This is a genomic window from Corynebacterium silvaticum, from assembly GCF_004382825.2.
Classification (GTDB): domain Bacteria; phylum Actinomycetota; class Actinomycetes; order Mycobacteriales; family Mycobacteriaceae; genus Corynebacterium; species Corynebacterium silvaticum.
Window position 1 is genome coordinate 173014 of sequence record NZ_SDQO02000002.1, and the last position, 114572, is coordinate 287585.

The 114572-nt window shown below is 54.4% G+C and carries 113 protein-coding genes, 4 tRNA genes and 9 pseudogenes (1 of these 126 running past the window's edge); 61 read left to right on the top strand and 65 right to left on the bottom strand.

The genetic code is table 11. The annotated features are described in order from the left end of the window. The 3 genes from ET810_RS04895 to ET810_RS04905 form a co-directional block, all read right to left on the bottom strand. A protein-coding gene (locus ET810_RS04895) for a PP2C family protein-serine/threonine phosphatase (protein ID WP_087453093.1) crosses the window boundary here: on the bottom strand, positions 1-1374 show its 5' portion. The gene continues 135 nt to the left of window position 1, outside the view; the window shows 1374 of its 1509 coding nt (coding positions 1-1374); its start codon is at positions 1372-1374; its stop codon lies off the left edge, out of view. After that, a complete protein-coding gene (locus ET810_RS04900; RefSeq protein ID WP_087453094.1) occupies positions 1374-1853 on the bottom strand; it encodes an FHA domain-containing protein FhaB/FipA in 480 nt (159 codons plus the stop codon). Before ET810_RS04900 ends, ET810_RS04895 begins: the two co-directional genes overlap by 1 nt. A 76-nt stretch (positions 1854-1929) precedes the next feature. Further along, the gene (locus tag ET810_RS04905; RefSeq protein ID WP_087453095.1) at positions 1930-2877 is read right to left on the bottom strand and encodes a DUF3662 and FHA domain-containing protein; all 948 of its coding nucleotides are present in this window, start codon (positions 2875-2877) and stop codon (positions 1930-1932) included. A gap of 355 nt (positions 2878-3232) precedes the next feature. Between ET810_RS04905 and ET810_RS04910 the strand changes: the two genes are divergently transcribed. Continuing rightward, positions 3233-3316 (top strand) — tRNA-Leu (locus tag ET810_RS04910). A 234-nt stretch (positions 3317-3550) separates the two neighbouring features. On the opposite strand, the pseudogene ET810_RS13300 reads toward ET810_RS04910, so the two are convergent. Beyond that, positions 3551-3818: pseudogene (locus ET810_RS13300) on the bottom strand (transposase); the annotation flags it as partial. A 363-nt stretch (positions 3819-4181) separates the two neighbouring features. After that, a pseudogene (locus ET810_RS13310) lies at positions 4182-4601 on the bottom strand (IS110 family transposase); the annotation flags it as partial. A 1095-nt stretch (positions 4602-5696) separates the two neighbouring features. Between ET810_RS13310 and ET810_RS04920 the strand changes: the two are divergent. After that, positions 5697-6845, top strand: coding sequence for a reverse transcriptase domain-containing protein (locus ET810_RS04920; protein ID WP_087453097.1), 1149 nt, complete (start codon positions 5697-5699; stop codon positions 6843-6845). On the opposite strand, the gene ET810_RS04925 is transcribed toward ET810_RS04920, so the two are convergent. From ET810_RS04925 to ET810_RS04995, 17 genes are all read right to left on the bottom strand, one after another. Then, on the bottom strand, positions 6830-7009 hold the full coding sequence (locus ET810_RS04925) for a hypothetical protein (protein WP_139897070.1): 180 nt from the start codon (positions 7007-7009) through the stop codon (positions 6830-6832). The two genes, ET810_RS04920 and ET810_RS04925, sit on opposite strands and share 16 nt — an antisense overlap. A 1090-nt stretch (positions 7010-8099) precedes the next feature. Continuing rightward, positions 8100-8807 carry a CPBP family intramembrane glutamic endopeptidase gene (locus ET810_RS04930; RefSeq protein WP_087453098.1) on the bottom strand — a complete coding sequence of 236 codons (708 nt, stop codon included), beginning with the start codon at positions 8805-8807 and terminating at the stop codon, positions 8100-8102. A gap of 27 nt (positions 8808-8834) precedes the next feature. Continuing rightward, on the bottom strand, positions 8835-9653 hold the full coding sequence (locus tag ET810_RS04935) for a sulfurtransferase (RefSeq protein WP_087453099.1): 819 nt from the start codon (positions 9651-9653) through the stop codon (positions 8835-8837). A 91-nt stretch (positions 9654-9744) separates the two neighbouring features. After that, complete coding sequence (locus ET810_RS04940) at positions 9745-10275, bottom strand: DUF2812 domain-containing protein (RefSeq protein WP_087453100.1); 531 nt, start codon at positions 10273-10275, stop codon at positions 9745-9747. Continuing rightward, positions 10272-10595: a PadR family transcriptional regulator gene (locus ET810_RS04945; RefSeq protein WP_087453101.1), complete on the bottom strand. Its 324-nt coding sequence runs from the start codon at positions 10593-10595 to the stop codon at positions 10272-10274. Before ET810_RS04945 ends, ET810_RS04940 begins: the two co-directional genes overlap by 4 nt. Positions 10596-10821: 226 nt before the next feature. Beyond that, positions 10822-11181, bottom strand: coding sequence for an ABC transporter substrate-binding protein (locus ET810_RS12490; RefSeq protein ID WP_225870208.1), 360 nt, complete (start codon positions 11179-11181; stop codon positions 10822-10824). 47 nt (positions 11182-11228) lie between these two features. After that, positions 11229-11534, bottom strand: a complete 306-nt coding sequence (locus tag ET810_RS12495) for a TroA family protein (RefSeq protein ID WP_225870207.1) — start codon at positions 11532-11534, stop codon at positions 11229-11231. A gap of 9 nt (positions 11535-11543) precedes the next feature. Continuing rightward, positions 11544-12314 carry an ABC transporter ATP-binding protein gene (locus tag ET810_RS04955; RefSeq protein WP_087453102.1) on the bottom strand — a complete coding sequence of 257 codons (771 nt, stop codon included), beginning with the start codon at positions 12312-12314 and terminating at the stop codon, positions 11544-11546. Continuing rightward, a complete protein-coding gene (locus tag ET810_RS04960) occupies positions 12311-13435 on the bottom strand; it encodes a FecCD family ABC transporter permease (RefSeq protein ID WP_087453103.1) in 1125 nt (374 codons plus the stop codon). Before ET810_RS04960 ends, ET810_RS04955 begins: the two co-directional genes overlap by 4 nt. Positions 13436-13519: 84 nt before the next feature. Then, on the bottom strand, positions 13520-14902 hold the full coding sequence (locus ET810_RS04965) for a magnesium transporter (protein WP_087453104.1): 1383 nt from the start codon (positions 14900-14902) through the stop codon (positions 13520-13522). A gap of 408 nt (positions 14903-15310) precedes the next feature. Next, positions 15311-16909 carry an alpha-amylase family glycosyl hydrolase gene (locus ET810_RS04970; protein WP_087453105.1) on the bottom strand — a complete coding sequence of 533 codons (1599 nt, stop codon included), beginning with the start codon at positions 16907-16909 and terminating at the stop codon, positions 15311-15313. 47 nt (positions 16910-16956) lie between these two features. Further along, positions 16957-17952 (bottom strand): ABC-2 family transporter permease, encoded by a 996-nt coding sequence (locus ET810_RS04975; RefSeq protein WP_225870206.1) that lies wholly within the window; start codon positions 17950-17952, stop codon positions 16957-16959. Positions 17953-17966: 14 nt separating this feature from the next. Further along, on the bottom strand, positions 17967-18434 hold the full coding sequence (locus ET810_RS12500; RefSeq protein WP_225870205.1) for a hypothetical protein: 468 nt from the start codon (positions 18432-18434) through the stop codon (positions 17967-17969). Beyond that, entirely contained in the window at positions 18434-18982 is a 549-nt protein-coding gene (locus ET810_RS04980; RefSeq protein WP_225870228.1) for an ATP-binding cassette domain-containing protein, read from the bottom strand. Before ET810_RS04980 ends, ET810_RS12500 begins: the two co-directional genes overlap by 1 nt. Before the next feature lie 106 nt (positions 18983-19088). Continuing rightward, on the bottom strand, positions 19089-19469 hold the full coding sequence (locus tag ET810_RS04985) for an SdpI family protein (protein ID WP_216605418.1): 381 nt from the start codon (positions 19467-19469) through the stop codon (positions 19089-19091). A gap of 57 nt (positions 19470-19526) precedes the next feature. Next, complete coding sequence (locus ET810_RS04990; protein WP_087453107.1) at positions 19527-20186, bottom strand: response regulator; 660 nt, start codon at positions 20184-20186, stop codon at positions 19527-19529. After that, on the bottom strand, positions 20183-21295 hold the full coding sequence (locus tag ET810_RS04995) for a sensor histidine kinase (protein WP_134316095.1): 1113 nt from the start codon (positions 21293-21295) through the stop codon (positions 20183-20185). Before ET810_RS04995 ends, ET810_RS04990 begins: the two co-directional genes overlap by 4 nt. Before the next feature lie 213 nt (positions 21296-21508). Here ET810_RS04995 and ET810_RS05000 point away from each other — a divergent pair, with 213 nt between their 5' ends. Together ET810_RS05000 and ET810_RS05005 are read left to right on the top strand one after the other, a co-directional pair. Beyond that, positions 21509-21799, top strand: coding sequence for a hypothetical protein (locus tag ET810_RS05000; RefSeq protein ID WP_087453109.1), 291 nt, complete (start codon positions 21509-21511; stop codon positions 21797-21799). 249 nt (positions 21800-22048) lie between these two features. Further along, positions 22049-22426: an SdpI family protein gene (locus ET810_RS05005; protein WP_087453110.1), complete on the top strand. Its 378-nt coding sequence runs from the start codon at positions 22049-22051 to the stop codon at positions 22424-22426. Between the two features lie 88 nt (positions 22427-22514). Here the strand turns inward: ET810_RS05005 and ET810_RS13315 are convergent, their stop codons facing one another. The 5 genes from ET810_RS13315 to ET810_RS05025 form a co-directional block, all read right to left on the bottom strand. After that, positions 22515-23063 carry an MFS transporter gene (locus tag ET810_RS13315; RefSeq protein ID WP_225870204.1) on the bottom strand — a complete coding sequence of 183 codons (549 nt, stop codon included), beginning with the start codon at positions 23061-23063 and terminating at the stop codon, positions 22515-22517. A 136-nt stretch (positions 23064-23199) separates the two neighbouring features. Then, positions 23200-23628 (bottom strand): MFS transporter, encoded by a 429-nt coding sequence (locus ET810_RS13320; RefSeq protein WP_225870203.1) that lies wholly within the window; start codon positions 23626-23628, stop codon positions 23200-23202. A gap of 430 nt (positions 23629-24058) precedes the next feature. After that, positions 24059-24703 (bottom strand): anti-sigma factor, encoded by a 645-nt coding sequence (locus tag ET810_RS05015; RefSeq protein WP_087453111.1) that lies wholly within the window; start codon positions 24701-24703, stop codon positions 24059-24061. Beyond that, positions 24700-25287 carry a sigma-70 family RNA polymerase sigma factor gene (locus ET810_RS05020; protein ID WP_087453112.1) on the bottom strand — a complete coding sequence of 196 codons (588 nt, stop codon included), beginning with the start codon at positions 25285-25287 and terminating at the stop codon, positions 24700-24702. The genes ET810_RS05015 and ET810_RS05020 overlap by 4 nt, the downstream gene beginning before the upstream one ends. A 58-nt stretch (positions 25288-25345) precedes the next feature. After that, the gene (locus tag ET810_RS05025; protein WP_087453113.1) at positions 25346-25621 is read right to left on the bottom strand and encodes a hypothetical protein; all 276 of its coding nucleotides are present in this window, start codon (positions 25619-25621) and stop codon (positions 25346-25348) included. Positions 25622-25969: 348 nt separating this feature from the next. On the opposite strand from ET810_RS05025, the gene ET810_RS05030 reads away from it, so the two are divergent. Together ET810_RS05030 and ET810_RS13145 are read left to right on the top strand one after the other, a co-directional pair. Continuing rightward, positions 25970-27607 carry a cytochrome c biogenesis protein DipZ gene (locus ET810_RS05030; protein WP_134316094.1) on the top strand — a complete coding sequence of 546 codons (1638 nt, stop codon included), beginning with the start codon at positions 25970-25972 and terminating at the stop codon, positions 27605-27607. Between the two features lie 207 nt (positions 27608-27814). Next, positions 27815-28440 (top strand): annotated as a pseudogene (locus ET810_RS13145) (hypothetical protein). A 1-nt stretch (position 28441) separates the two neighbouring features. Here ET810_RS13145 and ET810_RS05040 read toward each other — a convergent pair. The 5 genes and pseudogenes from ET810_RS05040 to ET810_RS05065 all read right to left on the bottom strand — a co-directional run bounded on the left by ET810_RS05040 (position 28442) and on the right by ET810_RS05065 (position 32555). After that, positions 28442-29104: an ABC transporter permease gene (locus tag ET810_RS05040; RefSeq protein ID WP_134316093.1), complete on the bottom strand. Its 663-nt coding sequence runs from the start codon at positions 29102-29104 to the stop codon at positions 28442-28444. Then, on the bottom strand, positions 29101-29739 hold the full coding sequence (locus tag ET810_RS05045; protein ID WP_134316092.1) for an ABC transporter permease: 639 nt from the start codon (positions 29737-29739) through the stop codon (positions 29101-29103). The genes ET810_RS05040 and ET810_RS05045 overlap by 4 nt, the downstream gene beginning before the upstream one ends. Beyond that, entirely contained in the window at positions 29736-30623 is an 888-nt protein-coding gene (locus ET810_RS05050) for an ABC transporter ATP-binding protein (protein WP_087453118.1), read from the bottom strand. Before ET810_RS05050 ends, ET810_RS05045 begins: the two co-directional genes overlap by 4 nt. 345 nt (positions 30624-30968) lie before the next feature. After that, entirely contained in the window at positions 30969-31136 is a 168-nt protein-coding gene (locus ET810_RS05055; RefSeq protein WP_013240920.1) for an antitoxin, read from the bottom strand. A gap of 82 nt (positions 31137-31218) precedes the next feature. Next, positions 31219-32555, bottom strand: a pseudogene (locus ET810_RS05065) (M20/M25/M40 family metallo-hydrolase). 203 nt (positions 32556-32758) lie between these two features. On the opposite strand from ET810_RS05065, the gene bioB reads away from it, so the two are divergent. Both bioB and bsaP read left to right on the top strand, forming a co-directional pair. Beyond that, positions 32759-33754 carry a biotin synthase BioB gene (bioB, locus tag ET810_RS05070; RefSeq protein ID WP_134316091.1) on the top strand — a complete coding sequence of 332 codons (996 nt, stop codon included), beginning with the start codon at positions 32759-32761 and terminating at the stop codon, positions 33752-33754. A gap of 5 nt (positions 33755-33759) precedes the next feature. Beyond that, positions 33760-34014, top strand: a complete 255-nt coding sequence (gene bsaP, locus ET810_RS05075; RefSeq protein ID WP_013910497.1) for a biotin synthase auxiliary protein BsaP — start codon at positions 33760-33762, stop codon at positions 34012-34014. Between the two features lie 29 nt (positions 34015-34043). On the opposite strand, the gene ET810_RS05080 is transcribed toward bsaP, so the two are convergent. Further along, complete coding sequence (locus ET810_RS05080; protein ID WP_087454805.1) at positions 34044-34475, bottom strand: MepB family protein; 432 nt, start codon at positions 34473-34475, stop codon at positions 34044-34046. A gap of 132 nt (positions 34476-34607) precedes the next feature. Between ET810_RS05080 and amn the strand changes: the two genes are divergently transcribed. The 8 genes from amn to ET810_RS05110 all read left to right on the top strand — a co-directional run bounded on the left by amn (position 34608) and on the right by ET810_RS05110 (position 43361). Beyond that, complete coding sequence (amn, locus tag ET810_RS05085) at positions 34608-36017, top strand: AMP nucleosidase (protein WP_087453121.1); 1410 nt, start codon at positions 34608-34610, stop codon at positions 36015-36017. A 92-nt stretch (positions 36018-36109) separates the two neighbouring features. Then, positions 36110-37519, top strand: a complete 1410-nt coding sequence (locus ET810_RS05090; protein WP_087453122.1) for a hypothetical protein — start codon at positions 36110-36112, stop codon at positions 37517-37519. A gap of 314 nt (positions 37520-37833) precedes the next feature. Further along, positions 37834-38169 carry a pullulanase X25 domain-containing protein gene (locus ET810_RS12525; RefSeq protein WP_225870200.1) on the top strand — a complete coding sequence of 112 codons (336 nt, stop codon included), beginning with the start codon at positions 37834-37836 and terminating at the stop codon, positions 38167-38169. Positions 38170-38285: 116 nt separating this feature from the next. Next, positions 38286-40577 carry an alpha-amylase family glycosyl hydrolase gene (locus tag ET810_RS05095; protein ID WP_225870199.1) on the top strand — a complete coding sequence of 764 codons (2292 nt, stop codon included), beginning with the start codon at positions 38286-38288 and terminating at the stop codon, positions 40575-40577. Further along, positions 40540-40710: a replication initiation protein gene (locus ET810_RS13325; RefSeq protein WP_225870468.1), complete on the top strand. Its 171-nt coding sequence runs from the start codon at positions 40540-40542 to the stop codon at positions 40708-40710. The genes ET810_RS05095 and ET810_RS13325 overlap by 38 nt, the downstream gene beginning before the upstream one ends. Positions 40711-40848: 138 nt before the next feature. After that, positions 40849-41040, top strand: a complete 192-nt coding sequence (locus ET810_RS12535) for a hypothetical protein (protein ID WP_225870197.1) — start codon at positions 40849-40851, stop codon at positions 41038-41040. Between the two features lie 181 nt (positions 41041-41221). Further along, positions 41222-41356: a hypothetical protein gene (locus tag ET810_RS13005; protein WP_259493875.1), complete on the top strand. Its 135-nt coding sequence runs from the start codon at positions 41222-41224 to the stop codon at positions 41354-41356. 868 nt (positions 41357-42224) lie between these two features. Next, positions 42225-43361, top strand: coding sequence for a glycoside hydrolase family 25 protein (locus ET810_RS05110; RefSeq protein WP_087453124.1), 1137 nt, complete (start codon positions 42225-42227; stop codon positions 43359-43361). A gap of 53 nt (positions 43362-43414) precedes the next feature. On the opposite strand, the gene ET810_RS05115 is transcribed toward ET810_RS05110, so the two are convergent. The 3 genes from ET810_RS05115 to ET810_RS05125 form a co-directional block, all read right to left on the bottom strand. Then, positions 43415-44500 carry an inositol-3-phosphate synthase gene (locus ET810_RS05115; RefSeq protein ID WP_087453125.1) on the bottom strand — a complete coding sequence of 362 codons (1086 nt, stop codon included), beginning with the start codon at positions 44498-44500 and terminating at the stop codon, positions 43415-43417. 237 nt (positions 44501-44737) lie between these two features. Beyond that, positions 44738-45493, bottom strand: coding sequence for a VIT1/CCC1 transporter family protein (locus ET810_RS05120; RefSeq protein ID WP_087453126.1), 756 nt, complete (start codon positions 45491-45493; stop codon positions 44738-44740). Positions 45494-45721: 228 nt separating this feature from the next. Then, positions 45722-46285 carry a TetR/AcrR family transcriptional regulator gene (locus ET810_RS05125; RefSeq protein ID WP_225870196.1) on the bottom strand — a complete coding sequence of 188 codons (564 nt, stop codon included), beginning with the start codon at positions 46283-46285 and terminating at the stop codon, positions 45722-45724. A gap of 106 nt (positions 46286-46391) precedes the next feature. Here ET810_RS05125 and ET810_RS12540 point away from each other — a divergent pair, with 106 nt between their 5' ends. Both ET810_RS12540 and ET810_RS12545 read left to right on the top strand, forming a co-directional pair. Further along, positions 46392-47195, top strand: coding sequence for an MFS transporter (locus ET810_RS12540; protein ID WP_241657934.1), 804 nt, complete (start codon positions 46392-46394; stop codon positions 47193-47195). Between the two features lie 221 nt (positions 47196-47416). Continuing rightward, the gene (locus ET810_RS12545; protein ID WP_225870194.1) at positions 47417-47902 is read left to right on the top strand and encodes an MFS transporter; all 486 of its coding nucleotides are present in this window, start codon (positions 47417-47419) and stop codon (positions 47900-47902) included. Between the two features lie 14 nt (positions 47903-47916). On the opposite strand, the gene ET810_RS12550 is transcribed toward ET810_RS12545, so the two are convergent. The 3 genes from ET810_RS12550 to ET810_RS05140 are packed head-to-tail and all read right to left on the bottom strand — an operon-like array spanning position 47917 to position 49084. Next, positions 47917-48285, bottom strand: coding sequence for a hypothetical protein (locus ET810_RS12550; protein ID WP_225870193.1), 369 nt, complete (start codon positions 48283-48285; stop codon positions 47917-47919). A gap of 28 nt (positions 48286-48313) precedes the next feature. Beyond that, positions 48314-48514: a hypothetical protein gene (locus ET810_RS12555; protein ID WP_225870192.1), complete on the bottom strand. Its 201-nt coding sequence runs from the start codon at positions 48512-48514 to the stop codon at positions 48314-48316. A gap of 27 nt (positions 48515-48541) precedes the next feature. Beyond that, the gene (locus ET810_RS05140) at positions 48542-49084 is read right to left on the bottom strand and encodes a helix-turn-helix domain-containing protein (protein WP_225870191.1); all 543 of its coding nucleotides are present in this window, start codon (positions 49082-49084) and stop codon (positions 48542-48544) included. Positions 49085-49731: 647 nt separating this feature from the next. Between ET810_RS05140 and ET810_RS05145 the strand changes: the two genes are divergently transcribed. Beyond that, positions 49732-49968, top strand: a complete 237-nt coding sequence (locus tag ET810_RS05145) for a hypothetical protein (RefSeq protein WP_087453129.1) — start codon at positions 49732-49734, stop codon at positions 49966-49968. 808 nt (positions 49969-50776) lie between these two features. Here the strand turns inward: ET810_RS05145 and ET810_RS05150 are convergent. Together ET810_RS05150 and ET810_RS05155 are read right to left on the bottom strand one after the other, a co-directional pair. Continuing rightward, entirely contained in the window at positions 50777-50998 is a 222-nt protein-coding gene (locus ET810_RS05150) for a hypothetical protein (RefSeq protein ID WP_087453130.1), read from the bottom strand. A gap of 44 nt (positions 50999-51042) precedes the next feature. After that, positions 51043-51849, bottom strand: a complete 807-nt coding sequence (locus tag ET810_RS05155) for an esterase/lipase family protein (protein WP_087453131.1) — start codon at positions 51847-51849, stop codon at positions 51043-51045. Between the two features lie 93 nt (positions 51850-51942). Between ET810_RS05155 and ET810_RS05160 the strand changes: the two genes are divergently transcribed. From ET810_RS05160 to ET810_RS05170, 3 genes are read left to right on the top strand one after another with little or no spacing between them, the layout of a single operon-like run. Beyond that, positions 51943-52530, top strand: coding sequence for a nitroreductase family protein (locus tag ET810_RS05160; RefSeq protein ID WP_087453132.1), 588 nt, complete (start codon positions 51943-51945; stop codon positions 52528-52530). A gap of 36 nt (positions 52531-52566) precedes the next feature. Then, positions 52567-53097: an HAD family hydrolase gene (locus ET810_RS05165; protein WP_087453133.1), complete on the top strand. Its 531-nt coding sequence runs from the start codon at positions 52567-52569 to the stop codon at positions 53095-53097. A 43-nt stretch (positions 53098-53140) separates the two neighbouring features. Next, a complete protein-coding gene (locus tag ET810_RS05170) occupies positions 53141-53698 on the top strand; it encodes a gamma carbonic anhydrase family protein (RefSeq protein WP_087453134.1) in 558 nt (185 codons plus the stop codon). A gap of 2 nt (positions 53699-53700) precedes the next feature. Here the strand turns inward: ET810_RS05170 and ET810_RS05175 are convergent, their stop codons facing one another. After that, positions 53701-54708 (bottom strand): ROK family protein, encoded by a 1008-nt coding sequence (locus ET810_RS05175; RefSeq protein ID WP_134316090.1) that lies wholly within the window; start codon positions 54706-54708, stop codon positions 53701-53703. Between the two features lie 667 nt (positions 54709-55375). Here ET810_RS05175 and ET810_RS05180 point away from each other — a divergent pair. The 6 genes from ET810_RS05180 (at position 55376) to ET810_RS05205 (ending at position 61543) form a co-directional block, all read left to right on the top strand. Next, positions 55376-56854 carry a PepSY-associated TM helix domain-containing protein gene (locus ET810_RS05180; protein ID WP_134316089.1) on the top strand — a complete coding sequence of 493 codons (1479 nt, stop codon included), beginning with the start codon at positions 55376-55378 and terminating at the stop codon, positions 56852-56854. A gap of 104 nt (positions 56855-56958) precedes the next feature. Beyond that, positions 56959-58029 (top strand): TIGR00730 family Rossman fold protein, encoded by a 1071-nt coding sequence (locus ET810_RS05185; protein WP_087453136.1) that lies wholly within the window; start codon positions 56959-56961, stop codon positions 58027-58029. 101 nt (positions 58030-58130) lie between these two features. Next, the gene (locus ET810_RS05190; RefSeq protein ID WP_087453137.1) at positions 58131-59798 is read left to right on the top strand and encodes a DUF885 domain-containing protein; all 1668 of its coding nucleotides are present in this window, start codon (positions 58131-58133) and stop codon (positions 59796-59798) included. A 108-nt stretch (positions 59799-59906) separates the two neighbouring features. Continuing rightward, entirely contained in the window at positions 59907-60323 is a 417-nt protein-coding gene (locus ET810_RS05195; RefSeq protein ID WP_087453138.1) for a MarR family winged helix-turn-helix transcriptional regulator, read from the top strand. 9 nt (positions 60324-60332) lie between these two features. After that, a complete protein-coding gene (locus ET810_RS05200; protein WP_087453139.1) occupies positions 60333-60686 on the top strand; it encodes a hypothetical protein in 354 nt (117 codons plus the stop codon). After that, positions 60686-61543, top strand: a complete 858-nt coding sequence (locus ET810_RS05205; RefSeq protein ID WP_087453140.1) for a hypothetical protein — start codon at positions 60686-60688, stop codon at positions 61541-61543. Before ET810_RS05200 ends, ET810_RS05205 begins: the two co-directional genes overlap by 1 nt. On the opposite strand, the gene ET810_RS05210 is transcribed toward ET810_RS05205, so the two are convergent. Genes ET810_RS05210 through ET810_RS12565 form a run of 3 tightly spaced genes read right to left on the bottom strand, consistent with a single transcriptional unit; the run spans position 61540 to position 63316 of the window. Further along, positions 61540-62613, bottom strand: coding sequence for an AbrB family transcriptional regulator (locus tag ET810_RS05210; RefSeq protein WP_087453141.1), 1074 nt, complete (start codon positions 62611-62613; stop codon positions 61540-61542). The two genes, ET810_RS05205 and ET810_RS05210, sit on opposite strands and share 4 nt — an antisense overlap. A gap of 60 nt (positions 62614-62673) precedes the next feature. Further along, on the bottom strand, positions 62674-62991 hold the full coding sequence (locus ET810_RS12560; RefSeq protein WP_225870190.1) for a hypothetical protein: 318 nt from the start codon (positions 62989-62991) through the stop codon (positions 62674-62676). A 19-nt stretch (positions 62992-63010) separates the two neighbouring features. Further along, the gene (locus ET810_RS12565; RefSeq protein ID WP_225870189.1) at positions 63011-63316 is read right to left on the bottom strand and encodes a hypothetical protein; all 306 of its coding nucleotides are present in this window, start codon (positions 63314-63316) and stop codon (positions 63011-63013) included. A gap of 95 nt (positions 63317-63411) precedes the next feature. On the opposite strand from ET810_RS12565, the gene ET810_RS05220 reads away from it, so the two are divergent. From ET810_RS05220 to ET810_RS05230, 3 genes and pseudogenes are all read left to right on the top strand, one after another. Then, positions 63412-64188: a TSUP family transporter gene (locus ET810_RS05220; protein ID WP_087453143.1), complete on the top strand. Its 777-nt coding sequence runs from the start codon at positions 63412-63414 to the stop codon at positions 64186-64188. A gap of 187 nt (positions 64189-64375) precedes the next feature. Next, a pseudogene (locus ET810_RS05225) lies at positions 64376-65195 on the top strand (PTS sugar transporter subunit IIA). An 11-nt stretch (positions 65196-65206) separates the two neighbouring features. After that, a complete protein-coding gene (locus ET810_RS05230) occupies positions 65207-66760 on the top strand; it encodes a PTS ascorbate transporter subunit IIC (RefSeq protein ID WP_134316088.1) in 1554 nt (517 codons plus the stop codon). Between the two features lie 17 nt (positions 66761-66777). Here ET810_RS05230 and hrpB read toward each other — a convergent pair. Next, positions 66778-69224 (bottom strand): annotated as a pseudogene (gene hrpB, locus ET810_RS05235) (ATP-dependent helicase HrpB). Between the two features lie 13 nt (positions 69225-69237). Then, positions 69238-69903, bottom strand: coding sequence for a sugar O-acetyltransferase (locus ET810_RS05240; RefSeq protein WP_225870188.1), 666 nt, complete (start codon positions 69901-69903; stop codon positions 69238-69240). On the opposite strand from ET810_RS05240, the gene ET810_RS05245 reads away from it, so the two are divergent. The 9 genes and pseudogenes from ET810_RS05245 (at position 69902) to ET810_RS05290 (ending at position 75917) form a co-directional block, all read left to right on the top strand. Beyond that, the gene (locus ET810_RS05245) at positions 69902-70639 is read left to right on the top strand and encodes an alpha-ketoglutarate-dependent dioxygenase AlkB (protein ID WP_087453147.1); all 738 of its coding nucleotides are present in this window, start codon (positions 69902-69904) and stop codon (positions 70637-70639) included. The two genes, ET810_RS05240 and ET810_RS05245, sit on opposite strands and share 2 nt — an antisense overlap. A 73-nt stretch (positions 70640-70712) precedes the next feature. Then, positions 70713-71363, top strand: coding sequence for a DNA-3-methyladenine glycosylase I (locus tag ET810_RS05250; RefSeq protein ID WP_087453148.1), 651 nt, complete (start codon positions 70713-70715; stop codon positions 71361-71363). After that, a pseudogene (locus ET810_RS05255) lies at positions 71360-72062 on the top strand (SDR family NAD(P)-dependent oxidoreductase). Before ET810_RS05250 ends, ET810_RS05255 begins: the two are co-directional and overlap by 4 nt. Positions 72063-72073: 11 nt before the next feature. Next, a complete protein-coding gene (locus ET810_RS05260; protein ID WP_134316087.1) occupies positions 72074-72742 on the top strand; it encodes a LysE family translocator in 669 nt (222 codons plus the stop codon). A gap of 51 nt (positions 72743-72793) precedes the next feature. Beyond that, positions 72794-73123, top strand: coding sequence for a heavy metal-binding domain-containing protein (locus ET810_RS05265; RefSeq protein WP_087453150.1), 330 nt, complete (start codon positions 72794-72796; stop codon positions 73121-73123). A gap of 29 nt (positions 73124-73152) precedes the next feature. Then, a complete protein-coding gene (locus tag ET810_RS05270; protein ID WP_087453151.1) occupies positions 73153-73443 on the top strand; it encodes an RNA-binding S4 domain-containing protein in 291 nt (96 codons plus the stop codon). After that, positions 73443-74267, top strand: a complete 825-nt coding sequence (locus ET810_RS05275; protein WP_134316086.1) for a VOC family protein — start codon at positions 73443-73445, stop codon at positions 74265-74267. The genes ET810_RS05270 and ET810_RS05275 overlap by 1 nt, the downstream gene beginning before the upstream one ends. Positions 74268-74271: 4 nt before the next feature. Continuing rightward, positions 74272-74562 carry an MGMT family protein gene (locus tag ET810_RS05280; RefSeq protein WP_087453153.1) on the top strand — a complete coding sequence of 97 codons (291 nt, stop codon included), beginning with the start codon at positions 74272-74274 and terminating at the stop codon, positions 74560-74562. 140 nt (positions 74563-74702) lie between these two features. Then, positions 74703-75917 carry an HNH endonuclease signature motif containing protein gene (locus ET810_RS05290; protein WP_225870187.1) on the top strand — a complete coding sequence of 405 codons (1215 nt, stop codon included), beginning with the start codon at positions 74703-74705 and terminating at the stop codon, positions 75915-75917. Here ET810_RS05290 and glpK read toward each other — a convergent pair. The 4 genes from glpK to ET810_RS05310 all read right to left on the bottom strand — a co-directional run bounded on the left by glpK (position 75914) and on the right by ET810_RS05310 (position 80939). Continuing rightward, positions 75914-77440, bottom strand: a complete 1527-nt coding sequence (glpK, locus tag ET810_RS05295) for a glycerol kinase GlpK (RefSeq protein WP_087453155.1) — start codon at positions 77438-77440, stop codon at positions 75914-75916. The two genes, ET810_RS05290 and glpK, sit on opposite strands and share 4 nt — an antisense overlap. A 9-nt stretch (positions 77441-77449) precedes the next feature. Next, positions 77450-78169 carry an MIP/aquaporin family protein gene (locus ET810_RS05300; RefSeq protein ID WP_087453156.1) on the bottom strand — a complete coding sequence of 240 codons (720 nt, stop codon included), beginning with the start codon at positions 78167-78169 and terminating at the stop codon, positions 77450-77452. 61 nt (positions 78170-78230) lie between these two features. Further along, a complete protein-coding gene (locus tag ET810_RS05305) occupies positions 78231-79070 on the bottom strand; it encodes an alpha/beta hydrolase (RefSeq protein WP_087453157.1) in 840 nt (279 codons plus the stop codon). Between the two features lie 12 nt (positions 79071-79082). Then, positions 79083-80939, bottom strand: a complete 1857-nt coding sequence (locus tag ET810_RS05310) for a M13 family metallopeptidase (protein ID WP_087453158.1) — start codon at positions 80937-80939, stop codon at positions 79083-79085. Between the two features lie 49 nt (positions 80940-80988). On the opposite strand from ET810_RS05310, the gene ET810_RS05315 reads away from it, so the two are divergent. Genes ET810_RS05315 through ET810_RS05325 form a run of 3 tightly spaced genes read left to right on the top strand, consistent with a single transcriptional unit; the run spans position 80989 to position 83292 of the window. Beyond that, the gene (locus ET810_RS05315; RefSeq protein WP_225870186.1) at positions 80989-81531 is read left to right on the top strand and encodes a hypothetical protein; all 543 of its coding nucleotides are present in this window, start codon (positions 80989-80991) and stop codon (positions 81529-81531) included. A 56-nt stretch (positions 81532-81587) separates the two neighbouring features. Beyond that, positions 81588-82427 carry a PrsW family intramembrane metalloprotease gene (locus ET810_RS05320; RefSeq protein WP_225870227.1) on the top strand — a complete coding sequence of 280 codons (840 nt, stop codon included), beginning with the start codon at positions 81588-81590 and terminating at the stop codon, positions 82425-82427. Further along, complete coding sequence (locus ET810_RS05325) at positions 82420-83292, top strand: ABC transporter substrate-binding protein (RefSeq protein ID WP_087453161.1); 873 nt, start codon at positions 82420-82422, stop codon at positions 83290-83292. Before ET810_RS05320 ends, ET810_RS05325 begins: the two co-directional genes overlap by 8 nt. On the opposite strand, the gene ET810_RS05330 is transcribed toward ET810_RS05325, so the two are convergent. The 5 genes from ET810_RS05330 to ET810_RS05350 all read right to left on the bottom strand — a co-directional run bounded on the left by ET810_RS05330 (position 83289) and on the right by ET810_RS05350 (position 91351). Then, a complete protein-coding gene (locus tag ET810_RS05330; RefSeq protein WP_087453162.1) occupies positions 83289-86579 on the bottom strand; it encodes an arabinosyltransferase domain-containing protein in 3291 nt (1096 codons plus the stop codon). The genes ET810_RS05325 and ET810_RS05330 overlap by 4 nt on opposite strands. After that, positions 86572-88647, bottom strand: coding sequence for a galactan 5-O-arabinofuranosyltransferase (locus ET810_RS05335; RefSeq protein ID WP_087453163.1), 2076 nt, complete (start codon positions 88645-88647; stop codon positions 86572-86574). Before ET810_RS05335 ends, ET810_RS05330 begins: the two co-directional genes overlap by 8 nt. Positions 88648-88789: 142 nt before the next feature. Beyond that, positions 88790-89551: a decaprenylphospho-beta-D-erythro-pentofuranosid-2-ulose 2-reductase gene (locus ET810_RS05340; protein WP_087453164.1), complete on the bottom strand. Its 762-nt coding sequence runs from the start codon at positions 89549-89551 to the stop codon at positions 88790-88792. Positions 89552-89572: 21 nt separating this feature from the next. Then, the gene (locus ET810_RS05345; protein WP_087453165.1) at positions 89573-91039 is read right to left on the bottom strand and encodes a decaprenylphosphoryl-beta-D-ribose oxidase; all 1467 of its coding nucleotides are present in this window, start codon (positions 91037-91039) and stop codon (positions 89573-89575) included. An 84-nt stretch (positions 91040-91123) separates the two neighbouring features. Continuing rightward, on the bottom strand, positions 91124-91351 hold the full coding sequence (locus ET810_RS05350) for a hypothetical protein (RefSeq protein WP_031269850.1): 228 nt from the start codon (positions 91349-91351) through the stop codon (positions 91124-91126). Between the two features lie 43 nt (positions 91352-91394). Here ET810_RS05350 and ET810_RS05355 point away from each other — a divergent pair, with 43 nt between their 5' ends. From ET810_RS05355 to ET810_RS05370, 4 genes and pseudogenes are all read left to right on the top strand, one after another. Then, positions 91395-91865: a hypothetical protein gene (locus ET810_RS05355; protein WP_134316083.1), complete on the top strand. Its 471-nt coding sequence runs from the start codon at positions 91395-91397 to the stop codon at positions 91863-91865. Next, complete coding sequence (locus tag ET810_RS05360) at positions 91862-92383, top strand: hypothetical protein (RefSeq protein WP_087453166.1); 522 nt, start codon at positions 91862-91864, stop codon at positions 92381-92383. Before ET810_RS05355 ends, ET810_RS05360 begins: the two co-directional genes overlap by 4 nt. A gap of 20 nt (positions 92384-92403) precedes the next feature. Continuing rightward, positions 92404-93265: pseudogene (locus tag ET810_RS05365) on the top strand (hypothetical protein). Positions 93266-93276: 11 nt separating this feature from the next. Further along, the gene (locus tag ET810_RS05370) at positions 93277-93726 is read left to right on the top strand and encodes a GtrA family protein (RefSeq protein WP_087453167.1); all 450 of its coding nucleotides are present in this window, start codon (positions 93277-93279) and stop codon (positions 93724-93726) included. On the opposite strand, the gene glfT1 is transcribed toward ET810_RS05370, so the two are convergent. Continuing rightward, the gene (glfT1, locus tag ET810_RS05375) at positions 93727-94629 is read right to left on the bottom strand and encodes a galactofuranosyltransferase GlfT1 (RefSeq protein WP_087453168.1); all 903 of its coding nucleotides are present in this window, start codon (positions 94627-94629) and stop codon (positions 93727-93729) included. It abuts the gene before it with no gap. 241 nt (positions 94630-94870) lie between these two features. On the opposite strand from glfT1, the gene ET810_RS05380 reads away from it, so the two are divergent. The 6 genes and pseudogenes from ET810_RS05380 (at position 94871) to ET810_RS05405 (ending at position 100336) form a co-directional block, all read left to right on the top strand. Further along, a complete protein-coding gene (locus ET810_RS05380) occupies positions 94871-95842 on the top strand; it encodes a metal ABC transporter substrate-binding protein (protein ID WP_134316082.1) in 972 nt (323 codons plus the stop codon). A 99-nt stretch (positions 95843-95941) separates the two neighbouring features. Continuing rightward, a pseudogene (locus ET810_RS05385) lies at positions 95942-96637 on the top strand (metal ABC transporter ATP-binding protein). After that, complete coding sequence (locus ET810_RS05390) at positions 96634-97533, top strand: metal ABC transporter permease (protein WP_134316081.1); 900 nt, start codon at positions 96634-96636, stop codon at positions 97531-97533. The pseudogene ET810_RS05385 and the gene ET810_RS05390 overlap by 4 nt, the downstream one beginning before the upstream one ends. Beyond that, positions 97530-98405, top strand: coding sequence for a metal ABC transporter permease (locus ET810_RS05395; RefSeq protein WP_134316080.1), 876 nt, complete (start codon positions 97530-97532; stop codon positions 98403-98405). The genes ET810_RS05390 and ET810_RS05395 overlap by 4 nt, the downstream gene beginning before the upstream one ends. A 176-nt stretch (positions 98406-98581) precedes the next feature. Continuing rightward, on the top strand, positions 98582-99496 hold the full coding sequence (locus ET810_RS05400; RefSeq protein WP_375167326.1) for a metal ABC transporter substrate-binding protein: 915 nt from the start codon (positions 98582-98584) through the stop codon (positions 99494-99496). Positions 99497-99613: 117 nt separating this feature from the next. Then, positions 99614-100336 carry a phosphatase PAP2 family protein gene (locus ET810_RS05405; protein ID WP_087453172.1) on the top strand — a complete coding sequence of 241 codons (723 nt, stop codon included), beginning with the start codon at positions 99614-99616 and terminating at the stop codon, positions 100334-100336. 23 nt (positions 100337-100359) lie between these two features. Here ET810_RS05405 and wzt read toward each other — a convergent pair whose 3' ends face one another. After that, entirely contained in the window at positions 100360-101157 is a 798-nt protein-coding gene (wzt, locus tag ET810_RS05410; protein ID WP_087453173.1) for a galactan export ABC transporter ATP-binding subunit Wzt/RfbE, read from the bottom strand. A gap of 15 nt (positions 101158-101172) precedes the next feature. Further along, positions 101173-102078: a galactan export ABC transporter permease subunit Wzm/RfbD gene (wzm, locus tag ET810_RS05415; protein ID WP_013910567.1), complete on the bottom strand. Its 906-nt coding sequence runs from the start codon at positions 102076-102078 to the stop codon at positions 101173-101175. A 152-nt stretch (positions 102079-102230) separates the two neighbouring features. Here wzm and ET810_RS05420 point away from each other — a divergent pair, with 152 nt between their 5' ends. Next, positions 102231-103424, top strand: a complete 1194-nt coding sequence (locus tag ET810_RS05420) for an aminotransferase class V-fold PLP-dependent enzyme (RefSeq protein ID WP_087453174.1) — start codon at positions 102231-102233, stop codon at positions 103422-103424. Here the strand turns inward: ET810_RS05420 and ET810_RS05425 are convergent. Next, a complete protein-coding gene (locus ET810_RS05425; RefSeq protein WP_087454809.1) occupies positions 103421-104380 on the bottom strand; it encodes an NAD(P)H-quinone oxidoreductase in 960 nt (319 codons plus the stop codon). The genes ET810_RS05420 and ET810_RS05425 overlap by 4 nt on opposite strands. An 80-nt stretch (positions 104381-104460) precedes the next feature. Here ET810_RS05425 and ET810_RS05430 point away from each other — a divergent pair. Further along, a tRNA-Ser gene (locus ET810_RS05430) sits at positions 104461-104545 on the top strand. A 64-nt stretch (positions 104546-104609) separates the two neighbouring features. On the opposite strand, the gene ET810_RS05435 is transcribed toward ET810_RS05430, so the two are convergent. From ET810_RS05435 to hisC, 5 genes are all read right to left on the bottom strand, one after another. After that, positions 104610-104987 carry a transcriptional regulator gene (locus tag ET810_RS05435; RefSeq protein WP_087453175.1) on the bottom strand — a complete coding sequence of 126 codons (378 nt, stop codon included), beginning with the start codon at positions 104985-104987 and terminating at the stop codon, positions 104610-104612. A 630-nt stretch (positions 104988-105617) separates the two neighbouring features. Then, positions 105618-106514, bottom strand: coding sequence for a serine hydrolase domain-containing protein (locus tag ET810_RS05440; RefSeq protein ID WP_225870183.1), 897 nt, complete (start codon positions 106512-106514; stop codon positions 105618-105620). A 212-nt stretch (positions 106515-106726) separates the two neighbouring features. Beyond that, the gene (locus tag ET810_RS05445) at positions 106727-106915 is read right to left on the bottom strand and encodes a hypothetical protein (RefSeq protein WP_134316078.1); all 189 of its coding nucleotides are present in this window, start codon (positions 106913-106915) and stop codon (positions 106727-106729) included. Between the two features lie 218 nt (positions 106916-107133). After that, positions 107134-107343, bottom strand: coding sequence for a hypothetical protein (locus ET810_RS05450; protein ID WP_087453177.1), 210 nt, complete (start codon positions 107341-107343; stop codon positions 107134-107136). A gap of 499 nt (positions 107344-107842) precedes the next feature. Continuing rightward, a complete protein-coding gene (gene hisC, locus ET810_RS05455) occupies positions 107843-108874 on the bottom strand; it encodes a histidinol-phosphate transaminase (protein ID WP_087453178.1) in 1032 nt (343 codons plus the stop codon). 106 nt (positions 108875-108980) lie between these two features. Here hisC and ET810_RS05460 point away from each other — a divergent pair. The 6 genes from ET810_RS05460 to ET810_RS05485 all read left to right on the top strand — a co-directional run bounded on the left by ET810_RS05460 (position 108981) and on the right by ET810_RS05485 (position 114556). Beyond that, positions 108981-109069, top strand: a tRNA-Ser gene (locus ET810_RS05460). Between the two features lie 47 nt (positions 109070-109116). After that, positions 109117-109189, top strand: a tRNA-Arg gene (locus ET810_RS05465). Positions 109190-109733: 544 nt separating this feature from the next. Then, positions 109734-111308, top strand: coding sequence for an SLC13 family permease (locus ET810_RS05470; protein WP_087453179.1), 1575 nt, complete (start codon positions 109734-109736; stop codon positions 111306-111308). 320 nt (positions 111309-111628) lie between these two features. Further along, positions 111629-112468 (top strand): PRD domain-containing protein, encoded by an 840-nt coding sequence (locus tag ET810_RS05475; protein WP_087453180.1) that lies wholly within the window; start codon positions 111629-111631, stop codon positions 112466-112468. Positions 112469-112496: 28 nt separating this feature from the next. Then, positions 112497-114083, top strand: a complete 1587-nt coding sequence (nagE, locus tag ET810_RS05480) for an N-acetylglucosamine-specific PTS transporter subunit IIBC (RefSeq protein ID WP_225870469.1) — start codon at positions 112497-112499, stop codon at positions 114081-114083. Next, entirely contained in the window at positions 114083-114556 is a 474-nt protein-coding gene (locus tag ET810_RS05485; protein WP_087453182.1) for a PTS sugar transporter subunit IIA, read from the top strand. The genes nagE and ET810_RS05485 overlap by 1 nt, the downstream gene beginning before the upstream one ends. Positions 114557-114572: the final 16 nt, after the last annotated feature.

Sequence of the window (114572 nt, forward strand, 5' to 3'; positions counted from 1 at the left end):
ATCTTCGGGCTTCTTCTCCTCCGGCTTAGCCACTGCCTCGCGGGTGATGCACACCGGCAACAGCTGATTGGCTAGCTGCTGCACCTGCTGTTGCACATCGTTGTAGTTGCCCTCCGGCAGGCTAGCGACGGAACTGCGCGCGGACTCGGTGAGGTCTTTGAGCCGGAAGCGCTGGCAGGCGTCGTGAGAATCTGCGGGTATGAGGGTGAGATCGCCACTGGAGTTGAGGCAGGCGTATTGGTAAGTGGAGTGCAACGGCTTGCCAAAGAGGTCGATATCTACGCCTCGTTCAATCACGATGGCGTTTTCTAGACCTTCTTCATTGGCCGTGGTTACGTAATAGTTGTTATCTATCGTGGTTTTTGCCCACCAGCCACCGGCTATGACTGCGCCAATCACAAGAAGCGCGATGATAGCGGCCCAAAACTTACCGCGCCTACTTTTCTTCTCGCCATTGGTTGGTGCCTCGTTAGGAGCTGCGGCATCGGTCTGATTCGCGGTGGGTGCGTGTGCGTCGCGCGCCGGGATGGGTTGCGGCTGGCGCGCCGCGATTGCCATGGCGGCACGTCCTGCGGAGGTATCCGGCCGGGGGTCTTCCGGTTGTTCTCCATTCAAAGCCCCTGCCGTCATGGGAACCACGGGGAGTTCTTGGCCGTCGCTGGGGCCTTCCACAATGTCCGCGACCACCACGGTGACGTTATCCGGGCCGCCGGAACGCAGCGCTAGGTCTACGAGCTTGCGGGCGACCTCGGCGGGCGTTCCGTAGGTAATGGCGGTCTCTATAGTCGAGTGCGTGACTGGATCAGAGAGGCCGTCGGAGCACAGTAAGAGGCGGTCGCCGGCGCGCGCCTCCAGCATGGTGAGCGTGGGTTCGACGGGACGGCCCGTGTAGGCCTTGAGGATCATGGAACGCTGCGGGTGTGTGGAGACGTCCTCGGGGGAGAGTTCGCCTTTGTCCACGAGCGACTGCACATACGTGTCATCCACAGTGATCTGCTCAAGTTTGCCGTCGCGATAGCGGTAGCCGCGCGAGTCGCCGACGTGGCACATTGCCAGGTCGGTGCCGTTGAACATGATTGCGGTGAGCGTGGTGCCCATGCCGTTGGTGGCCGGTTCATCCCGCACGCCTTGTGCGATCGCCCGGTTAGCGTCGTCGGCGCCCGATGCAAGCAGCGCGAGCATATCGTTGTCGTCGGGGCTGGCGTCGAGCGGCATGAGGTGCTTGATCATCAGCTGCGATGCCACCTCGCCGGCTGCGTGGCCGCCCATGCCGTCGGCAAGCGCAATGAGGTGAGGACCCGCATACGCCGAGTCCTCGTTGTTACCTCGCACGAGGCCTCGGTCGGAGGCCACCGCATAATTAAGTCTGAGCATTAAGCAACCAACCTCACCGTTGTACGCCCGATTTTAATGTCACTACCAGTGCTAATCTTCTCTGGTTGGTCAATGCGATAACCGTCCACAAACGTGCCATTGCGGGAATCCAAGTCCTCAGCAAACCACTCGTTGCCGCGCCTGATCAAGCGGGCATGGCGTGCAGACGCATAATCGTCGCCCACAACAAACGTGCACTCCTTGGCCCGGCCCAACGTAATTTCATCCAGCGAACCCAAATCCAGGCGCGAGCCCATCAGAGGGCCCTCAACGATCACGATCTGACGCGGCGTGCCACCTCGCTTTGCAGGCTTGCCGACGCTCACCGCGCCAGGAATGGCCGGCGCAGCTACGGGGGCGCCACTCGACTGCGAGGCCACCTTGGCGTCTTTACGTTGGATCCACAGCGCAAGCAGGATCAGCAGCCATAAGAGCACCAGTAGAGCGATGCGCAAGCTGAAAACAATAACGGATTCCACGAGGAGCTCCTTATAAACCTAGCTTTTGTCCTGTGAGCAATGCGCCGGCCGCCGGAAACGACCGGAGTGGGGGAGGTTAATAGTACGTGGGATGAACAATACGGACTTCAATGTGGGAATGCCCTACGGTGATCACGTCGCCGTCTTCCAACAACCAATTGTCAATGGGAGTGTCGTTAACGGTCGTGCCGTTTGTGGACTTTAGATCCGTAAGGATGGCATCGTGCCCATTCCACGTAATCTCTGCGTGCTGACGGGAGACACCGGTATCAGGAAGACGGAAATCAGCATCGTTTCTGCGGCCAATAATGTTGGACCCCTCCTGGACTAAGTAGGTCCGAGAGGAACCATCCTGCAACAACAAGCTCACCGTTGGAGTAGTCGGTGCTGCCGGAGGAACTGGAACCTCCGTATGGATAGCCTCGGGGGCCTGCGCCGTAAGGTACTCGGTGCGGGGCTCCTGGGGGAACTGCGGCGACTGATAGTGCTGCACGACGTCCTCGCTTTCATCGTCCTGGGAAGAATAGGAATCCCACTGTGATTCCTCGGAGTCCGTATTGTCTGCATCCTCTATATCGTCTGCATCAACGGAATCGGGCGCGGCATAAGAATCAACTCCTTGGAAGCCGCTATAACCCGTGGGAGTTGGGTCAACACTTGAGGAAGCGCGTAACTGGCCTGTACGTAAACCTGACTCAACGGCAATGGTCACCACAACAGTGCCCACGCACGTCCAGCCTTGATTACGGGTGTAACGGCTCATCTGATCCGCGAAATCATCAGCCAGCGAAGGATAGCGCTGCGAAAGATTAGCCAGATCCTTGGGGCTTACACCAATGTGGAAAACATTGGGCGCCTCGACGTCACCCTCATATGTACGGACTAGATTGTCCTCGGCCTCCTGCTTGAGCAGCTCCTCGATCTCCGCAGGAACCACCTTGCCGCCAAAGACGAAGGCGAAGCCATTGTCCAAGCCGCGCTGCATAGCGCTATCCAGCCTGGCCACCTTGTCCATCAAAGACATTGAGTCATCGCCTCCTTAAAAATGCATAGTCCTTACGTACTTACTCGCTAACCGTGATTTCACCATCCACATTGCCTTAGCTCCAGGCCTAGGGCCTGGGGTGTAGTTGCCATACTGGCGACAGAAGAGATGACTTCTGAGCGTAGCCTTGGCATTTGCATGTGAAAAGCTGAGATCACGTGCCCACGGGCACACGATGCAACCAAGTATAGGGGGCAAAGGGGTGCTTACCCTAGCCGTGCACCAAGGAAATGTCCATGTGTAACGCGCAAAATATACTAAAGAAGTGCTTGTTTGCTACTGGCGGGTAATTTTGTGATACGTTTGACCGGTCGCAATTATTGCTTCACCACCTGCCCAGGTGGCGGAATTGGCAGACGCGCTGGCTTCAGGTGCCAGTGTTCGCAAGGACGTGGGGGTTCAAGTCCCCCCCTGGGCACAAAGAGCGGTTTTGAACCGCTGAGACCGGAGGTCGCACACTCTTTTGGGGTGTGGGGGCTCCGGTTTTTGGTTTTCCGGGGGAGGTGGCGTCGGATTGGATGGGCGGGGACTTGTGGGGGCGTCCCTATGTTTTTGTCAAGTGTGAGGCCAATGCTGACGAGTACAGACATGGGGTAGTTTTGGCATGCCTAGGAGCCGGCCAGCGAATGCTGGTCGACATGTTCTTATCGGATTAGGCGGCGGCTGTCCGTGGTGGGATTTCTCGGAAGAATTTTTTGTTTTTCAGCATTGCGTAGATGACGTTGCATCGGCGTCGTGCCAGGCAAATTACGGCTGCGGATAGCGGCGAAAGCGAAGTAGAACAAGGCGTTTTTTAGTCGTTTGTTTCCCGACCGTGCGGGGAATTCACCTCTGATCGACGAACCAGATCGTCTTGTGACTGGGGCAATTCCAGCGTAGGCAGCTAGGTTGCCAGCGCTGTCGAAGTCTTTAGCCATCACCGATCACGAGGAGGATCTGTGCTGCGGTCAAGACGGTCGACTCCGCGCATACTCTATCTACGACCTCGCAAAGAGGGAAATCATCAAGCATGTCCTCGACTTGTTCTGCGATGGTGTTTCGTTGTTCTTTGAAGGCCTTGATGTTTGCAGACAGTTGAGGAATTACTAACTCGGCGGCATGACTTCCAGGTACGGTGACTGTTTGTGCTTTCAGTGCTGCAAATATTTCGTCTACCAGTGAGGTTGGGTCTTTGCGCGTGTGCTTGATCATCCAATTCAGTACTCGTTGGTATCCGGTTCGTTTAAGCCTCTGCGGCCCCTTGTAGTGGATCAACAAGTCCAGGATGGGAGTGCGTCAGTGTGCTATCTGCAAAGACTCGTTCCAGGCTTGGGTAGATCTGGGTGAGGATGCTGCGCAGCCGGTTGACGGTTCGGGTGCAGTCGCGAGCGATGTCCTCGTCGAAGCCGGACAGCATCGTTAGTGCCGAGAGAACTTCGTTGTTTCGGTTTACCGCCCGTAACGTGTGCGGTATCGGCGATAATGAAAGCATCACGTTTGTCTGTTTTTGCATGTCCCGGATACAAGTCGGCTGCTTTGCGCATGGCCAGGCCTGGAAGATATCCGACTTCACATCCGCAATCACGGGCTCGGGCTACAGCGAGGGGAAGGGCACCGATTGTGTTGGGTTGGTCGACGACTACGAGTATGGTGCCATGCTCCTGAAGTTGGTGGAAAATGCCTGCTAGTTCGGATTCGAGTTGTGGCAACGGCTTGTCGAAAACTTTGTTGCCGTCACGGTCTAGGGCGCAGGTGTGGTGTTCAGATTTGCTGACGTCTAGGCCTTAAGAATATGTCGATGGAATGCTCCGGGACATGGTGAGCTCCTAGAAAACGAGATAGATATGTCGTTGTTCTAGTCGCTGGTGTCATGACATTCGTTGCGAGCACCCACGCCTGCAAAGAGACTTAGTTTTGAAAACTGGCCGTGTCCTTATCAGCTGTTATCGAACGTCCTGGCTCCTGGTGGCAACACCCCCTGGATCATTGAGACTACAGGGCAGATAAGCCATACCGGGACCAGTGAGTATCCCCATTATCGGGGATACTCACAAAGTAACGGGCAAAGGTAATTTCCGCCGACTTTTAGTAAGAATCATCTGATTTGAACTCTATACATGTCGACACTCTAGGAAAGAAGTTTGACATTGGAGTCTATACGCAGTTTCAAAAGTCATTCGAATATTCTGGAAGAAGGGGAAGTAATCCTAAATGTTGGTTTGATACAATCAAATCTAGGCATCAAGAGATGCTTAGACTTTGGCCAGTTTTGGAAAGAACTAAGCGGCTGATCACCGGTTTTTTCTTGAGTAAGTTTCCCACGGAAACTTACTTCTAGAGTAAAATCTAGAGGCATACTTTTATGGCCGGTCGAAGTTGAGTGGCATAGTGAGCATTTCGCTGTGCCACTTTCCCTTTGGAGGAAGAATGAATGCGATATGGTCAGACTTTGAATCTGTACTCAAGCGACGTACTACTGACTTAATTAGTGAGCATGAAGCATATCTGAAATGGGTGCATAATGAGAACCGACGTCGAAGTAAAAGGAGTAACGGCCCAGCTGGACTAGTCTCTGCTTTGAGGCCTAGCTCTTGGGATACAGATCCTGGTTTTAACCCTTATCATGTGCGATCCCGCCACAAGAGCATTGCGCATTCGGTAGTCAATGCGCTGAAATCAGGCACTTACAAACCTCGCACGCCGTGTGTATTCGAGGTTCCCAAAGAAAACGGCGATCAACGTTTAGTAAGCACGTTCTAAATTGCTGATGAAATCGTATCGCTTAGAACGTATCGTTCGTTGATGAATAAAAACTTCCTGTGTTGAGTTCTCGAGCTTACGCTTATCGGTACGACCGTGGCCCACATGATGCAATTTCGTTCATCAATAGTGAGTTCTCGTGTAGAAAAAGACTATTTATCGCTGAATACGACCTTCGTGGATTCTTCGATAACATTCGACATGAGTATTTCATGACATTAGTCGAGAGCTCGATGTTCAAAATTACAAATCTGGAAGCTCAGATAATGAAGAGTTTCCTAGATTCGCCAGTATTGGTACCTGATCACAATGGAGGTTTTGCCCCTAAGCCGCGGAAGGTAGGTATACCGCAAGGAACATCGTTGAGCTTATTTTTAGCTAATATGGCAGCGCATGAACTTGATCGTGAGCTGGAGCGGCTCGGGGTATGCTTTGTACGCTTTGCTGATGACACCTTGATCTGGAGTCCGAGTTACGAGCAAATCTGCCGAGCGGTAGAGTCGCTTCACGATTGTGTTGACCGTATGGGGGTTGAAATTAATGAGATTAAGAGCCCCGGAATTCGCCTCCTCGTTCCTGAGGCTTCCGGTGGCGCAGAAATAGCTTCTACTTCCAGTGTAGACTTCCTAGGGCACACTTTAGGATTGAAAAAGGTTAGAATCAAAGAATCATCGATCCGAAAGATCAAGTCACGGATTGAGCACTTGATTTATACCAATTTGTTGTTAGAGCCGCTTCGTCAGAAACAGGACAAAGGTCGACTTTCTTATCCAGATGTAGATAAAGACTATGTTACGCTTATTTTTCAAATAAGACGTTATCTTTACGGCTCATTAAGCGAAGAAGATCTACGGAGGTACAGGCGGGGAGCTGTTTCCCGATTAAAATTCGACGGAGTGATGTCGTACTTTCCTCTAGTCGATGATAAAACTCAGTTGAATGCTCTCGATGGGTGGATAGTAAACGTTATCTGGCTTGCTTTGAAGAAGCGATCTAAATTGCTAAGTGCCGAAGGAATGGCCCTCCCAAAACCTCATGGTTTGTCGAGATCCGATCTTATCGAATTTAAGAGTCGGGACGCGTCGAGATATGAATTAGATTTGTGTATACCGAGTTTTCGACGCATATCGGAGGTTATCAGAGATGCTGTTGATACCCACGGTTTGAACGTGATTACTGACAAGAAGACATTTTATACGTATGCATGACGAATGGTGTTTTCCTCTTGTTTTATTCCAACGTCGAGGTCCTCATAGTGGATGTCACCACGCAGAAGGCCGAGTCCTAGGTTTGATCGTGGTTGGTGGTAATAACTAATACTGGAAGGATTCTGCTTATAGCTGAATCCCTGGTGGAAACGGTAACCTCGCATAATCATTGGTTATATAACACAGAATGTTCATAAAAGGGCTTCTCACCGGTGGTTTCAGAGAAATAGGGAGGACAACCGTAAAGTGCCTTGTCAATGATGGTTTCATGGTGGCATTGACCTGGAAGGATAATGGAGTGCTGCCAAGCTGTGCATGAAGGGCTCGTTGAAACAGTATATGCTGACATCAGCACAGTGGGAGGTGCTTTTTGCAGCGCCTGCTCAATTAAAATGCTCTGGGCCATACAATATGCTTGTGAATAACGCTCCTAGTGGGATCCAATCAGATGATCATTGATATTCCTGTAGAAGCTTCGAAGTACCTCAGAAGATGCTTCCTTTTGTCACGTTCGAAGTCAGACAAATGAGAAGGGTAGGTTAGTAGCGGTTGCGAACTCTTTGAACGTTTGCTTTTTGTGAGATGCTCATGGGGTAGAGAATTACCAATGCATGCTCGAAATAGGTCTGATGTGTAAGTAATGGTGAAGATGCATGGTGCATGAAGTTGAGTTTAGTTACCGACTGCTATTGGTGCTGGGGTATAAGTTAGCCGGAAGTCCTGAATTAAAAACTAGCTGTGAAGACTAACAATATCGAGTGCGAGTTCATGAATTTTCCAACGTGGGGTTGTGAGATGGATTTCGGTGTGATCATCAGGCTGGAGGAGTTACTATACCGATTTTATCGGGGACACCGAATTGTCACTTGACATTATTCATTGTGAGATTCGATATTTGAATCAAGCTGTTGCCAAGGATATGTTTTGTCAGGTAGGCGTGATGATAGTGGGGATTCGTGAAGACGTCGATGTCGCGTGTTTACAGAGAATTTTGTAATGAAACAGTTGCTAGCCCAGTGATAGGGGAAATTTAACAGCTCTAGACGAAGTAATCTGGTGGGCTGTTTTCTGTAGAGGGTACGTGAGAAAACTACTACTGTGAAGTTTCTAGAGCTGTATGTTTGTCTGGGTAGCAAGGTCTATGATCAACAAGAACGTTATGAGTTCGTTTATTGTATTTTGTTAATGTAAACGATGATTTGCGTGGGATTTTCTATAACTGTTGTTGAAACTGATGACAGTATCGTTTCTGGTTCACACGCTTAGCGCAATGATCGTCACCAGGGCGTTGTTGGCTGCATGGACGATAAACAGTGCCCACATCGTAGAAAACCACAGTCTGGCGAGCACCAGCGAGATCCCTAAGAAGAGTACGTACACCATGATCGCTGGTGAGATGTGGATCAGAGTGAATGCCAGCACTACGAGAAGCGAGGCAAGCTGTATCGGAATTTTAGTGGCTAACCAGTCGAGGAGGACGCGTCGGAAGATCACTTCTTCAAAGAAGGGGACAATGAGAACGGTTCCTGCGAGTAAGACGATGGCCGCAATGGGGCCAAGGTGGAATCCCGTTGCGGTGCCGCCAGCTTCTTTGGGGGATAGCCCTAGTGATGTTCCGATGATTGCTGCGTTGATGCCTCCGATCATGACGGTCAAGGGGAACCACCATATAAGGTGCCAGAGCGATCTGGTTGGAGGTATAAATCCGAGTTCTCGTCGTCCCCAGTTGCATCGTCGAATGAAGCCTAGGTAGAAGATCGCAATCCCTAGCAACAATGCTCCGAGCATGCCGCCGACAGCGATAAAGTCAGCTACCGGCGCCTGGATGCGCTTAGCCGCAAAACCGGCGGAAAATCCTCCGGCTGCGGCACCTGTCATGATGCCGATCAGCAGGGCCATTGCCCATAACGCATGCACTGTGTGGGGAGCTGGCGAGATTCCTGCGTATCGGGTTTGGCTCATGTGAGTTTCCCTTCCGTTCCTAAGGCTTTACGTTGTTACGGGCAGGTCGCCGGGGCGTCCCCATTCGCTCCATGAGCCGTCGTATACTGCGAGTTCCTCGTATCCGGCGAGCGTGGCGGCGAGGATGATGACGCAAGCGGTGACGCCTGATCCGCAGGACGCGATGATTCTTTGTTTGTTGCCCAAGGCTTCGGAGAAGATCTCGCGGAGCTGCTGTGGAGGAAGCATCAGGTTGTTGCTTTGGACAGTCGTAAAAGGGATGTTGATGGCGCCGGGCATGTGTCCGGGGCGGAGCCCTTTGCGAGGTTCGGGTGCAAGACCGAGGAATCGTTCGTGGGAGCGCGCGTCGATGACGGCGGTGGGGGCGTCGTCAAGCAAGGAAAGCACGTGTTGTGCCGTGACAAAGTAGTCGGGCTGAAAGCGCGTGGTCACTGTTCCGGGTTCGGCCGGGGCACTGGGGCGCGCCACTGTGGGGAATCCGTGCGCTTGCCAGGCGGGGAGTCCGCCGTCGAGTACTGCGACATTGGGCAGGCCCATGGACTTCAGCATCCACCAGCCGCGGGGTGCGGAATAGATGCCTTGGTTGTCGTAGATGATGACGATGGAATCATCGTTGATCCCCAGCGCCCGCAGCTGCCGTTCGCACTCCGATTCTGAAATCATGGTGTGCGGCACATCGCTGTTGGGGTCGGAAAACGCGCCGTCGATGTCCATAATTTTGGCCCCGGGGATGTACTCGGAGTGGGGGACGGGAGTTGGGGCGAGGCTGATGCTGGCATCGAGGATCACTACATCTGTGCGTCCTAAATGCTGGTTGAGCCATTCTGCGGTGACAAGGGGGTACATGTGTTCTCCTGCCGGGGGTGCCGTTCGCTTGCATGACACTGACCAAGATACGCCTCGCTCGGCTTGCCCATGCTTGTCGACGCCGCCCGCCTCAAGCAAACGATTGCGGTGTGGGGAGCCTGAATCGGTGCCAGCAGAAACCTAGAAGCGGCATCACGGTGTACACCACAGGGACGAGCGTTACCGCCATCATCAGGAGAGCGGCCCAGGAGGGTAGCTGCACGTGCGTGATGAGGAAAACGGCGGCAATAAAGACTGCCAGGGTTAGTGCGCTGTAGCGGGAGAAGATCTTTATTTGGCGGGTGAGTTTCTCACGCTTGGATTCGAGGCTGGTGTGGGCCGGGGTGGTGCCAGGTGGCGCTTTGAAGATATGAATGTCACTTGCGCTTAGGACGTGCGTCCAGCCGGCTGCGGTGAAAATATCGTAGAAGTCTTTGTGAGGATTGCGCTCGTAGACGAGGTCAAAAGTGGCATGCTCGGGTTCTCCGTCGGTGAAGGTCCATCCGTGCCCAGCAAGCCCAACTCCGGCGAGGTGCTTTCCTTTCGCCGCCATGCGGGAGAACATTTCCAGATCTTTGTTGGGGGAGAAGGCGAGTCCGCTTCCTAGTCGGGTGGTGTTCATGATGTCTCCAAAATTGAGTCGGCCATAGCGATGAGCTGGCGGCGGCGTTCGAGATTGGCGGTGAGAACCTCGTGTCCGTGGGTGGTGATGTGGTAGATGCGGCGGTTCTCGTCGGCGTCTACTTCAGTGATAAGGCTGGCTGCGGTGAGTTTTTTCAGGGTGGTGTACAGCGAGGCAGGGCCGATGTCGATGTGGCCGTGGCTTGCATCGTGAAGAAACTGCATTACCGCGTAGCCGTGGCGGGGTTTTGTGAGGGCTAAGAGGATGTGGACGGCGGCGTCGCTGAGGTTGCCGTTATTAAACCCGGAGCTGCGGGCCACAATGCCCTCCTTTCATCGCATCGAATATATCGTTAAATAATATATATAATTAAATGATAGTGCTGTCCATGGGAAAACTCCCCCGAGGAGTTCGAGGGAGCTGACGTGCCCCCCGGAAAATTGTCGTTTTTGAGAACGGTAGAAAACGCGTCCTGGGGTTTTAGAGACCCGATAGACGCTAGCGTTCTCAAAAACGACACAGTAGGGGGCTATTGCGCGTGATGGACTATTTAAACGCGCCGGGGTAGAGCTGGCTGGCGATGTGCTTCACAGCTTTAACGTTTCCTTGTGTTCCGGGGAACATATCGGACGTGGATACTGAGATGATGCGGTTTTCGCGGACTGCCGGCATGTCCGGGAACGTCTTGGTCAGGTAGTCGCGCGTGGATTTTTCATGGTCTGCGTCATAAGCCGCAAAGACAATGGCCTCGGGGTTCTCGGCTGCAAGTGCCTCGGGGGTTAACGTTGAGGCGAAGAAATCGGAGAAGTTCTTCTGGTCTGGGGTGAAGACGTTGTCTGCTCCGGCGCGCTTGAGGATGTCATATTCAATGCCAGCGCCGATGGCTTGGAGAGTGTCGCCTTCCATGTAGATCTGCGCGACGCGTAGTTTCTTTTGGTCTTTCAGCGCCTTTTCTACGCCTTCGAGCTCGGTTTTGCCTTATCCACGACATCATCAGGCAAGGCCTGCGCTTTCGCCTGAGCTTGTCCAACGATCTTTTCCGTCAGTCCTAGGCGGATCAGCAGTTCTGTCTGCGCTGGATGCATACCCACGAGGGCCTCGGGTGCTTTATCAAAGCTCAGTTCCCGACCGCAGTTGGATATGGTCACGGCTTTGGCTGCTGAGCTGGTGGGCGTTTCTGGTGCGGTCACGGAAGAACCACAAGCCGTGAGCAGCAGTGCTGTGGAAGTTACAACGATGAGGGAGTGAGAGATACGCATTAAATATCCTTAAAGGCTGGAAGAAAGGGGAGTAAACGCGAGAACGGGATCTACTGGCCCTGGGAGTAGGTGGGCGTTGATGGCAAAGGTCTCGCGGATGAGTTCTGGTGTGAGAACGTGTGAAGGGGTGCCCATGGCCACCACTGATCCCTGTTTGAGGAGGAGCACCTGGTCGCAATAGTGCATTGCAAGATTCAGGTCGTGCAGTGCTGCGATGACTGTGCCACCGCGAGAAGCCACGGTGGACATGAGCTCATGTTGGTGGCTGATGTCGAGGTGGTTGCTGGGTTCGTCGAGAAGCAAAGCTGGGGTGCGCTGGGCAAGCGCGCGGGCGAGGAGCACCCGTTGCCGCTGGCCGCCGGATAGCGTAGAGACCATGCGGTCCGCGAGCTCTACGACGTCGGTGGCGTGCATCGCCTCCTCCACGATGCGGACGTCCTCACCGGTGTCTCGGCCCAGGATCGAATGATGCGGGGCGCGCCCCAACATCACTGTCTCCTCAACGGTTAAATCGAAATCGGTGGGAGAATCCTGCAGCATGACCGCCACGCGCCGGGCAACCTCGCGCTGGGCAAGCGCGCGAACATCCTCACCTCCTAGTCGTACGGTTCCTGACGCGGGGTTAAGGCCGCGGTACACGGTGCGAAGAAGCGTGGATTTGCCTGAACCGTTTGGCCCCACCAGCCCGAGGATCTGACCAGATTCCACTGAAGCGCTGACTTGATCAACGACAGTCCGGCCGGATAATTCCACGCTCACGCAATCAAATTCGATGTTCATCGGCCATACCCCGCTTTCTCCGCGCCGCCCTGGCGCATAAGCCACAGGAAGAAGGGCGCACCAACAAAAGCGGTGAGGATGCTCAGCGGAACCTCCGTGGGGTGCGCGATTGTACGAGATAGTAGATCTGCTGCCATAAGAAAAGCCATGCCACCCAGTACCGTTACCGGAATCATTCGGCGGTGATCTGCGCCCACCGCGATGCGCGCGATATGGGGGACAACAAGGCCCACAAATCCGATGCCGCCGGCAATAGCCACCACCGTCCCCGTGAGGACCGATGCTATGACCAAAAGAAGTGCGCGAAGTTTCGTCGCATTCACTCCTAAGGACATGGCAGATTCGTCGCCGGTCATAAGTACATTGAGATGCCTTGCCAGCACGTATGTCACCACGAGTGAAACAAGAAGCGCGACCAACGGTGCCACCACGCTGCTTAACGACGCCGCCGACACCGACCCCAACAGGAAGAACATCACGCTCACCACATTCTGTGCGCTGGTGGAAATGGTGAGATAGCTTGTTATGGCACTCAATAGTGTGCCTAGAGCGACGCCCGCCAGAATCATGCGCGTAGGAGAAAGCGAGCCATCTTTCCTTGCCAGGAGCGAGACTGCGATGCATGCACATAGCGCGCCCAGGAATGCGGCGATGTGCAAGGGGAGGCCGCCAAGCGCTGCTGAACCAAAAACGATCACCAGCACGGCCCCCACGCTTGCACCGGAAGAGACTCCGAGGATATAAGGTTCTGCAAGGGGATTGCGCACGGTAACCTGCATCAATGCCCCTGCTAGCGCTAGGCCGGCACCCGCAACCCCTGCCAGCAAGGTGCGGGGCAAACGGAATTGCCACACAGCCTGATCTTGCAGGGTGCTAAGGCTGCCATCGCTCATCCATGGCATGTTGGGAACGAGGTGTCCTGTCACTATTTGTGCAGCCTCTAAAAAGCTGACCTCAACGGTCCCGGTTGTTCCGGAAATGATGAGGAGAATGAGGATTGCGCACGTCAGGGCAGCGCAGAGGGCTCGTGTCTTGGCTGCTTGACGTTGGCGGGTGGTTCGTTGGTTACTGGTACCCGCCGGTCTGTTGTTGAGGTGTTTCATCGCATCTTGGTGGGGCACCTGGACAATATTAAACAGAAATGAATGTCATTTCTAATACTTTTTGGTGTGTCGTGCTGGTAATCGCGCTGATGATTAGGGGGGTTAGCCTCCCAGAATGACGAGTCGGGCGACGGTGAAATAGATGACGAGTCCTGTGCCGTCGACGATTGTGGAAATCATGGGACCGGATACCACGGCGGGGTCTGCGCCAAGCTTCTTAAGTATGAGCGGAAGAATGGATGCGATCAGCGATGACCACAAGCAAATACACACCAAAGCAATGGCGACCGTGAGGATGACCGGTTGGATTACGCCCAGACTCCAAGCGCGAAGCGCCCCTAATAGGCCCATGGCTAGTCCTAGCAGCAGGCCTGTTCCCAATTCTTTAGTCAGCACTCGGCCGATGTCGTGGAGTCGTATATTCTCGGTGCTCATTGCTCGAATGAGAGTGGTGGTGATTTGGGTACCGATGTTCCCGCCGGTGCCAATCAGTAGGGGAATGAAAAACGCCAGAGCGACCACTGCTTCTAACTCATCTTGGAAATAACGCAAGACGGTTCCCGTATACATCTCGGCCAGGAACAATAGCGCCAGCCAGACTATCCGGACCCGCCAAAGCTCTTTTACTGAAGCCTGCCGGTAGGAGACGTCGAGAGGCGAAGCACCGCCTTGGAGAGCATTGTCCTCCCGCAATTCTGACTCGCGAATACGCGTGATGGAGTGTCGGGTGATCACCCCAAGGACATGGTCGGCATCTAGAACGGGGACTGAACCAGTGGGGGAGCGCCGGGCCACTTCTGCCGCCTGTTCCTGGTCGCTGAGAGGACCGGTTGACCAGGTTCTTAGCGTGGCGGCATCGACCATGACATCCTCAACTAGCGTCCCGTCCAGAGACGTGATGAGCGTTGCCGGAGCAAGCCATCCCACCACGTGCGTGTCGGAATCCACGATAAAGATGCCTTCATCTAATGCTGCAGGGGCTTGTCGACATGCCTCCGCAGCTGCCCCGACATCTGAGTGCACGGGAATTTTGATTGCTTCCGGGCGTATCCAGGCACCCGCACATTCCGTGGGCCAGGCAAGCACTTGCGAGAGTACCGCCGAGGTGGACACGGGCAAGGCTGATAGGAGGTCGTCGACAAGCTCTTCGGAACTAATGCCTAGCTGCCGTAGCGTTTGTGCGGCGACATCGGTATCAAGCGTAACGACGAGCTCCGCGCACTCCCGTGGCGATAAAGCTTGCAGGATGCGGGCGGTTGCCTCGGGGCCAAGTGCCGTGAGTAAGACTCGGGCATTCTCTGGGGTTAGGGCTGTGGCCAGCAGGTATAGGTCGTCCGTGGAAAGTCCTGCGATAAGTGTGGTCACCGTGCTGTGCGGCATGGCTGCGAACCACTGTGCGGCAGCTTCCGGTGTGTGTGAATGCAGAATGTCCACCATTGAGGCATCTGCTGGTGGTGTAGTTGGTGAAAGATTGCCCTGATGCATCGTGATCTCCCTCGTGCGGGTAGAGCAGATTCATCGATGGCGTAAAGCGCGGGTTTATTCCTGCGTGCAAGGCGAATCGATGGACGTATGGGGCTGTCCAGGTATTATCTGTTGCGCAGGAAGAGGACTCGCACTGGTGTCCATCGATGTCACCTCCTCGGGTAGCTGATGACTTAGATTAAGATCTTTAAAGACCTTTTAATAAAAATAAATATTTCTCAGCCGGTCAATGTTCGATGCATTACATTCACAGGTTGTTGTGAAGTTATATTGCCAAGGCTAAGCCTTGTTGCCGCGTTGCCTCGTGTGGTTGGCCCTCGCGCCAGGAAAGGCACGAGGACTGAGGCCATGAGCAGCCGGCTTGCAACCATGCCCCGCACTGCCCATGCCCTGCACCGCGTATATTTTTTAAGCCAATTCCACCACTGCTCCCGATGAAGGCCCTAAGTGTACGGTGTTACCCTCCACTCGGGCGTCGCCGGAACTCACGATGATGGTCGCCGGGGATTCCAGAGTGATGCTATCTGCGGTGTCGCCGGCGTTAAGTGCTACTGCACAGCGATTTCCGCCTGAGGATTCTCTGCGATACGCGAGGATCCGAGAGTTATCATGTGCCCACAGGAAGGAGAAGTCGCTGTCTGCGTGCAGCTTTGGGTGTTGCGATCGCAGCCCGATGAGCTTTTGTACGAAGGGGCGTAACGCCGCGGGGTCCAGCATTTGCGAGGCTACATCCGGTGCATCAGGGGCTGTGTCTTGTGGAAGATACAGCTCCTCTGTTTGCGCGCTAGAGAACCCGTAGTTTTTCTTTGTCGCATCCCACTGCATCGGTGTGCGTGTACCAGTACGTTGGTATCCGCCCTCTTTGGTTGGAATATCGAGGTAGCGCATGCCAATTTCATCGCCGTAGTAGATGAAGGGGACGCCGGGCATGGTCAGCAGAAATATGAAGAAAAGGCGACGCTCGGCATCATTGAGTCGAGGCGCAAGACGTGGGGTGTCATGGTTACAAGAGATCAGGCTGAAGTATCCAAGATCGCGGATCTGCTCATATTGTGGCCAGTATTGGTCGATGAACTCCTGCGGCGAGGTTCCAGACGACTGCTTGAAAAAGCTGAGGTCTTCGCTGTGCCCTAGCGGATCGTCTGTGTTGCGGGCCAAGACGTTGTAGCCGTTGTTGCGCCAATCTAGGTAAAAGTCCATGTCAAAGCCGGCCTTAAGTGCCTGAATAGGCTTACCCCATTCTGAAACAAATGCCGCCTCTGGGTAGTCATTGCGGAATCTCGCAAAGATTTTCTGCCACACCTTGATGGTTTCTTGTTTATCTTCACCATCAAATTTGACCAAGGAATCGGCCATGTCTACTCGGAAACCGTCCGCGCCTTTGTCCAACCAGTAGCGCATGATGTTGGCCATCTCTTCTTGGTTAGCTACCGGACCAGGTGCATCAACGCTTTGCTGCCAGGGGCGTGTTTTCTTGTTAAAACCGTAGTTGAGTGCCGGTTGGCTCTTGAAAAAGTTGAGGATATAGGTGCCATTGCGGGGTGCCTCGCCTCCGATAAAAGGGAGGCCGTCGCCGTTATCAAAGGCGTGAGATGTCCAGATGTAGCGATCCGAATACTGGTTGGGTTCTGCTTTACAGGAATACTGGAACCAGTCGTTCTGCTCACTGGTGTGGCCGGGGACAAGGTCGAGTAGAACCTTAATCCCTCTGTTGTGGGCTTCCGTGAACAGCTTTTCTAGGTCAGCATTGGTGCCATAGCGAGGCGCGACTGTGTAGTAATCGCGGACGTCGTATCCTGCGTCTTTAAAGGGGGAATCGAAGCAAGGGTTGATCCATAACGCGTTTGCGCCAAGGTCAGCTATGTAATCAAGCTTGTCGACGATCCCCTGCACGTCGCCGATTCCATCACCGTTAGAGTCGTAGAAAGTTTGCGGATAGATCTCATAAAAGATCGCCGTTTCAAGCCATGCGGGAGGAACGGGGAGTCCGTTTCGAGGGTTAAACATGCTTCTCCATTCTACCGACGGTTGTGCTTATGGAAATGGGCAATGGGCTAAATATGGTGCTTTTTGCTTGCGATATGAAAGGCCCACCAGGAGCAGCCGCAGAGCAGCGCGCTCAATGCGAAAGCCACGGTAAAACGCATGGGATCCGCTGAAGCAAGTAATGGCCAGCCGGCTATTCCGATCACCCAGAGTTTGGTGTGTGCAAGCACATCTCCGCCGATTGTGATGGAAAGAACGCACACGATGAGGCTAAGCACTATAGGAGTTGCATTCCCAAACCTCATTACAGCTGTGCAGCAACCTGTGGCCAGTGCACTGCCGAGTAAGAGCAACAGCACAATACTGGGAAAAGGAGCCCTCGTGATGGCGTACACCACGAGCGTAATCACAGACACGATGGCGGTATGAGTAAGAGCGAAGCCGGTATGAGCACGGGGATTGTCCAGTGCGCTTTGGGAATAGACAGAACGCGTGGCGTACCAGCTCAGTACAGATAGGAATCCGGTGCCCAGTGGCACAAGGAAATAAGAATAGAGCTGCAGAGCGGTGGTCTCTGAATAGGTGAAGACTGTCAGGGTAATCAACACTACCGTGAGAATGGATAAGGGGTAAATGCCAGTTCGGCGCAAGGAGCGAGCAAAAGCGCCGATTGCTCTGAGGCAGCCGACTGGTTTCCGGTCTGTTCCTTGAGCTATATGTGCAAGGTCGAATGCAGTGTGGTCTTCATCGGTTGTAGTGCGGTTTTGGTCCTGATGCTGCCGGTGCTGCATGAAAAGGCAACGGTGTTTTTCCGTTGTTGGAGAAGCAGGAGAAACCGAGTATGTAAGAACACCGGCTAACAGGGCCAAAAGTAGACAAAGAATGAGGCCGAGGGCGGGGGACTCCGTACGCAGGGGAGAGTCCGGTTCCAATGGGACAGCGTTGACGTGGATGTTCATGGGGCGCAGCATGATGCCTAGCGCCCACGCTGGTGGGGAAAAGTACCAGAATTCCTTCTCCGTAGAAATAACCCCTACGATCTGCCATAGCACTGCTACCAGCAAGGTGGGGATAAGTCCTATGACTCTACCGAGAGCGCTAAAAAGCCCGAGGGGGCCGAGGAGAGATCCGATCCAAACAAAGAGAGGATGGCGAGGAATGCTACGAGCGGTGGTGCCCCAACCGGAATCATGGGGACAAAAAGCAGGAGCTGTAAAGCTAACGAGGAGATGCATACGAGGAGGAAGCGAGCCAGGCGTAATCGTTGCATCGAGACTGCATGGATAGGAATTCCGCCTTCCTGGGCAAGCACCTCTCGCCGCTCTGGAAGGGTAGCAATAAGAGCCAGAATGGGCGCCGAAATACCGGTGATATAGAGAGATTGCCAGGCGAACGGTGTGCTTTGAAACCCTTGTCCTCTGGCTAACTGCGAAAGGGTGATGTTCATCAGTGCAAGGAAGAGACCGACAACAGGAAGATAAACCAAAGATGTTCGTCGGGCCTTGATCGCTTCCGCTTTTATATATGAGTTCCACAGTAGCTGCATCAGTGTTCTCCCTTTTCCCCGGTGAGCTGGAAGAACGCTTTCTCAAGGTCGCCATGGTTAGCGAGCGTTGCCGCAGGTCCAGAGAAGAGAGTTGTTCCATGCTTGATCACTGTGATGTCGTGTGCCAGGCGCGCGATCTCTCCGAGTTGGTGAGAGCTGACTATGACGGTGTTTCCCTCAGCAGCCCACCGTTGTAAAAAGGTACGCAGATCTGCGATGCCTTGTGGGTCGAGGCCGTTCTGGGGCTCGTCGAGAAGCAAAATGCGGGGGTTGCCAAGTAACGCAATAGCCAGTGCCAGACGGGCCTTCATTCCGGTAGAGAATGTGCGGGTTTTCTTCCTTCCAGTATCCGATAATCCGACTATGGAGAGCACCCGGTCTATTTCTAAAGAGGGTAGGCCAAGCAAAGAGCTGTGAACTTGAAGATTTTCACGGGCAGTGAGGTGGCTATAAAGTGCTGGCCCGTTGATGCTGGCTCCGATGCTGGCCAGGTGTTCTTTACGCAAAGGCTCCCCGAAGATTCCATACTGTTTATCGTCGGTTATCAAAGAGCGTAAAGCTCCCTCCTGTGGAACCAAAGGCGTCTCCTACTGCAGTAGGAGACGTGTGTGCATGGTGTGGCCCGACGTGCTGTGTGCGTGGCTCGGCGAGCTGTTATTCCTGGACTGTTTGAGCAGCGGCATTAGCCTTTATCGAGGCAACTATGAGCAGGAGCAGCTGGACAGTGAAAAACGTGATGGGAAGTGCGTATACAGCGTTGTGAGAGATGGTGCCGTCGCGGGTAACAAGGTACAGCGCCACGAGCGAAACCACGGCTCCCAGGACGCCGACATATGCGCTGTATCGGACATACGGCATGGCTGCTTTATGGCCGGTAACCCATGCGGCATCGGAGGATAGCGTGGCGTATGTTCTGATTCCGATGAGATTATTGCGAACAAGAGATCCGGACGTGGTTGCTTTGTTGAGTCCATAATTTAGCCCAGCAATGAGTAAGAGACCTACCACGAGAATGAAATATGAAACCACGGACATCTCTCCTAACAACGAAGGGGGGACAAGCGTGCTCGCAGGGTTTTACTGGGAGTCTTTTTACATTCTACCTGCAAGTACAACCAAGCCCACCCGATCGCGGCAATGTAGCTTGGCAAGGAGCGAAGAAACGTGACTTTTAATTGTTGTCTCTGAGACCACAAGCGCGCTGTCTATCTCTGAGTTGTTCATTCCCCGCGCCACCAGCTGGAAGACTTCACGTTCTCTGGGAGTGAGAAGGCTCAGGCCTTGCTTTTGTTCGGCCGGGATGGCCGGCGAAAGACCGTTTAGCTGGGATCTCCACATGTCGAGCACATGGTCTGTGACGCCGGCGCTGAGAATGGATTCTCCACGCGCGACGGTGCGGATTGCCCTGATCAGTTCGTCGGGTTCGGCATCCTTTAAAAGGAAACCATGGGCGCCGGCAAACAAAGCTCGGTCTACGTAATCTCCAACGTTAAAGGTTGTCAGCATGATGACGCGCGCTTCAGGGGCAACCTGGCGGATCTGTGTAAGAGCCTCGATTCCGTCCATGACCGGCATGCGAATATCCATGATGACGATGTCGATGGTGGGGTCTGAACGCAGCGTCGCTACGGCTTGAACTCCATCGCTGCAGGTGGCTGCTACCACGCAAAAATCTTCTTGTGCGTCAATGATCGTTTGAAGAGCGCTGAGGAGGAGAGGTTGGTCGTCGGCAAGCACAATGCGTGTGGTCATGGTTGTTCCTTGGGGAGCCATGCGGTTATCGTCGCATGCTTGTGAGCAAAGTTGTGTGTGAGTGTGCCCCCGAGGGCTGCGCAGCGTTCGCTTAGTCCGACGAGTCCAAAGCCCCCGTGAGTAGACGTGGATGCGGACTTGCCGTGGGTGGTGCATGTGATGCTGATGCCGCGCGGGTCGGTGTTCGCGGTGACATCGGCGCTGATAGGGGGACGTTGATGTTTGAGCGCATTGGTGAGCGACTCTGTGATAATTCGATAAGCAGCAAGCTGGGTGATGGGAGAGGTGGTGGAGAGATCGGCAACAGATGCCGTGATCTCTAGGCCCTGTTCCCGAAACCGCTGGAAAAGATCGTCGAGGTTGGCGGATTCCGGGGCAGAGATGCCGTTACTGCCGAGCGCATGGATGATGGAACGAACCTCAGCGATGCCTTCGCCAGCTACGGAATGGATCGTGGTGAGTGCGTCGTTAGCAGTGCTGGGAACGGCCATACCTGCAGTGGCTTGCATGCGGATGAGCGTGAGCGAGTGGGCGAGAACATCGTGAATCTCGGCGGCGATAAGGGTTCGCTCCCGTTCTCGCTCTCGCATAACCTGCGCAAGCTGGGCCTCTTTACGGCTTTTGACTGCCCGCCCAAGAAGCAATGCGGTAAGAGCAATAAGCCAATGAACAAGCAGCATCAGTGGTGCATCTATTAGGCCTCGATATTCGACCCTGCCGATATCTGCGACTTTCCACATAGCGGGTGACAGCAGTGATCCTGCCAAGCAAGCGATGAATACATTGCGAACTACAAGAGAAGACTCGGTGCGAGCTGCGGAAAATATCACCCAGGGAGCGACAATCAACTGAGGTGGAACCCCGAGATTGGCGGGGAAAGCTATGAGGCACACTAACGCCCACACACCTAGGATTCCGAGGTTGAGCGCTGCCATCCAGGGGACATTGTGGTGCAAAAAGAGCAGAGCCGGGATAAATGCCAGGGAGCAGGACATAAGGATGGCGGAGAGCAGTGTCGGCGTGGTAATGAAACCCACCACATATACGCTGCTCAGTAGCGCGGCGAGGGCTGCAGCTAGCTTGTCGACGTTCCCAATCTTCTGGTGCACAACTCACCAGTGTAGGTGTCGGGGTGTCTGTTGACCAGGGGAAAAGGGGTGCTGGCGCCTGATGGTTAAGTGATGCCATTTCCATTAATGAAACATGTTGAAAATCTTTGAGATCGGTGTTATTTTCAGTTTGTAGATCTTGTTGAAAATAACGGAGCGGGGCTGAAACGCCAACAGTTTCGGGTGCCGCTTATTGGAGAAAAGGAGTTCACCATGTCCTGTGCAACCCACGCAGAGCACACCCACGCTCACGATCCTGAGTGCGGTCACGTAGCTGTTCCTCACGGCGACCACGTTGATTACGTCCATGACGGCCACCTCCACCGCGAGCATGAGGGCCACTGGGATGAGTGCGAGACCACCGAGCACCATGTTCACGAGAACCACGATCACCATCATGGCCCAGAATGTGGACACGTAGCTGTTCCTCACGGCGACCACGTGGACTACATCCACGATGGACACCGCCACGCCCTTCACGAGGGCCACTGGGACGATCACTAAATAGGTCGTATCCTCACTAAATCCCCCTGTTCGTTGGACTGAGAAATCAGGAACCAACTGGCAGGGGGCTTTTTTGTGGGCTGGGGCGGGATGGTTGGAGAGCTTTTCAGTAATTATGGAAGGGGTGCTAGGTCTATATCTTGAAATGATGAAATTAAGGCCATCTTAGGATAGTTTCAATTCTATAAAATTATCTGTTGGAAAATGATTTAAGTAATAATTAATTGAAAATATCTTAGGAGTGAAAGTTTGATTACTTCAGCCCTATTTACAATTTTTACCTTCTCCTTGTTGAGTGTTTTTATATTCTTTATTGCAAAAGAATCCCCGAAGGGAATCTATAAGCGCTGGGAATATACGTCTTTGCCTGGGATTCTTACTCCTAATGTGCTGAAATCAAAGGAGACGTGGATTGTGGCACACGAAGCTATGTCTCCATACTTTACCCTTCTGGCAATTTATTTCAGTTTGGCCGGTGTTTTCAATTTGATTCTAATTTTTATGGGAAACGAAAAGGTTGAGGCCATTTTGACAGTTAGTTTCTTATTGGGGATTGTGGCTTTTTCGATAATAGTATTTGCGGGAGATCGAATTGTGTCCAAGCGGGAGGGGAGTAAAGAACTATAAATTGAATATTCTTTTTAGTGTGTTCGCATCAGGGGCTATTTTCAAAGCCGCTTATTGTACTTATTCTGCCCGAGGTAGGTTGCAGCTCTTACTTTGTTTTGTGAAGGAAGAGATGCCTCTTTATCCAAGGTGAGGAAGTAACGGTCTTCCCGCGAGTGGCGATGCGCAGCGCTCGCCACGTTGGCGGTAGCACTGTAAAAAGTATCGTGCCGAGGCCGGCGACAACAAGTGCCAAGCTGGGGCCGATGCTAGCGACGACCGGGGCGCCAACGATATAGCCAACGAGCATTGCTGAGTTATTAACCGTGCCCATCGTCGATAGTGCTTTGGGCTTGATCGCTGGTCGGACACTGTCGACAATGACCATCCTGAGCGCGGCAACCTGGAGAGCATTGCAGACTCCGGCCAGCGCAAAGAATGGGATACATACAAAAAGTGACGGCACGAACCCCGGAATGGCGATGCACAAACCCATGGCAGCGCCAGCCTTAACCAGGGTGGGCAGCGCGTTGGCCTCGGTGAGGCGTGCGGAAATACGTGCGCCAATAATGCGCCCCACGATGAAGCATTGGGCCACGATTGCGTACATAAGTCCGCCCACCTGGAGAGTCTCTGTGGCATAGAAGACGAGAGACACGTTGTAGATGGACGTAAAAATGATGGCGGTCCAGATGCTTGTCAGTGCTTGGCGCGTGCGAGGTTGAGTAAGGAGCAGTGCGGGGGCCTCAAGGATGCTGCGGAAGATTTTAAGCGGTTTCCGGCTGGTATTGGTGCTATTTATTAGTCTGTGCAGAGTTTTTGCGGAGGCGAAAACCTAGTATGCATAACACAAGGAATGAGCCTGCAACGGCTGCAGCTTCGTAGGTCAGTGCAGTGCTTAGGGTTCCAAAATCTAAAAGAAGGCCACTCAGTGCAGGTCCTGCGAAGCTTCCACTGAGCCCTGCAGTGTCAAGGAGTGAAAATACGCGCGCCTGATTGTGTGATGGTGCGAATTCTTCCGCGATCACACAATAGGCTGGGATAGACAAGCCACTTAATGTAGCCACCACAACGTTTCCAGCAATGAGGAACACTGGTTCGGGGAAGAAACACAAAAGTACCAGAGCGACACATTCTATGAATGCGGCAGTCTGTGCGACGGTGAGTGGACTAACTTTGTCAAAAAAGGCGTGGAGAGCGGTGATAAAAATACCTGTGCACAAGCCCCTGAGATGAGAACTGTGGCCACCAGTGCTTCGCCACTTTCACGCGAAACAAAGTGAAGTGAAATAGCAAGCGACGTCATTGACCCACAGGTGGCCACGAAAAAGTAGGTAACAGCAAGGGCATAGACGGAACCTAGTTCCTTGCCGTCGCCTGGAAAAATCGTGGGCACGTTATGGTGTCCCTGGCCGAGGGTATACCGAAATGTTTCTTTCAACTACGGCTTCTCGTACTTGGATGCGCGAAGGCGTGGATCCCCCTAGAGCTTTGATTGTTGGGGATTGTTTGAAAGTGAACATTGCGTTCCTTTTAATGTGAGTCAGGACACCATTAAAAGTAAGTGTTGCAAATCATATCTGTCAATGGGGTGCAGGGGCTAACCGAATACTACTGCACCAGTTAGCCCCTCACACTGCCCACGGCAGTCACTTACACATCGACTACGGCAAGGACTGTGCCCTGCGGCTGAGAGCTACCCTTGAGGGGTTCCTCGGTAATCATCACCTTTGAGGTTTCCCCTGGTAAAGGCATCCATACTCCATCGTGATCTTCGGGTCCGATAACGCCGGCAGATTTTGTGGAGCCGTCTGCCATTACTGCCCATACCTGTGCACCCATGCCTTCGCTGAGCTTGGGTGCGCCATCAACAAGGGCACCGCCCTCATTCATTGACGAGGACACAACAATATCCAGGGATGCGCCCATGGCATGAGTGCTGGCCTGGCGTACGTCGGAAGCCGCGAGGATGCTGTGCATTTCTGCATGCGGATCTACTTGCGGCCAGAATGCAAAGCCACCAGCGATGACGGCTATCGACGCCGCCACGGCAAGAAACCCGCGCGTCAACTTACGGCGCGCAGATAGCTGAATAACATCCGCAATAGGCTCAGATAGGACACCGACCGGCGATGTATGCGTTGCCTCTGGTTCCTCTTGGGGAGTATCGGCAATGGCCTCGAGGATGTTGTCTCGTAACTGGGCTGAGGGGGTTAGTGGTGCAGGTGCCTGCGCCAACAGGTCTTCGACATCGTGTGGGAAGTCGTCGAAAGGCTCGCTGTGACCTGTGGAGGTCATTGTGCACCTCCTTGCATGAGGCTCATCGCTGAGCGAAGTTTTTTAAGTCCATCTCTGACCCGGGTTTTGGCGGTCCCAAGGGGAACGCTGGTGGCCTGGGCGATCTCTGGGTGAGTGAGACCGGAGAAATAAGCCAGCATGACGGCGGTGCGGTGTGGTTCGCCGATGGCGTCGACAAGCTTGCGAACTCGCTGTGATTCCAGCGATTCCACTGCTTCTTCCTCGGCTGCGTGCCACGTTGTGGTCTGCTCTAGGAAGTCTTTGTTGTCGCGCTGTTTGGTGGCTACGTCGGTACGCAAGCGATCGATTGCGCGCAAGCGTGTGAGTCGTAGCGCCCAGGAACGGGCACCGCCCTTGGCTGGGTCGTAACTTTTAGCGCTGCGCCACAGCTCAATGAATACCTCTTGGATGACTTCCTCGGCCTGTGCGCGGTCGTAAATGATCTGCGCGGCTAAACCCAACATTTGTGGGGCCAGTAGGTCATACAGGGCGGCGAATGCCCGCTGGTCGCCGTGGGCGCTGGCAACAAGCAGGTTATCGGGGTCCATGACCGGTAACTCTACAACGGAAAGGGTGGAAATCATGAACTATTAGTGAGGTGTTAAGGCTGTGGTCGCAAGATAGGCATAAGAAGGGCGGGATTTAGTGCTTCATGGCGGCGCTGGGCTCCGTATGTTCCATGCGGTCCATGTGGTCTTTGCCGTCCATTCCTTCTTTGTGCTCCATGCGATCCATCGCGTCCTTGGGCATGGCATCTTTGGTCATCGCGTCCTTAGACATTACGTCGGAGGGCTGGGAAGACTCGCTCGTGGACGTCTGGCTGGCTGGGGCTGGGTCATCTCCGCAGGCTGTGAGTCCGAGGGCAGCTACAGAGAATGCGCCGATGATAAGTGCCTTGCGGATCGTGGTGTTCTTCATAGGGGTCAGCTCCTTATATAAGACTGAGTTCTGATGTAGGTGCGCGGCCTACTTTCCGCGCTTATTGAATACTTCGGAGCCGCTGTGTGCGATGGATTGGGAAAAATAAAAATAACTGTGAGGTGCATGGATGTAGTGGCGTTTTCAGCGCTCCTACCTGCACAATTACCTTTATCCAATCTGAAAGTTTCTTATGTTCCGTACTTCTTAGTGACGGCTCGCACACCGCGCCATCGTTGTTGCGTCGTGAGTGTGCAGGGAGCCGCCGCGCATGGTTGCATCCAGAAAGCGCCGTGCTCCCACAAGATTGTTAAAGCTGAAACATAAAAGCACATAAAAGGAACGCACATGCTTGAACTTGTTTTGATCGGGCTTATCGGTGGCATTGTCACCGGTATATCTCCGTGTATTCTCCCGGTCCTTCCGGTTGTTTTGGCGGTTTCCGTAGACCGTAAACCCACCCATGTGATCTCCGGCCTTGCGCTTAGCTTTGCCACTATTACATTGGTGGGCACTTTGATCCTTGGTGCGCTGGGACTGCCTAAGGATGTGCTGCGATGGGGCGGTATCGCATTGCTGGTCCTGGTGGGCGTAGGCATGATTGTGCCTAAGCTTGGCGAGTGGATTGAAGCACCATTTAACCGCATCCCGCGTCCAACGTCGCTGCAGGTCAAAGCGCGTAATAAAGGCGGCTTTGCCATCGGCCTAGCGCTGGGCGCTGTATACGTTCCGTGCGCGGGACCGATCCTTGCCGCTATTACGGTTGCTGGTGCAACTGGCGATATTGGACTTTCTACGGTGATCCTGACCGTCGCGTTTGCCATCGGCGCGAGCCTTCCGCTGCTCATCTTCGCCCTCGCCGGCAACAAGATGGGTGAGCGTATCGACGCCGTCCGGAAGCATCGGGGCATCGTCGGCGCGATTATCTTGGCGTTGGCCCTGGCACTGGCGTTGAACGTTCCCGAGAAGCTGCAGCGCAGCCTTCCTGACTGGACTGCCGGTGTGCAGGAACGACTGAGCGATAATGAGGCTGTTCAGAACGCTCTTAATAGCGGAAATGGCAACCTAGATTCCTGCCGTAGGGCTGATAAAGGCACCCTGCATGACTGTGGATCGGCACCGGAATTTGAGGGCCTGACCGGGTGGTTTAATACGGACAAGCCGGTGGGAACGCACGAAGGTACAGTGACGTTGGTTGATTTCTGGGCCTATGCCTGCATTAACTGCCAACGCGCCGGCGAGCACATCACCAAGCTGTATGACGCATATAAGGACGCGGGACTGCAGGTAGTAGGCGTGCACGCACCCGAATACGGCTTTGAGCATGAGGCTGCCAACGTGCGCGCAGCGGCAAAACGCGAGGGAATCAACTATCCAGTGGCACAGGACAATGACTTTGTTACCTGGAAGAAGTTCAACAACCGATACTGGCCAGCGCGGTATTTGATTGATGCTGAGGGCAATGTGCGCTATATCCATGAGGGAGAAGGCGCTTATGCGGAGACCGAGCAGCTTGTGCGCCAGCTACTCAAACAGGCCAACCCCAATGTTCAGCTGCCTGACCCGATTGAAACAGGTGGCGGAACCGATTCTAAGCTCACGGAGCAGCGTAATCCGGAGACCTATCTGGGTGCTGAGCGGGCCCGCTTCTTTAACAACAACAATTACGGCCTAGGAGAACGTGACTTTACATATAAAGATCCTAGGACGGGGCAATACTCGCTCAGCGGTAAGTGGGACGTGAAAAGCGATCACATTGTCCCTGTGAAGGATGCAAAACTGTCCATCAACGTGCATGCGGCTAAGGTCCAGCTCGTGGTATCAGGGCAAGGAAAAGTGAAAGCTACTTTCCCCGATGGCAGCAGTAAAACTTTCGACGTGTCCGATGGCACGATAGACATTTATGACGCTGATAAGCCTCTCGACGGCATCATCACCCTGGAACTCGAACCGGGCGTGACAGCGTACTCGCTCACCTTCGGGTAACGCTGAGGCTTAAAAATCGGGAGAGATGTTCATATGTATGGGCGCTCTCCCGGTTTATTTATCTCCGTGTGTGTTTTTCTGTGTGCGGTGAATTTTACCAACCAAAGGGGTAAAAAACGCCGGAACTTTTCCTTAAGTAGCACATTTTCTACCTTTTTGGCGTGTTTGTGGGAAAGTCAAAAAAGAGCTAAAGGAGTGGAAAGCGTTATGGAGTTTCTGCCTTACGAGGCGTTCGAGGGAGAAGTGGCATCCGTCGCGTCTGGCAGTGATGAGGAAATCATTGCTGGTGTGAAAGCGATCATCAATGTCGAGGGGCCGGTATTGGGTTCTCGACTTTTTGTAGCGTACTGCCGCGCCTCGAACCAAAAACTAGGCCGACGAATCCGTGAACGTCTCATGCTCGCAGTAGAACAAGCACTCAATTCTGGCGACATAGTGGCCGATATATCCTTTACTCGGGTGAATACTGAAGCTATGGTGCTTCGCCCACGCGATAAGGCTGAGGTAGTGGTGCGCTCACTAGGGCCTCGTACCCTCGAACAAGTTCCGTTAGCAGAACTCCAGACCGTTATGTGTGCATTGAAGCAGAAAACCCGGACATAGGAAAAGGGGATTTGTACAAACAAACCCTGATTTTCTATGACCGCTGGGGAAAACTGAGCAATAAAGTACGCCTGATTTTAGACCCAGCTTATGACGCTGGTGGTCTTGGTGGCGAGGGGTCACGCCCCGCCGTTAGCCGTAAATACTCTTCTGGTCAGGTGCCGGGGCGCCCTGTGCAACGACGAGGCACATACCGGACTACGGTTCGGCGAGCCATGCGCGATTGGTAAATTATGAAGTCGCGCTGTGCGCTCCAGTAGTTCGCTGAACAGTGGAGAGTATCTGATCAAGAACCAGGGCCAATAGGATAACCAAAACGGAACCTGCAAGCATTTCTATGTAATCGCGCGCTTTGAGTCCGTGGAAGATGAATCGTCCGAGCCCTATGTCTGACGTATAAGCCGCAAGAGTGGCTGTGGCTGTGATCTGCAAGGTTGCTGAGCGTATGCCGCCCACGAGCACGGAAGCGCCTAACGGTAGCTCCACGTTTTTAATAATCTGCCACTCGGTATATCCCATAGCGCGGGCGGCATCTACAGTGTCGCGGTCTACGCTGGCGACTCCCGCATAAGCCCCGGCCAGCAATGAGGGGATAGCGAGTATCACGAGAGCTATGAGCGGTGCACTCAGTCCGATGCCCAAAGCAAGGCCAAAGATTGTGAGCAGACCAAGCGTAGGTAGTGCGCGCGCAGCACCACTGACAGCGCCGATAACCGCAGAACCGCGTCCGGTATGGCCAATAGCTACGCCGGCTGGGATGGCAAAAGCAGCAGCAATGGCTACGGAAGCCAGGCTGATGCCCGCATGTTCGCCAATTCGGGCAAGATAGCCGGTGGGTCCCCACCACTGGGAAGCAATAGTGAGCAGGGCGAAGAGATCGGAAAACCAGCTCATTTCTTTATCACCGACCAAGGTGCGAGTACGCGTTGAAGGATGAGGCAGAGGACGTCGAAAAGCACAGCCAGGATGACTACAGCAACGATGCCAGTGAGTACCTCAGCAATGATGTTGCGCTGAAAGCCGTCGGTAAACAGCGTTCCTAGGCTTGATACGCCTATCAATGCTCCGATGGTTACGAGGCCGATGGTGGAGACGCCAAGCACACGGATTCCGGAAATTAATACCGGAATAGCAAGCGGCAGATCCACTTTTACGGCGATTTGAGGCGCGCTCATTCCCTGGGCAGATGCGGACATACGCACGTCCTCAGGTATGGAACGGAAGGCATCTGTTGCAGTACGCGCAAGGAGTGCCACCCCATAAATGCATAGCGCGATAATGACGTTGGTATCTGACCGCAGCGGAACCCCCACGATGAAAGGAACCAATATCAGCATGGGAAGAGCCGGGATTGTATAGGCCAAGGACGCCGCGGATACCACCAGGTTGCCTACGCGCGGGCTGCGGGCAGCGAACATGCCGATGGGGATGGAGACCGCAATACTAATCAGGATTGCCGGAACGCTGAGCAGGAGATGGGCGGCCGTCATATCCAGCACATATGGCCACGCGTGACGCAGCCACCTCATGAGTCTGCACCTAAGCGACCGATTGGGCGACCTTGTTTATCCACCACAACCCGGGAACCGCCGATAACCGCGGTGTGCAAGTCTCTATCTGCTCGATTTGTGCCCATGAACTGGGCGACAAAATCATTGGCTGGCTGTGCGAAAATTTCCGTAGGCGTGCCAGCTTGGGCAATTTTTCCGCCTTTTTCCAGCACCACGATGTTATCGCCTAGGAGAAAGGCCTCATCGACGTCATGGGTCACCACCACCACGGTTTTATGTAGACGGGCCTGCAACTCAATGAGCTGTTGCTGTAGCGCTCGCCGCACGATCGGGTCGACCGCGCCAAAAGGCTCATCCATCAACAGAATGTCCGGGTCTGCGGCAAGCGCGCGGGCAACACCAACGCGCTGCTGCTGTCCGCCGGAAAGCTCACCTGGATAGCGATTTTCAAAACTGGGGTCGAGCTCTACCGTTTCTAAGGCCAGCCGGGCGCGTCGAATAGCTTCTTCTTTGGGTTCACGGTTAAGCAAAGGAACCGTTGTCACATTATCCAGCACTTTGCGGTGGGGGAGGACTCCACCGCTTTGAATGACGTATCCGATGGACCTGCGAAGTTCCACGGGATTGACATCGGCCACGTTGTGGCCGCGTACGCGAACCTCACCGGACGTGGGCTCAACCATGCGGTTAATCATCCTCAGGAGAGTGGTCTTTCCACAGCCGGAGGAACCAACAAAAACGGTGGTTTGATTTTCAGGAATGACAAGGTTGAAGTTGTTCACAGCATTTTCTGTTGGTGCTTGCTTCCCTGATGCTGCGCTTACTTGTGTCTTATTTTTCTTGTCACCTTTTTCTTTGCGGGGGTTAGCGTAACTCTTGCTGACGTCGATAAATTTGATCATAGTTGCTGCTTCCGTTGGCGCTCTGCCGCTTGGGTGACGTGAAATGAATAATGTCTGTTTAAGGATTATATGAGCATTTGCTGTGTTATACGCTAATTTCCTGTTCCTGCTATTAAAAAGTAGACTGCGGAGTTTTGCTGTTTGGCTATAAGCGTGACCTATAGCGGACTCTATGAGCCATCATACTGATTTAGCTCCGAGCAGTCCGGGAGTAACCGAATTTTGGTCGGTTAAGCGCTTTGATTCGCTTGGTGATCTTTATACGGCGCACCCTCGTGCCAGCATAAAAGTAAACCCCTGCCGAGCTGCGTAGTGTCGCAGGCAAGGCAGGGGGGAGAGAAGAAATTACTTTTCGTCCAATTTCTTCTTGACGGCCTCTTGGACCTGGTCGACTTTGTCTGCAAACTTGCCGTCGGTTTTCTCGTCGACAAGATCGCCAACTTTTTCTACTGCGTCCTTTACCTTGTCGGCGTTTTGATCCAGCAGTTCTTTAGCCTTGTTGAGGATGTCCATGAGATTCTCCTTGTATTGAGGGGCAGTTATCACATTTAAGGGTAATACAACCTGCGGATTTGGGGGCGGGATCGGCTCGGGGTCAGGGGTACTCTAGGAATCGCGTTACGAGTCGCTGATAGCCGGCAACTGTGAGCTCCAGGTCCTCTAGGTAAAGAAACTCGTCATGGGAATGAAGCTGTGCATGCGCATGTCCTAACGTGCGCTGTTTGGCGTGTACGGCAAAGCCGTAGCCGACCCCGCCTGCGCGCCGGGCAAAGCGAAGGTCAGAGCCTCCGGGTGCGATCATGGGGACCACGGTGGACTCGGGGAAGAACTCCAGCAGTGTATCGCTCATGGCGTTATAGAGTGGCGAGTCGGTGGGGGAGACGGTGGCCTCCTCCCTGATGAGACGCTCGATGGTGACCTCGGGTGCTACATCGGCTAAAGCTTGGTTTAGTAGCTGGTCAACGTAGTCGTCCGATTGTCCGGGGAGGGTTCGGATGTCCATTTCTAGCCATGCGTGGCTGGGCAGAACGTTGATGGCTTGGCCGGCGCGGAGGACTGTTTGGGCGATGGTGAGATGGGAGATGGCATCGCCAAAGGCTGCGAGTTCGCCGAGGGATTCGTAGGAATCGGGGTGGCCGTCGAGAAGCTTGCGCTCCGTGGCGGGGTCAAAGCGGAACGCGCGTACAAAGCCGTGCCACGTGTCATCGCTGTGCACTGATGGTTGGATGCTAGCTATACGACGCGCCACCTCGCCGATTTTTGCAATGGCGCTGTCCTTGTGGAACGGCGCCGAACCATGGCCGGCGTCGCCGTGGACGTGGAGCCGGCGTTGAGCAGCGCCTTTTTCACCGACATAGATGATCACGGAGTCGGAACCGTCTGCGCCGGGAAGATGGGAGCCGCCGGTCTCCGACACACAGTTTTTCCAGCTGAACGCGTCTGAGTGGTGTTCGCGGAGCCACTGGGCGCCTAAACCGCCACGAGCCTCTTCATCTGCGATTCCTACAAAGTAAAGGGTGCCTCGATTGGATTTTTCCGCGCTACTTCGCGGGTCACGGCTGCCATTGTGGCGGTAATAAAGAGCATGTCTACGGTGCCACGGCCGTATATTTTTCCGTCTTCTATGAGCGCTTCAAAGGGAGGCTTGGTCCATTTCTTCTCATCCACGGGCACCACGTCTGTGTGTCCTAGCAGGGTGAGCGGCTCAGCGGTGGGGTCGCTGCCTGGGACCGTGACCACAATGGTTACCCGGCCTGGATGAGGCTCGTAGCGGTCGATGGCGACGGCCTCGCCGGCAAAGAATTCCTCTAGGGTGTCGGCATTTCGGACTTCTTGGCCTGAATCGGAGGTGAGGTCGTTGACGCAGGCGTTCTGCACCATGCGGGTAAGCAATGAAAGCGTGTCCGAGTAGAGCGTCATGCGCCCCAGCATAGGCTGATTCGGGGGTGAAAGGGGTGAATTAGGGGTCTTGTGGGTGAAATGTGTGTGGAAATTTAAACAGTGTTCAGGAGATGTGGCTAGGATTCTTGAACGTTGATCAAGTGATGTGTGTTGGCCTTGTGCCACCACATCTCGCACGACGATGAATGCACGCACACAGCGCTCGCGGGTGCTGACGCCGAGGAGGAAACCCCATGACTGACATTCTGGAACTTGCCCGGACCAAGGTTCTTGAGGAAGGCAACGGCCTGAATAAGGAGGAGGTCCTCCAAGTACTCACGCTGGAAGAAGACAGAATCCCCGAACTCCTTGCACTCGCGCACGAGGTGCGCCTCAAGTGGTGTGGGGAAGAGGTTGAGGTAGAAGGCATTATCTCTCTGAAGACGGGCGGCTGCCCTGAAGATTGCCACTTCTGCTCCCAGTCGGGCCTTTTTGAATCCCCCGTTCGTTCCGCATGGCTCGACATCGCGGGACTCGTGGAAGCTGCAAAGCAAACACAAAAGTCCGGCGCTACCGAATTCTGCATTGTTGCTGCGGTAAAAGGTCCCGATGAGCGCCTCATGAGCCAGTTGGAAGAGGCCGTAGCTGCCATTAAATCTGAGGTAGACATCGAGGTGGCGGCGTCGATAGGCATCCTTACCCAGGAGCAAGTCGACCGACTCAAAGCAGCGGGCGTGCACCGCTACAACCACAACCTCGAAACTGCGCGCTCGTACTTCCCCAACGTTGTCACCACCCATTCATGGGAATCGCGCCGTGAAACCCTGCGCATGATCGGGGAGACCGGCATGGAAGTCTGCTCCGGCGGCATCATCGGCATGGGTGAGACGCTAGAACAGCGCGCAGAATTTGCCTGCGACCTGGCCGAACTCAATCCCACGGAAGTCCCCATGAATTTCCTCGATCCACGCCCGGGAACTCCTTTTGCAGACCTAGATGTTATGGAAACCCCAGATGCATTGCGCGCAATTGGTGCATTCCGCCTTGCGCTGCCCAAGACCATTCTCCGCTTCGCCGGTGGACGCGAACTCACCCTGGGAGACTTGGGCACTGAACAAGGCTTGCTCGGTGGCATCAATGCGGTGATCGTGGGCAATTACCTGACCACGCTGGGCCGTCCGATGGAAGAAGACCTGGATATGCTGGGCAAATTGCGCCTTCCCATTAAGGCCCTGAACGCGAGCGTCTAACTGGCATGAAAACCACATCAACCGAGCTCATCCAGGTAATGCTTGCCGACGAGCCCCCGCTCTTTCACCCCAACACCGGACAGGAAATCGCTGCGGGAGAAACAATCAGGCTTTCTCCCTCGGCGCGCGCCGGGTTGGAGGCACCGCGCTTCTGCCAGATCTGCGGGCGTCGCATGGTGGTGCAAGTGCGTCCCGACGGCTGGGAAGCAACCTGCTCACGGCACGGCACGGTGGATTCTGTGTATCTGGGGCGGCGTTGAAAAGATAGGTCTGGTGGTAGGGAGCGCGTTCAGTAGAGGCTGAACGCGGGTGCTTGGGCACGCTGTGTGGCGGTGGCCTGAGGGTTGAGACCAGTGCACCAGCTTGGGTATACCCGAAAACCGCGTTTTCCTGCGGCGCTTCCCGATGTAATGCCTAAGCGTTCGAGGTCTGGAGCGGTGAACGTAAAGACTCCTCGGTGTTCGTCTTGCTCCACAAACACCAGCAAACCTCCCCGTACGTTGTGCGGGCTAAAAGGCACGGTCTCTCCGGCGTCATTTCGGGTCCAAAAGGCTACAAAAGCACCTTTCTTGGTCGGCGTGGTGCGTGCCGTCCGTATGTGCCAGGTGGCCTCCGAAATTTCTACGATTCCAGATTGATAGTCACTATTTTGTTCCTCAGGAGTGACGTGGCAGTTCAGACCTTTTGCTGCTGCGTACTGTTCAAAGCTCCTGAACCTCATGTATGCCTTCCCTTTTTGTGGACTGGTCTTTCTGGCTGCTCCCTTTTCTACGCCCTGCATCCGGAGACTGGCGCGGCTACTCTAGACACAAAGAATCCTTAGGAAAAATCTAGAAAGTAGGATGCAATGACAATGAAAAAAGGTGTGGGCGCGGACGTAGTACAACAGCTGGAGGATATCTACGCGGCGTCGATAAGCCTTGCCAAGGAGATTCTAGAGACTGGTGAATACGAGCGTTACTGCGATGTAGTTTATCCCAAGCTCATCGTGAAGATCGTTAGCTGGCACCCCGTTGATCGCACCGAGCCGTTTGGCTACGTCGACGCTGCAGGATGCTACTCGGCGGTGCTCTCCAAGCCGGAGTTGATTCATGATTACCTCTGTGAGCAGCTGGAACGCCTCTGCACAAACTACGAGTGTGTGATCACGGTGGAGCCTTCTACCGTGCGCATCCCGCCGGAGTATATCGACGGCATAGAAGGCGTGACCGAGGCTCGTCGCGCAGGCGATGTTGCCGCAGAAATCCCGCGCCCCACCTTGGATGACGTTGACGATGCCATTATCGACGGTGAATGGGATGCCTTCCACGGCGAAGAAAAGCCGCTTTTCCATTTCACTCCGCAGCGTTTTGATATCGCATGTGCGCGCATCCAGCATTACATGGGTATTTCCCCAGCTAGCGTGCAAAAATATATCCTATTTACAAACTACGCCATGCACGCCCGGGAATTTGTGAACTTTGGGCTATGCGAGCTGTCGCGGGAGGGCTCGCGCTACAGCGCATTGTTGCTTCCCGACGGTCACAAGATCACGCGCGACCAAGCAGAAAACATCGATCGTGAAAGCCTGAGCCTAGAATCTCGGTTCCAGATGCCGCGCTATGACCTAGTAGCGGAAGACGGAATGGGCATCACCATGATCAATATTGGTGTGGGGCCCTCCAACGCCAAGACGATTACCGACTGCCTCGCTGTGCTCCGCCCGGAAGCATGGGTGATGATCGGACATTGTGCTGGGCTCGACGGGCGCATGAGACTCGGCGACCTCATCCTGGGAAACGCCTACCAGCGTGACGACCACCTCCTCGATGACCATATCCCGCTCGACCTGCCCATTCCTGCAGTTCCTGAGGTGCAGCGCGCCCTAGAGACGAGTGTTCGCGATGTATATGGCGAGGATCTTTCCATGATGCGTACCGGTACGGTCCTCTCCACCGATGACCGAAACTGGGAATGGCACACCCCACAAAAACTATGGAAGCTGCTCCGGGGTTCCACCGCTGCTGCCTGCGACATGGAATCGGCGACGCTTGCGGCGAACGGGTACCGCTACCGCATTCCTTATGGCACCTTGCTTTCCGTCTCCGATCTTCCGCTCCACGCCGTGCCTAAGCTGCCGGCTGCAGCACAAACCTTCTATGCAAATTCCAAACAGGCGCACGTGATGTGTGCTGTGCACGCCGTGGAACTTCTTGCTCTTACCCCAGAAAAACTGCGGACGAGGAAGTTACGCCGTACGATCGGAGAGGTGCCATTTAGATAGCCTATTGGGTCAATAGGAACAAAGATGGCTCTGACGTAATTTGGCTCTGCAATCTGGCTCGAAGGAGCGTGTGATTCTTGCGAAAGCTAACAATGGCCATACTTTGCAGTACTGCATTGGCTCTGGGCGCATGCGGAAGCACGGGGAAAGCGGGCGCCCCGAGCAATGCGCTGTCCATAGAACAAACAACGCAGATAGACAGCGCAGACGGGATTGATGCATCTAAGCTGCTCTTTTCCTCTTCCACATCCGCTGTTATCGCCGGTGATTCTGTGGGGCAGAAATGGGAAGGTGCGAAAGAGGCAGTGAAGCGGGGTGCGCCGCTGCTGGTGCGCACTGCCGATAACGCGTCGGCCATTGATGCGGAGATAAAGCGCCTCGGGGCTCAAGACGTTATCACGATCGACGAGCCCCAGACCCCGGACCCAGAAATTTCTGAAGCCAACATCGCCGACAAAATCTCGCAGCTCACGCCCGAATCCCCGCTTTTCGACGGCGGCGCGTCCATCCTGGTCTCCGGGCACACCACGGCCTCTGACGTAGCCACCGCACGCGCGTCGGGAGCCAAGGTGGAATACCTGTCTTCGGGCGACGCGCGTGAAAGCTCCACGCTATCCGCTGATCCCGACGCTCATGTGGTTGCCCTGGGCCCAAGCTTTGCCAACAAAGAGCGCTTTAATCGCCAGGTAGAGATGATTAATTATGGTGAGGTCCCCGGTGGCGGGCACCTCATTTTCCCCTCGCATCGCGTGGTAGCTCTTTACGGTCATCCCTCCGGTGGGGCACTGGGAGTGCTTGGCGAGCAACCTGCTGAGGAAGCCGTGAACAAGGTGAATGACCTGGTAGGTAAGTATCAGGCCATTGACCCGGAAGAAAGCGTGATCCCTGCCTTTGAGATCATTGCTACCGTGGCGAGCTCGTCGGCAGGGCTGGATGGCAATTATTCCAATGAGGGGAACGTCGATGAGCTGCGCCCGTGGGTCGAAGCGATCGGTGATGCTGGCGGCATAGCGATTCTTGACCTACAACCTGGCAGCGCCAGCTTCCTTGAGCAGGCGCAACAATTTGAGGAGCTGCTGAAGCTACCGCACGTCGGACTAGCGATAGATCCCGAGTGGCGGCTGAAGCCGGGGGAGAAACCCATGGAACGGGTCGGCAGTGTTGGGGCTGGGGAAGTGAACCAGACTGCGGCGTGGCTGCGGGACCTGGTAAAGGATAATGAGCTCCCGCAAAAAGTCTTTGTTGTGCACCAATTCCAGCATCAGATGGTGCAGGACAGGGAAACGTTGGACACTACAGCACCGGAGCTTTCGTGGGTTCTTCACGCAGATGGTCACGGAACCGCGGGCGATAAGTTTGCTACGTGGGATATGGTGCGAAAGAATCTGCAGCCCGAGTTCTACCTTGCGTGGAAGAACTTTATCGATGAGGATCAACCGATGTTCACTCCCGAACAGACGTTTAAGATCGAGCCTCGGCCTTGGTTTGTGTCCTATCAATAAAGGCACATGCTTGATGAGAAAAGACCCCTAGTGATGAATGAATGAGCTACTCCCCAGTGGTTGGACTGAGAAATCGGGTACCGATCGCTGGGGAGTAGCTTATTCAGGCTGGGGGTCTTTCTCTGGTGTGGTGAGAATCGCGGAGATTACTGAAACTAATTTTAAAAAATTTACGTTTCAAACCAGCAAAGAATGTTAGCCTACTTATAACGGTGACCGCTGGCACAAATAATCAAAAATTATATGCCAGTCACACTTTGTAAAAGAATGCTCGTGTTTTATTCCCTCATCACTGAAGTAAGGCTTTCAAAGACGTGAAAACTTATCGTTGTCATGCGCGAAGAATATTTAACGCGCTCACCACACTCACACTCATCACTGCTGGCGGTGCCCTATCCAGGCCCCCAGCTCAGGCTGCCGACCCGAGTTTCGTTGTGATTGCGGCGGATTTCCAAACCGAGGCTGGCTGTACAAAGGACTGGGATCCTGCCTGCCCTCAGACCCAGATGGAGAAGCAGGGCAAGTTCTACAGCAAGAAGATTAAGGTTCCCAAAGGCGATTGGAATTTTAAGGTCGTTCTGGATAAAAACTGGGACACGAGTTATGGCGCTCCCGGAAAAAGGGCTACGAGCGTGACAATGTCCCGCTGAAGCTGGCGGCAGACGCAGAACTTGAGTTCATATTCGATCCGGAGAGCCACCATATTGGCCTTAGGCCCACCCAGATTACTACCGGTGATCATGAGGTCAAGCCGGAGGATCGGTAGTTGATCAAGGCTCCCTACCGGCAGAACGCTGCGCAGAATAACTTCTATTTTGTGCTCACAGATCGCTTTAATAATGGTGATTCAAAGAATGACCGAGGGGACGCATCGGCTGAGCAGGGGGATAGGGCTCAGCATGGATTCGATCCAACGTCGAAAGCCTTTTATCACGGCGGTGACATCAAAGGCATCATCCAGAAACTGGATTACATCCAGGGCTTGGGCACCACTGCAATCTGGTTGACACCCTCCTTTAAAAATAAAGCAGTGCAGGGAACGGGTAATGATGCCTCGGCTGGCTATCACGGGTATTGGATCACGGACTTCACTCAGATTGACCCGCACCTGGGCACCAACCAGGACATGAAGGACCTGATCAAAGCTGCGCATGAGAAAGGAATGAAGGTCTACTTTGACATCGTGACCAACCATACGGCCGACCTGATTCAGCTGGCCGGCGGCAACGGCTCCAATGGCAGCAAGTATGTCTCGCAGCAGGAACAGCCCTATAAGGATGTCAACGGAAAAGAATTCCGGCTAGAAGACTACGCGGGCAAGGACGCGAGCGAGTTTCCTAAACTCAATGAGAAATCGTTCCCTTATACCCCTCAGCGCACGAATCCTTCTGAAAAGCTGACCCCTGATTGGCTTAACGACGTCACCCTCTACCACAACCGCTGTAACAGCATGTTTGACGATGGTGGCGAATCCGTGATCATGGGTGACTTCTTTGGTCTCGACGACCTCATGACAGAACACCCCACCGTTGTCGACGGCATGACCAAGATCTACAACGAGTGGGTTGACTACGGGTTGGATGGCTTCCGCATCGACACCGTTAAGCATGTTGACCTTGCTAAAGGCGGGGACACCAACAAGCTGAAGTCCCTGTTCTATGGAGATGACTGGTACACCACAACGCGTTCCGACGCCGCCGTACTGCCGACCTTCCTGGGAAGCCATGACATGGGTCGTATCGGAAGCCTGCTGCAGAATAGTGGCGATGGTGCCGAGCGGCTCCGACGTGACCAGCTCGCGCACGCCCTGCTGTACCTCACTCGCGGTCAGCCTGTTGTTTACTATGGTGATGAGCAGGGGTTTGCCGGAAAGGGTGCCGATAAAGATGCTCGGCAGGATATGTTTGCCACGAAGGTCACGGATGTACACAACGAGCAGCTGGTCAATGGCGAGCAGTTTGGAACGGGCGACCACTTTAAGCCTGAGGCTCCGGTGGCCAAGACGATTACTGAGTTAGCAAAACTGCGCAAGGAGAGTAAAGCCCTGGTAGAAGGTGCGCAGATTGAGCGCTATGCAACGTCAGGTGCGGGTATCTATGCATTTTCTCGTGTGAATCGTGAGGAAAAGCAGGAGTACTTGGTGGCCTTGAATAACGCCACCACCACGCGCGAGGTAGATCTGAACGCTTTGACTCCTAACGCTGAATTCGAGCGGGTCTATGCCAGTGATTATATTAATGAGACACGCCAGTCCCTGACCACTGACAACGAGGCAAAAACCCATGTTACTGTTCCGGGCTTAACCGCTGTGGTGTACAAGGTGAAAAACGGAAAGCAGGTCACGGGGTCTGTGTCCGGCGGCCTGAACATCGTGGGCCAAGAGCTTAAGGGTGATGCGCCGATCATGACGACAGTCGGCGGAAACGCCTGGTCGGAAGCCAACTTTGGATGGCGCAAGCTTGGCGAACAAGAGTGGAACTACCTTGGGACCGACACTGGCCAAGATGCTCGTATTTTCCATAACGTGCGCGACCTTGAGCCGGGCACCGTGGTGGAGTATCGGACCGTCACCGTCGACGGCGACAATAAAGAAACAGCCTCCCATGGGTGGGGCGTGGTTGGCGTGGACTTGGCTGTTGATTCCCGAGCCTTAAGCGTTTCTGCGACCACGGCTTCCGCCACTGTTCCCGCTGCCGTTGTGGTGGGGAACTTTACCAAAGACCTCGGATGCACGGGAGGCCAAGAAGGTAATTGGGACCCTGGTTGTGCAGCTGCTGAACTGCGCGATGATTCTTCCGGATGGAAGACCGCAGAGCTGACCCTTAAGCCAGGCGAGTACGAATACAAGATTGCTACTGGCGGCTCTTGGGATCGGAGCTATGGGGCACTAAACGAGGGAGCGCGTGAGAGTGACGAGGGCGTACTCAATGGTAAAAACGTGAAGTTTCGGGTGACTCAGGACAAACAAAAAGTCACATTCTTCTATCACCCGGAAACTCATGAGTTCTTTAATACCGCAGATGAAGCTTCTGGCTGCGACCACACGTGTGTTGGGTGAGCTTTTAGACCATGTCCCAAGGTTTTCTCACCGTTTTAGCCGTAGCCTGTTCTGTACCGGCAAGGTTCCTACGGCTTATCGTTGGTATAGGCAGCACAACCGGGTGATGAGTTTTGGAGGCTTGGTAAAGTAGGCAAGGGATATGGCAGGACACGGTCAGTTTGATCCCTGCCCCGTGCCAACAGTTCGGCTTTAGCCGCGAATTTATTAACGCGGTGAAGACCCGTCGCGAGAAGCACAAGCGTTTAAAGCTTTTGCACGGGACGTAGATGTGGAAATCTCTGGTGGTCTCGACCAATACGGCCCGGAGGAGCTTATCGATGGTGTTCGCGTGTTGTGGATTGCCCAGGGCATCGCAGCACGTGACGAAACAGCTTTTAGGCGCGTGCTCAAGACTGGTCACCGCTTGCGTCAGCAAGGTCAGCGCCTGACAGACGCAGTGATTATCGATGCCTATGAGTAGGCCTATAATGTCCACACACTCACGGTGGTGCAGGTTGTGATAACGAGATGCCGCCGATGCGTGACTGCCAGGCCATGGCCAGGCGTGTGTGCGGGTACGTCACCCAATCTAAGGGCACGCCTCCATCGGTTCGATCGCGTCTGGGAAAGCAACTAGTACCGAGCGGAAAGCGTTGGTCACCATGGGACGTAGGGGAGGTAAGAAAGCCGCAGAGCGCTGGAAGGCAGATCCACACGGTGAGTATGCACTGGCTGAGCGCAAGAAGCGAGAACCTCAGACGCGGGAGGACTATTACAGATCCTGCGGAAAGTTCTAGCCGAGAGCCCATCAATTCCTAAATATAGGTTTACAAGGAAGCTCGAGATATCTACTACTTTGTTAGGTAGCTCCCTCGGGTTTCCTACTGGAGAAGGGAAGATATGCTCTACATAGTGCCAGGGATGTTAGCTGGGATCGTTTTCTATCTTATCCTTACAGTGGTCAACTGGTTCGTTGAGGGAATATGGCCAAAGAATCGCCGGCTGCGAGCGCATAGTCGCCTTGCTATCCATTGCTTGGCTGCTATCGCTTTTACCATTTTCCTTGTCGTTTCCGGCGGTGGCGGAAACTGGGCTACCCATTTACAAATCAGCGGTTTCCTGTTAGCTGGATGTCTGTTGAGTTTCATAACATCAATCCGGGATAATCCCCGTATTCAAAGAGAAGAAAATACGACAGATTACTTTGTAGAAAGATGAAGCAGAATTTTGGACGAGCAACCAGGGGCAAGAATTAATGGAAATCAAGGCAAATACCTAGGAACAAACCAAGAAGCTCACGTGGACTACTTCTGATCAGGGTGCATCGCTGGTAGAGGATTCGGCTATGCCAACAGAACTGGAAGGAGAGCGTGACGCTGGAGAATTAGGCGCATGAGCGCGTTATCCGCAGATCGTTGGCAGATGCTCATGGCAGATATGGCCGCGATCTGCGGATGCGGGTGGGGTAATAGGGGAGGTAAAGCGCTAAAAATTTTTGGGGCCTTAACCGGCCCCTTTTATTGTTCAAAGGGTTGGAAATATGTGTTCTGTACAGCGATTTTCTAGCTTTGCATGGAATTTCCGAGTGTTCTAAAACCTAAAAAGACAATAATTGTTACGAATGTTACTTATGTGACTAGTGGGATTATTGGTAGGGTGGCGATCATGATGAAAACCCGTCGTCTGAAGACTGCCCTTTGTACAGTTCTTGCCTCGTCCACGTTTGCCGTCGCCTCGGTCCAAGCAATTCCGCTTCCCTTCCCGATCGGCGCGTCCTCAGGCATAGACGTTTCGGGTCACCAACACCCCAACGGCAGCAGCATCAATTGGCAGGACGTCAAGTCCCACGGTCAGTCCTTCGCTTTTGTTAAAGCGACAGAGGGACTGGGCTGGACCAATGACTTTTACGCTAGTGACATCACCCAAGCTGCGGCTCAGGGGCTCAAAGTTGGGTCGTATCACTACGCCCGTCCGGGCGCTGACGCACGGCAGCAGGCGCGTCACTACGCCAAGGTCATCTTTCATACGCCGAATCATTCCTTGCCGCCTGTTCTGGACCTTGAGGTAGCTGAGGGGAAAACCCCGCAGGAGCTGGTCAACTGGACACGAGACTTTGTTCAAGAGCTGGAAAAGCAGACCGGTCGCGTCCCCATGATCTACACCTACCGGTACTTCTGGATTGAGCAGATGGCTAACACCACTGAGTTCTCGCAGTACCCACTCTGGCTTGCGGCATATCAGGCGCAGGTGCCCGGGACCGTGGGCGGCTGGGATCAAATTGATTTCTGGCAGCGTTCCAGCTCCGGACGTATTAACGGCATTGTCGGCGACGTAGATATGAACCTGTTTAACGGTGACGACGGCGAACTCGCCGCTTTTGCTGCAGGTAATCTCCATGCTGCGGGCAACAAATTCGCCTCGATCAACCTCCCCGAGCTAGCAGACCTGGGCAAGAGTGCAGGTGGGGTAGTGGCAGTCATTCTGGCTTTGAGCGCCGGGGCAGCTGCCGCGCCACAACTGATTCAAGCCGCCGAAGCCGCAGGTCTGAGCTCCGAGGGTGCGCAGGACCTCACCGCGGTGGTGCAGGCTTTGGCTAAGGCTGGCAAGCTCCCGGTCGATCAACTGAACAAGATGGCTAGCGGTAACTACACCGTTGGTGACCTGATCATCCTGCTGGATAACGCCGCCCACCTTGCAGGTATAGACGTAGGCCAGAGCTCTCAAGCTGCAATGCGTGCAGATGGGCTCAATATCGACGCTAACCAGGTCGCGCGGGTGATCCGCGGCCTCGCCGCCCGCTAATCGACGTCAACAACTACCCCCTGAGATGCCTCATCCTCAGGGGGTGTTGCGTTTTAGCTAGGGTCGCCGGCAATAAATGATTCCAGTTCCGCGCGGGCGTGTTCGTCGCGAAGCTGCTGTGGCGGGGACTTCATCAAATACGAGGACGCTGCGAATACTGGGCCGCCGAGTCGACGATCTTTAGCGATCTTGGCGGCGCGGATAGCGTCGATGATGATGCCGGCAGAATTAGGCGAATCCCATACTTCCAGCTTGTACTCAAGATTAAGCGGCACATCACCAAACGCGGTTCCCTCCAGGCGAACATAAGCCCACTTGCGATCATCCAGCCAACCGACGTAATCCGATGGGCCAATATGGACGTCGTGCGCCTCGATGTGCTGATCCAAGTTAGAGGTGACAGCCTGCGTCTTGGAGATTTTCTTGGACTCTAGGCGATCGCGTTCGAGCATATTTTTAAAGTCCATATTGCCGCCGACGTTCAGCTGCATCGTGCGATCAAGATGCACGCCGCGATCCTCAAATAATTTTGCGAGCACGCGGTGGGTGATTGTGGCTCCTACCTGCGATTTAATGTCATCGCCCACGATGGGAACCCCGGCTTTCTCAAATTTCTCCGCCCACTCGGGATCGGAGGCGATGAACACGGGAAGGGCGTTGACAAAGGCCACATTGGCGTCGATAGCGCACTGCGCGTAGAACTTATCCGCTTCCTCGGAACCGACTGGAAGATAGGAAACCAGGACATCCGCGCGGACGCCTTTGAGCGTGCCGACAACATCGACGGGTTCAGCATCGGATTCTGTGATGGTTTGGCGGTAATACTTCCCCAGCCCATCCAGCGTGGGGCCCCGTTGAATAGTGACCCCTTGTTCGGGGACGTCACAGATTTTGATCGTGCAGTTTTCTGAGGCATTGATGGCCTGGGACAGGTCTAGGCCAACTTTTTCTTTGTCCACATCAAAGGCGGCAACGAACTCGATGTCGCCCACGTGGTAGTCGCCACATTGCACATGCATGAGACCGGGGACATTGGTGGCGGGGTCAGCGTCTTTGTAGTACTCCACGCCCTGGATAAGCGAAGAAGCACAGTTGCCAACCCCAGCAATGGCCACGCGGATAGTTCTGTTGTTACTCATGCAGATTCCTCTTTACTCGCAAGCGATGGCGGGAAGGAAGCTGCAAAAAACGCAACCCCCGTCCCTATCTATGGATGCACGCCACTATATCGGCGCTTTTATTCAGGTAAAGGCAGGAATTGCGTTTGTGTATCGGTTAAGTGAATCGGTTCACTGGCATTGACCAGCGGGTAGGAAAAGCAAAAATTTCCGATTTTTATAGAGGATGGAAGGACAAAAAGCCCTCAAGAGGGGGTGTTAGACGACTCCGCCGAAAAGTGCGCCGGCAACATAGGTGAGTGCCAATCCGAGGGTGCCGCCAATCACCAGGCGCAGAACGGAACGCATCCGCGACGTGCCGGCGATGGCTGCAGAGAGATAGCCGGTAACCGCGAGCGCGATGATGGTGATCGAGCTGATCGCGATGACTCCTACCGTGCTGTTGCCCTGAGGTGCGATGACCACCATGAGCAGGGGAAGGATAGCTCCCAGGGTGAAGGCTGCTGCGGAAGAAAGCGCAGCGTGCCAAGGGCTGGTCAGATCTTGGGCGTCGATGCCATATTCGATGCGCAAGTGCGCGGGGAACGGGTCATTGTGCCCAATTTCAGTGGCCGCGCGCAAGGCGGTTTCCTCTGACATTCCATAGTCCGAGAGGATCTTTGCGATCTCGTGTCGTTCCTCTTCGGGGGTATGAAGCAGCTCAAGGCGCTCGCGCTCCATGACCATCCGCTCCGAGTCGCGTTGTGCGGAGACTGAGACGAACTCGCCCAACGCCATGGAGATAGCACCAGCTACCGTAGCTGCAATACCGGAGGCCAAGATGGCGCCGTGGCCCACGCCAGTGGCTATCACGCCGAGGATGAGGGCGGATACGGAAACGATTCCGTCATTGGCTCCGAGCACGCCAGCCCTCAGCCAGTTGAGGCGGGAGTTCAGTCGATTCGACGATTCTTTTTGAGTCTCCGGCTGCGTTTGGGATTCCGGCTGCGCGGCGGTGTAGTCGGGGAACGTCATGATTATCCTGCCTAGGGTAGAAAGCGGCATCACTCACTAAGAGAGAGTGTCCTGCCGATTGTGGCCTATTCAACATGAATTAACAAGGATTGGAAACCTACCCTTAGCAGGGAAAACCTACCCTTATGGGCGGTTATGGGGGTTGTGTATCAACGATGAGTCTGTGCGCGGGGTGCTTGGTACGCACTAGGAGAGTCGCGTGGATACCCCGGCGTACTTATTGTGGCCTTATTGTGGCTTGCCGACGATCCCCAGCGCGCCCCGCACGCATAGTGCGTTTACTTCCTGCACGTCATGCCCTCGTTCCAGTGCGTTGAAACCTGTGCTGAGCAGTCCCTGAATGAGTGCGGCTGCAAGCGTGGGATTGTCCAGGTCAAACGGTATAAGTAGGTTGCTTAGGGATTCGATTAGCTGGCGGTGAATGTGGGCGATGTTTGCTTCAGCTTCTCCGCCGACACCTTGTGCCAATTCCATGAGCCAGCCGTGGTTTTCCACCGCCACGATCTGCACGTTTGTTGAGATATAGGCGCACAGGGCTTCTGTGGGGGTGGTTGCCTCGTGGATGGCTTGGTTGATGGCATCCACATAGTCGGGAAAGTGGCGCAGGATGACGCGTCCGCGCAGTTCATCCATGGATTCCACGTAGCGATAGAGCGAGTTACGGGCTAGTCCAACGCGCTGTGCGACGGCGCCCGCCGTAAGAGCTTCCACTCCGCCCTCGCGGAGCAGAGCCTCGGCTGCGTCGAGTATCGCTGCCTGCGTTTTTTCTCGATTTTGTTCCTGGCTACCCATGTTTTCCATTTAAGCACTTGCGTGAAGCGTCTCCGAATGTGCTTTAATGAAGTTATGGCGCGACACCCTGTCGCAGTTTTGAAAGTGGTTTGAGAGAGGTTCCACCATGACCAAGACATCCAACCGCTGGGTAGTGCTGACGATCCTGATGATCGGTGTATCGCTCATTGTTCTCGACTCAACAATCGTCTCCGTTTCACTCCCAACGATCATCACGTCGCTCGACTTGAGCCTCACTGATGCGCAATGGGTCTCTTCTCTTTATTCCGTGGTCTTTGCAGCATTGCTGCTGTTCACGGGAACACTGGGGGATAAATTCGGTCGCGTCCTTATCTTCCGCATCGGCCTTATCGTTTTTGCGCTTGCCTCGCTGCTGGCCGCGGTATCCGGCTCTGCAGCTCTTTTGATCCTGGCCCGGGGTCTGCAAGGCGTTGGCGGTGCGATGATCCTGCCATCCACCTTGGCCACTATCAATACTGTTTTCCGTGACCAGGAACGCGCACGGGCGTTTGGAATTTGGGGTGCCACAATGGCATCATCGATGGCAGCCATCGGGCCGCTGCTCGGTGGCTGGCTCACGCACTCGTTTTCGTGGCACTGGATCTTTCTGATCAACATTCCCATCGTCATTGCGCTGCTCATTGCCGGCCACTTTGTCTTCGGGCCGGATCACAAGGGGGACATTGTTGGTTTTGATGTCCCCGGCACCCTGCTTTCTGCTTTGGCCCTCGGGTTGACGGTCTTCGGCCTCATTGAGGGGATGTCGTTAGGCTGGTGGAACTCCCCAGTGCCGTTCGCGATTGCCTGTGGCCTTATCGCTGCCGCGCTTTTTATCGTCCTGGAACGCGCGCCAGCGGGCCGGCAAGCCGGTGCTTCTCGACGTCCGCCTCTTTCGCATCGGGTCCTTTAGCAACGGCAATATCACCGCGCTGACCGTGGCACTAGGTGAATTCTCCGCATTGTTCGTTCTGCCGCTGTACCTCATTTCGGTACTGCGCCTAGGCGCTATTCACGCAGGTTGGGTGCTTGCTACTCTGGCGCTTGGCTCGATACTGTCCGGTGCGGCTGCTCGCCATGTGGCGGCTGCATTTGGGCCTGCGGTCACCGTGATTATTGGACTCGTGCTAGAAGGTGGCCGGTATTGCGGGAGCGGGCCTGCTGATCGGACCGGCGACGTCGGCACCGCTTATCGCTCTGGTCCCGGCGATCTACGGCGCGGGGGTAGGGCTTGCCTCGGCGCAGCTGGCTTCTGTTGTGCTTGCCGACGTCCCCGTCGAATCCTCCGGCATGGGATCGGCCACGCAGTCGACCTCCCGCCAGCTCGGCTCCGCGCTCGGTGTGGCAATCGCGGGAACTGTCCTGGCAATCGACGTAGTGCGCCGGGTGGTCGAAGGGCTCACGAACCTCGGAATGACGGGGGCGCAAGCTGAGCAGTTGGCACACGCTACCGCCGATTCCGCTGGCGCTGCCATCCCCGCGCTGGCAGAAAAGATGGGGCCTGACGTGGGAAGTGTTCTCAGCACAGCTTTTGCCGACGCCACCTCTTCGGTGCTGTACGTATCGGCCGGAGTGCTGCTGCTAGGGCTCATTTCTGCCGTGCGGTTGGCAAAGCGGTAGGGATGGTTGTCGCCTTATGGTGATAGTGCTTGCAGGCGCGTTCTCACATACTCCGCAAAATGCGGACACCCTGCAGATATGAGCTTTTGTGCCAGATTGAAGGAATGAGATTTCTGCATGTAGTAAGAAAACTGTTGCTCGATTACTGCATCATTGGCTTCAGGGGCGCTTTCCGCAACTAGTAGCAGGAATTCATCTGGCGTGAAAACCTCATACGGGCAGTCGTCTGAATTCGAATAGAGACCGGCAAAGTCTTTGTAGTCCTGAGTGACAATGATCTGTATTCGTCCGTGAATCGCTGCGCTATGGACATGTGCGTCAAACGTGTCGGAATAGGAGACTGATTCATCAATGGCAAAACCAGTGATTCGATTTTCCGCCATCACAGTCATCAGCCTGTCTCGGATGGCTTTAAGTCTTCGGATACTCTCGCCGCTTGTGATAGATTGCCTCAGCGAGAATATCCTCAGTCCAGTAGAAAGGCCAACTACCTAAGGCTTCTGCGGCCAGCAGCCCGATCCATGCATGCAGTGTAGTAGAGAACCAGATATTGGTATCGGGCAAAACACTATTAGGGATTGGCGTGTATTCGTTGGGAGCTGCAGTTGTCACAGTCAGACTATATGCAATCCTAGGGAGCTATGTCTCCAGATCGAGCACTTCAAATACGGAGCGGCGCATTTCTTCCTTGCGGTCGTTCAGTAGCTTGAGCACCTCTTGTGTGTCCAGTCGGTGGTGTGATCCAACCATGGTGTTGCTGAGTTTTCCTTGTTTGATGTACTTCATCACTGTAGGGCGAGAAACTCCCAGCATGGAAGCAGCTGTTGTGGTGGTGATGCGCGCAGGCAACTGGGAAATACTAATCGCTCTGCCATGTGCAACGGCATCAAGCACTTTGCGGATGATGTCGATAAGCTGATCTGGAGCCTCTTGGCCCGCTTTTGAGGTTATCTTGGGGTCTTCGCCAGCCAGTTGGTGGCGAAAAGCAGTGAGCATCTTCGCATCTTCTGTAGTCAGATTGAGCGATGCTTCTGTTTGTATTGTCATGGGGTTCACCTCATTCTCCATCTGGTACTTGGCTGCTATATTCAGGGCAAGCTTAAAGTGTTGCAGATATAAGTGCAACACCCCTTTTTTTTGTTGTGCTTTGTTTGGATGGCTGGCCGGTGCTGTATCGACCACTCCTGGCTTTAATATCGAAACTGACAATGCATGGTTAACCGCTTTCCATGCTCGAAAGTGCTTGACGTGATTGTTTAGCAGTTATCCAAACATTGAACGGATGGATGGGTGATAGAAAACCACTACCAAATCTCATCCACATCAATGCGACCTGGGGATTGTGAGAATAGAAGGGGTCTAATCTCACAATGAATCGTGTAATCGCGGGAACCTTGGTGGAATAGTGGACTGCTATTCCACCAAGCGGTAGCGTCTGGAACGGTCGCCTCCGATGGGGATAGCTCGCGCTTGAGGGCTGAGAATTTTTCATTTAACTGACACAGACTCTCATTAGCCTATAGGGTAACTCAATAAGCAACCTTATACTCTAGCTCTTGGCCTAAGGCTCACCCATGAAGGTGCTCTCGCGCAAAATACTTGCCGTTATCTCAACAAGCTTACTGCTTAGCACTACTCCCGGTGTTGCAATAGCCTAATCACCGTTTTCCGGTTCGTCTCATCGTGACCAGTCGCAACTGGCACTCGAAACGTCTCAAGACCCAGGCGCTGATAATGGTGCAGTTTCGACGCAAACAGTAGGTAGTCCATTTGCGGAATGGGGTATCCCCATACCTCCAGGGGTCGAAGGCTATGAAGTCAACCAGGCCATGGCGGAAGAACGTAACCCACAAGGACTAGAAGAGTGGCATCCAGCCCCAAACCCGAATGGTGAAATCATTCCTGGCCAGATGCGCTCTGACAGGAAAGAGATCCCTGCCAGTGTTGATAAAGTAGAAGCCGATAAAGCCGAAATTCGAGAAGCACAACTTTCAGATTCGGATAATCCGACTTTGAATGCTTGCCCAGGCCGTAGCGTATACTGGCCAACTAGCTTCGAAGTATGAGGTCTAATCAAGGAAAATACGACAGTATCGGTGGGCCCACAAGCTTTCTTCTTCTGCCAAAATCTCATGATTAACCAACCTTGACAGGATCGGAAGCGCTTCGACAGCAGACTTCATGTACTTGGGAGTAAAAAATGCACAAAAGTTTAAACAGACCATCGGATAGCGGAGAAAATACCGACAGACAAAAACCTTTGCTATTTTCAAAATGGTACGGAATCCCCTTTCTTGAAATTGCGCTCTTGGTTGTCACTTTTATTGTTGATATTTTCTCAAGTCACCACGTAGGACATATATACGCTGTAATTTTCATTTCCTTCGTTGGATTACCAATTCTCAGCCTCATTCCGCTGCGCTTTTTCTCCGTAGACCTTTTGTTTATATCCCTAGGCGTATTAGGAATCCTTATACTCAAGTTTTCTGGTGATACTGCTAGCGTTGGGCTGGGCTGGGTTTCGCTGTTTCTCTTAGGACTAGGTATAAGTGGTGTTTGTTGCTTAACTCGGAGAATTTTAGCCAATATCTTAACGAAGACTACATGCTCGTAAACATGTAAACCTTCGATAGGTAATAGCAATACGGGCAACGTCCTGCGGAGTTCCCAGAAACTGATTGCCTTACCCTCGTAATGTTGACAGTGCTTCTATCGGCTGGATATGGATTCTTTACGCAGGAACCATCGCAGTTTTTGGGAGAGGTATGACCTTCCTGACTCTTCTGTTTATGGCGCGGATGCGCCGACTGCTTTTTAACGTTCTGGCCCTTCATCTCCCAAAGCATTGTCCATCCAGTTGTCTTGGTCGTTGTTCTAGTCGCTATCTGCGGTTGCTTGCTGGTGAACACGGGCCACCATCGCTTCATCTGCTGTTGCGCTAATCCCCAGTGAGTCCAAGAAGCCCATAGGCTTCTTCAGTCCTTGCATATCGTGACGCTGGGCGAAGCCTTCTTCTTCGCCTTGAATTAAGTATGCAGCGCCAGTAGTGTCATGCTGTTTATGCAGGTCAGAATGGAAAAACTGGCAACATAACACTCAACTTCCCACTTAACATAACACCGTGGGAAGTAGGTGGGAAGTTAAGTGTTATGTTCGGTGCGCACGTGCTTTTTAGCGGTAAGACGTTCCACTCGTTCTAGTTCGCTGAGCACGATGCGTCGTACGCGGCGATCGTAGGGGACATCTTCGTGGAGAACTATTGCGCGCTTTGACACTGCTTGTACGTATATATTGCGGACGAGGGGGCCGGTGAGAAAACAGGATTCCACTGGCTGAATGATGGTGTCTGATTTTGTGGTGATGCAGGAGTAATAGATGCCGGGCAGTGTATCGCCGTTGGCGTTGAGCTCTTGGATGAGGTCGCTTTCGGCAAGCATCTCAAATCCCGAGGCCCCAAAGAAGTTCGTGATGATGGAATCTACCACGACTGTGCCGCGGGCAGTACGGGTAAGTGGACTGATAACGCCGCCGTGGGAGGTGCCATGATTGGGAACTGCGAGGCAGATGAGGTGTGTGACGTAGCGGGCCCCGTCTAGGTGATGCATCCAATATCTGGCAAGTATTCCGCCTTGGGAATGTCCGACAAGGATCGCTCGCTCGGCGCCGGTGACTTTGAGCACGGCATGGATATATGCGCCGACCTGGTCTGCTGATTCGGCCACCGCGGCGGTTGACCGCATCCCAAAGTCGGGTGCGAAGACCGCGTAGCCTTTCTTGCGTAGGTCTGTGCCTAGTTCCATCCAGTCGCCTTTGGTCACCCCGGTGCCGTGGATCAGAATCACTGGGTAGGGGTGTCGCGAAGTGGGGCGGGCGCGCCAGTCGTCTTCAAAAAGCCCTCGTGCTGGAAGCCGCGCGGAGAGCGGCAGGGGAGCGTCGATAATTGCCATGCGGGAGCGCGACCTCCTTTGCGATTGTTTCCTGCCGGGGATACTTTCGTACCATACCTAAGAAATTCAGTGAGCGTTTTTAAGGAGTTTCCCGTGTCCCTTACTGTTGCTGAGGCAATTGCGAACCGCCGTGCCACTCGTCAATACACCGAGCAGGAGGTGAGCGACGCGGTGCTTGACGTCGTCGTTTCGCAAGCTCTTCAGGCGCCGAGTGCGTTTAATGCGCAGCGTGCGGATCTTGTAGTGATTCGGGATCAGGCGATCAAGGACAAGATTTTTGCGGCTTCGGGCCAGAAGCAGCTTCGCGACGCCCCGGTGGTTCTGGTCACGGTTGCGCGTGCCGACGTCCCCGAGGATCTTGACGAGATCCTTGGCGTGGAACGTGCAGCGTTTGTGCGCAATGTTTTAGCTAAAGCCGATGCTGCGCGTCTGAGGGAGACCGCGCTTAAAGATGCCATGCTGGTGGCGGGTTTTGCGTTGATCGCTGCCCAAGGCGAGGGGCTCGCCACGTCGCCTACCACGGGGTGGGATGAGGCGAAGGTCCTTGAGGCTATAGGGTTGGCCGACCGCAGCGATCGTGCAGTGGGGCTGGTGATCGGCATGGGATATCCTGCGGAATTCCCAGCGCATCCCGGTCGGGCAGAGAGCCGTCGGGTTAACGACGGCTATGCGCGCGACTGAGTTTGTGTGTGGTCACCCCGTAGACTAGGGGACATTATGGCCACTTTTTTGTTTGATCTTTATGGGGTGCTGCTTAAGCTCCCCACTCAGGAGGAGATCGATCATCTGGGCGCAACTATCGGCGCAGATGATCGATTCTGTCCTACGTTTCATAAGCTGCGACCATCGTTTGATGAGAACCGCGTTAATGCGGAGAATTTCTGGCGGCAAATGAAAGTAGCTTTGGGGCTCGATGATATTGATTGGGCGGAAGCTCACCAGATGGATCTTGAGATGTCCATGGGGGTCGATGCGGAGATGGTCCGGTGGGCGCTTGATCTTAAAGACCAGGGGCATCGCATCGGCATCTTGTCTAACATCCCCCTAGACTTTGCGCGTAGGCTGCGGCGAGAGCAACCATGGATGGAAGACTTTGATGCCGTTTTTTTGTCCGGTGAGGTGGGCGTGGCTAAACCAAGCGCGAGGGCTTTTGACATTGCGTGCCAGCGTTTGGGGCTATGCCGGGGGACACGTTGTTTATTGAAGATACGCGCGCCAATATTGAAGCGGGGCAGATGTATGGCTTGAAGGTGCATTTGTTCGACGGCATTGAGACATTAAAGGAGAATCTGTGAATTCTGGCCCGATTATTTTGCCGTTTAATGGGAAAACTCCGCGAGTTCACGAGACCGCTTTTATCGCGCCGAACGCCACCTTGATCGGCGATGTAGAGATAGCGGCGCATGCCTCTGTGTTTTATGGCTGTGTTTTGCGAGCAGACATCAACATGATTCGTGTGGGCGCGCGAACTAACGTCCAGGACAACTCGGTGCTGCATGTCGACGGCGATGCGCCGTGCATCCTCGGCGAAGACGTCACGGTGGGCCACATGGCTTTGGTGCATGGCTCCACCGTGGGCAACGGAACCCTGGTGGGCATGCACTCTGCGTTGCTTTCACGCTCGGTAGTTGGCGCGGGCAGCCTGATCGCTGCGGGAGCCGTGGTGCTTGAAGGGCAAGAAATACCCGCAGGCTCCCTTGCAGCTGGCGTTCCAGCCAAAGTCCGGCGGGAACTCTCGCCCGAGCAATCGGCAGGGTTCATCCCGCATGCTGGCAGGTATGTGAATGTTGCCAGCATGCATAGAGAACTTGGGATGAGTCTGAGCCTCGACCAGGTGTGTTTTAGCTAGAACTACCTGCGCTTAGTGATCAATCGCTTGGCAAGACCCAAGGGGTCTTCCATCAGCCGATCCATCGCGATGGCCCGGGCGGCGGCACGGGCATTATCAAGGTGAGTGGGGATCACCCGGATCTCCAACTTATCCTTTGTCCCGTGAGGAGACTTGCGTAGCGCTTGGCCCACTGCCAGGGCATCCTCTGAGTTTTCGAATGCCGACCCGGCAAGGACGATAACCTTTGGTCGCGTCTGCTCTACTAGGGCTACGGCTGAGGCTCCCAGGGAGGAAGCTCCATGAATATTCTCATCGATCGGCAGCACCACCACCTCTTGGGGGTTTTGCAGTGCCGCACCGATGGAATCGTCCGCATAAAAGATGAGTGAGCTGGCGGGCACATCGGGGTTTTGCGCCTGTTGCTCAGCGCCCGCAATGGCCGTAATAGCACTGGCGACGGTCACTGGAATAGAGATGCGGTTGTAGATCCGTCCAGCGAGGTCTACGCCTTCCCAACCAAGGTTTTTCGCGGTGACAAGGCCGAGGGAGTTGACGTGGCCGGACGTCGCAATGCCGACGTTGGCAAGGGGCAGCTCGCTGAGTTCTGCGACCTTGCGGATGGCTGTGGCTAGCGTCTCCGCATACTGATCAGTGCTCATCTGCGTAGGAACGATATCAAGGATTTTTTCCTTTATTACTACGCCGCGAGTGCTGTATGCACCTACGTACGTGGTCTTAGTTCCTACTGCTACACCGATCTGCACCCAGGGGGAAGCTGAAAGCTCGATGGGGATGGTGGGGCGACCCGGGCCGTTGGGGATGGAAAGGTCTGGTCTTTCCCGAACGAGCTTTGCTTCCATGAGCGCTGCGACGGCGCGGGTCACGGTGGGCTGGGATTTTCCGGAGCCGTGGACGAGCTTGGAGCGCGTCACCGGCTGGAAGTGCCTGATGAGGTGCAGGCACGATGCAGCCGGTACAGACGGCTGAGTAAAAGAAGGGGTATTCCTCAAGTGGCTGCGCGTGTGCATAATAAAAATTCTATAGCGATAGACCACGCAGTCTAAATTATCCACCCCCTCGTTGGACGGTTTTGACAACCTGTGAGCAGCTTAAATATAGATATGAAGTATTTAAATAGACTGACCAGTATATTATGGGCAGAATATTTGGGCCGGAGAAAAAATGTCGCTGAGCGTTGTATTTTCAAAAATGATTTGCAAAAAAGTTTTGAGTCAAATGTCACTATTTAAACCTTGAGCTTTTTTGGGTGGGTGTGGGCGTCGATAAGCGAAAGGGGGAGGTTGACCGCGAATTGGGGGATGGATACCCCCGGCTGCGCCCCTTAATCTCAGGAGGTGTCGGGGGAAATAATGTAAGCATTATTCACTCACGGGGTGACGCATTTCTCCATGCCATGTGATGTAGGTGACATAGCATCAAACTTCGATGAGTTGAAAAAAATTTAATAAAGGCTTGAACTTTGGGAACTCTTGTCAACTTTCGCGCGACAACTACTAACGTCGCGCGGGTGCATCTCTGAGCGCGCCGGGAATGCCTCTCGTCCTTGACTCACAACGAGATTGGTTCCCTTTGTGGATGCGCCCATCGCGGAGTGGAACGGATCCCTCCGTGGTACGACTGTGGCCACAGTCTGTGCGTAATCCAACGTGTGTATGAAAGCGGTATTAGGAATACATGGTCACCACCGATCAAGCCCTCTCGGCGGGAAGTGCAGCGCCACAAGCTGTAGAACCTGGGACTGGACGCGCCGGCGAAAACAGCGGGAAGTCCCGCCATTTGCCGCGCCACCTACGCCGGCTTCATTTCTTTGCGGGAATCATCTGCGCACCGCTTATCTTCATAGCGTCTCTTACCGGGCTCGCCTATGCCTTTGCCCCGACGCTTGAGAATGCGGTGTACTCCAGCAATATCACTGTTGAGGTCCCCGCTGATGGTCAGCAGCTCCCGATGGAAAAGATCGTGGATATAGCTACGCAGCGTCACCCTGAACAGCCCATTTCCGGTATTCGCGTCGGTGAAAAAGACCAGGCAGTACGGGTGCTATTTAAGCACCCCACCAAGAGCGCAAGCTTCACCGATGCTGTATTTGTTAACCCCTACAACGGCGAGATCACGGGAGACATGGTGCAATACGGCAACTCTGGAGCGTTGCCATTGCGAGATTGGCTGTCCCACGGGCACCGCGATCTATGGTTGGGGGACACCGGGCGCTTCTATTCTGAGTTTGCGGCGTCTTGGCTTGGAGTTTTGGCCGTCAGTGGCGTGTACCTCTGGTGGAAGCGTCAGCGCAGCGGCACTGGCAGAAGCGCTTCCATGCTGAAGGTTTCTGGCCGCGGCCGCACCAGGAACCTGCGCTGGCACGGAGCATTGGGCACGGCTCTTGCACTGGGCATGATCTTTTTCACCTTCACCGGACTGACATGGTCTTCTGTGGCGGGCACCAATATTGGCAAAGTTCGTACTGAGCTGAATTGGGCTACACCAAAAGTGACTACTTCTCTCGACGGCGCAGCTGCTCCTGCGGTAAAAGATCCTCATGCTGGCCACGATCATGCTGGTCATGACCACAGCGGTCACTCCGCGACGGCAGCACCCTCAAAGCTGAGTCTTGCGGCGCAATCCACAAAAGTCGCGGCGACTGCTGCTACTGAATTGCGCAGCGGTGTCACCTTGCGTCCGCCAAGTGAGGCGGGTCAGGCGTGGAGCGTCATGGAGAATCGTCAGGCATATCGTAAAGACAACAACTCTATTGCGGTTAATGGCGATACGAGTGAAGTCACTGCCCGTTTGGCATTTGCGGACTGGCCCTTGGCTGCGCAAGCTACTGCATGGATGATTCAGCTGCATATGGGCACCATGCTGGGGCTTCCGAATCAGATCGTGTTGGGCTTACTGGCGGTAGGAATCATTATTTTGGTTGTTCGCGGTTATATGTTGTGGTCCCAGCGGCGTCCGCAAGGCCAGCTTGTGGCTGATGCGCCGGCGCGTGCCCGCGGCGCTGAGCTTCGTTTTGGCGTGGCAGGAATCCTTGCGGTGGTGGGAATGATTGCCTATGGATTCTTCGCCCCGGTATTCGGAGTCACGTGCTTGGCTTTCCTCGTGTGCAGTGTGATCTGGGACGTGGTGCGTTCGCGGCGTCGTAAAGCACATTAATGCTTATCGACGCTACGCCTCAGCCACCACTGTGAGCACCGGAGATGCGTCATAAGCATATGCATTCATAGTTTTGTGGGGGAGTCACACTAGACTGATTCCCCATGAGCTTTTCCCCTCAGGAGCCACTGATTTCCGGCTTGACTGTTCGCACCATGACTGCGGATGACAAAGATGCACGTATGACCGCGCTGTTGAAGAATCTGAATCGTTTTGAACAGCGCTTTGATGTGCAGGATTGTGCGTCCGAGCCTTTGTGCCATTACCTCAGCTTTGACCCTGCTCGTGGCGATATAGGCCTTCTGCTTGCCAATGATGCGGGAGAAACCGTCGGCATAATGTGGGCTGCTTTTATTAAGGGATTCGGTTTTATCAATGCCAGCGTGCCGGAACTGACGCTCTACCTCGCGGAGGAATGGCACGGCAAGGGTGTGGGGCAATGGATGTTGGACCAGGCTGAAGAGCATGGCCGGATTCATGGTTGGCCGGGCATTGCTGTGAACGTGGAAAAGGAAAGCCCCGCGCGACGTCTTTATGTACGCTGCGATTACGTCACTCAAGACGGTGGATCCGTGGCAGGGAGCGTGATGCTGAAAACCCTTAGCCCGAAAATTCGGAGTGTGGCCGTGTATTGCGGTTCTGCGCATGGGGCGCGTCTGGAATACACCGCTGCGGCGCGGGCTCTGGGCACTGCGCTCGCGGAACGGGGCATCACCATGGTTTATGGTGGTGGCAAACTCGGCCTGATGGGGGAGACTGCAGACGCAGCCATCGCCGCAGGTGGAGAAGTGCATGGCGTTATGCCACAGAATCTTGTCGATCTAGAGCAGGCGCATCCGCGACTGACTCGATTGGAAATCACAGAATCCATCGCTGAGCGCAAAACTCGGATGGAGGACCTGGCAGACGCTTTTGTGGTTCTGCCCGGCGGCATGGGCACCATGGAAGAGATGTTTGAGGTGCTGGTCTGCCAGCAGCTTGGCCCGTATTGCGGCCCCGTGGCGCTTTTTAACGTAGAAGAGTATTGGGAGCCGCTGGTCACAGCCTTCCATGCGATGAGCGAAGAAGGATTTATTGCGCAGCGATACATTGATGCGCTGGTCGTTGCAGGTAATACCGATGAGCTTTTCGAGGGCTTTGCCACCTGGGTCAACCCCGGCCTGAAATGGAATTAGTCGGCACGCTAAGGGGCCATGATGTTCCCGGATTCTTCCCCAATGAGGGCGAAAAACTACATGCTGGAAGGAATGCGTGCTTCTGGCTAAACTAGCCAATCATGACTCACGGAAATACGGACGTGCGAACCCCCTCGCTCCTTGATGCTTCCTGCGAAGCATTTGTTCATGATCTTGCTGCGTTATCGCCGACTGAGGCGACCGCATGGGGCATTGAGGGCCACGACGGGGAACTGCAAGACTTTTCCCCGTCGTATTGGGAGGCCGTCGCGAACCGTAACCGTGAGATGCTCGCGGACGTTGATGCTCTCGACGACGGCACCGATGATTGCGATGACGAGGATGATTTTGATGAGGTTGATATCGTCACTGCTGCAGTGCTGAGAGATCGGGTGTGTCTAGATCTATCGCTGCACCATAACGACGAGTTTTTAGGCCAGCTCAACAATATTGCGTCTCCGATTCAGACCATCAGGGATACTTTCTTGCTGATGCCGCAGGATACCGAGGAACAGCGGGAAGCCATTGCGTCTCGTTTGTCGCAGGTGGGCAAGGCGCTCGCGGGATACCGGGAGTCTTTGACTGTGGCGGCCTCTCACGGAAAAGTGGCGGCGATTCGTCAGATTGAGGCCGTTATTGGTCAGTGCCGTGAGCTTACCCAACCAGGTTCCATGCTCGATCAGCTGGGAGTAGACCCTCATTCTGCCGCTGTGACGTCTGCAAAGAAATCCTTTGGCTCTATGGCTGAGTGGTTGAGCGATCAATTAGCACCGCATGCGCCTCACAACGATGCGGTGGGTCGGGAGCGGTACGAGCGCTTTAGTCACTTATTTGTGGGCGATGTTGTAGATCTTGACGACGCCTACGAGTGGGGCCTTGATCGTCTACAAGAGATAGTGGCCGAACAACAAAGCATCTCCGAGGAACTCTATGGAGCGGGGACCTCCGTTGCTGCCGCCATGAAGAAACTGGATGCTGAGCCTCGCTATACCATCACGGGTACTGATGCGCTGCGGGAATGGATGCAGGAGCGGGCGGATAACACTATCACCCAGCTCAATGGCGTTCACTTTGATATTCCGCAGCCAGTACAGACCCTGGAAGCCTGCATTGACCCTGCAGGTACCGGTGGCATTTTCTATACCCCGCCATCGGATGACTTCTCTCGTCCAGGCCGCATGTGGTGGTCTGTTCCGGCGGGACAAACTACTTTTCACACATGGCAAGAGCTGACCACCGTTTTCCACGAGTCCGTCCCTGGGCATCATCTTCAGTGCGGTCAGGCGGTTTGTGAGCGTGAGAACCTCAATCTTTGGCGCAGGATAGCCTGTTGGAACTCGGGCCACGGCGAAGGCTGGGCGCTTTATGCCGAGCAGCTGATGGCGGACTTGGGTTACCACGATGACCTAGGCACGCGGATGGGAATGTTGGATGCGCAGCGCCTCCGTGCAGCGCGTGTTGTCTTAGATATCGGGATCCATCTGGGAAAGCGGACCCCGGAGGGAACGAGTGTCTGGGATGCGTCGTACGCAAAATTCTTTTTGCGTGAGAACTCCGCCATGGACGAGCGCAATCTTGCCTTTGAGCTGGATCGCTATCTAGGCTGGCCCGGCCAGGCTCCTTCCTATGCTTTGGGGCAGCGCTTGTGGCAACAGCTGCGCGACCGTGCGGTAGCTCAGGGGCAGACTCTCAAGAAATTCCATACTCGTGCGTTATCTTATGGATCAATCCCCATGTCTATTCTCGGTGCACAAGTACTCCAAGGCTAATGTAGAGTCCTCTGCTGTGGATCTACTGCGGATCTGCCGCGGAGGATTTATGGTGGGTTTAAATAATTAAGCTTGGCGTAATTTAATTGCGCACAATATAATTAGTGCATGGCCAAAGATCACTCGCTCGATGAACTCATCTGCTTTCAGCTGTACACGGCATCCCGCCTGATGCAGCGTATATATCGCCCTTATCTTGACGATTGGGGCATTACCTACCCGCAGTACTTGGTTCTCGTCTGCCTATGGGAACGCGATGGCAGGTCGATTGGCCAGCTTGCCGATCCGCTCAATCTGGACAGCGGCACCCTGTCTCCTCTGTTGCAGCGTATGGAGGATAACGGCTTTGTCCGACGCCAGCATGAAAAAGAGGACTACCGAAGACTGCGCATTTTCCTGACCGCTAAGGGCAAACGCCTCAAACCTCGTGCTGATGACATGCAGGAGGAGCTCATGGAGACCCTCAGACTCGATCACCAGGACCTTGCTGCTATGCACGATCTCATGAGCAAAATTAACCCTTAAGAAGGGATCATGGACAAAGAGCACTCAAAGAAAAGTTCGCGCAAGCCTTGGAGCTACGGAATGATCGTGGCTTTTTTGCTCATGATTCTTCTGATGCCGCCGCTGCTTCATCTTTTTGCCGGCGGTGGTGTCATACTCGTGACATTGCTGCTGGCGGCGTTGATTTTTGGTTTTATAGACGCAAAAACCTTTCGCTTTACAGCTAGCTTTCCGTTGCTGGTTGGGGTTGCGTACTTCTTGGACATGCAGATGTACTTTAATGCGGGGACCTGGATCTACCTTCCCATCATGGTGATCTTCGCGTTTGTAGGCGGTGCCCTCGGAGCCCCTCAGGGGCTGCGTTCCTTGGGGGAGGAAGACTGATGGAGATATGGTCTTTTGAGCACCCTGAACTGGGGCTTATCAGCGTGGAACGCGGTTATGACGCGGAGTTTCGGGCGGCCGATCCGGACTGGCCCGAGGAACCCTCCGAAAAAGAAATCCGCCACGTTGGTCCCAACGCTGGATTCAAGGAACGCATAGAAGCGCTTATCCATAATCCCCCGGTCCGGTTGCACATTAAGGTGAACGGCGAGACATGGTGCCGGCTTAACGACGTCCCCTCGGGCCGAATAGCTTTGAACAAATCCGTAGACAATTCTTTAACCATGCCGGCTATGGCAAAAGTAAACCGGAAAAAGCCTCACCTTTACGTACAGTCCACTATATTCAACGAGATTCTGGGCATTGAGTATCGCGAAGGAAGCCAAGTCATAGAATTCACCCCACCCGTGGGGACTCGGGGGCATAAGCGCCACCAGGCGATGGAAGAAAGCAGCATAAAGCGAATTCTTTTCCCCATGATGGCGGGTCTAGGAAAGAGCGGTTGGGCAATTGCCGTGATCGTTCTGGGACCAATCATGAGCAGGATCGTGAAAAAACTCTTGGAGTTGTTGCCCGACTGGGACTTCTTTGATCTTCCGGAACTCCCCTCAATCGAGCTTCCTGTTCCACGGTTTCCGCAGATCACGCTTCCCGTGGTGCAGTTCCCGGACTGGGAATTTCCTCATATTGAACTCCCATGGTGGGTTATGTTTCTTCTTGAGTATAAAAAAGTGTGGATCCCCTTGGTGATTGCTGTCTTTGTAGGCATCATGGCGATCCGTAATCACAAGAAATCTGAAGAGCAGAAGCGGCAGTGGGAGTCGGAACAGACTGATGATTGCGATGCGACGCCTTAGGATTTTTTCCGTTGCAGCAGAGCGATAAGAGCGGGTATCCACCCGGCTAATGCAAGAACACTTACGATTCGGATGACCTGAGTAGCCACGACCACCGACCCCGCGCCACCTTCGCTGGAGAGCGCAAGCACGGTTTCCAAAGCACCCGGGCTGGTGGCCAAATACGCCTCAAAGTAGGAGACGTGCAGTACAGACATGAGAGGCCATGCGGTCAGTGCGCAGCCTGCTATCAGCACAACCACAAAGAGAATGGTGGATGGAAGCTGAGCGGCGAATGCTTTGAGCGCGGCTAAAGAAAGCGAACCGCCACAGATCCACCCGATAGAGAGAAAAGCGAAATAGCGCACTGTCTCGGGTGGTGCAAGACTCACGTCATGCGGGATAAACAATCCAACTATGACCACCAGAAGCATCGGTCCCAGGATCGATGCTGCCGGCAGCCTTAAAAACTTACCCACCCGATGGCCAACCAAAGCGATAACAACCACGATGAGCAGCGCCCACCATGGTTGTGACTGCGCTGCTTCAGACACAGCATGACTGGCGGGCGTATGCGAGAAGAGATGGGTTATCAAAGGAAGGGAGATCGAGACTGTGAGAAGGCGCAGATACTGGCTGAGAGTGACGTAGCGATAGTCGGCGCCTAGGTCTTTAGCCAGGATCGGCATAATAGAGGCTCCGCCGGCCAACATGGAGAGCACTCCAGTTTCCTGGCTAATCTCGGGTTCTTTGCGGGCTAATAATAGCCCGCCGCCGATGCCAATTGCCAACGTCACAATGGTCACCGCGATACTGGGTAAGACAAAGTGAGCGAGTTGGCTCAATTGCGTAGATAACAGCGGCAGAGCTGCGAGGACACCGATAAAACCGCGAGCAAAATTAAACAAATGGCGGTTCATCGGTAACTCTTTGCCCGTGATAAGAGCCGACGTACCAGAAGCCGCAATAGCTGCAAGAATCCACGCAGCAGGGACATGGAGAAAAGCAAAGAGGAAACCAAACGCAATGGACACAGGTGCCACCACAGACCAGCAGAGAACCAGGCCCTTATCCGTAATGAATCTCCTCATGCGTCGAGTGCTCCTCTCTTAGAATGCACTCGACTTTAATCCCACCTGTGGCCTGTGGCACTACCTTGAAGCTGAGACTTCTTCAAAAGAGTCGCGGGTAATCCGGACTCCAGGGCCCCGATGCTCCCGTATTGTCACGCTGCCGGGTGCCGTCAGATCGATGATGACTGCGTCGACGGAGTACTTCTTGCCGGCGTCGAGACGCTTAAACGTGCTGCCGTCGACAGCTGCACCATCGCCAGTAGCGCTCAGCGTCAACGGTGAAAATGTGGCTTTGATCCTATTGGCCTGCGGATGATTTCCGCTCGTAGCTTTCCACGTAATCGCATAGGTGGTGGGGGAGCAATCGGCAATGACACCTGCCGGATAATCAACCACGCAAGCAAGAGTTACTTCCTTATCCAACGGCAGAAGATAGCCCCCAGCCGGGATCGGAGTAGCAGCTAGATCCGGTCGCGGGGTAGGGCGTGGCGACGGCGGACTCGGCGCAGGCTTGGGCTGCTGGGTTTGTTGGTTGTTGAGTTGCTGGCTGTTGGGTCTGCTGGGTTGTCAGGGGGGACGTTGTTGCGGATGTGCGTGAGGCATCGGCGGCTGTAGACGTGGGCTGTGGCGGTTGAGTATTCGCGCACGCGCTCGCGCCAAAGAGAACTACTGCGGATAATGCTACGGGAAGAGCTTCTTCATGGACATTCCTCCGGTTCACAAGGACCTCTGAAATAGATCACTTTTGACTATTACCGAGCGTAATACGTAATATCTTCTGATGAAATTGGCAGCCATCAATAATCGGAGGCAACAGTGGACATTACTGTGAGCGGCTGGGGGATCTTGATCGCTGGTGCCGGAATAGCCGGGTGGGTTGACGCGATGATTGGTGGCGGAGGGCTAGTGCTCATCCCGCTTATCATGGCCGTCGCGCCGGGACTTGCCCCGGTTGTTGCCATCGCTACCAATAAGTTTGTGGCCGTGAGCGGAACCGCCTCAGCCGCAGTGACAATGGTGAGGAAAGTGGGAGTTGATCGCTCGCTGGTGTTGCGGCTTGTGCCTGTCGCGGCCCTGAGTTCGGCGGGCGGGGCGTTGCTGGCGGCGTCGATAAGCAAAGACGTGATGCGTCCGATCGTGATCGTACTTATGCTGGTAGCCGGGATTTTTGTTGCCCTCAAACCAGAATTTGGGCAGGGCGGACCCACACAAACCGCGAGCGCTAGGCGGCGCGGACTTGCCGTTGTAGCGACCGGGGCCATTGCGCTTTACGACGGCCTCTTTGGGCCCGGTACCGGAATGTTTCTGATCATGGCTTTTACCGCGCTGCTCTCTCAAGATTTTCTGCGGTCGGCAGCCCTGACCAAAGTGGTGAATACTGCCACTAACCTGGGGGCTCTCCTCGTATTTATCGCAGCAGGCCATGTTTTGTGGTCCCTGGGAATCGTGCTGGCTGTGGCGAATATCGCGGGCGCACAACTCGGGGCAAAAACGGTGTTGGGTGGTGGAACCAAGATCCTGCGCCTAGCGCTTTTGACTCTGGTCATTGTGATGAGCATCTACCTGACAGTGCAGCAGGTGCGCGGGGTATAGGACTTGAGGTTATGGGCTTGCCGGTCTTTGTCGGTTGCGCTGGTCGCGCCGATGGTGCCGGTCGCGCAAAGAGCGTGAAATTGGCAACTGACGACGCCAGGCTCAGATGCTATACATTGTCTCATCAGGTTTCTAGTGTGCACTTCTGCTGTCGCATGTGAGTGCTGAACATCCTTAGGATGTCATGATGTCAATGCTCAATGAACTGCTTGCAGATGAATCAATAGAACTGCACGGAAAGGCGGAAACCTGGCGCGATGCCATTGCCAGTGCTGGCGGTCTTTTAGAAAAAAACAGGTGTTATAGCGGGTGCGTACACCGAATCAATGATTGACAACGTGGAAGTCAACGGGCCGTACATCGTCGTGGCACCCGGCTTTGCCTTCGCCCATGCTCGCCCGTCTTCTGCAGTGAAACAGACTGCGATTTCCTGGCTGCGTCTGGAGCAGCCAGTTTCCTTTGGCCATCCAAAGAACGATCCCGTTGACCTGGTTGTTGCGCTCGCTGCACACGCTGATACCGCACATACTGCCGCGATGAAAGATTTGGCGCAGTTGTTGGGAGACAAGCAACGCAGGGAGGCGCTTAACCGGGTGGAGACTGTGGCGGAATTGCGGGAGGTTTTGGGGTCTGCTGTGAGGGATGGCGTGGGCGCTAGCTTTGCGGTCAATCCCGCGGTAACGGTTGCAGCTGGGCTTTCCAGCGCGCAGGCGACAGCGCCCAAAGGAAAAATACTCACGGTGTGCGGGAATGGCCTGGGGACCTCTTTGTTCCTGAAAAACACGCTGGAACAGGTCCTCGATTATTGGAAGTGGTCCCCCTATTTTTCGGTTGAAGCCACCGACACGATTTCTGCAAAAGGGCGTGCCCATGAGGCAGATTTCATCTTGACCTCAGGGGAGATTGCGGCGACCCTGGGTGATCTAGGTGTGCCGGTCTATGTTATTCAAAACTTCACTTCACCAGCAGAAATTGACTCAGCCCTACGTCAGCTTTTCGACGTCTAACGGAGGCACACATGAACGTCCTACTTTCGATTGCGGAATTTCTTGTCAACGAGATCCTTGCCGTTCCAGCATTCCTTATCGGCATCATCACGGCTGTCGGCCTCGGCGCGCTGGGCCGAGGCACCGGCAAGGTTCTTGGTGGTGCACTGAAAGCAACGCTGGGTTTTCTTCTCATCGGCGCAGGTGCGGGCCTCGTCTCTGCTTCCTTAGCACCACTAGGAGTGATGATCCAGGGGGCTACCGAGGCGCACGGAGTGGTACCTACCAACGAGGCGATCGTTGGAATTGCTCAGGAACACTATGGCAGTCAGGTAGCGTGGCTCATGATCCTGGGATACGCGGTGTCCCTGGTGTTGGCGCGTTTTACACCACTACGCTATGTTTTCCTCACTGGTCACCATGTTCTTTTTATGGCGACGCTGTTGACCATAGTGATGGCCACTGCTGGTTTTGACCCATGGGTGGTTATCATCGTCGGTGCTGTTCTTCTTGGCATTTTGATGGTTTCCCTCCCCGCCATCGCGCATCCATGGACTCGTCGGATCACGGGTGACGACTCAGTGGCGATTGGCCACTTTGGCACTTCCGGCTACGTGGCCGCAGGTGCCGTGGGCAAGCTGGTGGGAGGCAAAGGAAAGAAAGCCAGCCCTTCCACCGAAGAAATGAAACTACCTGAAGGACTCAGATTCCTACGCGACTCCATGGTCGCTACTGCACTATCGATGGCGCTGATGTATGTAGTTCTAGCAGTGCTTTTTATCCTTAGGGCTGGTCAAACCGAGGCTTTCACGGCCTTTACCGGAGGTGCGACAGGCGTCGGAAATTACCTTATGCAGTCGGTGACCCAGGGCCTACAATTTGGCGTAGCAGTAGCCGTGATTCTCTTTGGCGTGCGTACCATCCTGGGAGAGCTGGTCCCTGCGTTCCAAGGAATTGCAGAAAAAGTAGTCCTCGGCGCAATCCCTGCGCTGGATTGCCCTATTGTGTTCCCTTATGCCCAAAATGCTGTCCTTATAGGGTTTATCTCTTCTTTTGTTGGAGGCCTTGTTGGATTAGCAGTGCTTTCTGCCTGGTTGAATCCAGTATTCGGGGTGGCCCTGATTCTCCCCGGCCTAGTTCCACATTTTTTCACTGGTGGCGCGGCAGGCGTTTATGGCAATGCCACCGGTGGTCGCAGAGGCGCGCTATGCGGTGCATTTGTTAACGGACTGCTCATCACCTTCCTTCCGGCTTTCCTTCTTGGGGTCCTTGGCACCTTTGGGGAAGCAAACACCACCTTTGGTGATGCAGACTTTGGATGGTTCGGAATACTTATCGGTGGAGCGGCCCACAGTGGAAAGACCGTGGGGCTTATCCTGATCGTTCTCATCGGTATCGCAATTCTTGGGCATGGACTGTGGTCGCAGAAAAAGCTCGTCGAAAGGAACTGGGATCCCGCTCCGCATCGTTCAGGCGGATTCGGTTCAGCGGATACAGGTCGGGATGCAGGTCGTCAGAACATTGACGCTTATCCCCGCATAGCCCCGCCACAAGGTGCGCCAGTTCCTCCTCCGCCACTAGGATAAGCCCGTTGAATCCCAGTTCATGAGAGCGCTTTTTTAGTTTTTCCTGTGGCTAACGCTGTTGTTGGGTCTTCTGGCCAGGGATGCTTGGGGTAACGTCCTCGCATCTCTGAGCGGACGTGGCGGTAGGGACCACTCCAGAAACTGCGCAAGTCATCGGTGACAGCCAGCGGTCTACCAGCCGGAGATAAAAGGTGGAATTGCAATGGTTTCCCGCAGATAATAGGGGAGAGTCCTGCAGTCCAAAACATTCTTGCAGTTTGACGCTGATCTTAGGTCGATCGTCGGAGTAATCAATGCTGACGCTACGTCCGCTGGGAACGTGCAGGGCACTAGACACTAATTCCTCTAACTGAGCGGCCTCAGGCCACGGGAGCAGCCGTTGGAGTGCTGGATACATATCGACTTTGGTGATGGTCGTCCCTGCTAAAAGAAGATCGATCTCTGGAGTGAGCCATTCTTCCGTGGTGATGGAATCGACATCAGGCCACGGGGCTCCGTAACAATCGAATACGTGGCGAAGCCGATTCTTCAGGTCCAAAGCTTTCTCTGAAAAATTAAAAAGGGTCAATCCGCGTGATTGAATGACCTCTGCAAGAGCTTTTCGCGCGGATTCTCCTTCCAAAGCGCAAGGCGTTGAGTTGAGTACGATGGCACCCGCTCGAGTCACGCGGGTCCCTCGTAGTTTTCCTTCAGCGAACGTGGCTGTGACCTCTTCGGACGTGCCAATGATCTCTAGTGCGGTGTCCTTATCGATAGCAGCCGCCGTATGAATAACCGCATGGTTTTGGGCCCCTTGCGGCAAAGCGACTTCCGCGATAGCCAGCCATGGCGCGCCTGATAACGATGGGATATTGCGGAGAATCGCCCTTGTACCTTTGGCCAATAAATATGATTCGCCCTCTGCCCGAGCAATATTCTCTGGGAAAGCACGCCCAATGGCTTCTCCAGGAGAAACCACGGAGGCGGACTTTTCTTGGCAGGAATGTCCTTCGGGAGAAGAGCCTCTGCATCTGTGCGAAAGGAGTTTTTCTAATCTAGTTTTCTCTGACTCATAGTGGCGCTGCCCGTTGAGACTCTGAATTTCTTTGGAAACATCGCCTCGAATATGTGCGCCTAAGGCGGCGACAGTGGGGATTGCTGAAACACCGTACTCCAGGAGCGATCGTCCGAGCCGTGGGTCGGTGGGGAGCGTTGTTAATGTACGCCCAAGTTCTGTGCAATGCCCTGAATCATCCAAAGCTCCTAATCGAATAAGAGTGCCCTGTGCTTGCTCCATTGCTGCTGTCGGTGGAGCGGTAAGCAGTGGGAATCCCTCGCCGCCTGGGGCGCCCCAGCTAGCTAAGAATAAGGCTGTTTGAGTGAGATCGGCGGAAGATATTTCTGGCGAGGCATGAGAACTAAAGCGGGAGAACTCTTGGGCTGAATAACACCGCAGTACGCTACCTGGGCCTTCACGCCCGGCACGGCCAGCCCTCTGGTCTGCAGAAGATTGACTAGTGCTTACCGTGACTAGTCCGTTCATTCCTCTTCCCGCATCTCGTTTAGGGATACGAGAAAGCCCTGCATCAACGACGATTCTCACGCCGGGGACGGTAAGAGAGCTTTCTGCGATAGAAGTGGATACGACTATTCGCTGTTCAGCGGGGTAAAGCGCAACTTCTTGTTCGGCGCTTCCGAGTTGTCCATGCAGGGGGAGAACCTTGATGGAGGTAGCGGCTTCTAACGCAGCGCATACTGAGGAAACTTCACGGACACCGGGTACAAAGACGAGCGCGGAATGTTCTGACTGAGACACAGCGTGTGCGGTGACTGAGGCTAGATGGCGGATGTAGTCCCGACTGAACTCCGAGCGTCCTGGCGCAGGAAGATACTCTATGTTCACGGGGTGTGTGATTGCCTCCACTGTCACAATGGGGGCTGAGCCGACAAGACGTGAAAAATTGTGGGCATCTACAGTTGCAGACATAACTGTGAGGAATAAATCGGGACGCAGCTCTCGGAGTTCAATGAGCATGCCTAGAACTACATCGGTATCCAGCTGTCGTTCATGAACCTCGTCCACAATGACTGCTGAAACTCCTGGTAACTCCGGATTGGACATAAGGCGGCGCAGCAGTACACCTGGAGTAACAAACTCTACGAGTGTGCCGCGTTGAGACTCGCCTCGTATGCTGAAGCCCACGCGAGAGCTCTTTTCGCGTGCACCATCGAGGAACCTGAGCCGATGGGCAGCCGCGCGGACAGCGACGCGACGGGGCACCACTACAATTACTTTTCCCTGGCTCTGAGACCTGCTTTTATGCAGAATATTGGCAATCAGCGGCGGAACGACTGTAGTTTTTCCCGTACCCGGTGGAGCTTGGATTATGACAGCACCAGAAGAGAGCAAAGCCGATTCTATCGCGGAAATCGAACCCATAACTGGAAGTCCGTTGCCAATGGAATCGAGATCAAAGAAAGTCATAGTGGGATACATGCTACTGCGTGGCATCATCGGTTCTTACCGCCGATGTGAGTCCCTGGACCGGGAGACCTACGGCTAATTCCGATCGTTCATAACAAGACTCCGAGGGCATTCTGACAACACGAGCGGGTTGTCCCATAGCAATGGCGTAATCAGGGATGTCTTTAGAAACAATGCTGCCATCCCCGATAACCGCATGTTGTCCGATTGAAACACCTGGTAGCACGATCACTCCCGCACCTAACCACGCGTGATCGCCTATGACAATGGGGTGAGCTATTTCCCAGCCACCTGCCCGCATTTCTGCATCATCAACGGGATGCGTAACTGTGATGAGCTGGCAGTTGGGCCCGATCACGGCATGGGCACCAATGGTTACTTCAGCGGTATCAAGGATCGTCACATTGTAATTAATAAAGACATCTTTGCCCACGGTGGTGTTGCACCCATATTCAATGGTCATCGGCTGTTTAATCGTGCAATACGAAGATTGGGGACTCAATATGCGCTTGAGCAGCTCTTTGAGTCGCTTCGAATCTGATGGTCGTGTGTGGTTGTAGTTATATACCAACTCTGCGGTTCGGTCGGTGTGCTCTCTAATCTCCGCAGATACCGGAAGGTGCCATTTTTGGTTGCGGAGATCATTCAAAGTGCTGTGGTTTAGAGGATCAAAGTTCATGTGCACGATTCTAAAAACTGCGTTTGACATTGCTACTACATTTGGGTGGGTGCCTACGCTTTTCGATTCTTATCCCGTACCTAGATCTCCGCAGGTCATCAGGCCTGGCGTTGTGCATCTTCCAGGTTTTCTCTCGCTCGCAGAACAGCGCGCAATTGTGGGGAAAGCGCGTGCGGTTGCGCGTCGATTAGCTCATACTCCTTTGGCAATGCATCAGCAGCAGTGGAAGACAGGGACGATGAGTGCACATCTTATGTCGTTGGGAAAACACTGGGAATATAGCTCTCATCAGTATGTATCGGAATGGCAGGGGCAGAATGTGCCCGCTATCCCAGACAGCTTTTTGGCCCAAGCATATGAAGCCATGAAACAAGCAGCTTGTCTGGACTCCTCCCTGGCACCGTGGGCTTCTCATTATCGTATCGATGCTGCACTCGTGAATTACTATCCGCCAGGTTCGGGGATGGGGCTGCACCAAGATGCTTTCGAGGAGTCCTCGGCCCCGGTTGTTTCCCTATCCATAGGGGCCACGGCGGTGTTTCGAGCAGGTAACTCGGGAAATCGGAATAAACCCTGGCAAGACATACTGTTATTAAGCGGCGATGCACTTGTATTTGGTGGTCCTTCAAGGAAGATATTTCACGGTATTAAGCGTATCGACGACGCCACTGTCCCGGATAACTGCGGACTTGAAAAGGGGCGAATCAATATGACGTTTAGGCAGGTAGAACTGTAGTTCTTCGCCCTGTTAACTGGCTGAAGGGGTGGGAAGGGGGATGAGTGTCATAGCGAGTTTATAGAGTGGCCACATGAATACCAGCAATGCACTGAAACCATTGAACACAAGCGCTGTACGTGCAAAGGGGCTCGTTGTAGGTGAAGACGGACGAGTACGCCCTGAATGGGCCGCAAAAGATCCATTGCTCAAAGAATATTACGACTATGAATGGGGAAAACCTGTTCACACAGAATCAGGCTTATTAGAGCGATTATCGTTAGAAGCATTCCAATCTGGTCTCAGTTGGGCAACCGTGTTGCGCAAACGCGATGCTTTTCGCACAGAATTTTATAATTTTGATGCGGATACGGTTGCTCGCTTTACGAAGGGCGATGTTGTTCGTTTACTAGGATGCACTGGAATTATCAGAAATCGACGCAAGATTGAAGCCGTGGTAACTAATGCTCGCGCGACGATTGCCTTGCGGGAGTCCGGAGGATTAGACGCTTTTATTTGGGGATTCGCCCCTAAAGACCATCAACCGCCAGCTACGCTAGCAGATACTCCCACGGTTTCTCATGACTCAAAAGCCTTAGCGCAAGCGCTGAAGAAAGCCGGATTTACGTTTATCGGTCCAACGACGTGTTATGCGCTAAGTCAAGCTATTGGCATGATCGATGACAGACCGGTGGGGGCATCGAAATTACTCGACGATGATCTGCGCAAAGGAGTGGTGGCATGACAAAGACCGCAATCGTGACTGGGGGCTCTTCTGGGATTGGTGAAGCCACAGCTAGGGCGTTAGCTGCCGATGGCTGGCACGTCATTGTGGCGGCACGCCGGATGGACAGACTGAACCGTATCGCAGCGGAGATTAGCGGTGAAGCCATACAACTAGATGTGACTAGTGATGAGTCAGTTGCTCATTTTGCTTCCCGCATTCAAGAATGCCATCTTCTTGTCAACAATGCTGGAGGTGCGCTTGGCTTGGATCCTATAGCGGAGGCATCGATTGCAGACTGGCAATGGATGTATGAAACTAACGTACTCGGTACACTCCGAGTCACTCGTGCTCTTCTTGACGTGCTTCATGACGGCGCACAGATCATAAATGTTAGTTCTATTGCGGGTATCGCCCCTTATGCAGGTGGCGCGGGTTATAACGCAGCAAAGTTTGACGTTACTGCTGTTAATTAAAGTAATGCGCATCGAATTTGCCCAGCGTAATTTACGAGTAACAGAAATTAATCCAGGACGAGTTAAAACAGACTTTTCACTCATCCGTTTCCACGGTGATCAGGCTAAAGCTGATGCAGTTTATGCAGATAAGCTCAATCTCACTGCAGAGGATATTGCCGAGTCCATCAGGTGGGTAGCTTCAGTCCCCGAACATATGAACATTGATCGGATGGTCATTACTCCACGCGACCAAATCGTTTAAGAGGAGGAAACGTGACGATAGGGGAACTTGGTGCGCTTTTTGTTGTATGGATATGCGTGCTGATTCTGCCTGGCCCGGACCTGCTTCTTCAGGTTATTCGGGTGGGGACAAAAGACCGCCGTGCTGGCATCTGGTGTGCCATAGGGATCATGATGGGAAGCACCATATGGATTGTTGCTTCCCTTATGGGACTATCCACGATCTTCATGGCACAACCTGTTCTCATGCGTCTCGTACAGATCATCGGAGGCTGCTATATTGCCTGGATCGGATTTAGCTCATTGAAATCCGGTATTCAGGAGATGCGGGACCATAAACATGGGCCTTCACCGGACATGATTGTGAACAGTCTGCAGCAGGACAATGGAGCTTTGACGCCGTTTCATGCACTAAAAACTGGAATGGCAACCAACCTATCCAATCCCAAAGCATTAGTGTTTTTTGCGTCAGTATTTGCGCAGTTTCTTCATTCAGATATGAGTGTTGCCTGGACTATCTTTATTGCAGTCTTTCTGATCACGATTGGCCTGTGCTGGTTTATTAGCTTTGCAGTGATGGTGCGGGTGCTGGCAGAAAAATTGTTAAGAAATGGTCTCTGGCTGGACATGATTGCTGGCACATTATTCGTGATTATCGCTGCAGTTATGGTCTTTGAGGGGATTACGGGGATCGTGCAATAAAAGTAGACTAAGGGTGCTTTTTCGTTTCAGTATGACAAGTTGGGAGACATCATGATTGTTACTACGACCAGTGTTGTTTCTGGCCGGGAAATTTCTGAGTACGTCCGGGTAGTGGCGGGAGAAACCATCGTCGGTATCAACGTGTTCAAAGATATTACTGCTGGTTTTAGAAACCTGGTGGGTGGCAGAAGCCAGGCCTATGAAGGTGAAGTGAAAAACGCGCGTGAACAAGCTTTGGCGGAGATGGTGCAGCGTGCCATCGAGCTTGGTGCTGAAGGCGTAGTGGGCGTGGATATTGACTATCAAACTCTCGGCTCAGATAACGGAATGATGATGGTTTCTGCGACCGGTACAGCAGTGCGCTTTGCCCAAAACCACTAGGTGGTGGGCCGCACGATAGACTAAGCATCATGCACGCGCAGGATGTCACCATTCGTGACCAAGAGATCAAACTAGGTCAATTTATTAAGCTCGCCAGTCTCGTAGAGACTGGCGGCATTGCAAAGGAAGTTATTGCGAACGGCGAGGTCACGGTCAACGGTGCCGTGGATACTCGTCGTGGCAAGAAGCTTAGCGACGGAGATGTGGTCTGCGTAGGAACTCTCTGCGCTCGCGTTAAAACCACGGCTGAAGAAGACGACTACTTTGATGAAAAGACAGCCGATGATGATTTTGACCCGGAAGTATGGAGGAACGTTTAATGCCAGCTTTCCAAGCTGCATCAGGAATGCCATATTGGATTGATCTGACATCCAGTGACTTGCGTAAATCAACATACTTCTATGCGCAGGTATTGGGATGGGAGATTGAAGAATTCGGCCAGGATTACTATCTGGCACGGGTACAAGGCCTCCCAGTCGCAGGATTTATTAAAAGACCAGAGGATCAGCAGCAAGCTGATACCTGGGTGACCTACTTTCTGACTGATGACATTCACACTGATTGTGAGAGCGTCGAAAAGCTAGGTGGCCGTGTGCTCGCAGAGCCAATGGAAGTACGGCTCGGTCTCATGTCCATTGTCGTGGACAATTCAGGTGCGCTTTTTGGATTAATTCAGCCTGCTGGGGAAGATGCTTTTATTGCAGCTGGTGAACCAGGAACGCCAGTTTGGCATGAATTAACGTGTACAACGAACTATGCCAAAGCGGTGGAATTTTACCCCTCCCTGTTCAACTGGACCACAGCTACGATGGACTCGGATCATAATTTTGAGTACACCACAGCGGAGACTGACGGGGGCGCTTTCGCTGGGATTTTCAATGCAGAAGGGCAATTTCCTCCTCAGGTGCCCAGTTTTTGGCAGACCTATCTCGGGGTCTCCAATATGGATGAAGCAGTGCGGAAGGCAAAGGAATACGGAGGAGAAGTAATTCGTGAGCCATTTGCTTCAGAATTTGGTTTGATGAGCATCATTTCCGATTCAACAGGCGCCACGGTGACGCTATGTGAAGTGGAAGAAGCCGTGGAAGAAGGGCGTGAGTCTGATCCTTTAGATGGGATCGATCTCAGCCAATTTGGTCTCTAAATAAATGCATGAGCTCGATGATCTCAGTTCGAGAGTCCTTGACGTGGTCGACGGAATACCCGTTGGCCACGTGCTTTCTTATGGAGATGTTGCAGAAATCGTAGGTACTGGTCCGCGACAAGTCGGGAAGATTATGGCGACGGTTGGGCATCTGACTGCTTGGTGGAGGGTAGTGAGGTCGGATGGGAGTAGCCATGTGGCTGATCGCGCTGTTCAGCACTGGGATTTAGAAAATATTGCGCACAATGGGAAAAGGGTTTCCATGAGTAAGTCTCGATGGGGTTGCATGTCTTAGAAAATATGTTCTATAATGAAGGGAATTGGGCAAGGGGGTAAGTCATGCAAGAGATATCTGAAGCTATTGATCGAATCGCAGACGATATTGCTTCTTTGCGTGAACTATTGACCAAACCGGAATAAATTAACTTTTCTGAAGTGGTCGATTCCTTTGTGAAATTAGAACAAGCTTTCTCTTTTAAAGGCTATAGCGATGCTTTCGTGGCCTACTGCGCGCATATTAATAATGCAGGCGCACTCGTAGGGAGTAAAAAGTCCGTCGATTTTCTTGTTAATGGTTTAGATCTTTCCCTATCGGAAGCTCGGGAAAGGCTCGCGAGAGGCATTAATCTTTTCGCCCTTCCCATAGAGGACAATCTGCGGGCGGACGCAGCGAGAACAAAAGTTGAAAAATTAAAGATCATTGATCGAGAGCTGCGGAGCCTAAAAGAAAACACTGAGATAAGGGCCCATCACTTACGAGCGGAATTTATCGCGAAAGCGCAAGACATGGGCGCGGAAGCCCTTGGGCAATACATGAGAAATCGTGTGAAAGAGCTTAACTGTAAGTCTGACCCAGACCCATATTCTGCGATTAAAAGAAGAAAACTCACCGTAAGCAAACCAGATAAAGACGGTGGGGTATACGTGAGTGGTTATTTGCCGCCGGCCACGGGGGCCTTGCTTAAATCTTTGCTCACTCCTGCGAGGAGAAAAGGTGCTGCATCACCAGTTGCTCCGGAAGAAGATAAGCGAACCTGGGCGCAACGAAGAGTTGATGTTTTCCACCAATGCCTAGCTCAAAATTCTTCCATAATTGCAAAGCACAATGGCGGCGTAGGGACTGTTATTGTGTCTGCAACCATGGAAGAACTTGAAAAAGCTAACTTTTCCACTCGTTTTTACACAAACACAGATGTCGAACTCTCTCCTCTAGACCTGTTGATGCTAGGCCTCAGAGAAGACCTCTTTGCTTGTCTTATGGATCAACAAGGGATTCCACTGCAGCTAGGGAGAAGTAAACGTACAGCTAGTGTCTATCAACGTTTAGCGCTGGTAGCTAGGGAGGCCGTGTGCTCGCACCCTCATTGCGAACAACCCGCTTCTAATTGCGACGTTCACCACTTGGTAGCGTGGTTTGAGGGTAGGCGCACGGACCTTGAAAATTTAACCCTATTATGCAGACATCACCACACGAGCAACAACGATAGAAGAGATTTTCGTTTTGGTGTGGGGCACTATGAGAGGGAAGCGGGGGTCGTAAAATTTTATAGACCGGGTGCTCCCCCAGAAGAAAATGAATCTCCAGGTAGGCGCAAGTCTGCGGGTTACCGGATAAGGCTGGCGGATACACCTATCCGCCAGAGTGCCTAGACCTCGTCTACGTTTTCTTCCCAGTTCAGGGAACGCTTTACTGCGCGCTTCCAATCGTGGTAGAGCTCGTCGACTTTTTCCTGCTTCATCTTGGGTTTCCAGACGTGCAAATCGCCTTTTTGCTGTGTCAGGAATTCAAGATTCTCCCAGTAACCCACAGAATAGCCTGCGGCGAAAGCTGCTCCAGTAGCGGTAGTCTCCACGTTCTTAGGGCGGGTGACCGGAACACCGAGGATATCTGCTTGGAACTGCATCAGGAGTTCGTTGTAGGTCATGCCTCCATCGACACGAAGCTCAGTGAGCTCCACACCTGAGTCGGCGACCATAGCATCTGCAACGTCACGGGTCTGGTATGCCGTTGCTTCCAAAACAGCGCGAGCCAGGTGGTTGCGGTTGACAAAGCGGGTAAGTCCGACGATGACTCCTCGGGCGTCTTGTCGCCAGTATGGGGCGAACAGCCCGGAGAAAGCTGGGACGATATAGACGCCGCCGTTGTCTTCAACACTGCGCGCCATGTTTTCGATCATGGGAGAGTTGGGGACAAGCATGAGGTTATCGCGCAGCCACTGGACTAGCGATCCACCGACCGCGACAGAGCCTTCCAGTGCGTAAACCGGCTTTTGGCCTTCGATTTGGAAACCAACCGTGGTGAGCAGTCCATTTTCTGACCATTTAGGGGTGGTTCCTGTGTTCAGGAGCAGGAAGAGGCCTGTGCCGTAGGTATTTTTTGCTTCGCCTGGGCGGAAGCAACCTTGGCCGAACATGGCGGCTTGTTGGTCGCCAAGCATTGATCGGATGGGCACGCCAGAGAGGGATCCGCGCTCACGGACCTGGTGGAAGTCGCCAACCGAGGGGCGTATTTCCGGGAGCATTTCCATGGGGATGTCCATGGCTTTGCAGAGGTCCTTGTCCCATTCAAGTTTTTCAATGTCCATGAGGAGGGTGCGGGAAGCATTGGTGACGTCGGTTGCGTGCAATGCTGGTGTACCGTCATCGCCGTCGGCTCCGCCGGTGAGGTTCCACAGGAGCCATGTGTCGATGGTGCCAAAGAGCAGCTCGCCTGCTTCTGCGCGTTCGCGGGCGCCGTCGACGTTATCGAGGATCCATTTGATTTTGGGGCCGGCGGGATAAGAGTTAATGAGGAGGCCGGTCTTGCGGTACCACCGGTCGGCGCCTTTGTCACCAGCGAGTTCTTTGCAGATTGCGGTGGTGCGAGTGTCTTGCCACACGATGGCGTTGTATACGGGCTCGCCGGTGTTTTTGTCCCAGACTACTGTGGTTTCGCGCTGGTTGGTGATGCCTAACGCGGCTATGTCCTTGGCGGAGAGATCGCTGTCGGCTAGGGCGGTGCCTACTGCACGGCGGGTGTTGTCCCAGATTTCAGTGGCATCGTGCTCAACCCAGCCCTTTTGTGGGAAGATCTGTTCGTGTTCGTATTGGCCGACGGAGACTTGGTTGCCGTCATGGTCAAAGATGATGCAGCGGGTTGAAGTAGTGCCTTGATCGATGGCTGCTATGTACATGATTGCTCCTTACAGTAGGCCTGCGGCGACGGCAGCAAGCATAGGTGCGACAATCGGAACCCATGCATAAGACCAGTTTGCGCTGCCTTTGTCTTTGATTGGAAGGATGAATGCGTACGCTATGCGTGGCCCGAGATCACGTGCCGGGTTGATGGCATATGCGGTGGGGGAGCCGAGGGAGAGGCCGATGGAAACCACGATGAATGCAACGGCGAAGTATTTGAGTGGGCCAACGTCTCCGGAGGGACCGAATGCAATAAAGGCTAGAAGCACGAAGGTTGCAATGAATTCGGTGACTGCGTTCCAGAAATTATTCGGATGCGCCGGGTTGGTAAAGAAGATGCCGCCAGTGGTTTTGTTGCCACCTGGGTTTCCGTCTTCGTCGTAGTTGTTAGCGTCGAAAAGCTGCTTAAAGGCTGCCCAGCAGAGGAATGCGCCGAAGATGCCGCCGAGTAGTTGGCCTGCGAAGTACCAAGGGAGCAGGTTCCATGCGACGCTGCCTTTGGTGGCAAGCATGAGTGTTACTGCAGGGTTTAGGTGTCCACCGGATGGGTCGGCGATGCTGGCGCCTGCAAAGACGGCCAAACCCCAGCCAAATGCTATGGCCAGCCATCCTGCATTGCGCCCCGCTGATGTACGGAGGGTCACCAGCGCGCAGATGCCATTACCCATCAAGAGCAGGATGGTTGTTCCAAAAAACTCCCAGTATAGATATTCAACTCCAGTCATTTTTGTCCTTTGGTAGTAGGTGACTAAAGGTAATACAGAACGAAGAAAAATTTATGTGTTTTTAATTTAGGAAATTTGCTACGTCTTTCACCCTTTCGCGCATAACTTCCGGAGTAGCGACTCGGTGCTCAGAGACGTATTCCTTGACGGTGGATTGAGCCTCTGCCCACGGGTAGCGGTCCGCGACGGAATCCTGAGTGGCCACCTGCAAGAAGGTGGGTGGGAAAGTTTGCGGGAATTCTGCGTCGCGTAGGTGGGCGGGGAGATGATCGAGGGCTAAATGCGGAAACGTGAGGGCTTGCGCATCCCATAAATCGCTGGTGAGAGCGGCTAATGCGGCTCCCGAGGAATATCCCCAAGCCACGAGACGCGGCGGGTTCATGCTGCGTACCCACTGGGCAGCGTGACGCACCGCGGCGATTACCTCGGAGAGTGAGTGTTCTGGGAGGAGCGGGTAGTCGAGGTCGAGGAATGTGATGCCGGAGAGATTGGCCACGGCTGCGACCTCGGGGCGCCAGGAGTTCTCCAAGGCGACTCCCGAACCTTTCCACCAACCGCCAGGGTGGAGTGAAATACCCCACACTCCGGTTGGGTGTGCGGGACGGATGATCTGAGCGTTGGGTATGTCTTCGGTGGTCACACCGTCGCTAAAAGCGACGCCCGGCGTGGTGTGATCCAGTGCGGAACCAAGCATCAGCATGGAAGCATGGGTGATTCGGTCGGCGAGGCGGGCGTCGTAAGTGTCCAGAACATGGGGGTCAGAGGGAGAGTCCGACCATGGAGGATTCATCGCAGGGCGTTCATAATGGGCCGCTATGTATGTGGAAAGCTGCTCCAATTGCTGTTCGGGTGTCAGTTTCCGATCTTTACCGCCGACTTCAAAATCATCCATGCGGCCCATGGTACGCCGGGATTACCAGATCGCGACGCGTTTTTCTGGTGCGATCCACATAGGGGAATCTTCTGGCACGTCAAAGGCCTGATAGAACTCGGCGATATTGCCTGCGATGACGTTGCAGCGGAACTCCGCTGGTGAATGTGGGTCTATGGCTAGGTATTGTTCCGCTAGCTCGGGGCGGATCGCCGTGCGCCAGATGCGGGCCCAGGATAGGAAGAGGCGTTGGAGGTAGGGCTCTTCTCCCTGGTCAGCTGCATAGCGTTGATAAGCCACCACGGCAATGCCTAGGCCGCCGAGATCTCCGATGTTTTCTCCGAGAGTGAATCTGCCGTTAACGCCAGCGGATTCCTTGAGAACAGAAGGGACGAGTCCATGGAATTGCTCGACAAGCTGCGAGGTGAGCCGTGTGAATGCCTCGCGGTCTTCCTCTGTCCACCAGGAGTTCAGGTTGCCATCGCCGTCGTATTGGCTGCCTTGGTCGTCAAAACCGTGGCCAATTTCATGGCCGATGACTGCGCCGATCGCGCCAAAGTTTTCGGCGGCGTTTGCCTCGGAATAGAACGGTGCTCGCAAGATGGCGGCGGGGAAAGTGATGTCGTTGACTACCGGATTATAAAAAGCGTTGACGGTTTGTGGAGTGGTGACCCACTCGGAGCGATCTGCGGGTTTGCCCAGCTTGGAGAGCTCGTAGTCGTGGGCAAAAGCGGAACCGGCGCGGACGTTGCGCAGCAAGTCTTGGCCAGATTCGGAGAAATCTAGATCGCCATAGTCACGCCATGTGTCGGGATAACCGATCTTAGCGTTGAATTTCTCTAGCTTTTCCAGCGCGCGCTTGCGGGTTACCGGAGTCATCCACTGAAGATTCTGAATGCGTTCCCGGTATGCGGCGATGAGGTAGTCCACTAAAATCGCCATGTCTTTTTTGGAGGAGGCCGGGAAGTGCTCTTGGACAAAGAGCTGACCAATTTCTTCACCCACAAAGCTTTCCGCAAGTCCCACGGCACGCTTCCAGCGGTCGCGCTGTTCGGTTGCACCAGAAAGGGTGGTGCCAAAGAAAGCGAAGTCTGCGCGCGAGATTTCGGGGGTGAGAACTCCTGCGCGAGCGTGGAGGATATGCCAGGTAGTAAGCAGCTTCCAATCGTCGATACGCTGGGAGAGGAGGGTGTTGATGTGCTCCAAGTAGGAGGGCATCATCACGATCACGCGGGATTCAGGGAGTCCTGCCGCACGCAGGAGCGTTGCGACGTTCTCCGGAATCTCGGAAAACTCAGTTGGGTTAAAGGTTTTTAGCGCATCGCGAGTGCTCACCACATCCCAGTGCCCCTGAGCGATGTCCTTTTCTAAAGCAACGATGCGATCTGCTGCCTCCTCGGCGGATAAACCACCGAGCCGCTGTGGATCGAGGAAGCCCAGCATCGTGGCGACGTGGGACGTGTAAGCCTTGAGCACCTCTGGGTGCTCCCGATAATAAGCTTCATCAGGGAGTCCAAGCCCCGACTGCACAATGTAAGCTACGGCATCGCTACCAGCGGAATCCTTGGCTATCCAGAAACTCACGGGACCGCCGACGCCGAGGCGATCCAGCGTTCCTAATGCAGTAGCCAGGTCGCTTGTTTCTAGGAGGTCCAAATCCTCGTCGATAGCAGATATACCCACGGATTCAATTCCGGGGACGTCCATGAAAGAAGCATAAAGTTTACCTGCCCGTGAGCGAGAAGATTTCACCAACTCGTGGACATCGCTCTCCGCCTGGTCGCGCAAGCCATGAAATGTTCCATCCACGCCCCGGTCCTCGGGGATGACGTGGGTGTCGAGCCATTCGCCATTAACAAAGCGGTACAAGTCTTTCATTACAAGTTGCTGAGAAGTCATGGTCCCCAGGATATATCGAATGTTCGATGAAGAAGGTAGTTTGAACAGTATGTCTTACTTCCAGTTCCGGCCTGCGATGTCGGCAAAATCCTGGTGGCTCGTCGCTGCACTAGTCACTCTGCTTCTTGCCCTCCCCGCCGTGCTCAATGCCGTTGTTCCCAGCATTGACTTCAAACTGAAAAACGTGACCCTAGGAGAGGCAGAGAGCATTGAACTTCCGGTGTTGCTAGAAGACGGCGCACACCTGCAATGCAGAGAAGAAATGTCTGACTTGTTTCAGCCCCAATGGAATTGCGAAGGCACCAAAATTAATTCGATGGTGGTGGAAGGCAGCACAGACCAAGACCACACGCTGAGAAGGATGATGCGTTTTAACGCATTGAGCTCGTTGCCGGAAAACGCAGAGATATTCCGTGAGGGGAATATCAGGATGATCGAAGGGCCTAAAGACCAAATCGGACTAAGCCTGGCTGTACAAGGGGACGACGGTGAACAAAAAACTCTGTTTGTCCTTGTGGAAGGACCGGACGTGGACAACGCCGTGCAACTTATTGTGAACAATTTTCAGAACTATAAGGGAGTAGCCGCGTGAGCGCTTTGGTAGGCCCTGTAAAACCAGCTGCCCATCCAACGTCTATTTCTTGGGTGATGTGGGCGATTATCGGGATATCAACTCCGGTGTCTCTCTTCTTTTTGGGGGTTTATGTCTTGCTCTCTCCCAGCGGATCGGCTGTAGGCCTGCTGTGCGGAGCTGCATACCTGGTAGTGGGAACCCTGATATTTCGAGTATCCCCCATGTGGCCTAAAGCTGGCTGGAAGTGGTATTTGACCTCCCTCGGATGGGGCGCATGTTCTTCCTTTGCCCTGGTCATGGCCTCGGCGCAGCCTATTATTGACTTGACGGACAAGCTGGGTTGGAAGACCGTGAGCGCTTCCTTTGGCGGGGCGTATCCGGAGGAGATTTCCAAAGCGCTCGGCGTTCTTCTCATTCTGTTTACCTTCTCCAAGCTCAGTCGCCCGTGGCATGGCTTTGTCACCGGTGGCATAGTCGGCCTAGGCTTCGAAGTCTTTGAAAACCTGATGTATGGGGTTATTGGGGGAATGTCCGACGCAAACTCTGATGCACCTGGAGCGCTAGTGTCTTGGGGACTACGGAGCATTGCTGGCCCTGGGCTCCACGTTTTCTTCACCGCAATAGCCGGATACGGCATTGGCCTGGCCGTGTTTACGTATGGTTGGGATCGGGTACGCCGTTTTCAGGTAGCAGGCGTTGCGTTGCTAGTGGCCTTTGTTTTCCATTTCTGTTGGAACCTGACCTGGGACGGAAACCTCGCCGCTATCATCAACGTGGTCGTGGTGTCAGTATGCCTCTATCCTCTTGTTATCTATCTGTGGATCAGATGCCACAGGGATGCCACAGCTGACCTCGGCGTGATCCGCATGCCCTCGCCATTAACGCTAGTAAGCCAAGTGAGGAACGATGAATAAACGCATTGCAGTACTGGGAGTCGCGATGTGCCTAACGGCTTGCGGCTCTATCGAATCCATTGAAGGTGGCCGAGATTACAGCGGGATCGTTGTTGGGTCTCAGGCATATTATTCCAACGAAGTCATCGCTGAGATCTATGCGCAGGCCTTGGAAAAAGCAGGGCATAAAGTAGACCGCCAATTCCAGATCGGGCAGCGGGAAGTTTATATGGCTGAGGTAGAAAACGGGAGCATAGATGTATTTCCTGAATACTCAGGCCCGTTGCTGCAGTATTGGAAGCCAGACACCACGGCCTGGCTACCAGAGGACGTCTATGCGGAACTGCAATCCGCCCTTCCCGATAAGTTGCAGGTGTTAAACCAGGCAGAAGCCTCGGACCAGGATTCCTACGTTGTCACTAAGGAATATTCCGAGGAACATGGTGTGGAGTCCATTCAGGACCTTAGAAAGGTCCAGAACATAACCCTGGGGGCTAACTCCGAGGCAGAGGACCGTCCCAATGGGCCCAAAGGCCTCAAAAGCGTGTACGGAGTGGATGCCGCCTTTACTCCCATCGAGGATTCCGGCGGCCCACTAACGGTCAAAGCACTCAAAGATGGCGACATCCAATTGGCGATCATCTACAGCGCAGACCCATCTATTGCCGCAAATAACCTGGTGAGTCTCAAGGACCCCAAAGGCCAGTTTCTTTCTTCACGAGTAGTGCCACTAGCCAGCAAGACATTAGATGCAGATGCCGTGGCAGTACTTAATGCGGTGAACGCGAAACTCACCACCCAGGATTTGATTCAACTCAATATGCGTTCTGTGACAGAACAGCTGCCTAGCGCGCTGATAGCCAAGGAATGGCTAAAAACGCACTAGTGGTCAGTGTTGATATTCATCGGGCCGGGGTACCACAGTCCTGATCGTGTTACTTTCTCTGTGTTGATGGTAGCCAGATCAGGTTCCTTGCCCTGTGAGTTGGGGCGAGGGTGGTACACCTCGATGGAACCCCAATCGCGCTGCCAGTCGTTCTTGGAGTAGCTCGGAAGCTGGTAGTTGTAGTTCACCGCTTCCGCGATTCCGGTCACGCCACCACCGAAGTAATCCTGGAAGGAAGCGCCAGAAGCGCGGCCGTCTGCATCGGCGGAAATACGGAACTGAGGAATCTCCGCCACACCTGCATAGTGGTTAAAGGTGCGCTGGCAGGGGAACTGTAGCGGTACTGCCCAGTCGAGCAATCCTGGGGTATTTGCGGTGTAGACGTCGCTAAGCGTCTCAAGCGTGGGCACACGTGGCGGCGTAAACGCTAGCCACTCATCGGGACTGAGGTTGCCATCCGTTGCATGGATACGGATAACGTTGGCCTCCGCAGGAAGCTCCGAAAGCGGAAGTCGCAGGTTGCGCCATTTAAGCTCGGGGCCGATGTCAATCAGCTGCTTTTCTCCGAGCATTTCGACCTTGCCACCTGAGGCGGTGCCGTACTCAATGAGCAGCTTCTGTCCCTCTTTTTTGATTCCATCTAGGTCGAGGTGCTCGATGCTTCCGGCAGCAGAAACCGCGATGATAGGGGCAGAGTCGCTGCGTTCCGGTAGCTTGTACCAATCCGAGACTGCCTCGGCATAGTGCTGTTCGCCGCTGGTCCAGGAGCCAAGAACGGGCACGCGCGTGTAATCCAGATTAAAGGGGAGTTGTGCGGTAGAGCCGTTGACACCCACAGCTGCGCGATGTTCTTTGCCCTCGGTGTTGGTATCGGCGGTATCCGTGCTGTTGGCGGTTCCGGCGGTACTGGAGGAAGACTTGCTTTCTTCCGTGTAAGCCTCGGAGGAAATGTGGTTGGGGTCGAATGCTCGATTCTTACCAAAAGTGAGTGACTCACCCAGAGTGCTGTGCAGTGGCTGGAGGAAGGACTCGTTGGTGTTTGATTCCACGAGGACGTCGTTAGCAAGGTTGCACGTATTGCCCGCAGCCGCGCGCAGGTTGCCTAAGCCGACAGAATAGGCAGGATACTGCGAAATGAATCCTTTACCTAGGGACGCCATAGAGAACGCCACGGCGAGGATGCTGAGTATCGCAATCGGAGCAGCCGCCAGGCCTTCAAAGCGCTGTTTGCGGAAATCCGCAGGAGCCTCGCCGCGTTCTTCTGCCACGTCCTTTTTAAAAGACTGCAAAACGCCGATGGCCAACACGATGAGTGAAATAAGCAGCATCACGGTAGAAGCTTCGATCTCATGGATCTGAATCGTCTTATCCCACCACGGCACGCTGTAGCTAGACGTGTACCACCAACCGTTTGTGCCGGAGAGCGCGAAGGCAAACACGAAGAGTATTCCGCCCGTGAGCAGGGTGCGTGATCGCGGAGAACGCAACGCCATGTGCGAGAGTGCGACCGCGCCAACGCCAGCGAGAGCCGCTGCGATACCAGCCCATACGCCGAAGTGGTGAGTCCACTTGGTAGGCGTGAACATCATGAAGAACAGCGTTCCGACCATGACGAGGAGCAGGCGGAAAACCGGTCCCTTGTTGCTGCCGGGGACCTTCCCGTTTCGCAGGATTGAGGTGATAACGAGAGCGACTGAGACGAAGGTGAAGAAGACACCGACCCTTCTGGCAAAAGAACCGTCTACGGTCTGCTGCATGAGCACCTGATAACGCGCGAATTCGTTGTACCAGATTAACGACGGTCCCGTCTCCGAGCGGACATGAATGGACTCGAAGACGTTCATCAGGGTTTGGTCGCCGAAAACAGCAACCAACACCGCAGTGCCGGCGGCAGCAAAAGGTGCGACCATGGCAGCGATGCTGAAGGCAGGTTTGCCTCCCAGGAGCGGGATTCTGCGGTAGATGATGCGGATCAGGTACGACAAACCAGCCAGCAAGCAGGCCACAGCCATGAGACCAGTAGGGCCGCAAGCGAGGGTGAAAGCTGCAAGAAGCGTTCCCACGGCAGCCGGGAGGAGGCGTTCAGTCTTGATGGCGACCTCGAAGGAAAGCCATGTGAGCAGAGTGACAGCAGCGATGATCGGTTCTGGACGCAGGCCGTTGTTGTACGCCAGCCAGAAGGCAAGGAATACAAAGGCCATGGTCCATTGAGAGACGCGTCGTCCAGCAATTTTTTCTCCCAGACGCGGGAGAACCTCGCGGGAAAGCGCGAACCACACGATAAGACCAGAGATCAGGGAAGGCAGTCGCATCCAGATAGAAGACGTGGAGACATGCGACATGAGACCTAGGAGATCATAGTATGGTGCGCCGAATGGTGATTCCGGAACGCCAAACCAACGGTAATAATTGGCCATATAATCAGCGTGTGCCGCAATTCGGCCCATGGCGAGGATGAAGCCGTCATCGGAGGTGTTAGCGCCGATGAAATACCAGAAGCCCAGGATTGCAACGACGATGGCGTCGAGTCCGCGAGGGCGCCACGCGCCTTGTTGGAGGAAACGCACCTTTTTGTTGTCTTGCAGATCTAGCAGACCCAAGCAGACAAGAGCAATCACGGTCATGATCCCGCCCAGCCACATAGCTGCATACTTTGCGGTGGTGGGGGAGGTGGTAAAGCGAGAGTTAATCTCTACGTCGACTTTAAGCCCCGCGCTGCTGAGAGCGCCCGCAGCCTGAGATTCGAGTTCGGAATACAGGCCTGTGAGTTGCGGGCGCTTGTCTTCATATATAGAGCCGCTGTGCTCACCGACGGAAGCGGTGGTCGCATCCTTGGTGGAGGAGACGGTGATCGTGGCGTCGGCAGGCAGTTTTTTAAGTTCATCCGCAGTAAGCTCAAAGACCAGCTCGCCGCGGGATGTGATCTGGATTCCGCTGTCAGAAGAACGCACAAAGAGGCCACGAGCTGCGGCATCTTCGCTGTCCTCAGGCAGAGTTCCTACGATGAGGCTTTGTCCCGGGCGGAGTTTTTCAGAAGCGCTAATCGGAATAGTCGCGTTAAATTCCTGTGGGGAATAGCTCATCAACGGCGCATTCACGCTGTTGAGGTTTCCATTCTGCGGCCAGGACAGGGATGACTGCACCTGATTGACTGGCATAAACGGCGTCAAAAGGAAGAATAAGAAGCCGAGCACACCAGATAAAACCGCCAAAAGTTTTAGCGTTCTCACTGGATTCTGCGAAACTGAACTAGACACGGAATTCGAGTCTACGTCATGCTTATCCACGGGTCACCACCACAAATGGTCCTACCTGATTGACCTTCCAGGGGGTGCCTTCGCCGGTGAAGACCTCAGGGTTGATTTTCACTCCGCGGAAACGAACATTGGGGTTATTGGGGTAGATGTCTTCCGCAAGGTCAAAGTTCCAGCCACGTGAGTTTTCTGCCGTGGCATCGGCGCGGAAAATAAACGCCTCGGGTGCTTTCCACGGAGTGGACTGCAACGCGCGGTCGAAGGCCTGTGGGTCCTTGAGCTGCTGCCAGCTGTCCATCGCCCACTGTTCTATCGTTTTATTCCGCTCGTTGAACTCGCCGAGAGGGTTTGCATAGTGTGAGGTAAACGCCTGGAAACCGCGGTAGGGGTAGTAAGCCATGAAGTTCATCTCATCCGTGAGGACCACAGTCTCACTGGGAATTGAGCCTTTTTCCCTCAGGATTTCGTCGATACTTGCATAGTATTGCGTGGCATCTGCAGGATAGCGGTCTGCCCGCTCGCCGTTTCCATCTGTGCTGGAATAAGCGTGGTCGATGGAGTGCGTGTTCTTAGCGGGGATATCCTGCGCATATTTGATGCCGGCAAGAGCGACCACGATAGCAATGACCATCGTGATCTGCCGTGAAGTGCTGGGAGAGAACTGGACCGGGTAGAGGCGGTGGATTCCCACGAGGCGGAAGTCCGCTATAGCCAGTACGCCTGCGGTGGCTAGGAGGATCGTGATAACGGGGTCCAACCGGAAGCCAAGGAGAGTTGATCCTGTGAGCGTGACGGCCATGGATGCGATGACCCAGATATAAGCAACGACGATAGCAACGCCTAGTGAGTTGATATCCGGATCTGCCGCTCGAGCAAGGAGATAGATCAGGCCTAGCATGCAGAGGATTCCTACAATGCTGGCGGCAAACATAGGCAGCGGAATTTCCGTGCCCTCAACGGGAAGGAAGTGGGAGGCGGTGGCGCCCGAGGTGTGTTTGCCGCTTAAGAGGAACGTAAAGTACGGGCCCCACGCGATAGCGGCGATGGCCATGGAAGAAACGCCGATAATGACGATGCGTCCGATAGGCTTCCACGAGCGCAGGATCAATGCGGAAATGACACCGGTGATGGAGACCAAGCTCAGGGCGATAATCGCGGTGTAGAGGGTGTACATGGATGCGGAAACACCCAGGTAGAAAATGATCGCAAGAATGGCGCTTTTGCGTCCCGACAAGGCACGACGGCCGATAATAACCGCGGCTGGTATGCCCATTGCGATAACGCAGGCGTAGGGCTCTTCTGCACACATGACGAGTGCAACGGTGGTGGTTACTAAAGCGATGCCGGTGGCTACGGGCAAGCTGCCGACGATACGCTGCCACACCGGCACGAGGACACAGCCGGCCACGCCGAGGGAGATCAGCGAATACGGTTGAAATACTTCCCAACCGGGCAAGCCGAGGAGTGCTCCTAATCTACCGCCGAACCAGAACCACGCGCCGGGGTAATACGCTGGCAGGTCGATGTAGTTCATATCGGTGAGGTGCCAGGAGTCTGTAAGCCGCGTCATGTATTGGGTGCGGAAAACCTGGTCCACGGTCAGGCCATCGAGATAGAGCTTGGTCGGGGAGAGCGGTATTCCGAGGGAAGCCACCACCAGACCAGCTGGAGATAGGTAGGTTACAACATAGGTAAGCCAGGTCAGCCAGCGAGGCCGTTCTTGGTTTGTCTTCTCATAATGGACCCACCCGATCAGGAGGGCCGTGACCGCAAAGACAACCAGAAGCGTGCAGACAGTGGCTAGAGCGCGCGTGACCAGGGAAGGCCCGAATGCTGGGAGATTGACCTGCTTGAGTATGAACCAGGAGATGAAGGTAAAGAGCCCACCTCCCAGGATCGCGGCGGCTATTCCGAGCAGCGTGCGCGGGCCATCTTGGATGTCGGGAGTGTAGTCAAAGTCGTAGCTTTTGTCCCGTGGGTTGGCCTTATCCGGGTGCTTGAGCATCACCGGAAATGGGTCGCTGGCTGCAGCGGAGGTGTGCGGCGCTTCCGAGTCGTCTTTCGGCGGTTGGGAATCTGCGTTGCGGGCACGAATGATCATAGAGAACAGTGTGTCACACGCTCTTGAGAGCTTTAAGAAATACCGTTGATATTCTTGCCGGTGACAGCGGCTTTAGTGATGATCATCACTGATTTTGCCGCTGAAGTACAAAGCCGCCGTGCATCGCACGGCGGCTAGAAAGTTAGAACGGTAGCTTTCGGAAGATCGTCTGTGGGATGAACTTGAAAGCAAGCGAGACATATTCGAACAACGGGTGAACGAAGATGGAGCTCTTGCCGGACAAAACTGCCTGGACAGTTGCCTTAGCTACGTCCTCGCGATCCACCGTCAGCGGAGCCTCTCCTGCATCGGCGGACATCTTGGTGCGTACCTGGCCGGGGCGCACGACAAGGACGTTAACGCCGTAATCGCGGAGCGCCTCACCGAGGTTGACGTAGAAGCCGTCCATGCCGGCCTTGGATGCGCCGTACACAAAGTTGGAGCGGCGAACACGCTGACCTGCAACAGAAGACAGTGCAACGATGGTGCCGTGGCCTTGAGCCTTGAATTTCTCTGCGAGAAGCACACCAACGGACACCGGTGCGGTGTAGTTGGTTTCAGCGCTTGCCACGGCCTTGGACTGGTCCTGCCAGAGCTCTTCCTGGTCTCCGAGGGTGCCGAAGGCAACGATGGCTACGTCGACATCTCCTACCAGGAATGCCTGGTCGATGACGTCAGCGTGAGTGTCAAAGGCGGTTGCGTCGAAGTCGATGACCTCAACAGCGGATGCGCCAGCGGATTCGATGGCCTTCACGGCGGCGTCGATACGCGGCGATTCCTTGCGTGCAGCAAGGGTAACGTGCGCAGGGCCGTGAGTAAGGAACTCGTTCACGATGGCTAGGCCGATCTCGGAGGTGCCACCGAGAAGGAGGATGTTTTGGGCTTTGCCCACTGCGTTCAGCATAGGAATCTTTCTTTCGGCGGATTAGTGCAGCTCAAGGCGGCGGGACATGTCGGAAGCGAAGACGCCGGTGGGGTCGATCGCGTTGCGTGTCTTGAGCCAGCCTTCCATGCCCGGGTACATCGAGTGGAAGTTCTCGGCGCTGGCACGGGACTCTTTAGCTAGGTAGAGACGTCCACCGAACTCCATGACGCGACGGTCAAGGTCATCGAGGAACTTGCCCAGGCCTGGCTTAATGGGGAAGTCTACACAGACGTTCCAACCTGGCATTGGGTAGCTCAACGGTGCGCGGTTTCCTTCTCCGAAGAGCTTGAACACGTTGAGTGCGGAGTAGTGTCCGGAGCGCTGGATGTCACGGACGATGTCCTTGAACGGCTCGACGGCCTCGCGCGGAACGACGAACTGGTACTGCAGGAAGCCCTTGGAGCCGTAGCCACGGTTCCACTCTCCGATGAGGTCGAGTGGCTGGTAGAACTGGGTGAGGTTTTGCACCTTATTCTTGTAGGTGCCCGACTTGAGCCACCAGAGTTCACCGATCGCCATCATGGAGAGCTTGTTCATGGTGAAGGACGGGAAAATGTCCGGCACTGTTACCAGCTGCGGAGCATTGAACTTCAGCGGATCCTTGGCCAGCTTGGGGGAGAGCTCTTCCAACTGGGCAAGAGTTGCTAGAGAACCACGCGAAATGGCAGCACGGCCGAGCTTAGGCTCTGGGCTGATGGCATCGAACCATGCGGAAGAATAGGTGAAGTTGGACTCGGATCCGTCGGAGTGGAATTCCACGGTTTCATCGAGGTTAGCGGTGAGGTCACCGTCTGCAATGAAGTACGCAGTCTCGGTCTTGGTCATGCGGATCTTCGCGCGGACAATGATGCCGGTGAGGCCCATGCCGCCAACGGTTGCCCAGAAGATAGAGCCGTCTGGGTCGTCTGCGGAGCCTTCTGGCTCAAGGTGCAGGATGCGACCATCGGAAACCAGTAGTTCCATGGACGTGACATGGTCGCCGAAAGAACCCGCCGAGTGGTGGTTCTTTCCGTGAATGTCTGGACCAATAGCGCCACCAATGGTGACCTGGCGGGTACCAGGAAGGACAGGAACCCACAGCCCGTAGGGGAGAGCTGCCTTCATCAACTGGTCAAGGGTGACGCCGCCGTCAACGTCGACGATGGCAGTCTCTGGGTCAATAGAGTGGATCTTGTTCAAAGGCTGCATGTCAATGACAAGGCCACCAGCGTTTTGTGCAGGATCGCCGTAGGAACGGCCCATGCCGCGGGGAATTACACCACGGCGCAGATAATCTGGCTTGGAGTCATTTTGCTCGGCGACTTGGCGCACGGCCTTGACGATGGTCTCCAAATCTGGAGTTGCGAGGACCTCTGCCGTCGTGGGGGCAGTGCGTCCCCAGCCGGTGAGTTTCATGGCTTCTGTGTGTAAGGCTCCGGAGACACCGCTCGAAGCTGCGGTGCTGGACGTGCCCTTGGCGCTCGTCATCGTCTAACCACCGTACCCGTTTACTTCCGAATGTGACCACGTCTAAGCGTGCTGGAAAGGGTGGTTTTCCTCACTAAAACGCGTTTAGAGGTCCATCATGTCGCGAATTTCCTGAGGGAGTTCTTCCTGCGACGTAATCTGCGGGCCGTCATATTCTTCAAGGATTTGGTAGACGCGTACTCGGGAAGCACTATCCAGCATAGGGATCTCTTCAGCCATGAGTAGTGTCATGCGCGAGTCCATGGGAGTATTCGTCTGCTCAGCAGCAATATGTGTTTCGACGGCCTTCTTTTTCTTGAGGAATCCAAACATAGAAGTCACTGTACCTCCTGCGGAGTTCGCTACTCTGGAGTGCATGAAAGACACCACTGCTGCGCCGCGCGCTAGAAATGCAGACCCTTTAGATGACACCATGACGGGACGCATATCCCAGGTCGCTGCCGTAGGTCTGGTCACGGCCCTGCCAGATTATGTGCACAATAAGACATGCCGATGGGTTATCAGTACTGTCATTCTCGGTTCTCTACTAGGCGTTGCGTTGTACGCAAACACGCAGGATGATGATCCGGATAATGACCCCGACGTAATCGCGGCACACGTGCGAGAGAAGCTGGAAAGCGACGAAGCGAAAGAATTTGGTCCGGTTGCTACGTGGGCTTCCTTTGCTGTGCTGCTGCTGGTGATCATCGGGATCAATAAAATAGATCGAGCAATCACCAAAAAAGTCGTTGCATTTTTGCGTCGCCGCGGCGTGTCCAAGCCCCATACGCTCCTCGGCGTCCTCGGGGCGGCGCTGGTTTTTGTTTCTTCCGGTGATCCGAAGTGATTAGCATTATCGACGTCCTCGGGGAGGCGCCGGATCACACCGTTGTGCTCTGGCACGTGCACACGGACCCCAACTATCCCACCAGCCTCATGTCCGGGGCGTGGATGCTTGGGGCGGGGGAAGCTACGCCCGTCGATAGGCTTCCGGACCTGCTTGCAGGAACAATGGCCCTTCCCCTGAATGACAAAGCTCGCGCGTTAGTAAGTGAGTGCATCGGTCTTGACGACGTTGCAGACGCAGTGCATGCGGGGCTCGATACCATCAAGAAGGAAGTCGCACGAGCAAAAGCGGAGAACGAAAAACTCATCGCACCGCGTTTCGAGGCCATCATGGACATTTCTCCGGAGGACTTCCGTGACGCATATCGGGGCGAACCTCGGGTGCGAGACGCATGGATGATGGCCAGTGCGGTGGCTGGCTGGATGCAACAATGGCTCGACATAGAATCCGTGCGCAGGAGCCGCGCGTACCTCAAAGAAGCGTTTGGCTCTGAGCCGCGGCCGCTACCGCTGCGCTAAAAATCGCTACGCTGGGCAACATGATACGGCGCAGCGGAGTGATCTCGATGAGTGAAGCCCGTCTGCGCCGTGGGAGGCCCGTCACCCGGCGCAGGCGGGCCAGGGTACTACTTTTACAGCTTAAGGTGGTCCGATGCGGCGGGGAGCCTGCATCGAATCATTGGTCTGAGAGACACGCTTAAGCTTGCGGGGGTCGCTGAGGTTATCAAGACGTGTTTTGGTTTTGATGCCGCTTCACCGCAGTCTTTTTATCGTTGTGGCGAGCAGCTGTCCATGAACGACTGTCTTCATGAGCATGTCGCTGCGATTCGCGCCGGGCAGCTCGAATATGACTGGGAACTGTGGCGAGTACGCCTTTCAATCCTGGGGACATATTCCCGTGAAGCTTCCACGCCGGAGGCCGTATGCTTGGGAGGAAACGGGAACCTCTATGAACCGGATATGCCAGTGGATACGGCTCGGATCAATATGGCTATTGGAGGTTTGTCCCATGCACATGAGGAAGTCGTCTCCATTATCCAACGCACCCAGGAAACTGGGCTGATTCCGCTCCTGCAGGCGCTAGGGCTTGAGGACGAGCCACACCACGTCGTGCCTGGCCTGCATGCTTTGCCTGTGGAAGAATCGCGTCAGGCACGGGATGCGTGGTGGTCACTGGTGATCGGGATGGCGTGCCTGGGCGGGGAAGCCTTGAGGCTGCGGGTCGCCGGGCGGCTCATGCGGAAGCTGGGTTGGCAGGAGGAGCTCACGGATGAGCGGATTCGTGAATTGTGCGGGGCGTCGATAAGCAAGCTAGAAGAGGTCGGCGGATGTGGCGTTCACGACGCGCTATCCGCTGTGGAAAGAATCGATATCTACCGGGAATTGCTCCGCAAGAGGTAAAATCGCGCCCCGTGGCTAATTCCAACACCGGCGCGCATGACGCCAACGTGACTATCAGGACCTCTTCGGAGAGCGTGACTTCTCAAGGCATCAAGTTCATCATCTCCGGAGGCATCTCCGCGGTCGTGGATCTCGGGCTGACCTACCTGTGTCAGATCATTTTTGGGTTCTCTGCCGCAGGCGGACGCACCATTGGGTTTATTTTTGGCACGATTACCGCTTACCTGATCAACCGGCGTTGGACATTCCATGCTGAGGCATCGACCAAACGGTTCTTGCAGGTAGCTGCGCTGTATACCATTACCTACTTTGTTAACGTGGGCGGGCATGCGCTGCTCTTCTCGCTCTTGACTCATTACGGGTTGAGCGAGCGCATTGCCCTTGTTATTGCTTTCGTGATCTCGCAGGGGACAGCCACGGTGATCAACTTCTTTGTTCAGCGCATCTTTATTTTTAAGTAGTTAAGGCCGTTCAAAACGCTCCGAGCGGCCCATGCGGTGGAGCTTGAGCCATTGCATAAATCCTCGAGGATCCTTGCGCTGGATAAGGAAGAACCACCCAAAGCGCGCATACTCCTGAGGAAGAAGTCGACGCATGCCGGGTTGGTTCATGAGGTACCCGCGGTTGCGGTAGGTGAAGAATCGTTTTCCCTCGTTATCGGGGTATTGCGTGTGCATACGGCCACCAAGAATTGGCTTGAACTCATCCGAGCCGTCCGGGTGGAGATATGCGGCGGTGAGGCAGGTGCCAAACTTGAGTCCGGAGCGCACGAGGCGGCGATGATATTCGACTTCATCGCCTCGGATAAACAGACGTAAATCGGGGACTCCGATGCGTTGCATGGCATGGGCGGAGATCAAAGCGCCGTTGAAGAGTGAGGCGATGCCTGCCAAAAAGTCTTCGTTGCCGAGTTCGCTACGGAACCTGCGCCAGGTGGTGCCACGGCGCAGCGGGAAAGCCAGCTGGTCGGGTTTTTCTGCGTTGCAGACAACCGGGGAGACCTCATCGAGGTGATGTTTTTCCGCTACCTGTAAGAGCGTTGCCAGAACGTGCTCGTCTTCTGGCCGTCCGTCATCGTCGGCGCACCAGACCGCGTCGGCGCCTAGTCGCAGCGCTGTGAGGAAGCCAAGGGCAAACCCACCAGCTCCGCCTAGATTATGTTTGCTTCCTAGATAGACGGCGCGCTCGCCGGCAATATCGGTAACTAGGCTCTCGACGGCGGGGTCGTCACCGTTATCCACAACGATGATGTGATCCACGGGGTGTGTCTGTTGCGCAACGATCTTCAGGGAATTCTGCAACAGTTCAACGCGGTTGTGGGCGACAATGACAGCCGCGATGCGACCAGTAGAAGCGATAGGCATGGGGTTTATTGTGGCATAGTCTGCACAGGGCGAGGAGATAGTGGTTATCGCTGTGATGGGATTGCCCAATTTTGGTTGTGATATGTACCTCTCGGCTATTGGCGTTGGACTGAAAAATAGCACGTTGGTACGGTTATTTTCAGTTATTGACAGAGTGAATTATAAGGGTTGGAAAAACTAACTAAGGGTAAGCAAAGAAAAAGCTATCCGGTAGTGCAGAACGGTAATAGGATCCGTACTTATGACTAAGGAATCCTATCGTTCTAGCCGGCGCGGTTTTCTCCGTGCTGCTGTGTCCACACTCACGGCAATGGCATTAGTAGGCGGACTCAGCGCTTGCTCCAATGAAAAACCTAGTGAAGCAAAAACCGGCGCACTCTCTGTCTTTGCTACCACTGGTTATATCGGCGATGCCGTGAAAAACATCGCGCCCGACGCCGATGTCACCGTGATGGTGGGGCCTGGCGGAGACCCGCACACCTATCAGCCGACCACTCAGGATGTTTCCAAGATCAAGACATCCAACGTTGTCCTCTGGTCGGGATTGCACATGGAAGCCAAGATGCTGGATGAACTGGCTGCACAGGGGGATCGGCAGGCAGCGGTGGCGGAAGCAATACCGGAATCTGAGCGTCTTGAATGGCCGGAGCTTGGCGACAACGGTGAAAAACTCTGGGACCCACACGTATGGAACTCCACGGGAAACTGGAAGTACGTTGTTGATGCGATCGTGAAGAAGCTCTCCGAGGTAGACAAAGAAAACGCGGAGACCTACAAAAAGAACGCTGAAGCGTATATAAAGCAGATCGATGAGACCGCGGCCTATGTTAAGGAGCGTATCGACGCCATCCCTGCGGAAAAGCGCATCCTGATTACTGGACACGATGCCTTCAATTATTTTGGCAAGCAGTTCGGGCTAGAGATTCACGCCACAGATTTTGTTACCTCGGAGTCGGAGATGTCTCCTACTGAACTGGCAGAACTGGGCGCGTTCATCGCAGAAAAGAAAATACCGACGATCTTCCAGGACAATTTGGCCAATCCACAAGCTATTAACTCGCTGAAAGAAACAGTGAAAGCAAAAGGCTGGAACGTTGAGGTCTCAGATAAAGAGCTTTATGCGGATTCGCTCGGAGAATCGGCGCCCACCGACACCTATCTGGGTGTTTTAAAGTATAACGCTGATGCCATTAAGGCAGCTCTGGCCACGTAGCGGGAAGCACCCCGTAAAGTAACAGCTGGTAGTGATTTTCACTCGCATGTGGTGATTGAAGATAGAAGGGCAAAGCGGCTAGTGGATGTGGCACTGAAAATGACAGGTATCAGCGTGAGCTATGGACCTACGGTGGCCTTGGAAAACGCAAGCATTGAGGTTCCCGCCGGTGCCGTGATGGGCTTTATTGGGCCCAACGGAGCAGGGAAATCCACGCTTATCAAGTCTGCGATCGACCTTGTAGATCATGATGGTGAGGTCTCCTTTTTTGGTTAGCCTCTTTCGCACGTGCGTGATCGCGTTGCTTATATGCCGCAATCTGCCTCCGTGGACTGGGATTATCCCATCACGGTGGAGCAGGTGGTGGGGATGGGCCTGTATTCCCGCGTGGGGTGGTTCAAGCGTCTCACCGGTGCACACCGCGAGGAAGTTCGGCATGCCCTTGAGCGGGTGGGCATCGTCGATCTGGCTAAGCGTCATATCTCTGAGCTTTCTGGTGGCCAGCGCCGTCGTGTCTTTGTGGCAAGGATTCTGGTGCAAAATCCTGACATCTTCCTGCTGGACGAGCCTTTCGCCGGTGTCGACGCAGCCAGCGAACGCGTGATCCGCGATGTCTTGCATTGTTTATGTGAGGCTGGAAAATCGGTGGTTATTGTTCATCATGATTTGTCCACCGTGGCAGAGCTTTGCGATCACGTGACCGTTATCAATCGGCGAATCGTGGCAACTGGAACTGTAGAAGAGGCGTTTACTAGGGAAACCGTGAACGCTGCATTTGGCCTGGGGTTGCTATGAGTATTATTGATTTTCTTGCCGAGTTCTCCTATCGGCGGGTGGTGTGGGGAACGCTGCTCATTGGGTTGTGTTCAGGGGCAATGGGAACGTTTTTGTACCTGCACAGACAGTCCATGATGAGTGACGTGATCGGTCATTCTGCGACTCCCGGTGTAATGGGCGCCTTTCTCTTCTTTGCCACTACGCCGTGGCTTAGCGAGTCACAGCTACTCGCCGACTGGGGCATCGACGCCCGCTCGATGCCGGTGATCACCATCGGGGCAATGATCACGGGGTTGGCTTCGGCAGTGTTGGCCAATGCGGTCGCTGATAGCACTCGTATTGGCATCGACTCAACGATGGCGGTCATGCTCTCGCTGTTCCTAGGAGGTGGCCTGATATTGCTTCAGGTGATTCAGCGCGGTCATATTCGGGGCAAGGGCGGAATTGATGAGTTGATGTTTGGCAACGCAGCCACATTGACTAATTTGGACGTAAAGACCCTGCTTGTGGTGGCCATAGCGATTCTGGTGCTGATGGTCGTTCTGTGGCGGCCTTTTACGCTGGTCACTTTTGACCCAGTTTTGGCCCAGGTCTCGGGTATGCCGCGGTGGGTATCGCATGTGCTTTTCTTATTGGTCGTGGTTGCGATTGTGATTGGGGTCAAAGCGGTCGGCCTGATCTTGATGATCGCCTTTGCAGTATTTCCGCCGGCGGCTGCGCGCCAGTGGACTCGGACGGTGGCTCAGATGGTTGTGGTGTCTGGCTTGATCGGCGCGGTTTCTGCAATTGTGGGCTCATACATCTCTATTTCTGCAGGTAAAGTGCCCACGGGGCCGGTGATCATTTTGGTGCTTGCGGCCTTTGTACTCGTGGCTCTTGTGGCTTCCCCTCGTCGCGTGGCGGTGGTCCGATGAGTTTCGCAGCATCTGTCTCTGTGTTGGCGCTCGTGGTGTCTTTGACCGCGGCGATCCCCGGTATCGTGCTGGTGTTACGTCGGCAAGCTATGCTTTCCGACGCCCTCTCTCACGCCGTTTTACCCGGTATCGCGGTGGCGGCGCTCTGGACTGCGTCCCCGGACGACCCTCTCTTGTTAGTGGGCGCGACATTAAGCGGCGTTGCGGTGATAGCCCTCACCGAGTGGATTCGCGATCGGAAGAAGGTCACGGAAGACAGCGCGACTGGCCTGGTGTTCCCGGCATTCTTTGCCATTGGCGTCATCCTCATCTCCACACGCTTTAATACCTCGACGATCTCGGAACACACCGTGCTGGTCGGAGACCTCAATATCGCAGCACTGAACCACTGGGTAGCGTGGGGAATCGACTTTGGCCCGAAGAGCGCATGGACGATAGGCATAGTGGGGCTCGTGGCATTGGTCGTTGTTGTGCTGGCGCGTAGGCCCCTGATGATTTCTACTTTTGATCCCACATTTGCCGTAACCGTGGGGATTCGGACTCATTTGTTGAATTACCTGGTCATGGTGTTGGTATCGCTGACTATTGTGGTGGTTTTTGATGCCGCTGGCGCGATTCTGGCCGTGGCGTTGATGATCGTCCCGGCGGCAGCAGCGCTGATGATCACCCGCTCGCAAGCGGCAATGGTGGTGATGACATTGGTGATCGCCGCGGCCAGCTCACAGGTTGGTTTTTGGGTGGCGTATCGGATTGATGCCGCCACGTCTCCGACGATGGCCTTTGTCGACGGTCTTATTTTCCTTGCCCTCTGGATCGGTGTTCGTGTGCTGCGCAAACGCAAAGAAGCTCGCATCCGTGCGGAGGTTGTTTAGCCTGCCCATTCACACACATGAGGGAGACTTATTGAAAACAAAACTGATTATGTGCAGTTCGCTGAAGGTGTGCATTTTCATTTAGCGGGGTAAAAATTTCTGTTCCTATAGTGGCTGTATGAATCGCTCATTTTTCCGAAACGCAGGTGCTGCGTGCTGCCATTGCAGTAGTCAGCCTGCTAGCCACCTCTGCATGCGCTGCCGATAACAAAGAAGCAGCACCGGCGAAGGATAGCTCTTCCTTGAAGATCTTTGCCACCACCGGATACATCGGAGACGCCGTTAAAAATGTGGCTCCCGACGCGAACCTTACCGTTATGGTGGGCCCTGGCGGCGACCCTCACACCTACCAGCCCTCAACTTCGGACGTGAAGGCTATGCAGGAAGCCAACATGATTGACCAGCTTAAAGGCCTGGGAGATAAACAAATCGCGCTGGCTGAGCAGATTCCAGAAAACATGTTGTTGCCATGGGAGGAAGATGGCGACCATGACGATCATGAGGGCCATGACCACGAGGGCCACGATCATGCAGGGCATAATCACGGTGCCTGGGACCCGCATGTATGGAATTCCACGGACAACTGGAAGCTCGTCGTTGATCAGATAGTAAAGAAGATGTCTGCGGCAGATCCCGGTAAAGCCGATACCTACAAGTCCAACGGTGCAGACTACAACAAGAAGATCGACGAGACTCAAGCTTATGTGCAGGAAAAGATCAACACGATCCCTGCTGACCAGCGCACATTGGTTTCTGGCCATGATGCCTTCCGTTACTTTGGCAAGCAGTTCGGCTTAGAAATTAAGGCGACTGACTTTGTGACTTCGGATGCGCAGAGGTCTGCTGCTGAGCTGAACGACCTGGCAGAGTTCATCGTGAAGCATAAAGTTCCAGTCATTTTGCAAGACGCTTCTGCGAACCCACGGGCAGTCAAGTCCCTGGAAGAGAACGTGGCAGCTAAGGGCGGAAAAGTTACTGTCAGTAGCGCAGAGCTCTACAGTGACTCACTCGGAGCCACAGCACCTGCGGATACGTACACCGGTGCGTTGCGCTACAACGCGGACACTATTGCGGCCGCTTACAAGGGCTAATCCGAGAAACTTCCCGGCGATCAGCTGGGAAGTTTTGCTATCTGCCTACGGTTTTCCCATAGTGTTTGGAGGAAACGCACAGAAGCGGAGAGTACATCTCTTGGAGTGGAGAAAACAATGGCAGCGGAAACTCACGTAGTATCGCCCTCTCGCCCGTGGGACGAGGTTATAAGTGTTCAGCGGTTATGGACTGCGATTCTCGGAGTTCTCACCGTGGTGATCATGGGCTTTGTGATTAAGCCGATAACCAGCGATCTTTTTGTCACCCAAGCCATGAATGACCAGCGAAAAGGCGCTGTTGGGACACTCGTGGATACCATCTACTATGGCTTGGAACCCGCCTATGCGCTGGTACTCACGCTGGTTGTTTCTGCGCTAGTGGGCATTGCGTGCAAACAAGTCCGAATAGGGCTGCAATGTGCAGTGGCCATTGCGATCACATGGGTGCCCGTGGTCTTTATCAAGATGCTTATTGAGCGTCCTCGACCCAGTTCAGAGATGCTTTCCAATCCCATCCCCGTGACTCCGGGCGATTGGTTGTTCCCCAGTGGGCACACGACGTATGTGACGGCCTTGGCAATGATGTTGATGCTTACTGTGGGCGCTCGGCTGCCGTTGCTCCTACGAGCCCTTTTCGTGCTTTGCGCTGCCCTAGGTATCGCCGGTGTGGTGCTGACCATGGGAGTGCATTACCCCACGGATGTGATAGCTGCGGTTATCTGGAGCACGACGGTAGCGCCGTTTGCGTGGAACCTGATCGATAATGTGGGGCGTCGGGTTAGTCGTTGTGAGAACGCTAGCGGTCGCACCGCTGAGAAAACCGCAGGAGAGATTTTCTAGCGTTCTCAAAAACGACAAGAAACCTACTTGCTGGACTCTTCGCGGATGCGCTTTTGCAGACGCCGCACGTGGACTGCAGCCCCTTTGCCCTCATAAGCCTCTACGACGTCGTCGACGGCGCCTGCCTGCCTGACCGTTCCGTGGTCGATCCAGAGCGCGGAGTCGCAGAGCTGGACGAGGAAGTCGTTAGAGTGCGATGCGAAGACGAGGATGCCGGATCGTTGTACGAGGTCGGAGAGACGTTCGCGAGCTTTCGCCATGAAGGCGGCGTCGACGGCGCCGATGCCTTCGTCGAGAAGCAAAATTTCGGGCTCAATCGAGGTGACTACCCCGAGAGCAAGACGAATACGCATGCCAGTGGAGTATGTGCGTAGCGGCATGGCTAGGTAGTCGCCTAGTTCGGTGAACTCGGCGATTTCATCCATTTTTTGCTTCATCTGCTTGCGCGTTTGTCCCAGGAACAGGCCGCGGATCACGATGTTTTCAAACCCCGAGATCTCCGGGTCCATGCCAACGCCGAGGTCAAAGACAGGGGCGACGCGCCCGCGGACATGAGCGGAGCCGCGTGTGGGCTCATAAATGCCAGAGAGTAGCCGGAGCAGTGTGGATTTACCGGCGCCGTTGTGCCCTACGAGGCCAATGCGGTCGCCCTCTTTGAGATGCAGGTTGACGTCGCGAAGCGCCTCCACAACCACGGTGTTGTCTTTGTTGCGCCCGATGGCACCGCCGGCAGCACCGAGGAAGGCTTTCTTCATGGAACGCGACTTGGCTTCGAAAATGGGGAAGTCGACGCAGGCGTTATAGGTATCAATGGAAACCATGGTGTTGTACTCCTTCTATACCCAGTAGCTCACACGGAAGCGCCACTGCTTCATTGCAAGCATGGCTAGGAAAGTGCCCACGACGGTGCATCCGATGACAACGTACCAGTTCAATGGGTTGATGGGGGCGCCGATCAAGGGGGCGCGAACAACCTCCATGTAGTGATAAAGGGGGTTGAGCATGGCTAGTTTGGCGCGTTCGGAAACAGCTCCGCCTTGTGCGTAGAGGGTCTGCGTGGTCCACACAATGGGGGTGACATAGAACAGGAGCTGTGTGAGGGCCTCAAGAAGAGGGGAGAAGTCACGGTAGCGGGTAGCGATGATGCCAAAGAACATGGACACCCATACGCCGTTAACCACGAGCAATGCGATGGCTGGGATGCCCAGGAGGATGTCCCAACCCAAAGGGCGCGGGAATACGAGCATCAAGATGAGCCAGATCACCATGTTGTGGAAGAGGAAGAGCGTTTGCTTCCATACCAGTCGGTACACGTGTACCGAAAGGGCAGAGGGGAGTTGTTTGATCAGCCCCTCATTGGTGATAAAGACTTCGGAGCCTTCTTTAATGCAGCCGGAGATGAAGTTCCACATGATAAGACCCACGGTGACGTGGGGAAGGAACTCGGCGACAGGGATCTTGAACAGCACAGAGTAAAGCAACCCGAGGGCGAGGGCCATGACACCAGTGGCGATGGTGATCCATAATGGGCCTAGGACGCTTCGGCGGTAGCGTTGCTTAATGTCTTGCCATCCGAGCTGTAGCCAGAGCTCGTGTTGCTTGAATCCACGGACGAGATCAGACCATGCGGCTGCCAAGGTTTTGGACCGCGATGGCTTGGGGTCAACGTCGTCCACATGCGTGATACGAGCGATCATCGACTCGAGACTCTCGGGATTATTTACTTTGGTCTGTTCCTGCACGAATACCTACCCTAGCTGGGTTGGTGCGCGGAATGAATCCGGCAGGCATAATAAGTGAGTTCGTTGGGATGAAATTGGCAGTTGTTTCCGTTGCGGTGGTGTTGCTTTGCATATTTTTTAAGCGATGCTCTGGAACTTTCAGGGAGTGAGAGATGGCGTTTGATGTAGCTCGTGTGCGAGGTGCTTACACCTCCGTGAGCGGTACGTGGACTTATCTCAATGCACAGGAGCAACCGCAAATCCCGGAACGGGTGTCGTCTGCCGTTTCCCGAGGTTTTCGCAGTGCACCGCTGGCGGCAGAAATTGAGCGGGGCGCGGGATCGCATGCTCTATTACAGCGTGCGGGACGTTTTATTGCCGACGATCACATGTATTCGGCGCGGATGGCAATTGCGGATATGACGGGAACGTCACCGGAAGCTGTGCTTCTTGGCCCGAGCCGTGATGTGCTTTTTGCCCGGTTGTCGCGCGCGTTGCGGCCGTTGCTTCGGCGTGGGTCTTCCGCTGTGTTTTCGCGCACAGATTCCTGCGGCCTTGATCTCGATGCAGAAATACGTTGGGCGGAGCCGGATCTGGGCACAGGCGAGGTGCCTGCGTGGCAGTTTGCCAAGCTTGTCGACGGCAGCACCCGCGTCGTTGCGCTCTCCGCCGCCAGCCGCCAAGTAGGAACGATTAACCCCATTCTAGAGATCGCGGAACATGTGCATGATTCCTCCCGCGCGTGGGTGCTTGTCGACGCCACCCCACTCGCCGGACATCGCCCCATCACTCTGGAAGCCCTAGGCGCGGACATCATCAGCGTGGACTGCGTTGCCTTTGGTGGCCCCCAAGTTGCCGCCCTGGCATTCCGCGACACCATGATGTTCCCCCGCATAGACATGGAAGCTTTTGATACCCCTGTTGCCGCAGGTCTTGCCGCTGGTGTGCCCGCAGCCGTAGACCACCTTGCAGACCTCGACGAAGACGCACGCGGAACCCGCCGCTATCGCCTGGCACAGGGCGTGGAGTCCGCAGCAAACTATCTGGGGTGGCTGGGGACCTACCTTGTGGATTCCATCGAGTCGCTCCCTAACACCCACGTCTTCGGTGTGACCGGTGAAGCCGCCGCAGGTTCAGACGTGGACCGGATCCCACACGCGACTTTCTGCATCAACGGTGTTCCAGCCGACATGATCCAGCAACGGCTGATAAACAATGGGCTGGTGGCCACGGTAGCTGAGCCAGACCCCCTCCTGACAGCAATGGGAATTGGCGACACTAAGGGGGCCATCTCCGTGGGGCTAGGGCCCTACAACACGGTCGCGGATGTGGACCAGCTCATCCGCGTTGTGGCGAGCTTGGCCTAGCTGGTGGCGTCGGCAAGCAATACAAGCGTGCCGGACACCTCACCGGAATCCAGCAACTCATGGGCTTTCTGAGCCTCTGACAGCGGCATCGTGGCATGAATGCGGTGAACGATTCTGCCCGATTCCAGCAACGGCCAGATGTTTTTCACCGTGTCAGCGACTATCCGAGACTTATCCGAGCGGTCGCGCGCACGCAAAGCGGTGGCTGAGATCGTCCCGCGTTTGCTCAGCAACCGGCCGATATTCAGTTCGCCCTTCACCCCGCCCTGCATCCCGATGGTGACCTGATGCCCATCCATGGCTAGCGCACGGACATTCTGGTCAAGATACTTGGCTCCCATGATGTCCAAGATGCGGTCGCACTTGTTCTTGAGAATCTCCGCGAAATCTTGCTCACGATAATTGATCAGGATGTCCGCGCCGAGCTCGCGACACACCTCAAGTTTTTCCGCGGAACCCGCCGTGACCGCCACCGTGGCGCCGATATGTTTAGCCATCTGAATAGCAAACGTGCCGATTCCGCCGGCACCGCCATGAATGAGGATCGTGTGCTCCGGCTTGAGACCAGTCAGCATGCCGATATTCGACCATACGGTACACGCGACCTCAACGATTGCCGCGGCCTCAGCAAAGGAATAACCAGCAGGAATCGGCATGAGCTGTCCCTCAGGAACCACAGCGAGCTCCGCATAGCCGCCACCAGCCAAAAGACAGGCGACCTTGTCGCCCTTCTTCCACGAGGTATCGCCTGGATCTTCCACAACGCCAGCGCACTCAAGTCCCAGAATCTCCGACTCTCCGGGAGGTGGCGGGTAATGTCCCGCAGCCTGCAGTAGGTCTGCACGGTTAACCCCGCTGGCCTTAACACGAATCAGGGCACAACCAGATTCTAGCTGCGGATCGGCGACGTCTTGATACGACAATTGCTTGTTTTCATCGATGATGATTGCCTTCATATCCACCCACTTTAAAGAAATTCGCCTACTTCGGGTAGACTCCTTAACTTGTTGGCACGCTTTAAGCGCGCGAACGCGATGGAGATGTGGCAGAGCGGCCGAATGCACTGGTCTTGAAAACCAGCGATGGGAAACCATCCCAGGGTTCAAATCCCTGCGTCTCCGCCGGTAGTGAAACCGCAGGTTGTGAGCGACCTGCGGTTTCTTCTTTTTGCTACTTAACCCAGGGCTAAGCGGTAGCGAGGTTCTTCGCAGTCTGATGGGTGACGCCGAGTAGCTGGCCGACGTCTCGATATGTGAGTCCTTGATCGTGAAGCGCTTTGGCCGTGGAACGCATAGATGCTGTCGCCTCTTCCTGTGCTTTTGCTGCACGGTTACGCAGATCAAGGGCTTCTGCCACCTGTGACTCGATGTCGCCCACAACGACGACGTTGATGGTGGCGGTTTCAGGGTGGGGTTCTATTTCGGGGAAAAGTTTCAGAGCATCGCGTACCATGTCTGGGATCTGGTCGAGACGGCGGGTTTGGGTAAGGATGTTGGGGCGTTCTTCTAGCTGAACCCCCCACCAGCCTTCTTCTCGGAAGGCTTTGGCGGTGTATGTGGTCATGTTCCTATTCGATTCCTAGTTATTTGCCGGTTTCTCTGTGTCAGGGGAGTGGGCCATTTTGTCACATCGATTTGTAAAATTAACTTTACGAGTTTTGTAAAGTTAATTTTACGGGTTTTAAAGTGGGAGTACTACCCTGACTTTCTCCCACGGTCACGGTAACGAGCTGGGGGCAGGTCGCGTGTAAGGCGTCCGACGGAGTGGCGCAGTGAGTCTTGAGCGCGTCCTGAGCGTAGAACAGGTGTTGTGTGTTCATCTGTCCGCAATAGGTGGGCAGGTGTCCTGGCTCGCCGGGGTGTTTCCTGTTTCACTTATGGCACGTATATGGCACGCGCCGGGGGTGGTGGTTGTTAAATCCCTGCGTCTCCGCTGCTAGTGAAACCACAGGTTGTGAGTGACCTGCGTTTTCTTCTTTTTGTCTGGATATGTGGGGTTAGGGGGAAAATGTGTGTCGGGTCGGCGTGTCGTAAAGAGCTGGTTGCTCTGTTTGCTGGTCGTTTTTCAACCAGCGGGGTTGAAGGTGTTCTTTGGTGACTCGAAGAAAGGATGCAACCATTTCCCTTTCGAACGAGGTGTTCCTGGCTTTTGTAGAGGCGAGTGTGAGCTAGGGGCAACAGGAGCGAGACTCAGTCAACGATGAGAATCTTCTTTCTTCATTAAAGATAAAACAGTGGACACAGTGTCCACTTGCATGCTTCCGTCTAGGACGGAAACAAAAGCCCCACGATAATTCTTTAGATCTAGGACAATCGCCGACCCAAATCCGTTGGCATAACCGTTATGCCATGCCAGCTCACCAGTGGAACCAGTGGCCTCCTGAATAAACCACCCGGCTCCGATGGAATGCGGTAGGCCGTCAGAGCTTTCAAAATCTGTACGGCTTAATGGCGTGAAAGCGCTTGTCCAGCCCGGCAGCGGATGGTTGAGTATGGCGTCCAGAATGATGATCATATCGTCTGCTGACGCTCGAACCCCACCAGCTGGAGCGTAGCCTTCTCCCGTCCAAGGTTCCTGTGTGGTGTTGAATATGCTCAATCCGGGAACGTCGCCAGACAGCTCTAGATCGCCGGGTCCCGGCACATATAGGCTCGGGCAGCCCAGCGGTTTTGCTATGCGATTGGCAATGAGATCCGGATAGGAGACTCCATCGGCGGCGGCCAAGGCGTGCCCAAGCGCAGAACCCCCAAGATTGGAATAGTGAAATCCTTCGGGACGGACAGGGGCTTTTCTTAAATGGGAGACAAACTCCTCGAGAGTTTCCGGTTGGGGATCTTTCCTCCGCAACAGACGCCAACGAGACCGGAACGAAGCGCGTCGTCCGCCACCAATGGTTGGCAATCCGGAAGTGTGAGTCACGAGAGATTCCCGGGTTACTAAACCGGCGTCCACACCAATCAATGGAAGGAATTTATTCAAGGTGTCTTCTCCTGACACAGTGCCTTCAGTGACCATTGAGGAGTAGATCAACCCATTGAGGGCTTTGCCTATCGACCCCATGTGGAACGTACGCTCTGGGGCAACCCCCACTCCCGCAGTAAGTGATCCGTTTGGGGAGTCCAGGACTAACGAACGCTACGCACGCTCCGAGATGATCCGTTCCGTCCAGCTCGCGTTGAAGCTTCGCTGATAACAAGCGATCACCGTAAAGGTGTGTGAGTTTATCCTTCATACTGCACCTATTTCCAAAGTTGCAGTACTTCCATGATCGCTTCTCCAAAAGCAGACTATCCACGATAGTCCTACTCTCCTGATGCGATGATGCAGGCCATTAATGGAATCACTCGGGCCGCAGGAATCTCGTAATAGCCGCGAGTAACTGCCTGTAGCCAGCCGGCATCCACAAGTTGTCGTAAGTGATGATGTAGCTGGCCTGTAGTCCCCAAAATATCCAGAACAGCCAAATCGGCCGTCTTATGAGTTCCATTCATGATGCACCTCAATAACTCCAGACGTACAGGGTGTCCAAGAGCAGCTAAAGCCGCAGCGCTGCCATTCCATTCTCTGTTGAGTAGATTCTCGGAAAGTCGCTCTTGTTGCCAAGAACGGACGCGATGAGTTTGTTTCGTCTTGTTCTGGTGATCTTCTGCTAAATCCTCAAAGTGATTTTTGGGGAACGGGAAGATGGGTAGCTAAGCAGTCTGTACGGCTAAGAGCGTTCTTCCTCTTTGCTGGGGTTTTCATCTAAAGTTCCTAGGGCTCCTCCGATAAAAACAATGATGGCCGAGACTACAAATGCGATAGCAATGGATACGGCGATAACGGAAAATTCGTTCCAATCTGTTGTGCTACGAAGTGCTCGTGACGCGATTAACGCGACTACGATTCCGGATATAAATGGAACCTTTTTCTGTTGCATAGCCTCATTCTTTCGTAGCGTAGAGATCAAAAAGGATGATTAGTTAGCGTTTGGGACAAAGTGCTTCTTTAGCTGCCTGGCAAGGACGATACGGCACCACTTTTGAGAAGCAGAAGCAATTAGCAATTGCGTCAAAAAGGATCGTTAGTGCATTTAGGAGCTAGATTCTTTGTATTTCTGTTTCTGTTACGAGAGCTCTTTTAATGAATAACCATTAGAACGTATCAAGTCAGGTATCTTCATACTCGCGTACATATCTGCTTGAAGCAAGCGTCTATTCTCGCGCCAACGCAGTCTTTAAAACCGCTAGAGCATAGCAACAAAGATCTCGCCCAAATGTTCGTTGGTGCATTTTGCAGTAAACTGCTTCCGCGCCGGCCATTGTGTAGATGCACGGTGAATCCGTGGCCTACTATGAGTCCACCGTCGACGAGGAGAATCTCGGTCCGGACGGCTCAGCGGACGGAATCAAGCCCGCTGAGGCTGGGGGTTCATACTACTATGAGAAGCTTGCATCCCAGGCAGCAAGAAGGCGATCGGTTTCCTCGCTATTGGTCACGGTGATTCGGACTCCCTCAGGGAATGCGCGGACGACCACGTCATGGTTGCGGAGCTGCTCAGCTATTTCCATGGGGGACTCTGGGCGGGAATCGGCGGGGATCCATACAAAGTTGGCTTGAGAGTGGCCTGCGCCAACATGGTCAGCTACGCGGTCGCGATTGGTCACTACCTCTTCAGTGCGTTCCATGAGCTCGTCGAGGCTTTCTAATGAGGCGATTGCGCCCGCCTGAGCAACGGCGTTCACGCCGAAGGGGAGAGCGACTTTATTGAGCGCTTCAATGAGGCTAGGGGAGCCGAAAGCGTAACCGATTCGGATGCCTGCCAAACCAAAAGCCTTAGAGAAGGTTCGGAGGCCTACGAGGTTGGGGTAGGCATCGATAAGCTCTGTGGCAAGAGGCGTATCCTCTGCGTGGACGTACTCGATATAGGCCTCATCAAGCGCAACAAGCACATTGCTTGGGACCTTGTTCATGAACGCTAGGAACGCGTCTTGAGAGATGAGAGTGCCCGTTGGGTTATTGGGGTTGCACACGAAAATGAGTCGAGTATTTTCTGTGATGGCTGCGGCCATGGCATCAAGATCATTGAAGCCCTCTTTAAGCGGTACGGCTACCGGCGTAGCGCCAGTCACATGCACAAAGATGGGGTAGGCCTCGAAGCTGCGCCAAGGGAAAATCACCTCATCGCCTGGGCCGGCGGAGATCTGAACTAATTGCTGGCAGAGAGCGGAAGAACCGCAGCCCACTGCCACTTGTTGGGCGTCTAAACCGAGATGTTCGGCCAGGCGTTTTCTAATCTCCTCAGCACCCATGTCTGGGTAACGGTTAACGGTGGTAGCGGCTTTTGCCATCGCCTCCGCTGCGCCGGGAAGTGGGCCGAAGGCGACCTCGTTGCTAGAAAGTTTTAACGCATGGTCTGCCTGTTTTCCAGGGACATACGTGGGAATCTGTGCCAGGTCTTCGCGAATCATGGCGTTAGTTTATCCTTTGGCTAGTAATTTCGTTCACTGGCCTTGCGTTTTGTCTAAAACGCCGTTCGCGATTAATATTAAGTGAGATTCTTTAAACGGAATCGCTGGAGACGTGCCAGAGCGGCCGAATGGGGCTCCCTGCTAAGGAGTTGACTTGTTTACGCAGGTCCGGAGGTTCAAATCCTCTCGTCTCCGCTCACTCTCACTTCGGTGGGAGCGTTTCACCGGGCCTGGTGGAACTTGCGCCCGTAGCTCAACGGATAGAGCATCTGACTACGGATCAGAAGGTTGGGGGTTCGAATCCCTCCGGGCGCACGATTAAAACCCCAGCTCACAGTATGTGTGGGCTGGGGTTTCTTTGCGTGTTTAGTGTGGGTGGGTGCTTGCCTTTTGCCCTGTGGCTCTTGCCCGTTGTCGTTTTTGAGAACGCAGCATGTTCTTGTCTTGGTGTTTTGCTAGCTGGATAACCCCTAGCGTTCTCAAAAACGACACAAGGTCTAGCCGCAGGCCCTAACCCTGTGCTTGTGGCAGCGCGCATCATAACGTTCATTTGGGGTTATCCTTCCTGCCTGTTTTCGCCGCAGAAAACCTCCACTTATGTGTTATCTAGCGAGCATTCCCCATTATGGGGGAGTGTCGAACCTATGCAAGCGTGGCATTTGTACAGGTGAAGCGATTTTTGCGGATTTGTCTTGGAATTTTTGGGAAAGTCTTCCCTTATAGGGGGTAAAGATTACGGCTTGTCACTGTAGATTACTGAGTGTCTTTCTTCACATCACCGTGATAATCGTGCACCCAGATGGTGGAGAAGCTGATCATTTTGCACTGAATGTGCGCGAACTAGCTGGAAAGTGAGTCCGTGAGTACCCCCATTACACATGAGTCTTCAGAACACGCGTTGGCTGAAGACGCAGAAGTCCGCGATCAAAGTGAACGCCGTCGCCAGATTATTGGCCTTTTTGTTGGTCTGGCACTGGCAGCGTTGGTGTATCTGATTTTCCCTGAGTCTTCTGTAGACGTGGTGAGCTCTGCCGATTCCAAGGGCTCCTATACTCACGGTGCATTGAGGATCACAGCCGCTATTGCAGTTTTGATGGGGGCTTGGTGGATGACTGAAGCCATTCCTCTGGCGGCTACAGCTCTGGTGCCGCTGGTTGCGTTCCCTTTGCTGCAGGTCATTGAGTTTTCTAAGATCTCAGCGCCGTATGCCTCGCCAACGATTTTCTTGTTCATGGGTGGGTTTATCTTGGCGCTCGGGATGCAGCGTTGGAATCTGCATCGTCGTCTGGCTTTGAGCGTGGTGTTGCTGGTTGGCACTAAGCCCAAGCAGCTTGTCGCTGGCTTTATGTTGGCGACTGGGTTCTTATCTATGTGGGTGTCTAACACCGCAACGGCCGTAGTGATGCTTCCCATTGGCGTTTCTGTTCTTCAGCTCACTGCGGAATCCGTTGGTGGAATGCGCGCACAGAAGAAGTTTGCCACGAGTCTGATGCTGGCGATCGCCTATTCTGCTTCGATCGGCTCATTGGGAACGATCATTGGTACGCCTCCGAATGCGCTGCTGGTGGCGTACATGGCGGAGAACCATGATGTTCACATTGGTTTTGGCACGTGGATGCTCGTAGGCGTGCCACTTGCCCTGGTGTACATGGTCATCGCGTGGTTCATCTTGGTGACCGTATTTAAGCCGGAAGTGGACACGATTCCTGGTGGTCGAGAGATGATCAAGGAAGAGCTGCACAAGATGGGTGCGATGAAGTTTGGTGAAGCCGCCACGGCTGTCATCTTCGCAAGCGCAACCCTTGCGTGGGTTTTTGTTCCGCTGGTTATTAAGTGGATGGGGTGGAAGGTCTCCATTGCAGATGCCGTTATCGGTTTGGTTGCCTCGATGCTGCTGTTCCTGATCCCTGCGGATCGTAAGACGGGTACCCGCTTGATGGATTGGAAGACCGCTAATGAGCTTCCTTGGGACGTGCTGTTGTTGTTCGGTGGCGGCTTGGCATTGTCCAAGATGTTCTCGGAGTCGGGATTGTCCCTGTGGATTGGTGAGACAGCTAAGGGCCTGGGAGTCCTGCCGTTGATCCTGCTCATCGGCGCTATTGCTGCACTGGTGCTCATCCTCACGGAATTTACGTCCAATACTGCAACTGCGGCGACCTTCCTGCCGATTATGGCTGGCGTGGCAGTGGGCATTGGGCTGAATGCGAATGGTGATCAGAACATTCTTCTGCTCACTATCCCGGTTGCGCTCTCAGCGACCTGTGCGTTTATGCTCCCGGTGGCAACCCCACCTAACGCAATCGCGTATAGCTCTGGCTTTGTAAAGATCGGCGACATGGTCAAGGGTGGCGTGTGGCTGAACTTGATCGGAATCATTCTGGTTACTCTGGTGACCTACTTCTTGGCGATCCCGGTTTTTGACATAGTTCTTTAACCGTCTATAAAACCCAGTAAGGCACCGAATGTCTTATGATGTTCGGTGCTTTTGTGTGACTGAACTTTGCCCCCAATAAGGGTCGAAAATCCTGTAAAACAGCAGTCGTCTGACGTTAAAATCACTAAATCGTTCCCAAGGGGTTGGGTGGCGGGTTATTGTAATGGTGAGCTTCCCTCTGGGTGTTACTGAGCCGGTCAGGGTGCACTTTTGTTGGTGTTGGTGCATTGCCGGTGTCCTCGGGCATGACCGGATGATCCCCCGCTAAGTCCATCGTGGCCTGCACTTGTTGGCCATATGAGCCTTGAGGAGCAGCCGTTATGCCTGAGCTAATTATTCGCCGCGTGCTAAGCAATAATGCTGTGCTCGCTGCGGAAAGCTGCTCGGAGGCGGGGGAGCGGATTCTGGTGGGGAAAGGCATAGGGTTTTCCAAAAAACCGGGGGACTACGTCGAGCACGGCGGCGGAAGCCGTGAGTATGTGGAGATTAGTGAGCAGCATCGTGCGCTTCTTGAGGGGCTGAGCAGCATTGATGAGGCTACCTTCCAAGTTATTTCAGCGAGCATTGATATTGCCGCCGATGTTTTAGGCATGCTTCATCCGAGCGTCTATGTGATCCTCGCGGAGCATCTGTCTTTTGCTGTGCAGCGAGTCGGGCGGGGTGAAACTATCCGTAACTCCCTCGTCGCGGAGATCAAAGCGGTGGTTCCGGAGGAGTTTTCAGCCGCTGAACTGGTGGTCAACTATCTGAACACACACCTTGATTCGATTGTGCTGCCTATCGACGAAGCCGCGTTCATCGCCCTCCACCTCCATGCGGTCCGCACCGGTGGCACTGTGAAACAACCGCTCGCGGTGGCAAACAGGATCGGGAGGGTGACCGCAAAAGCGCGCCAGCTACTCGACGCCCCCACGGAAGCCGGGAATGACGCGCTATCTATGGAGCTGGCCTTGGCTTATCGACGCCTTCAGCGTAAGCAGTTGCGCGATAACGTGCTGCTGGCGAGCGTCGAAAAGCTCTTACCGTGTGAGTATTCGGTCGCGGCGGCTTTGCTTGCTGACTTATCTGGTGAGTCGCAGCTCCCACCGTCCGTGCGCGGGGAGGCTGCGTTCCTCGCGGTGTTTTTGCACGGTTGGACGCAAGAAAACGTACACAACTAAATATCTCTCAATCTAAGAGAAGGGATAGATGATGAGTTCTGTTATGAATGCCCTGCAGCGCCTGGGAAAGGCCCTGATGGGCGCAGTTGCGGTGCTGCCGGTCGCGGCCATTTTGATGGGTATTGGTTATTGGATTGATCCTGTCGGCTGGGGAGCGGACAACACAGTTGCGGCAATCTTTATCCAGTCGGGCTTAGCGATTCTGGATAATCTCGGTTGGATTTTTGCCATCGCTCTTGCCTGCGGTCTAGCAAAAGACTCCAATGGTGCTGCGGCTCTGTCAGGTTTTGTGGGTTTTGCCACGATTACCCAGTTAATAGGGCCAAAAGCGGTATCCAGCTACAAAGGAATCGGCGATCCAACCAAACTAGAAGGCGACGCTGCCCTGGAATGGGCATCACAGGGGTGGAGTGCCATCGGTGGCAAGAACGTGCTCTTTGGCATTCTGGTCGGTGTGCTCGCAGCGTGGGTGTATAACAAGTTCCACGCGACAAAGTTGCCGGACTTCTTGGCTTTCTTCTCCGGGCGGCGGCTTGTTCCGATTCTGACCTCGTTCTTCTCAATAATCCTCTCCGGGATTATGTACTTTGTCTGGCCGATCATTTACAACGTGCTGTTTAACTTCGGTGAGTGGATTCAGGGCATGGGGCCTGCCGGTGCGGGCATCTATGGCTTTATTAACCGACTCCTGATCCCTACTGGCCTACATCACGCAGTCAACTCGATCTTCTGGTTCGACGTGATCGGTATTAATGACATCGGTAAATTCCTTGGCGGCGGCAAGACTATTGAGGCTGCCCAAGCAGCTACGGATGCCGCATCTTGCCCCGGCAACTGGATCGATGGGTCGTGCCAGGTTGTGGGTGTTATCGGCCAGTATCAGGCGGGATTCTTCCCAGTGATGATGTTCGGCCTGCCCGGTGCCGCACTGGCCATATATCTACGCGCGGAAGCTAGGCGTAAGAAGGTCGTTGGCTCCTTGATGCTTGCTGGTGCATTGGCTGCCTTCTTCACTGGTGTGACGGAGCCATTGGAGTTTTCCTTCATGTTCCTAGCTCCAGTTTTGTATGTTGTCCATGCGCTTCTTACTGGCCTGTCGCTCTTTATCGCTTCCGTCTTCCACTGGACGGCAGGGTTCGGATTCTCTGCGGGCTTTATTGACATGTTCCTTTCCTCGCAGAACCCGTTGGCGCACCAGTGGTGGATGTTGCTGGTCCTGGGAGCGGTCTACTTTGCGCTGTATTTTGGTATCTTCTACACCCTCATCGGCGTCCTACACCTCAAGACCCCAGGACGGGAAGATGAAGAGGAAGCGGAGTCGGAAAGCACGGCTGATGCCTCCGCTTCTGGGATGTCGGCACAGATTATTGAGGGTCTAGGCGGGCCGAGCAACATCGACGTTGTGGATTATTGCGCTACCCGTTTGCGCGTGACCGTCCGAGATTCCGCTCGCGTTGATGAACCCGCGATCAAACGAGCAGGCGTGATCGGCGTGATGCGCCCTGGCGCTAAAAACGTGCAGGTAGTGATCGGCCCGCAGGTGCAATTTGTCTACGATGAAGTCGCCGCGCAGCTGGCCGGAAAAGTGTCGCTGAAAGGTGAACAGGGCGAATAATGTTTGGGTTTGCCAAGAAGAAAGTCGTTGTTATTCCGCCTATCGACGCCCCCTTGTTGCCACTCAGCTCCGTCAGCGACGAAGTATTCTCCTCGGGCATGATGGGAGAAGGTTTCGCTGTGCAGCCTGTACAAGGAACGGGAGATGCAGGTGTCGGAGATATTGTGGTGCCGGTATCGGGAACGCTGGTCACGGTGTTCAAAACAGGGCATGCTTTTGCTATAAAGACTCCTGAAGGCCTTGAAGTCCTTGTTCATATCGGTCTTGACACCGTTGGGATGACAGGCCGCGGTTTTGTCTCCCACAAGTCATCCGGCCAGGACGTGGTTCAAGGGGAAACGGTGATCACCGTAGATTTTGATGCAGTACGAGCAGCTGGGTGTGATCCCGTCACTCTTGTGGTTTTTACCAATAAGAAATGCGTGGATCATGTGGAATCGGACGCGGGAAAAGTGACGGTGTTTCTGAACTAACCCCACCTGCTAAAAG

Coding starts and splice junctions, on each gene's coding strand:
- ET810_RS05340 (WP_087453164.1), bottom strand. CDS start 89,551: ATGCTGAACGCAGTGGGCAAAGCCCAAAACATCCTCCTTCTCGGTGGC.
- ET810_RS05395 (WP_134316080.1), top strand. CDS start 97,530: ATGAGTTTCGCAGCATCTGTCTCTGTGTTGGCGCTCGTGGTGTCTTTG.
- ET810_RS05425 (WP_087454809.1), bottom strand. CDS start 104,380: ATGAAGGCAATCATCATCGATGAAAACAAGCAATTGTCGTATCAAGAC.
- ET810_RS05165 (WP_087453133.1), top strand. CDS start 52,567: ATGGCCACTTTTTTGTTTGATCTTTATGGGGTGCTGCTTAAGCTCCCC.
- ET810_RS05120 (WP_087453126.1), bottom strand. CDS start 45,493: ATGACGTTCCCCGACTACACCGCCGCGCAGCCGGAATCCCAAACGCAG.
- ET810_RS04940 (WP_087453100.1), bottom strand. CDS start 10,275: ATGAACACCACCCGACTAGGAAGCGGACTCGCCTTCTCCCCCAACAAA.
- ET810_RS04965 (WP_087453104.1), bottom strand. CDS start 14,902: ATGCATCAGGGCAATCTTTCACCAACTACACCACCAGCAGATGCCTCA.
- ET810_RS05125 (WP_225870196.1), bottom strand. CDS start 46,285: ATGGGTAGCCAGGAACAAAATCGAGAAAAAACGCAGGCAGCGATACTC.
- ET810_RS05050 (WP_087453118.1), bottom strand. CDS start 30,623: ATGATCAAATTTATCGACGTCAGCAAGAGTTACGCTAACCCCCGCAAA.
- ET810_RS05080 (WP_087454805.1), bottom strand. CDS start 34,475: ATGAGGTTCAGGAGCTTTGAACAGTACGCAGCAGCAAAAGGTCTGAAC.
- ET810_RS05310 (WP_087453158.1), bottom strand. CDS start 80,939: ATGACTTCTCAGCAACTTGTAATGAAAGACTTGTACCGCTTTGTTAAT.
- ET810_RS05185 (WP_087453136.1), top strand. CDS start 56,959: ATGAGCTTTTCCCCTCAGGAGCCACTGATTTCCGGCTTGACTGTTCGC.
- ET810_RS05230 (WP_134316088.1), top strand. CDS start 65,207: ATGAACGTCCTACTTTCGATTGCGGAATTTCTTGTCAACGAGATCCTT.
- ET810_RS12500 (WP_225870205.1), bottom strand. CDS start 18,434: ATGCAGCTACTGTGGAACTCATATATAAAAGCGGAAGCGATCAAGGCC.
- ET810_RS05405 (WP_087453172.1), top strand. CDS start 99,614: ATGGCAGCGGAAACTCACGTAGTATCGCCCTCTCGCCCGTGGGACGAG.
- ET810_RS12540 (WP_241657934.1), top strand. CDS start 46,392: ATGACCAAGACATCCAACCGCTGGGTAGTGCTGACGATCCTGATGATC.
- ET810_RS05180 (WP_134316089.1), top strand. CDS start 55,376: ATGGTCACCACCGATCAAGCCCTCTCGGCGGGAAGTGCAGCGCCACAA.
- wzt (WP_087453173.1), bottom strand. CDS start 101,157: ATGGTTTCCATTGATACCTATAACGCCTGCGTCGACTTCCCCATTTTC.
- ET810_RS12490 (WP_225870208.1), bottom strand. CDS start 11,181: ATGGAAGGCGACACTCTCCAAGCCATCGGCGCTGGCATTGAATATGAC.
- ET810_RS04935 (WP_087453099.1), bottom strand. CDS start 9,653: ATGTACCCCCTTGTCACCGCAGAATGGCTCAACCAGCATTTAGGACGC.
- hisC (WP_087453178.1), bottom strand. CDS start 108,874: ATGATTCGCGAAGACCTGGCACAGATTCCCACGTATGTCCCTGGAAAA.
- ET810_RS05320 (WP_225870227.1), top strand. CDS start 81,588: ATGTGGGCGATTATCGGGATATCAACTCCGGTGTCTCTCTTCTTTTTG.
- bsaP (WP_013910497.1), top strand. CDS start 33,760: ATGAAAACCACATCAACCGAGCTCATCCAGGTAATGCTTGCCGACGAG.
- ET810_RS04905 (WP_087453095.1), bottom strand. CDS start 2,877: ATGTCTTTGATGGACAAGGTGGCCAGGCTGGATAGCGCTATGCAGCGC.
- ET810_RS04990 (WP_087453107.1), bottom strand. CDS start 20,186: ATGACCACACGCATTGTGCTTGCCGACGACCAACCTCTCCTCCTCAGC.
- ET810_RS05115 (WP_087453125.1), bottom strand. CDS start 44,500: ATGAGTAACAACAGAACTATCCGCGTGGCCATTGCTGGGGTTGGCAAC.
- ET810_RS05300 (WP_087453156.1), bottom strand. CDS start 78,169: ATGACTGGAGTTGAATATCTATACTGGGAGTTTTTTGGAACAACCATC.
- ET810_RS05355 (WP_134316083.1), top strand. CDS start 91,395: ATGAAAGACACCACTGCTGCGCCGCGCGCTAGAAATGCAGACCCTTTA.
- ET810_RS05345 (WP_087453165.1), bottom strand. CDS start 91,039: ATGACGAGCGCCAAGGGCACGTCCAGCACCGCAGCTTCGAGCGGTGTC.
- ET810_RS05175 (WP_134316090.1), bottom strand. CDS start 54,708: ATGCACACGCGCAGCCACTTGAGGAATACCCCTTCTTTTACTCAGCCG.
- ET810_RS05325 (WP_087453161.1), top strand. CDS start 82,420: ATGAATAAACGCATTGCAGTACTGGGAGTCGCGATGTGCCTAACGGCT.
- ET810_RS05045 (WP_134316092.1), bottom strand. CDS start 29,739: ATGAGGTGGCTGCGTCACGCGTGGCCATATGTGCTGGATATGACGGCC.
- ET810_RS05390 (WP_134316081.1), top strand. CDS start 96,634: ATGAGTATTATTGATTTTCTTGCCGAGTTCTCCTATCGGCGGGTGGTG.
- ET810_RS13325 (WP_225870468.1), top strand. CDS start 40,540: ATGAAGCTTCTGGCTGCGACCACACGTGTGTTGGGTGAGCTTTTAGAC.
- bioB (WP_134316091.1), top strand. CDS start 32,759: ATGACTGACATTCTGGAACTTGCCCGGACCAAGGTTCTTGAGGAAGGC.
- ET810_RS05020 (WP_087453112.1), bottom strand. CDS start 25,287: ATGATTTCCACCCTTTCCGTTGTAGAGTTACCGGTCATGGACCCCGAT.
- ET810_RS05200 (WP_087453139.1), top strand. CDS start 60,333: ATGGACAAAGAGCACTCAAAGAAAAGTTCGCGCAAGCCTTGGAGCTAC.
- ET810_RS05305 (WP_087453157.1), bottom strand. CDS start 79,070: ATGGGCCGCATGGATGATTTTGAAGTCGGCGGTAAAGATCGGAAACTG.
- nagE (WP_225870469.1), top strand. CDS start 112,497: ATGATGAGTTCTGTTATGAATGCCCTGCAGCGCCTGGGAAAGGCCCTG.
- ET810_RS05205 (WP_087453140.1), top strand. CDS start 60,686: ATGGAGATATGGTCTTTTGAGCACCCTGAACTGGGGCTTATCAGCGTG.
- ET810_RS05190 (WP_087453137.1), top strand. CDS start 58,131: ATGACTCACGGAAATACGGACGTGCGAACCCCCTCGCTCCTTGATGCT.
- ET810_RS05040 (WP_134316093.1), bottom strand. CDS start 29,104: ATGAGCTGGTTTTCCGATCTCTTCGCCCTGCTCACTATTGCTTCCCAG.
- ET810_RS05485 (WP_087453182.1), top strand. CDS start 114,083: ATGTTTGGGTTTGCCAAGAAGAAAGTCGTTGTTATTCCGCCTATCGAC.
- ET810_RS04930 (WP_087453098.1), bottom strand. CDS start 8,807: ATGAGCCAAACCCGATACGCAGGAATCTCGCCAGCTCCCCACACAGTG.
- ET810_RS05030 (WP_134316094.1), top strand. CDS start 25,970: ATGCTTGAACTTGTTTTGATCGGGCTTATCGGTGGCATTGTCACCGGT.
- ET810_RS05055 (WP_013240920.1), bottom strand. CDS start 31,136: ATGGACATCCTCAACAAGGCTAAAGAACTGCTGGATCAAAACGCCGAC.
- ET810_RS05275 (WP_134316086.1), top strand. CDS start 73,443: ATGCCAGCTTTCCAAGCTGCATCAGGAATGCCATATTGGATTGATCTG.
- ET810_RS05450 (WP_087453177.1), bottom strand. CDS start 107,343: ATGCAACAGAAAAAGGTTCCATTTATATCCGGAATCGTAGTCGCGTTA.
- ET810_RS05145 (WP_087453129.1), top strand. CDS start 49,732: ATGGCGGAAGAACGTAACCCACAAGGACTAGAAGAGTGGCATCCAGCC.
- ET810_RS05435 (WP_087453175.1), bottom strand. CDS start 104,987: ATGACCACATACACCGCCAAAGCCTTCCGAGAAGAAGGCTGGTGGGGG.
- glfT1 (WP_087453168.1), bottom strand. CDS start 94,629: ATGCCTATCGCTTCTACTGGTCGCATCGCGGCTGTCATTGTCGCCCAC.
- ET810_RS05280 (WP_087453153.1), top strand. CDS start 74,272: ATGCATGAGCTCGATGATCTCAGTTCGAGAGTCCTTGACGTGGTCGAC.
- ET810_RS04970 (WP_087453105.1), bottom strand. CDS start 16,909: ATGTTTAACCCTCGAAACGGACTCCCCGTTCCTCCCGCATGGCTTGAA.
- ET810_RS05110 (WP_087453124.1), top strand. CDS start 42,225: ATGATGAAAACCCGTCGTCTGAAGACTGCCCTTTGTACAGTTCTTGCC.
- ET810_RS04925 (WP_139897070.1), bottom strand. CDS start 7,009: ATGCGAGGTTACCGTTTCCACCAGGGATTCAGCTATAAGCAGAATCCT.
- ET810_RS05155 (WP_087453131.1), bottom strand. CDS start 51,849: ATGGCAATTATCGACGCTCCCCTGCCGCTCTCCGCGCGGCTTCCAGCA.
- amn (WP_087453121.1), top strand. CDS start 34,608: ATGAAAAAAGGTGTGGGCGCGGACGTAGTACAACAGCTGGAGGATATC.
- ET810_RS04985 (WP_216605418.1), bottom strand. CDS start 19,469: ATGTCCGTGGTTTCATATTTCATTCTCGTGGTAGGTCTCTTACTCATT.
- ET810_RS05380 (WP_134316082.1), top strand. CDS start 94,871: ATGACTAAGGAATCCTATCGTTCTAGCCGGCGCGGTTTTCTCCGTGCT.
- ET810_RS05245 (WP_087453147.1), top strand. CDS start 69,902: ATGTGCACGATTCTAAAAACTGCGTTTGACATTGCTACTACATTTGGG.
- ET810_RS13005 (WP_259493875.1), top strand. CDS start 41,222: ATGGGACGTAGGGGAGGTAAGAAAGCCGCAGAGCGCTGGAAGGCAGAT.
- ET810_RS05015 (WP_087453111.1), bottom strand. CDS start 24,703: ATGACCTCCACAGGTCACAGCGAGCCTTTCGACGACTTCCCACACGAT.
- ET810_RS05250 (WP_087453148.1), top strand. CDS start 70,713: ATGAATACCAGCAATGCACTGAAACCATTGAACACAAGCGCTGTACGT.
- ET810_RS12550 (WP_225870193.1), bottom strand. CDS start 48,285: ATGGCGGAAAATCGAATCACTGGTTTTGCCATTGATGAATCAGTCTCC.
- ET810_RS05350 (WP_031269850.1), bottom strand. CDS start 91,351: ATGTTTGGATTCCTCAAGAAAAAGAAGGCCGTCGAAACACATATTGCT.
- ET810_RS05090 (WP_087453122.1), top strand. CDS start 36,110: ATGGCCATACTTTGCAGTACTGCATTGGCTCTGGGCGCATGCGGAAGC.
- ET810_RS05475 (WP_087453180.1), top strand. CDS start 111,629: ATGCCTGAGCTAATTATTCGCCGCGTGCTAAGCAATAATGCTGTGCTC.
- ET810_RS05210 (WP_087453141.1), bottom strand. CDS start 62,613: ATGAGGAGATTCATTACGGATAAGGGCCTGGTTCTCTGCTGGTCTGTG.
- ET810_RS05420 (WP_087453174.1), top strand. CDS start 102,231: ATGGCGTTTGATGTAGCTCGTGTGCGAGGTGCTTACACCTCCGTGAGC.
- ET810_RS12495 (WP_225870207.1), bottom strand. CDS start 11,534: ATGCGTATCTCTCACTCCCTCATCGTTGTAACTTCCACAGCACTGCTG.
- ET810_RS05265 (WP_087453150.1), top strand. CDS start 72,794: ATGATTGTTACTACGACCAGTGTTGTTTCTGGCCGGGAAATTTCTGAG.
- ET810_RS05240 (WP_225870188.1), bottom strand. CDS start 69,903: ATGAACTTTGATCCTCTAAACCACAGCACTTTGAATGATCTCCGCAAC.
- ET810_RS05445 (WP_134316078.1), bottom strand. CDS start 106,915: ATGAATGGAACTCATAAGACGGCCGATTTGGCTGTTCTGGATATTTTG.
- ET810_RS04955 (WP_087453102.1), bottom strand. CDS start 12,314: ATGAACATCGAATTTGATTGCGTGAGCGTGGAATTATCCGGCCGGACT.
- ET810_RS05335 (WP_087453163.1), bottom strand. CDS start 88,647: ATGATCATTCGTGCCCGCAACGCAGATTCCCAACCGCCGAAAGACGAC.
- glpK (WP_087453155.1), bottom strand. CDS start 77,440: ATGTACATAGCAGCCATCGATCAAGGCACTACTTCAACCCGCTGCATC.
- ET810_RS05000 (WP_087453109.1), top strand. CDS start 21,509: ATGTCCTGTGCAACCCACGCAGAGCACACCCACGCTCACGATCCTGAG.
- ET810_RS05270 (WP_087453151.1), top strand. CDS start 73,153: ATGCACGCGCAGGATGTCACCATTCGTGACCAAGAGATCAAACTAGGT.
- ET810_RS05195 (WP_087453138.1), top strand. CDS start 59,907: ATGGCCAAAGATCACTCGCTCGATGAACTCATCTGCTTTCAGCTGTAC.
- ET810_RS05315 (WP_225870186.1), top strand. CDS start 80,989: ATGTCTTACTTCCAGTTCCGGCCTGCGATGTCGGCAAAATCCTGGTGG.
- ET810_RS05025 (WP_087453113.1), bottom strand. CDS start 25,621: ATGAAGAACACCACGATCCGCAAGGCACTTATCATCGGCGCATTCTCT.